The organism is Parabacteroides sp. ASF519 (genome assembly GCF_000364265.2).
Taxonomy (GTDB): Bacteria; Bacteroidota; Bacteroidia; order Bacteroidales; family Tannerellaceae; genus Parabacteroides; species Parabacteroides goldsteinii.
Window position 1 is genome coordinate 2133844 of the sequence record NZ_AQFV02000006.1, and the last position, 115343, is coordinate 2249186.

Annotated in this window: 95 protein-coding genes and 9 pseudogenes (1 of these 104 running past the window's edge); 69 read left to right on the forward strand and 35 right to left on the reverse strand. The window is 44.0% G+C overall.

Annotated features, from left to right (window positions below; all coding sequences use genetic code 11):
- Window positions 1-313: 313 nt before the first annotated feature.
- The 6 genes from C825_RS08160 to C825_RS08185 all read left to right on the forward strand — a co-directional run bounded on the left by C825_RS08160 (window position 314) and on the right by C825_RS08185 (window position 6182).
- Window positions 314-1534, forward strand: a complete 1221-nt coding sequence (locus C825_RS08160; RefSeq protein WP_010802123.1) for a DUF6266 family protein — start codon at window positions 314-316, stop codon at window positions 1532-1534.
- Between the two features lie 333 nt (window positions 1535-1867).
- Window positions 1868-2371 carry an outer membrane protein gene (locus C825_RS08165; protein ID WP_010802124.1) on the forward strand — a complete coding sequence of 168 codons (504 nt, stop codon included), beginning with the start codon at window positions 1868-1870 and terminating at the stop codon, window positions 2369-2371.
- Between the two features lie 35 nt (window positions 2372-2406).
- Complete coding sequence (locus tag C825_RS08170) at window positions 2407-3579, forward strand: OmpA family protein (RefSeq protein ID WP_010802125.1); 1173 nt, start codon at window positions 2407-2409, stop codon at window positions 3577-3579.
- Between the two features lie 88 nt (window positions 3580-3667).
- Window positions 3668-4705, forward strand: coding sequence for a hypothetical protein (locus C825_RS08175; RefSeq protein ID WP_010802126.1), 1038 nt, complete (start codon window positions 3668-3670; stop codon window positions 4703-4705).
- Between the two features lie 121 nt (window positions 4706-4826).
- A complete protein-coding gene (locus C825_RS08180; RefSeq protein WP_010802127.1) occupies window positions 4827-5909 on the forward strand; it encodes a linear amide C-N hydrolase in 1083 nt (360 codons plus the stop codon).
- Between the two features lie 81 nt (window positions 5910-5990).
- Window positions 5991-6182 carry a hypothetical protein gene (locus C825_RS08185; protein WP_007654568.1) on the forward strand — a complete coding sequence of 64 codons (192 nt, stop codon included), beginning with the start codon at window positions 5991-5993 and terminating at the stop codon, window positions 6180-6182.
- 104 nt (window positions 6183-6286) lie between these two features.
- Here C825_RS08185 and C825_RS08190 read toward each other — a convergent pair whose 3' ends face one another.
- Window positions 6287-7498: an NAD(P)/FAD-dependent oxidoreductase gene (locus tag C825_RS08190; RefSeq protein ID WP_010802128.1), complete on the reverse strand. Its 1212-nt coding sequence runs from the start codon at window positions 7496-7498 to the stop codon at window positions 6287-6289.
- Window positions 7499-7517: 19 nt separating this feature from the next.
- Window positions 7518-7883 (reverse strand): hypothetical protein, encoded by a 366-nt coding sequence (locus tag C825_RS08195; RefSeq protein WP_007654566.1) that lies wholly within the window; start codon window positions 7881-7883, stop codon window positions 7518-7520.
- A 284-nt stretch (window positions 7884-8167) separates the two neighbouring features.
- Between C825_RS08195 and C825_RS08200 the strand changes: the two genes are divergently transcribed.
- Entirely contained in the window at window positions 8168-11074 is a 2907-nt protein-coding gene (locus tag C825_RS08200; RefSeq protein ID WP_010802129.1) for an ATP-binding cassette domain-containing protein, read from the forward strand.
- A 34-nt stretch (window positions 11075-11108) separates the two neighbouring features.
- Window positions 11109-11936, forward strand: coding sequence for a hypothetical protein (locus C825_RS08205; protein WP_007654557.1), 828 nt, complete (start codon window positions 11109-11111; stop codon window positions 11934-11936).
- A 77-nt stretch (window positions 11937-12013) separates the two neighbouring features.
- Here C825_RS08205 and C825_RS08210 read toward each other — a convergent pair whose 3' ends face one another.
- The 6 genes from C825_RS08210 to C825_RS08235 form a co-directional block, all read right to left on the reverse strand.
- A complete protein-coding gene (locus tag C825_RS08210; protein WP_010802130.1) occupies window positions 12014-13177 on the reverse strand; it encodes a PP2C family protein-serine/threonine phosphatase in 1164 nt (387 codons plus the stop codon).
- Window positions 13178-13191: 14 nt separating this feature from the next.
- On the reverse strand, window positions 13192-14028 hold the full coding sequence (locus C825_RS08215) for a sensor histidine kinase (RefSeq protein ID WP_010802131.1): 837 nt from the start codon (window positions 14026-14028) through the stop codon (window positions 13192-13194).
- Window positions 14021-15142 carry a sensor histidine kinase gene (locus C825_RS08220; protein WP_010802132.1) on the reverse strand — a complete coding sequence of 374 codons (1122 nt, stop codon included), beginning with the start codon at window positions 15140-15142 and terminating at the stop codon, window positions 14021-14023. Before C825_RS08220 ends, C825_RS08215 begins: the two co-directional genes overlap by 8 nt.
- Window position 15143: 1 nt before the next feature.
- On the reverse strand, window positions 15144-15551 hold the full coding sequence (locus C825_RS08225) for an ATP-binding protein (RefSeq protein ID WP_007654549.1): 408 nt from the start codon (window positions 15549-15551) through the stop codon (window positions 15144-15146).
- Window positions 15552-15572: 21 nt separating this feature from the next.
- A complete protein-coding gene (locus tag C825_RS08230) occupies window positions 15573-15872 on the reverse strand; it encodes an STAS domain-containing protein (protein WP_007654542.1) in 300 nt (99 codons plus the stop codon).
- A gap of 83 nt (window positions 15873-15955) precedes the next feature.
- Window positions 15956-18640, reverse strand: coding sequence for a calcium-translocating P-type ATPase, PMCA-type (locus tag C825_RS08235; RefSeq protein ID WP_010802133.1), 2685 nt, complete (start codon window positions 18638-18640; stop codon window positions 15956-15958).
- A 214-nt stretch (window positions 18641-18854) separates the two neighbouring features.
- Between C825_RS08235 and C825_RS08240 the strand changes: the two genes are divergently transcribed.
- Entirely contained in the window at window positions 18855-19352 is a 498-nt protein-coding gene (locus C825_RS08240; RefSeq protein WP_010802134.1) for a DUF4251 domain-containing protein, read from the forward strand.
- Here the strand turns inward: C825_RS08240 and mnmL are convergent.
- Entirely contained in the window at window positions 19336-20268 is a 933-nt protein-coding gene (mnmL, locus tag C825_RS08245; protein WP_010802135.1) for a tRNA modification radical SAM protein MnmL/YtqA, read from the reverse strand. The genes C825_RS08240 and mnmL overlap by 17 nt on opposite strands.
- 167 nt (window positions 20269-20435) lie before the next feature.
- On the opposite strand from mnmL, the gene C825_RS08250 reads away from it, so the two are divergent.
- From C825_RS08250 to C825_RS08260, 3 genes are all read left to right on the forward strand, one after another.
- Window positions 20436-22610 (forward strand): S9 family peptidase, encoded by a 2175-nt coding sequence (locus C825_RS08250; RefSeq protein ID WP_010802136.1) that lies wholly within the window; start codon window positions 20436-20438, stop codon window positions 22608-22610.
- The gene (lipA, locus tag C825_RS08255; protein ID WP_010802137.1) at window positions 22610-23455 is read left to right on the forward strand and encodes a lipoyl synthase; all 846 of its coding nucleotides are present in this window, start codon (window positions 22610-22612) and stop codon (window positions 23453-23455) included. Before C825_RS08250 ends, lipA begins: the two co-directional genes overlap by 1 nt.
- 64 nt (window positions 23456-23519) lie before the next feature.
- The gene (locus C825_RS08260; RefSeq protein ID WP_007654535.1) at window positions 23520-24638 is read left to right on the forward strand and encodes an NUDIX hydrolase; all 1119 of its coding nucleotides are present in this window, start codon (window positions 23520-23522) and stop codon (window positions 24636-24638) included.
- Between the two features lie 9 nt (window positions 24639-24647).
- Here C825_RS08260 and C825_RS08265 read toward each other — a convergent pair whose 3' ends face one another.
- Window positions 24648-25142, reverse strand: coding sequence for a metallophosphoesterase family protein (locus C825_RS08265; RefSeq protein WP_007654533.1), 495 nt, complete (start codon window positions 25140-25142; stop codon window positions 24648-24650).
- An 842-nt stretch (window positions 25143-25984) separates the two neighbouring features.
- Here C825_RS08265 and C825_RS08270 point away from each other — a divergent pair.
- The 6 genes from C825_RS08270 to C825_RS08295 all read left to right on the forward strand — a co-directional run bounded on the left by C825_RS08270 (window position 25985) and on the right by C825_RS08295 (window position 35830).
- Complete coding sequence (locus C825_RS08270; protein ID WP_010802138.1) at window positions 25985-29023, forward strand: SusC/RagA family TonB-linked outer membrane protein; 3039 nt, start codon at window positions 25985-25987, stop codon at window positions 29021-29023.
- A 12-nt stretch (window positions 29024-29035) separates the two neighbouring features.
- Window positions 29036-30547, forward strand: a complete 1512-nt coding sequence (locus tag C825_RS08275; RefSeq protein WP_010802139.1) for a RagB/SusD family nutrient uptake outer membrane protein — start codon at window positions 29036-29038, stop codon at window positions 30545-30547.
- A 32-nt stretch (window positions 30548-30579) separates the two neighbouring features.
- Window positions 30580-31569 (forward strand): endonuclease/exonuclease/phosphatase family protein, encoded by a 990-nt coding sequence (locus C825_RS08280; RefSeq protein ID WP_010802140.1) that lies wholly within the window; start codon window positions 30580-30582, stop codon window positions 31567-31569.
- Between the two features lie 146 nt (window positions 31570-31715).
- The gene (locus C825_RS08285) at window positions 31716-33785 is read left to right on the forward strand and encodes an RNA degradosome polyphosphate kinase (RefSeq protein WP_010802141.1); all 2070 of its coding nucleotides are present in this window, start codon (window positions 31716-31718) and stop codon (window positions 33783-33785) included.
- A 10-nt stretch (window positions 33786-33795) separates the two neighbouring features.
- Window positions 33796-34473 (forward strand): hypothetical protein, encoded by a 678-nt coding sequence (locus C825_RS08290; protein ID WP_010802142.1) that lies wholly within the window; start codon window positions 33796-33798, stop codon window positions 34471-34473.
- 361 nt (window positions 34474-34834) lie between these two features.
- Window positions 34835-35830, forward strand: a complete 996-nt coding sequence (locus tag C825_RS08295; RefSeq protein WP_010802143.1) for a DUF4837 family protein — start codon at window positions 34835-34837, stop codon at window positions 35828-35830.
- 155 nt (window positions 35831-35985) lie between these two features.
- Here the strand turns inward: C825_RS08295 and C825_RS08300 are convergent, their stop codons facing one another.
- The gene (locus tag C825_RS08300; RefSeq protein WP_010802144.1) at window positions 35986-37374 is read right to left on the reverse strand and encodes a methyltransferase RsmF C-terminal domain-like protein; all 1389 of its coding nucleotides are present in this window, start codon (window positions 37372-37374) and stop codon (window positions 35986-35988) included.
- Between the two features lie 52 nt (window positions 37375-37426).
- Between C825_RS08300 and C825_RS08305 the strand changes: the two genes are divergently transcribed.
- Together C825_RS08305 and C825_RS08310 are read left to right on the forward strand one after the other, a co-directional pair.
- Window positions 37427-38131, forward strand: coding sequence for an SAM-dependent methyltransferase (locus tag C825_RS08305; RefSeq protein WP_007654520.1), 705 nt, complete (start codon window positions 37427-37429; stop codon window positions 38129-38131).
- 6 nt (window positions 38132-38137) lie between these two features.
- Window positions 38138-38713, forward strand: coding sequence for an acyltransferase (locus C825_RS08310; protein ID WP_010802145.1), 576 nt, complete (start codon window positions 38138-38140; stop codon window positions 38711-38713).
- A gap of 45 nt (window positions 38714-38758) precedes the next feature.
- Here the strand turns inward: C825_RS08310 and nadC are convergent, their stop codons facing one another.
- Both nadC and C825_RS08320 read right to left on the reverse strand, forming a co-directional pair.
- On the reverse strand, window positions 38759-39598 hold the full coding sequence (gene nadC / locus C825_RS08315) for a carboxylating nicotinate-nucleotide diphosphorylase (RefSeq protein ID WP_010802146.1): 840 nt from the start codon (window positions 39596-39598) through the stop codon (window positions 38759-38761).
- A gap of 3 nt (window positions 39599-39601) precedes the next feature.
- Window positions 39602-39973, reverse strand: coding sequence for a DUF4783 domain-containing protein (locus C825_RS08320; protein WP_007654516.1), 372 nt, complete (start codon window positions 39971-39973; stop codon window positions 39602-39604).
- 88 nt (window positions 39974-40061) lie between these two features.
- On the opposite strand from C825_RS08320, the gene rlmH reads away from it, so the two are divergent.
- A complete protein-coding gene (rlmH, locus tag C825_RS08325) occupies window positions 40062-40535 on the forward strand; it encodes a 23S rRNA (pseudouridine(1915)-N(3))-methyltransferase RlmH (RefSeq protein WP_010802147.1) in 474 nt (157 codons plus the stop codon).
- 26 nt (window positions 40536-40561) lie between these two features.
- Here the strand turns inward: rlmH and aroC are convergent, their stop codons facing one another.
- Both aroC and C825_RS08335 read right to left on the reverse strand, forming a co-directional pair.
- Entirely contained in the window at window positions 40562-41632 is a 1071-nt protein-coding gene (aroC, locus tag C825_RS08330; RefSeq protein WP_007654507.1) for a chorismate synthase, read from the reverse strand.
- Between the two features lie 111 nt (window positions 41633-41743).
- Window positions 41744-42325: an FKBP-type peptidyl-prolyl cis-trans isomerase gene (locus tag C825_RS08335; protein WP_010802148.1), complete on the reverse strand. Its 582-nt coding sequence runs from the start codon at window positions 42323-42325 to the stop codon at window positions 41744-41746.
- 205 nt (window positions 42326-42530) lie between these two features.
- Between C825_RS08335 and C825_RS08340 the strand changes: the two genes are divergently transcribed.
- On the forward strand, window positions 42531-44399 hold the full coding sequence (locus C825_RS08340; protein ID WP_010802149.1) for an LTA synthase family protein: 1869 nt from the start codon (window positions 42531-42533) through the stop codon (window positions 44397-44399).
- A 60-nt stretch (window positions 44400-44459) separates the two neighbouring features.
- Here C825_RS08340 and C825_RS08345 read toward each other — a convergent pair whose 3' ends face one another.
- Complete coding sequence (locus tag C825_RS08345; RefSeq protein ID WP_010802150.1) at window positions 44460-45635, reverse strand: MalY/PatB family protein; 1176 nt, start codon at window positions 45633-45635, stop codon at window positions 44460-44462.
- A gap of 107 nt (window positions 45636-45742) precedes the next feature.
- Window positions 45743-47470: a PD-(D/E)XK nuclease domain-containing ATP-binding protein gene (locus C825_RS08350; protein WP_010802151.1), complete on the reverse strand. Its 1728-nt coding sequence runs from the start codon at window positions 47468-47470 to the stop codon at window positions 45743-45745.
- 129 nt (window positions 47471-47599) lie between these two features.
- Between C825_RS08350 and C825_RS08355 the strand changes: the two genes are divergently transcribed.
- The 3 genes from C825_RS08355 to C825_RS08365 all read left to right on the forward strand — a co-directional run bounded on the left by C825_RS08355 (window position 47600) and on the right by C825_RS08365 (window position 49241).
- Window positions 47600-48157 carry an RNA polymerase sigma-70 factor gene (locus C825_RS08355; protein ID WP_007654502.1) on the forward strand — a complete coding sequence of 186 codons (558 nt, stop codon included), beginning with the start codon at window positions 47600-47602 and terminating at the stop codon, window positions 48155-48157.
- A 452-nt stretch (window positions 48158-48609) separates the two neighbouring features.
- A complete protein-coding gene (locus C825_RS08360) occupies window positions 48610-48906 on the forward strand; it encodes a helix-turn-helix domain-containing protein (RefSeq protein WP_007655403.1) in 297 nt (98 codons plus the stop codon).
- 5 nt (window positions 48907-48911) lie between these two features.
- Complete coding sequence (locus C825_RS08365) at window positions 48912-49241, forward strand: hypothetical protein (protein ID WP_007655404.1); 330 nt, start codon at window positions 48912-48914, stop codon at window positions 49239-49241.
- 165 nt (window positions 49242-49406) lie between these two features.
- Here the strand turns inward: C825_RS08365 and C825_RS27840 are convergent.
- Window positions 49407-51500, reverse strand: a pseudogene (locus C825_RS27840) (helicase C-terminal domain-containing protein); the annotation flags it as partial.
- A gap of 147 nt (window positions 51501-51647) precedes the next feature.
- On the opposite strand from C825_RS27840, the gene C825_RS08380 reads away from it, so the two are divergent.
- The 3 genes from C825_RS08380 to C825_RS08390 are packed head-to-tail and all read left to right on the forward strand — an operon-like array spanning window position 51648 to window position 54842.
- The gene (locus C825_RS08380; RefSeq protein WP_007655407.1) at window positions 51648-52859 is read left to right on the forward strand and encodes a tyrosine-type recombinase/integrase; all 1212 of its coding nucleotides are present in this window, start codon (window positions 51648-51650) and stop codon (window positions 52857-52859) included.
- Entirely contained in the window at window positions 52856-53812 is a 957-nt protein-coding gene (locus C825_RS08385; RefSeq protein WP_007655408.1) for a tyrosine-type recombinase/integrase, read from the forward strand. Before C825_RS08380 ends, C825_RS08385 begins: the two co-directional genes overlap by 4 nt.
- Entirely contained in the window at window positions 53796-54842 is a 1047-nt protein-coding gene (locus C825_RS08390) for a tyrosine-type recombinase/integrase (RefSeq protein ID WP_007655409.1), read from the forward strand. Before C825_RS08385 ends, C825_RS08390 begins: the two co-directional genes overlap by 17 nt.
- A gap of 298 nt (window positions 54843-55140) precedes the next feature.
- On the opposite strand, the gene C825_RS08395 is transcribed toward C825_RS08390, so the two are convergent.
- The 5 genes from C825_RS08395 to C825_RS08415 all read right to left on the reverse strand — a co-directional run bounded on the left by C825_RS08395 (window position 55141) and on the right by C825_RS08415 (window position 61365).
- Complete coding sequence (locus C825_RS08395; protein WP_007655410.1) at window positions 55141-55947, reverse strand: S1 family peptidase; 807 nt, start codon at window positions 55945-55947, stop codon at window positions 55141-55143.
- Between the two features lie 257 nt (window positions 55948-56204).
- On the reverse strand, window positions 56205-59204 hold the full coding sequence (locus C825_RS08400) for a helicase-like domain-containing protein (RefSeq protein WP_044214867.1): 3000 nt from the start codon (window positions 59202-59204) through the stop codon (window positions 56205-56207).
- A 153-nt stretch (window positions 59205-59357) separates the two neighbouring features.
- Window positions 59358-59537, reverse strand: coding sequence for a hypothetical protein (locus C825_RS08405; protein ID WP_025726218.1), 180 nt, complete (start codon window positions 59535-59537; stop codon window positions 59358-59360).
- Entirely contained in the window at window positions 59527-59973 is a 447-nt protein-coding gene (locus C825_RS08410) for a DUF1896 domain-containing protein (protein ID WP_007655412.1), read from the reverse strand. The genes C825_RS08405 and C825_RS08410 overlap by 11 nt, the downstream gene beginning before the upstream one ends.
- Before the next feature lie 102 nt (window positions 59974-60075).
- Window positions 60076-61365: a DUF3945 domain-containing protein gene (locus tag C825_RS08415; protein WP_007655413.1), complete on the reverse strand. Its 1290-nt coding sequence runs from the start codon at window positions 61363-61365 to the stop codon at window positions 60076-60078.
- 432 nt (window positions 61366-61797) lie between these two features.
- Here C825_RS08415 and C825_RS08420 point away from each other — a divergent pair, with 432 nt between their 5' ends.
- Genes C825_RS08420 through C825_RS08435 form a run of 4 tightly spaced genes read left to right on the forward strand, consistent with a single transcriptional unit; the run spans window position 61798 to window position 65959 of the window.
- Window positions 61798-62811, forward strand: a complete 1014-nt coding sequence (locus C825_RS08420; RefSeq protein ID WP_007655414.1) for a CBASS cGAMP-activated phospholipase — start codon at window positions 61798-61800, stop codon at window positions 62809-62811.
- A complete protein-coding gene (locus C825_RS08425; protein WP_007655415.1) occupies window positions 62801-63769 on the forward strand; it encodes a CBASS cGAMP synthase in 969 nt (322 codons plus the stop codon). The genes C825_RS08420 and C825_RS08425 overlap by 11 nt, the downstream gene beginning before the upstream one ends.
- 1 nt (window position 63770) lies before the next feature.
- Window positions 63771-65507, forward strand: a complete 1737-nt coding sequence (locus tag C825_RS08430; protein WP_232434136.1) for a ThiF family adenylyltransferase — start codon at window positions 63771-63773, stop codon at window positions 65505-65507.
- Window positions 65504-65959 carry a Mov34/MPN/PAD-1 family protein gene (locus C825_RS08435; protein WP_007655417.1) on the forward strand — a complete coding sequence of 152 codons (456 nt, stop codon included), beginning with the start codon at window positions 65504-65506 and terminating at the stop codon, window positions 65957-65959. Before C825_RS08430 ends, C825_RS08435 begins: the two co-directional genes overlap by 4 nt.
- 136 nt (window positions 65960-66095) lie before the next feature.
- On the opposite strand, the pseudogene C825_RS08440 reads toward C825_RS08435, so the two are convergent.
- A pseudogene (locus tag C825_RS08440) lies at window positions 66096-66758 on the reverse strand (IS982 family transposase); the annotation flags it as partial.
- Between the two features lie 122 nt (window positions 66759-66880).
- Here C825_RS08440 and C825_RS08445 point away from each other — a divergent pair.
- Both C825_RS08445 and C825_RS08450 read left to right on the forward strand, forming a co-directional pair.
- The gene (locus tag C825_RS08445) at window positions 66881-68005 is read left to right on the forward strand and encodes a hypothetical protein (protein WP_007655420.1); all 1125 of its coding nucleotides are present in this window, start codon (window positions 66881-66883) and stop codon (window positions 68003-68005) included.
- 71 nt (window positions 68006-68076) lie between these two features.
- The gene (locus C825_RS08450; protein ID WP_007655421.1) at window positions 68077-72135 is read left to right on the forward strand and encodes an NACHT domain-containing protein; all 4059 of its coding nucleotides are present in this window, start codon (window positions 68077-68079) and stop codon (window positions 72133-72135) included.
- 253 nt (window positions 72136-72388) lie between these two features.
- Here the strand turns inward: C825_RS08450 and mobC are convergent.
- The 4 genes and pseudogenes from mobC to C825_RS08470 form a co-directional block, all read right to left on the reverse strand.
- Window positions 72389-74401 (reverse strand): annotated as a pseudogene (mobC, locus tag C825_RS08455) (conjugal transfer protein MobC).
- Window positions 74402-74455: 54 nt separating this feature from the next.
- Window positions 74456-75673, reverse strand: coding sequence for a conjugal transfer protein MobB (mobB, locus tag C825_RS08460; RefSeq protein WP_007655424.1), 1218 nt, complete (start codon window positions 75671-75673; stop codon window positions 74456-74458).
- 112 nt (window positions 75674-75785) lie between these two features.
- Window positions 75786-76220: pseudogene (gene mobA / locus C825_RS08465) on the reverse strand (conjugal transfer protein MobA).
- 88 nt (window positions 76221-76308) lie between these two features.
- A complete protein-coding gene (locus C825_RS08470; protein WP_010802154.1) occupies window positions 76309-76521 on the reverse strand; it encodes a hypothetical protein in 213 nt (70 codons plus the stop codon).
- Between the two features lie 597 nt (window positions 76522-77118).
- Here C825_RS08470 and C825_RS08475 point away from each other — a divergent pair.
- From C825_RS08475 to C825_RS08590, 24 genes and pseudogenes are all read left to right on the forward strand, one after another.
- On the forward strand, window positions 77119-77313 hold the full coding sequence (locus C825_RS08475; RefSeq protein ID WP_004315593.1) for a hypothetical protein: 195 nt from the start codon (window positions 77119-77121) through the stop codon (window positions 77311-77313).
- Between the two features lie 63 nt (window positions 77314-77376).
- Entirely contained in the window at window positions 77377-77787 is a 411-nt protein-coding gene (locus C825_RS08480) for a ParA family protein (protein ID WP_010802156.1), read from the forward strand.
- Between the two features lie 2 nt (window positions 77788-77789).
- Window positions 77790-78284, forward strand: coding sequence for a DUF3408 domain-containing protein (locus tag C825_RS08485; protein ID WP_010802157.1), 495 nt, complete (start codon window positions 77790-77792; stop codon window positions 78282-78284).
- Between the two features lie 3 nt (window positions 78285-78287).
- Entirely contained in the window at window positions 78288-79220 is a 933-nt protein-coding gene (locus C825_RS08490) for a hypothetical protein (RefSeq protein ID WP_010802158.1), read from the forward strand.
- 451 nt (window positions 79221-79671) lie between these two features.
- Entirely contained in the window at window positions 79672-79998 is a 327-nt protein-coding gene (locus tag C825_RS08495; RefSeq protein WP_044214779.1) for a hypothetical protein, read from the forward strand.
- A gap of 68 nt (window positions 79999-80066) precedes the next feature.
- Window positions 80067-80447 carry a hypothetical protein gene (locus C825_RS08500; protein WP_149990611.1) on the forward strand — a complete coding sequence of 127 codons (381 nt, stop codon included), beginning with the start codon at window positions 80067-80069 and terminating at the stop codon, window positions 80445-80447.
- Between the two features lie 265 nt (window positions 80448-80712).
- Window positions 80713-81012, forward strand: coding sequence for a DUF4134 domain-containing protein (locus C825_RS08505; RefSeq protein WP_009860229.1), 300 nt, complete (start codon window positions 80713-80715; stop codon window positions 81010-81012).
- 23 nt (window positions 81013-81035) lie between these two features.
- A pseudogene (locus tag C825_RS08510) lies at window positions 81036-81356 on the forward strand (DUF4133 domain-containing protein).
- Between the two features lie 3 nt (window positions 81357-81359).
- Window positions 81360-83756, forward strand: a pseudogene (locus tag C825_RS08520) (TraG family conjugative transposon ATPase).
- 568 nt (window positions 83757-84324) lie between these two features.
- On the forward strand, window positions 84325-86148 hold the full coding sequence (locus tag C825_RS08525) for a reverse transcriptase/maturase family protein (protein WP_005680466.1): 1824 nt from the start codon (window positions 84325-84327) through the stop codon (window positions 86146-86148).
- Window positions 86149-86393: 245 nt separating this feature from the next.
- Entirely contained in the window at window positions 86394-86525 is a 132-nt protein-coding gene (locus tag C825_RS27615) for a hypothetical protein (protein WP_010802162.1), read from the forward strand.
- Window positions 86526-86801, forward strand: coding sequence for a hypothetical protein (locus C825_RS08530; protein ID WP_004313115.1), 276 nt, complete (start codon window positions 86526-86528; stop codon window positions 86799-86801). It begins immediately after the preceding gene.
- A gap of 4 nt (window positions 86802-86805) precedes the next feature.
- Window positions 86806-86961, forward strand: a pseudogene (locus C825_RS08535) (DUF4141 domain-containing protein); the annotation flags it as partial.
- A 680-nt stretch (window positions 86962-87641) separates the two neighbouring features.
- Window positions 87642-89324, forward strand: coding sequence for a group II intron reverse transcriptase/maturase (gene ltrA / locus C825_RS08540; RefSeq protein ID WP_010801611.1), 1683 nt, complete (start codon window positions 87642-87644; stop codon window positions 89322-89324).
- A 94-nt stretch (window positions 89325-89418) separates the two neighbouring features.
- Window positions 89419-89850 (forward strand): annotated as a pseudogene (locus C825_RS08545) (DUF4141 domain-containing protein); the annotation flags it as partial.
- A 28-nt stretch (window positions 89851-89878) separates the two neighbouring features.
- A complete protein-coding gene (gene traJ / locus C825_RS08550) occupies window positions 89879-90892 on the forward strand; it encodes a conjugative transposon protein TraJ (RefSeq protein ID WP_010802165.1) in 1014 nt (337 codons plus the stop codon).
- A gap of 30 nt (window positions 90893-90922) precedes the next feature.
- Window positions 90923-91546, forward strand: a pseudogene (gene traK / locus C825_RS08555) (conjugative transposon protein TraK).
- Window positions 91536-91826 (forward strand): type II secretion system protein M, encoded by a 291-nt coding sequence (locus tag C825_RS08560; RefSeq protein ID WP_044214777.1) that lies wholly within the window; start codon window positions 91536-91538, stop codon window positions 91824-91826. Before traK ends, C825_RS08560 begins: the two are co-directional and overlap by 11 nt.
- Window positions 91810-92667: a conjugative transposon protein TraM gene (locus C825_RS08565; protein WP_010802167.1), complete on the forward strand. Its 858-nt coding sequence runs from the start codon at window positions 91810-91812 to the stop codon at window positions 92665-92667. The genes C825_RS08560 and C825_RS08565 overlap by 17 nt, the downstream gene beginning before the upstream one ends.
- Before the next feature lie 39 nt (window positions 92668-92706).
- The gene (gene traM / locus C825_RS08570) at window positions 92707-93084 is read left to right on the forward strand and encodes a conjugative transposon protein TraM (RefSeq protein ID WP_232434974.1); all 378 of its coding nucleotides are present in this window, start codon (window positions 92707-92709) and stop codon (window positions 93082-93084) included.
- A 4-nt stretch (window positions 93085-93088) separates the two neighbouring features.
- A complete protein-coding gene (gene traN / locus C825_RS08575) occupies window positions 93089-93988 on the forward strand; it encodes a conjugative transposon protein TraN (protein WP_010802169.1) in 900 nt (299 codons plus the stop codon).
- A gap of 18 nt (window positions 93989-94006) precedes the next feature.
- Window positions 94007-94597, forward strand: a complete 591-nt coding sequence (locus C825_RS08580) for a conjugal transfer protein TraO (protein ID WP_010802170.1) — start codon at window positions 94007-94009, stop codon at window positions 94595-94597.
- Between the two features lie 26 nt (window positions 94598-94623).
- Window positions 94624-95085, forward strand: a complete 462-nt coding sequence (locus tag C825_RS08585) for a TraQ conjugal transfer family protein (RefSeq protein ID WP_010802171.1) — start codon at window positions 94624-94626, stop codon at window positions 95083-95085.
- A 152-nt stretch (window positions 95086-95237) separates the two neighbouring features.
- Complete coding sequence (locus tag C825_RS08590; RefSeq protein ID WP_010802172.1) at window positions 95238-96149, forward strand: M48 family metalloprotease; 912 nt, start codon at window positions 95238-95240, stop codon at window positions 96147-96149.
- Between the two features lie 21 nt (window positions 96150-96170).
- On the opposite strand, the gene C825_RS08595 is transcribed toward C825_RS08590, so the two are convergent.
- The 7 genes from C825_RS08595 to C825_RS08625 all read right to left on the reverse strand — a co-directional run bounded on the left by C825_RS08595 (window position 96171) and on the right by C825_RS08625 (window position 101590).
- Window positions 96171-96632, reverse strand: a complete 462-nt coding sequence (locus tag C825_RS08595) for a hypothetical protein (protein WP_010802173.1) — start codon at window positions 96630-96632, stop codon at window positions 96171-96173.
- Between the two features lie 361 nt (window positions 96633-96993).
- The gene (locus C825_RS08600; protein ID WP_010802174.1) at window positions 96994-97233 is read right to left on the reverse strand and encodes a hypothetical protein; all 240 of its coding nucleotides are present in this window, start codon (window positions 97231-97233) and stop codon (window positions 96994-96996) included.
- Between the two features lie 123 nt (window positions 97234-97356).
- Complete coding sequence (locus C825_RS08605; protein WP_228100013.1) at window positions 97357-97584, reverse strand: hypothetical protein; 228 nt, start codon at window positions 97582-97584, stop codon at window positions 97357-97359.
- 78 nt (window positions 97585-97662) lie between these two features.
- The gene (locus tag C825_RS08610) at window positions 97663-99564 is read right to left on the reverse strand and encodes a ParB/RepB/Spo0J family partition protein (protein ID WP_010802176.1); all 1902 of its coding nucleotides are present in this window, start codon (window positions 99562-99564) and stop codon (window positions 97663-97665) included.
- Window positions 99565-99590: 26 nt separating this feature from the next.
- Window positions 99591-100181: a hypothetical protein gene (locus tag C825_RS08615; protein WP_010802177.1), complete on the reverse strand. Its 591-nt coding sequence runs from the start codon at window positions 100179-100181 to the stop codon at window positions 99591-99593.
- 66 nt (window positions 100182-100247) lie between these two features.
- Entirely contained in the window at window positions 100248-101264 is a 1017-nt protein-coding gene (locus C825_RS08620) for a hypothetical protein (RefSeq protein WP_010802178.1), read from the reverse strand.
- A 32-nt stretch (window positions 101265-101296) separates the two neighbouring features.
- Window positions 101297-101590 carry a hypothetical protein gene (locus C825_RS08625; protein ID WP_010802179.1) on the reverse strand — a complete coding sequence of 98 codons (294 nt, stop codon included), beginning with the start codon at window positions 101588-101590 and terminating at the stop codon, window positions 101297-101299.
- A 524-nt stretch (window positions 101591-102114) separates the two neighbouring features.
- On the opposite strand from C825_RS08625, the gene C825_RS08630 reads away from it, so the two are divergent.
- The 11 genes from C825_RS08630 to C825_RS08675 all read left to right on the forward strand — a co-directional run.
- Window positions 102115-103884 carry a helix-turn-helix domain-containing protein gene (locus C825_RS08630; protein WP_010802181.1) on the forward strand — a complete coding sequence of 590 codons (1770 nt, stop codon included), beginning with the start codon at window positions 102115-102117 and terminating at the stop codon, window positions 103882-103884.
- A 164-nt stretch (window positions 103885-104048) separates the two neighbouring features.
- Window positions 104049-104360 (forward strand): hypothetical protein, encoded by a 312-nt coding sequence (locus tag C825_RS08635; RefSeq protein WP_010802182.1) that lies wholly within the window; start codon window positions 104049-104051, stop codon window positions 104358-104360.
- Between the two features lie 23 nt (window positions 104361-104383).
- A complete protein-coding gene (locus C825_RS08640) occupies window positions 104384-105511 on the forward strand; it encodes a DUF3575 domain-containing protein (protein ID WP_010802183.1) in 1128 nt (375 codons plus the stop codon).
- A gap of 22 nt (window positions 105512-105533) precedes the next feature.
- Window positions 105534-106445: a FimB/Mfa2 family fimbrial subunit gene (locus C825_RS08645; protein WP_010802184.1), complete on the forward strand. Its 912-nt coding sequence runs from the start codon at window positions 105534-105536 to the stop codon at window positions 106443-106445.
- A 96-nt stretch (window positions 106446-106541) separates the two neighbouring features.
- Window positions 106542-108629 carry a fimbrillin family protein gene (locus C825_RS08650; protein ID WP_228100020.1) on the forward strand — a complete coding sequence of 696 codons (2088 nt, stop codon included), beginning with the start codon at window positions 106542-106544 and terminating at the stop codon, window positions 108627-108629.
- A 32-nt stretch (window positions 108630-108661) separates the two neighbouring features.
- Window positions 108662-109573, forward strand: coding sequence for a hypothetical protein (locus tag C825_RS08655; RefSeq protein ID WP_010802186.1), 912 nt, complete (start codon window positions 108662-108664; stop codon window positions 109571-109573).
- Between the two features lie 51 nt (window positions 109574-109624).
- Complete coding sequence (locus tag C825_RS08660) at window positions 109625-110572, forward strand: fimbrillin family protein (RefSeq protein ID WP_010802187.1); 948 nt, start codon at window positions 109625-109627, stop codon at window positions 110570-110572.
- A gap of 105 nt (window positions 110573-110677) precedes the next feature.
- The gene (locus tag C825_RS08665) at window positions 110678-112198 is read left to right on the forward strand and encodes an amidohydrolase family protein (RefSeq protein WP_010802188.1); all 1521 of its coding nucleotides are present in this window, start codon (window positions 110678-110680) and stop codon (window positions 112196-112198) included.
- A gap of 129 nt (window positions 112199-112327) precedes the next feature.
- Window positions 112328-112450 (forward strand): hypothetical protein, encoded by a 123-nt coding sequence (locus C825_RS27620; RefSeq protein ID WP_010802189.1) that lies wholly within the window; start codon window positions 112328-112330, stop codon window positions 112448-112450.
- 211 nt (window positions 112451-112661) lie between these two features.
- On the forward strand, window positions 112662-115064 hold the full coding sequence (locus C825_RS08670) for a hybrid sensor histidine kinase/response regulator (RefSeq protein WP_010802191.1): 2403 nt from the start codon (window positions 112662-112664) through the stop codon (window positions 115062-115064).
- Window positions 115036-115343: the 5' end (the start) of a sigma-54-dependent transcriptional regulator gene (locus C825_RS08675; RefSeq protein WP_010802192.1), read on the forward strand. It continues 991 nt past the right edge of the window; only the first 308 of its 1299 coding nucleotides appear in the window; its start codon is at window positions 115036-115038; its stop codon lies off the right edge, out of view. Before C825_RS08670 ends, C825_RS08675 begins: the two co-directional genes overlap by 29 nt.

Consider the following 115343-nt stretch of genomic DNA (forward strand, 5'->3'; position numbering starts at 1 on the left):
TATTAACATTAACCGTCGGAAAACGGCCCATTTGTTAAAGAATTACCTCCCTTTTACCTCCAGTCGTAGGGAGTGGAGCTTAAGTGGAGGTTAAGTGGAGCTTCACTGGAGCTTCACTGGAGCTAATACGGAGGTTGAATGGAACTTTTTTATGTTAAAACCGGTAAGAATAATTATGTTTGTTTAACCGGTTTTGCGTGAACACAATTTTGGGTTATCCAGTGGTTCAAACTTTTTTCCGACTTCTCCGGTTGTTAAAATAGAGTGCAACCTGACAAGCAGGCGAGACTCTGGATCTCTTAATTTTACTGTTATGGCACTCGGTAATGGAATCATGACAAAAATTAGTGGGTCGGCAGGTAATTTAACTTACCGCATCCGGGGAGGAGAACAAGTAATGACGGGGCGTATTCAAAAAATGACGAATCCCAAAACTGCTCTCCAAGTGAACCAACGTATTAAATTTCCTAACATCGTCGCGATGTATAGGGCGTTTCACGGATTGCTCAAGGAAGGCTTCGAAAAGAAGCGTAAAGGAAGAAGAAGTAAGGATATGTCTGATTTCAACCGTTTTATGAGTGCTAATCTGCAAAGCGCACCGGTGTTTCTGACCCGGAGCGAGTCGGCTGCTGGCTATTGCATCGCTGCGCCTTATCAGATTACTGAAGGGACATTGGTTCCGATTAGTACACAGGGGATTGAGACGGATACGTATTCAAATGTTGCGTTGGGCGATCTCGAGATCACCGACACGACGACCGTAGCCGATTTTTCAGAGGCTGTGGTGGCGAATAATTCGCTGTTTGAATATGGCGATGCGATTTCTTATTTTAGTGTTTTGCAGAATGTAGAGGTTGATACAGGTGTGCCGTATGTGACTGTTAATCAGTATAAAGTTACACTTGATGCCGCTGATCAATCATCATTGAGAATTGTGGCTCCTTCCTTTGGATTCAGCGTGAAGAATGGATTCCTGGCGCACGGTGAGAACATTGGGCAGGGGGCATTCGCCTGGGTGCAGACGCGTCGTGGGGCGGATGGATTGCTTGTTTCTTCGCAGCGTTTGATTGTAGCCAATGCGTTGTTTGAAGAATACAACAGTAATGTGGCCAAAAGTGCGGCCCGGCGGGCGTATGGTGCCGTAAGCGTGGCTTTGGATCCAGGTACAAGCGATGATATAAGCGCTGCGACGGGGCCTATTGCTTCGCTGGTTACGGTGGCAGGAGTTGTGCGAAGCACAGGTGATCATACATTTGCCATCCAGAAAGATGACAAGGTCGTACTGGAAGGCTCACAGCTTGGAGGTAATGGATCGGTACAAGTTGTTTATGGGACAACCGATAAAGAATCGGACGAACACAAAGTGACAGACTTGACTGTGGTTACGCGTACGAATAACCGCATCGAGGCTACTGTACCGGAAGAAGCCGCAGGTTATTGTTTTGGTTTCTATGTTACGCCACGCATGGTAGCTGTGTATGTAGGCGAACAGCAAAATCCCGGAACAGGCGGCGACAGGCCGGAGATTGAATGACTCTTATTTATCTACTTTTCCATTGGTATAATGTAATTTAGGAATAGCCCTCTTGTGAAAGAGGGTTATTTTTTTGTTCATGTCTTTTTTTTAGTAAAAAAACAACTGCTAATGAATCTGAAAAAATCTTAGATCACGAATTTAAAATCTTACCAGATAAAACAAAATAAAAAATGCCATTGTTATTTTAATAAACATGAATTATTTATTGAAGTAATAGATTATTTTCTGAATAATTTATTGAATAATAAAGTTGTGGCGAATTGAATAATAAAATAGGTGTTTTAGTGTTGTTTTAGATGTATTTAATCGTGTAATTAAAAAATTATTCAAATGAAAAAGATTCTTTTTATAGCATTTTTACTGATAACATCCTTTGGTGTATTTGCCCAAAAAGGAGAATTTTCACTGTTGGGAAATTTTGGTTATCAGACAGATTTTAAACGAGTCATGTTGGGCGCTCAAGGGCGTTATAATTTGACGGATCATGTGCGTTTGGCGCCGGATCTGATGTTCTTTTTTCCAAAGGATAAAACAACAGGATTGGATGTAGATGTTAATGCTCACTATGTATTTAATCTGAAAGAAGATCACTTGTCGCTTTATCCTTTGGCGGGGTTTAACTTACAGAATAATTTTCAGGGTAAACGAACTGTAAAAGGAGAAGAAGGAGAAGTTACTTTAGATTCTCATAGTTCTACTAATTTTGGTTTTAATGTGGGAGGTGGATTGACCTATAATCTTAACCCACGCAACTTTCTTAACGTCGAATATAAATATGTCTTTGGTAAAGACAATTCTTCTGTAATTGCATTTGGTTGGGGATATCGCTTCTGATCCCGATTTTTTTTCATCACAAAAATAATCCAATCATGAAAAAGTATTTGTTTATTATGGTGCTTTTTAGCATCATACAGACCTCATTTGCCCAAACAAAAGAAGGTCAAAGTTTGGAACCGGCTCGTAAAGCAACTTTTATCAATAATGGTTTCTGGGACCATTGGTTCATAGGGGCTGGGGCTGGTGCTAATATATATTTCGGTGACAGGAATAGTGATGCCGACTTTTTCCATCGTTTCACTGTCGCGCCGGAAATTCAGTTTGGTAAATGGATTAATCCTTATTTGGGCACTCGTATCAAGGGTGCGGGGCTGACGAATCTGCATACGTTTAATGACAATGCGACTATTATGTCGCGTAACAGATATGCGAGTGTACAAGCGGATTTAATGTGGAGTATGACTGATTATTTTATGAAGTATAATTCCAAACGCGTGTATAGCTTTGTGCCATATGTAGGATTCGGATGGGCTTTTGGATGGGACTATGCAAATCAACCGGCTTATGCCGGCGGACATACTCGTGTAAACGGTATGACTCTCAATGCTGGTATTGTCAATAATTTTAAATTGTCAGACCGGGTGACTCTTTCTATTGAGTTTGCTGCAACAGCTGTGAAAAGCGAATTTAATCAGGTCAAGAGTAGCGGTAACTACGATATTTTGGGAACCGCTTCGGCTGGTCTGATCTTTAATGTGGGTAAGTCGGCAACTTTTTCGGAAGCCGAGTTGAGGAATCCGCAGGAGATTGATGAGTTGAACAGTCGTATTAATGAATTGTATGCTCAGAATCAGGAATTGGCAAAACGTCCTATAGATTGCCCAGATTGTCCGGAGCCTGAGGTTATTACTGAGAAAGTGGTTGAATTTGAAGAAAATCCGTTAATTAATAATGTAGTTCTCTTTAAAATCAACCAAACAAAGGTAGATCCTTATCAGGGAGTTAATATTTATAATATTGCACAATATCTGAAAGATAATCCTCAGTTTAAGGTACGTGTGATCGGTTATACGGACCGTAAAACCGGAACAAGCCAGATCAACGAAAAGCTTTCTGCGGAAAGAGCACAAAATGTTGCCCGGATATTGATTAGTGATTATAATATCAATCGCGATAGGGTTATTGTGGAATGGGTTGGCGATAAGGAACCTCCTTTCGATAAACCGGAATGGAATCGCGCCGTGATTCTTTACGTAGAACAATAACGAATAAGGATGAGACCATCCCATAATGTGTTTAGGAGATGGTCTCTATATTTTTAAGAACAGAGTAATTGATTAAAATTTAAGCATTATGACACGTTTAAATAATTGGGATGAATTGAAAAAAAGAGTTTCCTGGGGTAGTGTATTTGGTGGTGTGGTGACAGTGCTGGCTGTTTCTATTTTATTGTCGGTATTAGGCTCCAGTATCGGATTGTTTATGTTTGACCCATTTGCAGATAATCCGGTTTCGGGTATTGGGACTACGGTTGGTATAGGTACTGCTGTCGCTTTGATTGTCAGCATGATTGCAGGTGGTTTTGTAGCCGGTAAATTAGCAGGAGTAGATGGTTTGATACATGGCTTCCTGGTTTGGGGCACGACACTTATTGTCGGGGCATTTTTCGGCGTTTTACTTACTGTTGGAGCTGCAAAGTTAACTATGAATGCATTAGGAGCTGCATCGTCGGTTGCAGGAGGGGTTATTTCCGGAACTGGCTCGATTGTCGGTAGTGGAGTTTCTGCACTTTCGGATCAAGCGAAAGAATTATTCGGTGGAATTGATTTTAAAGTAGATTTGAAAGATGGAGAGATTCCGAAGGATATCCGTGCGGTGCTTGCTAAAAGCAAAGTGAAAGAGTTGCAACCCGATTATTTGCAGAAGCAACTTGAAAATGTAAAGACCGACTTAGGAAAATCTGTGAAGAAAGCGATTGCTTCTCCTGAAGATGCAGATGAAATTTTTAAAAACTTTCTTACCCGTTTGAAAGAACAAACGAATAATTGGACTAAAAGTATAGATCGTAATGACTTGGCCAAAGCCTTGGCAAATAATACCAATATGTCAAAAGCTGAAGCCGATAAAGCGATCAAGCAGTATACGGAAATTATGCGTAAGGCATCAACCGAAGCAGACAAACAAATCCGGAATCTGGAACAAAGTTTGGAGAAAGCGACCCAAGAATGGCAGGAAGTGAAACAGAATACATTAGAAGCTGCGGATAAAGCTGCGGATGCTGCCGCGCGATCAGCTCTTATATCTTTCTTTGCCCTGTTGATTGGAGCTGTTTTGTGTTGTTTGGCCGGTGCATACGGAAGCAGAAAAACACAGGAAAGAATCGATATATAATATACCTGCTAAATTATCATTAAATAAAATCTCTCTTTAAGTAGACGGGACGTATCTGTGAAGATGCGCTCCCGTTGGTTGCTGGTATTGGTTTTCTTTATAAAAATCAAAAATAAATAGTATGAGAACAAGATTATTTTTATTGTTTCTTGGTATGGCTTTAATATTTAAGTTCCCATTGAAAACAAATGCGTGTACAGGAATTACTTTGAAAAGTGAAAGTGGAACAACAATAGTGGCACGCACGATAGAATGGGGAAGAGGTAATTTGAATAGCCAATACGTGGTGGTTCCACGTGGCTATCAAGCTATATCGTACACACCAGATGGCATTAATGGTATGACTTTTAAAACCAGATACGGTTATGTCGGATTTGCAGTAGAACAGAAGGAGTTTATAGCAGAAGGTTTGAATGAAGTTGGGCTGTCTGCCGGATTGTTTTATTTTCCGAAATATGGAGAATATGAAAAATATGAAGCTTCTAAAAGAGATATAAGTATCTCCGATCTTCAGTTAGTCTCTTGGTTGTTGGGGGAGTGTGCAAGTGTAGATGATATAAAAGAGGCTATAAGTAAGGTTAGGATTATCAGTTTAGATCCCCAAATTTCAACAGTTCATTGGAGATTTGCCGATATTTCGGGGCGTCAGCTTGTGCTTGAAATAATAGGAGGAGAACCTCGTTTTTATGAAAATACATTGGGAGTCTTGACTAATTCTCCTGGGTTTGACTGGCAATTGACCAATCTTAATAACTATGTGAATTTGTTTCCTGGGGCGGCACCAGGGCAATCTTTAGGAGTACTCCGTTTGTCTCCTTTTGGTTCAGGAAGTGGTTTTCTGGGAATACCAGGTGATGTGACTCCGCCATCCCGTTTTGTACGTGCAGCTTTTTATCAGACTTCGGCACCCAGACAGAAAACGGCTCTAGATGTGGTTTTTCAGGCTTTTCAGATATTAAATAGTTTTGATATTCCGATAGGAATAGAAGTTGCTACGGGAGAAGTTGCAGCCGATATACCAAGTGCAACGCAATGGACTTCAGTTACTGATATGCAAAATCGTATAGTTTATTTCCGTACTATGTATAATAGCGCAATCCGGAGTATAGATCTGAACACGATAGATTTTTCTTCTGTTCAATATCATGCAAAACCTTTGGACAGAAGTAAACAGCAACCGATAGAGTCTATTATGGTTAAGTAGGGAAATGTAGGAATTTTTGGTGAATACGTTTAATAACATGTTGAACTTGAATTGTTCTAATATAAAAAGTGTGGAACAGGTATGGTTTATTTAGCAATATGGTTTATAGGCTTGGTTTTGGCTTTAAAAGCTGCACTTAGAATCTGGAATCTTAATGCTCCTAGAAGAAAAAGGCTGATAGCTGTTATATTGATAGTCTTTACCAGTTGGGTAGGATTGTTATTTTATGATTTTTATGGTAGGAGCAGATTTCCGGTGTGGTTAAACCACTAAGTGAAAAATGTAAATTTTTCCAGATGATTTGACATTGTTTTAGGAGGAATGAGAGTGATCTCTGTTCCTCCTTCTCTTATTTGTTAGATATTGGTTTGTGGCGTTTAGAGGATACGTTCGAAACCAAATATATCTTTGCGTTCGTCCTTTATTCCTTGTAGGGTATTACGTATGATCTGTGCACCAATCATACTGAATGTGATACCATTACCACCGTATCCTAGATCGAAAAATATATGTTTCGTTCCCGGCCATGTTCCAATAAAAGGAAGTCCGTCTTTTGTTGTACTGAATGTACCGCACCAAGCCATTTCTGTTTTGAAAGGTACAGAAGGTAATAGCTTGTGAAATTTCTTTTCAAGTATTTCCGTTTTTTTTCGAAGCAGTTCATCCCTTGCTTCTGGAGCGTTGAATTCTTCATCCTCTCCTCCTATGATAATGCGGTTACCGCTAGTCCTTACATATATATAAGGTTCTTCAGTTTCCCAGATGAGGCAATGTTTCGTCCATAAGTCTTTACGGTCGATAGGGTGAGAGATAAGCGCGTAAGTAGAAGTTAACTTCATTACTTTCTTGGGTAGAAACTCTCCTGCTTCAAAACCGGCCGCGATGATTACATATTTGCATTGAATGATTGAGCCTTCCTTTGTTTTCAGTCGACAGCCTTCAGATGTTTCTTTACATGACGTTACTTCTGTGTGGGTGAATATCTGTAAATGATTTTTTTGCATGTGATACCAGAGGAGTTGTGTCGCCGCTTTATAGGCATCAATCTGTGCTGATTGATCATTGAGTAACGCTCCCGCATAGGTTTTCAGTTTATATTTCCTATAAAGTTCTTCCTTGTTTAATAGTTTTGTTGGAAGTCTGTGTTGTTTGCGTATTTTATATTCACGTTCGATAAGTTTCACGCCTTTTTCATTACTGGCATAGAAAATGCTGGGTAGCCATTCAAAATCGGCATCAATTCCTGTTTCTTTTAAAACAGCCTCAATATCTGATATCGATTGAAGGCAAGAACGGTAAGCAGTTACCGCTTTTTTTTCACCGATTTGTTTTACCATTCGGCAAAGCGGAACATCAATTTCGTATTGTAGTAATGCCGTACTGGCAGCAGAACTTCCTGTGGCAATACTCCGTTTGTCCACAACGCAACATTTCAGTCCCGTTCGGCATAGTTCGTGTGCCATGAGAGCACCGGTAATACCGGCACCAATAATTACTATATCCGTTTCCAGATCCTTTTTCAAAGGATTAAAATAATCAAATAGAGGATTTTTAATTATCCAATAGGGTAATCCTGAATGTAAGTCCATTGTAATAAGTTTTTTATTTTTATATTTTTTCTATTTTATGTTTTATCTTATCTGTTCCTTTTCGGTTTTCTTTCTTAGTTTCATACAAAGTGTTTTTTAATTTGTCTGCCTCGTGTTCCACTTTTTCTATGGCATTATCCAAGGCTTTGTTTATATCGATCTTATTCTGTTTTTTATTGCTGCATGATAACGAAAGAAAACTAAACAAGCAAATTGTAGCTAATAAAAGTGTATGCTTGATCTTAACTTTTGATTTGCGTGAAAAGAAATATAATCCGATTCCAACAAATACAATCAGACCTTGAATGAATTTATTATTTCCAAATCTCTTCCTGTTCTCCAATATGGGAGTGGATTTCTTTACTGTGTTACTTTTTGTTTTCATACCATTTCTATATAAGTTAAACTTTTATGTATTTAGTTCTTGTTTCTTTTAGAAAACAGTATGAGAATATTTTTTGGTTGATAGTCTTAAGAAAACTGAAGAATATTTTTGAGAATTGTTTTATTGTTCTATAAAAAGGAATAAAAACAAATAACATTCTTTCTTTTATAAGAAATATAATTGTTTATATATTCGGATATTTTGGGGGATTAGTGTAAGTTTTTTCTTTGTTTCATATTTTTAATTTTATCTTTGTAAGATAATTCTTTATTATCTGTGAATATATGAATGAGACCATTCTGAACGGTTTGTTGAATCTGTTTGCTGTTTTTGCTTCGGCTGTACGTATCGAAGAACAACAGGCGAGCCGTGCAGTTCATTTCTATTTGTCCAGTCATTTCGGTGTCCGTTCCCATAAAGAGTATATTGAGTTATACAGTGAGTTGCGCAGCATGTACGATGATCCGCTTTTTCCTGTAGATAAGGAGAATGTGATCCGCAATATTTGTGAACAGATGAAGGTGAAGCTGGTGGCGGAAGAACAGCTGCTTCTTCTGGTCCGCTTTGTGGAGTTCGCCTATTCGAACTCGGAAGAGTTTGAAAATCATTTGCCACTCTTTCATCTGGTGGCTGATATTTTTGCTATTCCGCAAGAAGAGTTTGACGATATACTTGCTTTTATTACCGGAAAACCCTCTTCTTCTTTATTGACTATCAGTGGAGAGGATGCCGCCATAGGGAATCATATCACCCGTAAAGGGATGGACGGTTTTATTCGTGTACTCTTTATCCGGCGGTTTGACAAGCAAATCTTTACTTACTATGGCTCAGGTGTCGTTTTCATGAACGATATTCCTTTGTCGCCGGGTATCTTTTATGCCTGGCAGCATAGTAGTGTGTTGAAAGGACCGTTGTTTCTTCCGGTTTATTACAGTGATCTGCTGACCGTATATAATAAGAATGAACGGAAGGAAGCTATATTTCTGAACGGTAGAGATTTGAATTTTATTTTTAAGAATAGTACCAACGGTTTGCATAACTTTTCTTTTAACCTGGAATCGGGCCAGTTGGTCGCGATAATGGGAGGAAGCGGAGTCGGTAAATCTACTTTGTTGGGTATCATGAACGGGAATATCCGTCCCGATGAGGGTAGTATTACGGTGAACGGCTACCCGTTGGATGCCCCCGAAGCCCGTCAGTTGATCGGTTTTGTTCCGCAGGACGACTTGTTGATAGAAGAACTTACTGTGTATCAGAACCTCTGGTTCACGGCACGTCTCTGTTTTGCCCGTCTTTCGGATCAGGAAATCAAAGCGCGGGTCGAAAATGTATTGAAAGAATTGGATCTGGAAGGGATAAAAGACCTGGAAGTCGGTTCCCCCATCCGTAAAACGATCAGCGGGGGACAGCGGAAACGGTTGAATATAGCCCTTGAACTGATCCGTGAACCGGCTATCCTGTATCTGGACGAGCCGACTTCCGGTTTATCTTCATCCGACTCCGAGAAGGTTATCATGTTGCTGAAAGAACAGACGCACCGGGGGAAGCTGGTCGTTGTCAATATACACCAGCCATCGTCTGAAATCTATAAATTATTCGACCGTCTCTGGTTACTGGACCGGGGAGGTTATCCCATTTATGACGGAAATCCGATCGAAGCGATTATTTATTTCAAACAAGCGGCGAAATATACCGATCCGGATATCAGCGTTTGCAGTACCTGCGGGAATGTGAATCCGGAACTGATTCTGAATATTATCGACTCGAAGAAGATCGACGACTCCGGAAACCAGACGAACATCCGGAAGTTTACACCTGAAGAATGGCACGAGAAATATATTTCGTCGCGTCCGTCCTATACACCGGTTGAGGAGAAGGAACTGCCTGACAGCAAGCAGAAAAAACCGACCTGGTTCAAACAGTTTTGTATTTTCCTGGAACGGAATATCCGGACAAAACTGGTTAATAAGCAATATCTGGCAATTACGTTGCTCGAAGCTCCGTTGCTGGCGCTGATCGTTTCCTTGCTTACCCGGTATGTGGATGGTGACGAATATACTTTGTTGGCTAACAAGAATTTTGTGTCTTATATCTTTATGTCGGTTATTGTGGTCACCTTTATGGGGTTGAGTATAAGTGCCGAAGAGATTATAAAAGACCGGCCTGTCCTGAAGCGGGAACATTTCCTCCGGTTAAGCCGTAGCAGCTATCTTACATCTAAAATGGTTTACCTGCTGGGGGTATCCGGACTTCAGTCCTTACTTTTTATTTTAGTGGGAAATACGATCATAGGGGTAGGATGGGAGATGTTTGGTGTCTGGTGGAGTATCCTTTGGGCAACCTCTTTCCTAGCCAATCTGACGGGACTGATTTTGTCACAGTCGATGAACTCTGTCGTTGCGATCTATATAACTATTCCTCTTCTATTGATCCCGCAGATATTGCTTTGCGGATTGGTTATCAAGTTTGATGATTTGAATACCAGTGCTTCAAAGGAAAATAAGGTCCCGTTGATCGGTGATATTATCCCTTCGCGCTGGGCTTTTGAGACCTTGATGGTAGAGCAATTTGCCGATAATGCTTACAATCAGGCTTACTTCCCGATAGAGAGGGAAAAATATCTGGCGCAGTATTATGAAAATATACATTCGAAAGAAGTGCGTCGCCTGGCTGAACAACTGGAGGGAAAAGATGATCCGGACAAACGTCTGACGGTAGAAAATGAACTTGCCGTATTGGGACGTGCCGCCCGTATCGCTTCCCGCAATGAAGGTGAAACTTACTTGTCGTATCTGGATAAGGTAGATTCAGCGTTGCACGAACGCGCTCATAACTTTACGGCCTATCTGGATCAGGTACAGGAAAAGGATATACGCGAAAAAGGGGCTGAATGGGTAACTGAACAGAAGAAAAAGTATCATAATTCGGCTATCGAAGACCTGGTTATGGGAGCCGGTGGCCGTAACTTTTATAAAGAGCACGGGCATCGCATCTATCCGGCCGTCGGTCAGATTTATATTGTTCCGGATAATCCGTTTGGCAGGGCTCCTTTCTATTCTTATGAGAAAAAACTGGGCAGTATGTTAATTTCTACCTATAATTTTAATTTATTGATTATAGGTTTCTTTGCATTATTAGCTATTATCGCTATATTCGCAGAGTTTCCGGGACGTTTCCTGAAAGAAGAATAAAAAAGCTGGAATATAAATTATTAAATAAAGTAACATGAAAAAGAGTGTATTAAGCGTGCTTGCAATAGCCGCATTAATGGTGGGCATGATTTCCTGCAACGGAGCTAAAAAATCAAATGAAGCCGAAAAGACGGAAGAAGCTGCCGTTATAGCAGGTAAAGCGCCGAAAGATTTGTTAACTGAAGAAGTAAAACAGGAAACTGTTAAATTCCTGGCTGATATGCCGGAGTCAGAAATTCCTTATCGTTTGTCCAGCGGTGAAGTTCAGGTAAAAGTGGGTGATTTAACTTATATGCTGCCTGTTGCTAAAGCTGCTGAACTAAGTACTGCTACACAAAAAGCGCGTGCACTCGGTATGTATATGGCTGATTACAATGTGTTGAAAGCGATCGGTCAGCCTACTGCAGAAGTAGAAGGAGCCATTGTAAAACTGGCTACAGACCTGAATGTTTCTTTTGTACTCGATATCCTGAAAGAGGAAGCTCCGAAAGATGCAACCAAAGAACAGTTGCAGGCTTTCATGAATGCACAGGAAGATAAGATCATCGACAAGATGGCTGCCGAAAACAAGATTGATGTACAGATTGAAATCTTAGGTGCCTCTTCTGCTGAATATGCTTGTCTGCTTGCTAACCCGACATTGGTTATTAAAGGGGATGCTACATCTGCCGGACTTTCTGATAATATGCTGAAACGTGTGACTATGCTGGAAGAAGTAGTAGCCGACCTGGCTTCTTATTATCCAGACCTGCAACAGCTGGGTACAACTATCAGCCCGTTGAAGGAAAAAGTCGGAACTATCCAGGATGCCAGAGCTGCTAATGCAGAGATCATGGGTATCCGTGATGCTTTACTGAAATAAGTACATATATATAATGTATATAAAAAAGGAGATGTTCCGACCGGGGCATCTCCTTTTTACTATTCTGTGGAAGTCTTTTATCCCTGATAGGTAATAGACAACAAGGTGATATCATCCGATTGTACGGCTCCTACAACGAATTTTCCTACCGTTTCCGTTATTCTGTCTACAATTTCTTTGGGACTCTTTCCGATCAACTCCCGGCAGTTTTCCAGCAAACGTTTTTCGCTGTACTGTTCGTGGCAGGTATTCATCGCTTCTGTTATTCCGTCCGTATAGAGCAGCAGGTTGTCGCCGGGCGATAACTGCAAAGTCTTTTCGTGATAAGTCATGTTTTCTACGCCGCCCAATATAAAGTCGTTTGTGAGCGGGACTGATACAACCGCGTTATCTGCCTTCATTAGAACCGGAGGATTGTGACCGGCATTACAATATGTAACAAGACCGGTATTCAGGTTCAGTATTCCGTAAAATGCTGTTACGAACATTTCATTTACATTTTCCTGGCAAAGGAACGTATTTGAGCGTTGCATGCACATGGCTGCCGAGTTTTCCGTCAGTGCAATTGTCCGGATAACAGTCCGGCTGATCGCCATAAAGATGGCAGCCGGGACACCTTTGCCGGCAACGTCTGCAATAACAAATCCCAAACGGTCCTGGTCTATGCGGAAGAAATCGTAGAAGTCGCCTCCCACATATTTTGCCGCATTCATATAGGCATAGATATCGAACGTTTTCAGTTCGGGAAACGGAGGAAATGTTTTCGGCAGGATCGTTTGCTGAATCTCCTGGGCGATGTGAAGGTCGTTGCGGATGGATTCCAGTTGCGAATGTTCCTGTTGTGCTTTTTTGATGAATGATATTTGTTCGGCTGCCTTTTCGATCGTACGTTCCAGGTCTTCCAGATTGATCGGTTTGGTCGTGAAGTCGAATGCTCCCTGGTTCATGGCACTACGGATATTGTCCATATCTCCGTAGGCTGAAACCATGATGCATTTTAGAGCCGGATTTTGCATTTCGTTGATTTTGGCAAGCAAGGTCAGTCCGTCCATTTCCGGCATATTGATGTCACTTAGTATCACATCGAAATCCGGTTGGACAAGCATCAGTTGAAGTGCTTCCAGTCCGTTGTGCGCAAAATAGAATTCATATTCTCCTTTCTTTATCTTGCGACGGAAATATTGGGTAAGCAACCTTTCCAGGTCTAATTCATCGTCTACACTTAATATTTTTATAGCCATGACTTTTGTCTCTGTTATTGTTGGATAGGAATAGAAATAGTAAAACGGGTATATTCGCCGGGGCGTGAATCCATTCCGATCGTACCGTTATGTTTTTGTTCGATAATCGATTTAGTGATCGACAATCCGAGACCGGTGCCTTCACCGATCGGTTTTGTCGTGAAGAAAGGCGTATAGAGTTTCTTTTTTGTCTCTTCCGAAATTCCTTGTCCGTTGTCTTCTATGCTCAGGTTTATACGGTCACCCTCTTTTTTCAGGCATACCCTGATGGTTGGCTGATAGGTCGCATCGGCTATCTCTTTCGACTTGCTGAATACGGCGTAGCAGGCATTGTTCATCAGGTTGAGTATGGCGCGGCTGAAATCCTGCGGAATAACTTTTACTAATGGCAGGTCGACGGCATACTCTTCCTGTATCGCGACATTGAAACTTTTGTTGTTTGCCTTGACTGCATGGTAAGAAAGCCATACATATTCTTTGGTCAGCTGATGCAGGTCGGTCGGGATATATTCGTCGTCTTTGCCGCGTGAATAAAGCAGGATGCCACGCACAATTCCCGAAGCCCGGTTGCCGTTCTCCTCTATCTTGTTCATATTACCTTCCAGGTCAGACATGATCTCTTTGATCTCTTCGACTGAGTCTTCCGGTAATGCGTCTCCGAGTTCATCCAGGACTTCCTGCATATCCTTTAGTAACTTCTGCGAAACTTTGCTGAAATTGATCACGAAATTAAGAGGATTCTGTATCTCATGTGCAATGCCGGCACTCAATAATCCGAGTGAAGCCATCTTCTCCTGTTGGCTGATCTGTTTCCTCAGCTTCTCAATTTCTTTTTGGGTGTTCTCATTCATTGTTAATCCTTTTTTGACTGATAGGAATTGTAATTAAGAATTCTGTATAGCTATCCTTTTCGCTTTTCGCCAGGATCGAACCCTGGTGGTTGAGGATAACTTCACGGCAGAGATACAACCCGACACCGGCTGCTTCGGCAGAAGGTTTGGTTGTAAAGAATGGTTCGAATATCTTGTCCTTGATACTGTCTTCGATACCGATCCCGTTGTCATAGATACTGATAAATACAGTATTGTTGCCTCTTTCTTCCAGTTTTATAGTGATAAAAGGAGAGAAACTTTGTTTTTGCAGTTTACGGAGCAATGCATAAATACTGTTTTTAAGAATGCTGCCCAGTGCCTTGTTCATCTGTTCGATATTAATTTCAGCCATAACCGGCTTTTCGGGGCATTCTATATGTATCTGTATCTGATTTTCTTCAATTTCTTTTTTGAATAGTTTGTTAAGGACATCGACGTTTACTTTGCACAGGTCGCACAGGTCGGTCGAAGTTACATCGCCGTGCCGGTCTTTCAACAAATCTTCCATCGCTTTGACAATGCGGACGGTGTTGCAACCATGTTCATTGATCTTTTGCAGGTTGCCTTCTATCATGTCGAGTATTTCGATGCTGTCTTCATAGATTTCTTTCGTCATGACAGATTGCTCGTTCGTGATGTTGTCTTTCAGGTCTTTGATCAGGTTCGCCGACAGGCCGGCAAAGTTATTGATGTAGTTCACCGGATTCAGGATACGGTCCACCAACCCTTGTGTAAGTTGCCCTACAGTAGCCAGTTTCTCTTTTCGAACCAGTTCGTCCTGTGCCTTGGCAAGGGCATCCAGCGCTTGCGACAACTTTTCGGATTCTTTCAGTACCTGATCCCGCTGGATACGGAGTTCGATGGTACGTTCTTCCACTATTTTGGCCAGATATTCTTTTTGTTTCAGCTTCTTCCGTAGGCGTCCTTTTAATATATAAAGAACGATCTGCACGACCAGCATGATGCCGGGAACTGTGTCCCAGTCATAGTAGAAACCCGCAATGATGAGTATCCAACCTGCCAGCGTCAGTTTTTCTATGATGCGCAGCTGTCTTTTGAGGGAAGCTATCTCTTTTATATCGAAGTCGGCCATATTACTGAATTTCTTTGGTCATTGTTAATCTATTCTTTCCTTCGGAACGGTCGTATCTGACATCTGTCATCAGTTGTTTTACCAGAAAGATGCCTAGTCCGCCGATCGGGCGTTCTTCCAATGGAAGTGTAATATCCGGTTCCCGCGTTTCCAAAGGATTAAATGGGATGCCGTTGTCGGTTATGACTATTTTCAATAGTCCGTCGTCGCACCCCATATCAATGCCTATATCTCCTTCCATACCGGGATATGCATATTGAATAACATTTGTTACAGCCTCATCCATCGCCAGCTTTATCTGCATCAGCAGTGCTGTGTCAATTCCGCAACTCTTGGCCTGTATTTCCAGAAAATCATACAGGAGCGCAAGTTGTTCCGGATTATTCTTAATGTGTAGTGTGCTGGTCATTCTACCGGAGTTTGAATCTTGTTATTCAATGGTAAGAAAAGAAGAGAAACCTGTTATTTTGAATATCTCCATAATGCTGTCCTGGATATTCCTCAATACAAATGTTCCGCCTTTCTGGCCCATCTTTTTTTGCAGAATGAGAAGCAAGCGAAGTCCGGCACTGCTGATATATGTGAGTTTTCCACCGTCAAGCACCACGTTTTGCGCATTACCTTCAAGTATATTGGTAATCTCTTTTTCCAGATCGGGCGAACTGAGTGTATCCAGCTGTCCGGAAAGACAAATTACTGTCTCTGTTCCGTGCTTTATTTCTATTTCCATATATCTTTTTGTTTTCTATTTGAGCAAATGTAAATATTATAATCAAGCTCAGCAAGTTATTCTCAGAATTTGTTTATTCCGGCTTACTTCTTAGTAAGCCGGCTGATGCCTCGTGCAATTTCACCTATCCAGAGAACCAGCGAGCTGGAACCGATAATGATACCCCAGTCTTTTAAAGACAAAGGAACCACATTGAACATCTCTCCGCCAAACGTAACGATCAGATACTGACCGATAAGGATAAGCAGGGCTACAAACAGGAAGCTCTTACTCTCTTTCAGGTTAGCGAATGCTGAACGGCCTTCCATAAATGCCTTGGCATTGAACATATTCCAGAACTGAAGCATTACAAAGAAGCTGAAGAACCACGACAAGTCATGCGGCGTCAGTCCAGTCTGTGCATGGAAATAATACAATACTCCCATTAGGATCAGCACGAAAGCAATACCTACTCCGAAGATATTGTATGCCATCGGCCGGGTGATGATAAAATCGCCATCTTTTCCGCTCCGGCGGGGTTTATCCTTCATAACCCGTTCGTTAGGGGGGAGGGAGGCCAATGCTCCGGCGGCAAATGTATCCATGATCAGGTTTACCCATAACATCTGCGTGATGGTAAGCGGTGATTCGGTCCCGAACAGCGAACCCAGCAGCACGATCAGACAGGCTGCCACGTTGATGGTTAACTGGAATAAGAGAAACTTCTGGATATTACGATACAAGGAACGTCCCCACATTACGGCACGTGTGATACTTCCGAAGGAGTTATCCAGGATCGTGATGTCGCTGGCTTCTTTGGCTACAGAGGTTCCGTCTCCCATGGAAAGACCCACCTGGGCGGCTTTCAGGGCCGGAGCATCGTTGGTTCCGTCGCCGGTTACGGCAACTACGGCACCTTTCTTCTGTAATAACTGCACCAGGCGTTGTTTGTCGGTAGGACGGGCGCGGCACATGATTTTCAGATCCAGTACCCGGTCGAGCACTTCTTCGTCGGTCAGTGCTTCAAAGCCCGGACCTGTGATGATGTTGCGGTCGGTATCTTCCGGTTTCCAGGTTCCGATCTGACGGCCGATCTCACGGGCGGTACCAGGAGTATCACCGGTTACGATCTTTACATCAATACCAGCATTCAGACAGCTTTGTACGGCGGCCGGAACATCTGCACGGACAGGGTCGGAGATCGCAACGATTCCCAGATAGGTCAGGTCGGTATTATGCAGGCGGCCATTGACGAAGAACGATTCGTCTTGTCCGTCTTCAATAATCTGATAAGCAAAACCGAGTGTACGCATGGCTTGATTCTGATAATCCAGCAGTTGTTTTTCAATATCAGCCTTGCAGGCATCTACCGGTTTATAAGTGTTGTCAATGGCTACACGTTGGCTGTTTGCCAGTACAATTTCCGGTGCCCCTTTTACGTACAGCACTTTTTTACCCAATAGCGGCGACTTAACGACTGTCGCCATATATTTCCGTTCGGTTGAGAAGGTCAGCTGGTCCATGACCGGTGCTTCCTCCCTTAATGTCAGGTAGTTTTGTTGCTGGCTGTTCAGCCAAAGCAATAAAGCTGCTTCGGTAGGGTTGCCTAATGTCTTTACTTTCTCTTCCGAGAAGTCGAGGAAGGCGGTCGAGTTAGCGGAAATACCTTCCTTAATAAGGTTGCTTAGTTCATCGTTTCCCAGTTTCTGGTCTTTGAGATTATAGAAATTGGTCTGGTAAACCTGCATTTGGTTTTGTGTCAGCGTACCGGTTTTGTCGGTACAGATAACCGTAGTCGCCCCCATCGTTTCGCAGGCATGCATTTTGCGGACCAGGTTGTTTGTCTTGAGCATGCGGTTCATACTCAGGGCAAGGCTGAGGGTTACGCTCATCGGCAAACCTTCAGGAACGGAAACTACGATCAGGGTTACTGCTATCATGAAGATATTCAGTATATGGGAGATCAGATCCATGACCGGCATACCCGATGAACCGAGTAATAATTTGATCAGCAAGGCAATAAAAGTAAGCCCGGCAACCGTATACCCTCCTTTACTGATTACGGCGGCAAGTCCTTTCAGCTGTATCTGGAGCGGAGTCTCTATGTCGCTTTCAATCTGCGAACCTTCATATACTTTACCATATCCGGTAGCGTCTCCCACCAGTTCGACTTTCATGACTCCATGCCCGTCGACAACAGTTGTTCCCCGCATGACCATATTGGACGGATAGGTCGCTTCAGGATCGAATTCGGCTTCGTTGGTTGTTTTACTGATAATTGGTTCCCCGGTCAGTGTCGATTCGTTGATTTGCAAAGATATAGCTTCCAGTAAATGACCGTCGGCAGGAATTTCCTCTCCGGTTTCCAGTACGACGATGTCGCCGACAACGACTTCTTTTTTGGTTACCTGGCAGATATTTCCTTCGCGGATCACTTTGACCAGCGTATCGTCATTGACGGTATTCAGCACATCGAATGCTTTGTTGGCCTTCAGTTCGAAGAAAAAGCCGACACAGGATGCCAGCATGATGGCAAAGAATATACCGATCGGCTCCAGGAAAGCGGTAAACCCTTTCGCTTCCGGTCCCCAGCAATGTACGCCGGCAATAATCATTGATAACAGCCATGCTACCAGCAGGATCTTAATGATCGGATCATTAAACTTTTCGAGGAATTGACTCCAGAGAGAGGCTTTCTCTGGTGGAGTGAGGATATTTTCGCCGTGAAGGCGCCTGCTTTCTTCTACTTCTTGTTTGGTTAAGCCTTGATACTGATGTTTTTTCTCCATAAATTTGTTTAATCTGATTCAGAAAAATGAGTAGACAAATTACGTAAAGTTGACGGACATACGCAAGTGCTTTGGTTTTTAATTGATGATAGAATATAACAGTAATGTTTTGTTAACCGTTTGTTGTGTTAATTTAACGAACAGAAGGTAAACCTTTGGTCTGTTCTGATTGTCTTATATATAAAAGCAAAATGTGTGTTATTTATTTAAGGTTATGAAGAATGTTAGGTTATTCTGGTTATTAGGGATTGTCCTTTTATTAGCAGGGCAATCCCTTTATGCTCAAAGTAAAAAGGAAAAGCGGGAGCAGAAGGCAAATGAAGTGAAAGAATTAATAGATAGTAAACGGTTTACAATAGATGTAAATCGTGCGATACCCATGGGAGGACGTTCACTCAATCTGACGTCTCCCTACTCTTTGGAAATGCGCGGTGACTCGGTTATTTCCTATCTTCCTTATTTCGGAAGGGCTTATTCGGCTCCTTATGGTGGCGGTGACAGGTTACGTTTCGAAGAATCAATTACCGATTATCAATGTTCTTTTAATAAGAAAGGAACCGCTCAAATACAGTTTCGTACCCGAAGCGATGACGATACCTTTGCATTCAGTGTGCAGGTGTTCTCAAATGGCTCCGCGACAATCAATGTGACGCCTGTCAACAAACAGAACATCACATTCTATGGGGAACTGGCTCCTAAGAAAAAGGAATAAATAATCGTCCTTGCCGTGCATTTCTTTCGGCAATACGCTTATTTACTTTCGCAGTAAATTCGAAGTTCTTAAGTCCCCAGTCGGGAGCGATCAACAGCTCTTTCGGGGATTGCGATACAAACCTCTCTACCACAATAGAGGGGTTTAATTTTTCTATGAAGTCGATTACCAGGTCGATATATTCGTCGGCCGTATAAAGATGGAACTCTTCAGGATGTTCGGCATATTCTTTGGCCATGCGGGTGTTGCGAATCAGTTGCAGTTGATGCAGTTTCAAAGTGGTTACGGGCAATTCGGATAACCGGTCGGCATGATGTAATATTTCATCCCTGCTTTCTCCCGGTAAACCCAGAATCAGGTGGGCACCGGTGTAAATGCCCCGTCCGGCTGTCCGGCGGATAGCGTTTTCCGACTCTTCATAGGTATGTCCGCGGTTGATGCGGAGCAACGTTTTATCGAGTGTGCTTTCCAGTCCGTATTCTATCATGACGAACTTTTCCCGGGAAAGGGCCGTGAAATAATCCAGCAAAGCATCCGGCATGCAGTCCGGGCGTGTTCCGACGATTAGCCCGACTACACCGGGATAAGATAACGCTTCTTCATATTTGGCTTTCAGCGAACTGAGTTCATCGTATGTATTGGTGTAAGCCTGGAAGTAGGCGAGGTATTTCATCTCCGGATATTTGCGGGAGAAGAAGCGGATTCCCTCTTCCAACTGTTCGGTCACACTCTTTTCCGTGTGGCAATACTCCGGACTGAATGTTTGATTATTACAATAAGTACAGCCGCCCCATCCTTTCGAACCATCGCGGTTCGGACAGGTGAAGCCTGCATTTATAGAGATTTTCTGTACCTTACAGGGGAATATTTTCCGCAGGAAATCTCCGAAATCATTATAAGGTTTTACGTTTTCCATGGGGCAAAGGTAATTTATAATGGTTAATGACCAATGTCCGGTGGTTAATTTAATGATAAAATGCCCGGATAACCAGGCTCCGGTACATAATTTACCTTTAATGGTGAACGGTTTACCGTGATAAAATACTAACTTTGCAGCCTATTCAAAATAAAATAAAAGTATTCATGAGACGATTGGGTGTTGGTTTCTTGCTTTCATTGGCGATAATTGGAAGCGTATCTGCTCAGAACGGGAGCAAACGTGTCGATTTAAAAGAAATTACAGATGGAAAGTTCCGTCAGGTAACTGCTATTGGTGAAATGCGGTCGCTGCCGGATGGAGAACATTATACAGCAATGAATAAAGATCGGAGTATGATTATCAAATACTCCTATCGTACAGGTAATCCGGTGGACACGTTGTTCAATGCCCGGACTGCCCGTGAATCCACATTCGATGATTTTGACGGATACGATATCAGCAGTACCGGCCATCATATCCTTGTTTGGCGGGAAACCGAACCGATTTACCGTCGTTCTTTCAAGGCGATGGTGTACGATTATGACGTGCGCCGTAACTATGTAAAGCCTGTTTCCGATTCGAAGAACAAGCAGATGATTCCGACTTATTCGCCGGACGGACGCATGTGTGCTTATGTCGTGGATAATAATATATGGATTCGTAAGTTTGACTATGATACGGAAGTACAGGTTACCAAAGACGGTGAACTGAACAAAATACTGAACGGCATTACCGATTGGGTATATGAAGAAGAATTCGCTGTGACTAACCTGATGGCCTGGTCGCCCGACAGTGAATATCTGACTTATGTGCGTTTCGACGAAAGCGAAGTGCCGGAATATTCCATGCAGATGTGGGGTAACGGACTGTATCCGGGATATTATAATTTCAAATATCCGAAAGCAGGCGAGAAGAATTCGAAAGTAACGGTTCACTCTTACAGCGTAGCGACAAAAGATATCAAGGAACTGAAAGTGCCGGTGGAAGGTGATTATTATATTCCGAGAATTACCTTTACTACCAATTCCGACCAGTTGGCTGTCATGACGTTGAACCGTCAGCAGAATGTTTTCAATATGTATTATGTGAATCCGAAGAGCGGCGTATCCCGTTTGATTCTTCGCGATGAGAACAAATGCTATGTGGATTCCGAATGGCTGACTTCCATTCATTTCAATCCGAGCGGATTTACGTATGTCAGCGAACAGGATGGCTATTCCCATATTTATTTGTATTCTCCGACGGGTGTTATGCAACGCCAGGTAACGAAAGGCAACTGGGACGTAACCCGTCTGATTGGTTACGACGATGCAACTAAGGTTGTATATTATGAATCGGCCGAAGAGAGTCCGTTGCGTCGTTCTGTTTATAAGATTGACCAGAAAGGCGTAAAGACAAAACTGTCGGAAGGAGAGGGGACGAACAGTGCCGACTTCAGCGCGAACTATGCTTATTTTGTCAATAATTATTCGAATGCAAACACTCCCGCAGTGATTACCGTCAACGAAACAAAGTCGAAAAAAGTATTGCGTGTGTTGCAGGATAATGCTGCTTTGAGAGAAAAATTGGCAAATACATCTTTCTCTAAAAAAGAATTCTTCAAGGTGCATACAGCATCTGATATTGAGTTGAATGCCTGGATCGTTAAACCGGTCGATTTCGATGAATCGAAGAAATATCCGGTGCTGATGGTACAATATAGTGGTCCTAATTCGCAACAAGTACTGGACAAATATGGTTTTGACTGGGAACATTACCTGGCTGCGAACGGAATCATCGTAGTCAGCGTGGATGGCCGGGGAACCGGTGCACGTGGTGAAGCCTTCCGCAAATGTACATACTTGCGGATGGGTGATTTGGAATCCAGAGACCAGGTGGAAGCAGCACAGGCGTTAGGCAAACTGCCGTATGTGGATGCAAAACGCATCGCCATCTGGGGCTGGAGCTTTGGCGGATACAACACATTGATGTCGATGAGCGTGGGTAACGGTACATTTAAGGCCGGTATCGCTGTCGCTCCTCCGACAGACTGGAAATATTATGACTCGGTATATACCGAACGTTTTATGCGTACGCCAAAAGAAAACTTCTCGGGCTATGCTGCAACATCGCCCATCCGGCTGGCAAAAGACTTACAGGGTAAGCTGTTGCTGGTACACGGAACTGCTGACGATAATGTACACTTCCAGCAGACGATGGATTATGCAGAAGCATTGGTACAAGCCGGTAAACAGTTCGATATGCAGGTTTATAAAGACCGTAATCACAGTATTTACGGAGGAAATACCCGTTATCATCTGTATACCAGGATGTCTAACTTTTTATTGGATAACTTATAATGTCAGAACATGTGAGAAAGCCGGATTGGTTGAAGATCCGGCTTGGTGGGAACGAACAGTTTACAAAGACGAAAAGCATTGTTGAGTCTCATTGTCTGCACACCATTTGTACAAGTGGAAAATGCCCGAACATGGGAGAATGCTGGAGCCGGGGAACTGCTACGTTTATGATTGCAGGCGATATCTGTACCCGTTCCTGTCGATTTTGTAACACGCTAACAGGCAAACCGCTGCCGCTGGACCCGAAAGAACCGGCGAATGTGGCGGAAAGTATTCGCCTGATGAACTTAAAACACGCAGTGATAACGTCGGTTGATCGCGATGATCTTCCTGACTTGGGAGCCCAACATTGGGTGGATACAATCCGGACCATCAAAGAGGTAAATCCGGTCACCACCGTAGAAGTCCTGATCCCTGACTTTCAGGGACGCCTTGAACTGGTGGATCAGGTAGTGGAAGCTGCTCCCGAGATTATATCGCATAATATGGAAACCGTGCGGCGTATCAGCCCGCAGGTTCGCAGTGCAGCCAAATACGATGTCAGCCTGGCTGTCCTGTCACGCATAGCCGGACAAGGTGCGACGGCAAAGACCGGTATTATGGTCGGTTTGGGCGAAACCCCCGAAGAAGTATGCTGTCTGATGGACGATGTGCTCGATGCAGGTGTTTCCGTATTAACAATTGGTCAATATTTACAACCATCCAGAAAAAATATTCAAGTAACTGAGTATGTGACCCCTGATCAGTTTAATGTCTATAAATCAATCGCTTTGGAAAAAGGTTTTCGTATGGTAGAGAGCGCTCCGCTGGTCCGTTCCTCTTATCACGCTGAAAAGCATGTTTAATTACCAAAACTTTTAACAAAGTGGGTTGTTATATATTTAAAGTGCGAAGAAAGGGGGAAAGGGTATGAACAAAGTTAAGAAGGGATTAGACAATCAAGCCGTTGGTCTGTTGCCATTGTTGCTTTTTATGTTTTTGGATAATTATTTTTCTTATCTGTTGTCTTTCATTATCGGCGTTACCTTCTGTTTTGTATGTATTTTTCTGTATCAGGTGTTGAGTAAGGATAAGGTATATCAATTTTTATTGTTGCCTTCTGCAATTACTTTAGTATTGTATTCCGTCTTTCTCTGCTTGAAACTGGAGCCCGTATTGTTTATTTATTCTCCGTTGATTACGGAGGTGCTGTTGGTCGTAGTACTGGCGTTTATCGGTTTTAGCCGGCGCTCAGTATTAAAGAAGATAAGGACTTCAAAGCACCCGACTTATAAACGGACTTTAATGCGTACGACGCTGAATGAATTCTATTTCATTGCCCAGCTGGTTCAGAATTTGTATACATTACATCTGTTTGTCATCCTGGTTTACAGTATCCTTCCGGATACGATGCAGAATGTACATGCGGAACGTTTCCTTTACAGGGAACTGGGGGTATTGATTGGAGTTCTGGTCATTCTTTATGAGCAGGTACGTTTATCGTTGATGCAAGGTAGTTTACAGAAAGAAATGTGGTTACCGGTGTTGAATGAGGGAGGAAAGGTTATTGGTTGTATTGCGCGTTCGGTCAGCCGCACGTTGCCTAAGAAGTACTACCATCCGATCGTCCGGATTGCCGTCATTCATGACGGAATGCTTTATCTGATGAAAAGGAGTAAAGATGCGTTCGTATCTCCGGATACGATTGATTACCCTTTCCATAGTTATGTATTGTTCAGGCACAGTATTGAAAGTACGGTGCGTGAATCGGTTGGCGAACTCGCCGAACAGCAGGATGTAAATCCCCGTTTTCTGATACGTTATACGTTCGAGAACGAGAAGGTGAAACATCTGGTATCGCTTTACGTGATCTGTCTCCGTACAGAGGAGCAGTTTAACCAGTGTAAGCGAGCTGGCGGTAAGTTATGGACAGCCAAACAAATTGAAGAGAACCTGCATACCGGTGTATTCAGTGAATATTTCGAACAGGAATTCTCTTATCTTCAGAACACAATTTTACTGGCAGAGAGTTTCTGCTGTGGTAAGTAGGCTGGGTATTTATCGGATACCCAGTTCGATTACTTCAAGGTCTTTAATATTTTTGCCGTCAATCACAAAACGGATAAGGGTACGGACCTGATGGAAGCCGCTTTTGCCGGCTGCGCCCGGATTGATATATAAACAATTCAGGGATTGGTCGAAGGCGACTTTCAGAATGTGCGAATGACCCGCTATGAACAAGTTCGGGCGGGTATCGTACAATTCTTTGCGGATAGCCGGGTTGTAACGGCCCGGATAGCCGCCTATATGCGTCATCATCACATTTACTTCTTCCGCTTTAAAATGAGCCACTTCGGGATATTCCAACCGGAGCGATTGCCCGTCTATATTTCCATATACCGCCCGGAAAGGTTTCAAAGCAGCTAGCTTTGCTGCCAACCCGTCCGAACCAATATCACCTGCGTGCCATATTTCATCGCATTCTGCGAAATATTCCGCATATTTATCATCCCACCAAGCATGGGTATCTGAGAGAAGTCCTATTTTAAGCATAACTGTTTCTTTTCAACATGTAAAAGTAAGAAAATATTACAATGAACCGGTTGACGGAGTTAGTTTAGTTCGTATTTTCTTTATAAAGGTTTCTTTCTGGTGCGATAGTCCCAGTCTTTTACGGCTTCCGGGATTATAGTTTTATATATTATGATACTGTATTCTCATATATTATGATATCGAAGTCGTATAATATATAAGAATACAGTATCATAATATATGAGAATTTGAAAGAGTATATTAGTGGCTTGTGATGATTTTGTTTACTTATGGCTATTTATTTTGAAGATTGTGATGGAATGTAAAATATTGTTCTTACATTTGGGGTGTTTGCATAAATGTATTCATATAAATTTATTCATATAAATTTAAAACTATGCCTATGGTATAAAACTGTCTAAAAGACATATTAAGATATAAAAACGTAAAGTTTATTTCGAAGGTGCTGAAAAACTACCACTTTTAAATGCTCTCTTCCAAGTACACTGGACGTTCACGTTTAGGCGTGGACTTCATTGTTGTATTATGAGGAGAGCGGGTTGTGGTAGACCTTTCAGGACCGTAATACGAAAAGACAATGGGTCCACGTTTTTTTATTGGTCTACTTTCTCTCAATTTTGGACTCCCGGCGAACAGCCGGATATGAAACCTTGTTTAGTACTATTCCTTTCTTATAGGATTCTGATGTAGCAACGTGAATGTTGCCAAATGAATTATTATGAAATGCGGACATTGTTTTGTAGCAAGAATGTGTGGTGAATGTCATTCGCTTGTCTTCATGCTGAAACGTCTTCTTGTTTATTTTGTCCCGCAATAAATCAAATTTATTATTATTTAATAAAATGAAACGAGAGAAAAATGTATTCCATTTAGTGGGTGTTTTATGTCTTGCCGTAGCATTGCAGTTCTTTCCTGCATCTACATGGGCGGAGACCAATGTTTTTCCTATTGTTAACCAACAAAGTACGTATACTGTAACGGGTAATATCGTGGATGGGAAAGGAGAACCGATTATCGGTGCCAATGTTGTGTTAAAAGGTTCTGCGACAGGTGTCGTGACTGATGTGGATGGGAATTTTTCAATGAGTGTATCGGGAAATGATGTCCTGATGGTTTCCTATATAGGATACAATTCGTTGGAAATTCCGGTAAAAGGACAGAAGAGTTTGAATATCGTAATGAAGGAAAATGTAGAATCGTTGGATGAAATCGTGGTTATCGGCTATGGTACGATGAAGAAGAAGGATTTGACAGGTTCCGTGTCAGCGATAAAAGCCGACGAAATCACAGCCTTTGCTGTTTCTAATCCTATCCAGGCTTTGCAGGGGAGGGTTCCGGGGGTTGTTCTTTCGCAGAATACCGGAGATCCATCGGGCGATTACTCGATCCGTATTCGGGGAGTCAATTCTATCAAGGGGGACAATGCTCCGCTTTATATCATTGACGGAATACCGGCGAGCACTTCCTCTGTTAATACTTATGACATCGAATCCATGGAAATTCTAAAGGATGCGTCGGCGACAGCGATCTATGGTTCACGTGGTGCGAATGGCGTTGTTATGATTACAACCAAGAAGGGAAAAACCGGAAAAACAACCGTTTCCTATGATTTTGAATACGGCTTTCAGAAACAGATAAAGAAGCTGGACTTAATGAATGCCCGGGAGTGGGGACGGTTTTATAATGAATATCTGGTTAATGCGGATATTTTGAGCGAAGCTCCTTTCTCGGAAGCGGATATTGCAGCAATGGGAAAAGGCGTGGACTGGCAGAGTGAAGTATTCCAGAACGCCCCAATTTCGAATCATAATATTAATGTTTCGGGAGGTACGGACAACGTGAGTTATTTCATAAGCGGTTCGGCTATGATGAAAGATGGTTTGATTCATAATAGTTCGTATGATAAATACAACCTGCGTTCAAGCCTGGATTTGAAAATGAGCAAGATGGTCAGTGCTTCGTTGAACATGGGATATTCGTTGATAAATCAGATGAACCAGTCTGACGGAGGAGGTAACGGAGGATCGTCCATGATCGGTGCCACCTATTCTGCCGCACCGGTCTTTTATCCGTACGATGAAAACGGTGATTATAAGGATTTGCGTTCCTGGTATTCCTGGTCGTCGCATGAAATTAAAAATCCGATCTGTATGGCTTATGAGTCTACTTATAAGACGGTTACAAATCTGACTAATATCAATGCGGCCATCAACTTTCAACCGGTCAAGGGACTTTCCGTCAAGGCGACTTTCGGTCTGGAAGGCTCTGATTCCCGGTATGATGCTTATACGACTAAAAAGTATATTTATCAGAATAATTCCGCCTCTGTGAATCATAAGCGTTCCACCAATGTAATAAATGAAGATATTGTGAATTATGACTTTACTGTTGATAAAATTCATTCATTCAATCTGATGGGCGGTTTTACTTATCAGCAGAATGTGTATAAATCAATAGCGGCATCCGGTAATACCTTTTTGAGTGATGTCCAGCAAACAAATAATTTGTCTTCGGCAGGAACAGTCAATACTCCTTCTACTTCTTATTCCAAATGGGCGCTGATGTCTTATCTTGGGCGTATCAACTATTCTTTTAATGGAAAATATTTGGTGACAGCCAGCTTTCGTGCAGACGGTTCGAGCCGCTATTCGGAAGGATCGCGCTGGGGATATTTCCCTTCGGGAGCTTTGGCATGGAGGATTTCTGAGGAACCATTCATGAAGCAATTTGATAAAGTTACCAATTTGAAGCTGCGTCTGGGATATGGTAGGACCGGTTCGAGTGCTATCGACCCGTATATGACACAAAATTTATTGAACACCGGGAAAACAGCGACTGGTAGTGATAATGTTCCTTACTATGCACCAAGCAGCACTTTCCCGGAAGATCTGAAATGGGAGACAACGTCTCAGTGGGATATTGGTGCCGATTTGGGTTTGTTCAATCAGCGTCTGCGTTTTACAGCCGATTATTATTATAAAAAGACGACCGACCTGTTGAATACGGTTTCCTTACCGTCTTCGTCCGGATATTCATCGACAGTCCGGAATATCGGCAGTATGAGTAACCGGGGAGTCGAACTTCTGGTGGAAGCGGATGTCGTACAAAAGAAGGATTTCGGTTTTACACTTCAGTTTAATATTGCACACAATAAGAATAGAGTCGAAGAACTGGCTGACGGAGATGATATTCTGGGAACGACTTACAGCAACTATGGTTCCGGTTCTATAACCATTATCCGGGAAGGGGAACCTTTGGGAGCGTTTTATGTATATAAAGATGCCGGATTAGATGAAAAAGGGTCTCTTTCTTATGTAGATATGAACGGTGACGGTCAATATACGGATACGGAAGACCGGTATATCGCGGGATCTCCTTTCCCGGATTTTACCTATGGTCTGAATTGCGGTTTCCGTTATAAAAACTGGGATTTCAATTTCTTCCTGCAAGGCAGCCAGGGGAATGATGTCTTTAACCTGAGCGAAATGAGAAACTATTCTTATGGGCAAGGCATGAATATCGAACGCAAAGTGTATTATGAAAGTTGGAGAGAAGGACAAGATAATTCTCACGTCCATTATCCGAAGATCGAGGCGGTCGGCTCTTTAAAGTACTCGGACCGTTTCATCGAGAATGGCTCTTATTTACGTTTGAAAAATGTGAGTCTGGCCTATAATTTCCCTTGTGAAAAATGGAGTACCCGGAATTGGCTCAGCGGTATCCGGGTGTTTGTAAGTGCACAGAACTGGCTGACCTTTACCAAGTATAACGGAGTGGACCCGGAAGTAAGCTCGAAAGCAAGCGATGTCAATGCGGGTATCGACCATTTGACTTATCCGAACAGTAAGACTATCTCAATGGGTTTGAGTGTCAAATTTTAAAAATCAGAAGCAATGAAAAGTAAGTTTTTAGTATCAATAGTGGCCTGTCTCTCTATCTTTCAAGCCTGTGACAATTGCCTGGACGAGACGAAATATACATATTCGATTTCGAGTGAAACATTTTATAATACATTGGAAGAAGCGAATGCTGCGGTATTGGCTCCGCTGGATGTGATGCGTTCGGCTTATAATTCCAATTTTTTCGCTACGTTGGAAATCAATACGGAATACTGCTATCCGAAAGGGGTTTACCAGACTTACAAGGCTTATAACGGTTTTGTAAATTCTACCCATATCACACGAAGTGAATCTAACTGGACTAATTTGTATAAAGCGATCATGTATTGTAATACCGCTATCGAGAAGCTGCCGGCAGCGACGGAAATGACTGAGGCGGAAATTGCGGCTTATTTAGGTGAACTGAGATTCTTGAGAGGATTCAACTATTTTAATCTGGTCAAATATTGGGGCGGAGTTCCGCTGAAGACCGAGGATAATATAACGATGTGGGATGTACCCAAAAGCTCAAAAGAGGACGTTTATGCTTTTATTATTGAAGATCTGAAATATGCGTTGGCTAATTGCCCGGATAAGTCCCGATATTTGGCAACACCAAATAAGAATGCGGTAAGAATATGTCTGGCCGACGTGTATATGCATACGGGGCATTATGAAGAAGCCAAAACATTGGCGGGAGAAGTGGTCAATAGCGGGGTTTACTCATTGGTACAGGTCGGTACTTCAAGGGATTTCGACAAAGTATTCGGGTATGACCTGACAACTTCGACGGAAGAGGTGTTTTACATCAAGACATCGCGGACGGACGGCAAAACCTGGGATTACCTGTCTTATACATCGCATCCGAAATATGAGATAGAACCGGGCAAGTTGATGTTGAATGGGAACGGCTATTTTACGCATTATACGGATTTGAGGAATCATGTGATATCTACCTGGGATAAGAATGATCTCCGTTATGGGCTGAATGTCGGTTTTTATATCTTTGGTGCCGATGCTTACGGAGAGCATACCTGTCTTCTGACAAAATATTGGGACCCGAATGCGCAGGGGAACGGTGCTAATGTTTCTATCCCGTTAGTCCGTTATCCGGATGCAATGCTTATTTTTGCGGAAGCGACAGCACGTGTTGCAGGAGGGCCGACGGAGGAATCTATGGAAATGCTGAATCAGCTTCGCCGTCGTGCTTATGGGCGTGATCCAAAAGTGCCGGATATGGAGTTGGATTATAAGTTGTCGGATTATAAGACGATGGATGAGTTTATTGATTTGTTGATCAAGGAAGAAACTTACGAGCACTTCAATGAAGGGAAGCACTGGGACTTCATTGTTCGTTTGGGCAAAGCTCAGGAACTGGTCGGGAAATATTATAATGTAGAAGACGGGGCGTGGACAGACATACAGGAAAGACATTATTTATGGAAGATTCCGGATTCCGAATTCAACTATAATAAAGCGATGAACCAGTCTACCGATCAGAATCCGGGTTATACTTCTGCGGAATGATTAATATGTTAAACTTAAAAAAGGAAATAGGAATGAAAAAACAGCTTGTTAACAGGGTACGTATATTTTTTATGCTTGCGTTTGTGTGGACAATAGCCTGTCTTGTTACATCATGCGGCGGACGTTCGGAGAAGGGGTATTTACGTCTTCTCTACTGGAATATACAAAATGGAATGTGGTCCGGACAGGGAGATAATTATGACAGTTTTGTTGAATGGGTTAAAGAACAAAATCCGGATATCTGTGTCTGGTGTGAGGCCCAATCCATCTATAAGACCGGGACGGCCGATCCTATGGAGGCTGCGGACCGTTATCTGACTGATAACTGGGAGAAACTGGCAATGCGGTACGGACATACATATTGTTATATAGGAGGTCATCGGGACAATTATCCTCAGGTGATAACTTCTAAGTATCCGATAAAGAATGTCTTGCGTATTGTTGGCTCGGAACCGGATAGTGTCGTTACTCACGGTGCCGGTTGGGCTCAGATCGAAGTCAACCAACAGACGATAAATGTAGTAACGCTTCATACCTGGCCCCAGGCTTTTGCTTTCCGGGCCGAAGATAAGGAGGCCAGCAAAGCGGAATCCGGAGGGGATAAGTACCGGCGCATGGAAATAGAATATATCTGTAAGCATACGATCGACTCGGTGCCCGAAGCAGCGGGCCAGTATTGGATGATGATGGGAGATTTTAATGCGCGGTCAAGAATTGATAATGCAGTTTACAACTATCCGGAAGAAGATACGCGTTTTTTGGTGCATGATTATATCAGGGAGAATACGCCTTATATAGATGTGATCGCTAAAAAATACCCCGGCGAGTTTAAGACAACGACCGGAAAGGAGGCGCGTATAGATTTCGTATATTGTACTTCTCCGTTATATGAAAGAATTGTGGCTGCCGATGTTGTGACAGATACTTATACGAAACCGGTGCGCGACCCGGCTAATCTTTCAAACTTTTGGCATCCATCGGATCACCGTCCTATTTTAGTGGATTTTGATTTGGAAAAGTAGGGATTATATTCACCGGAAACGGTAGATTTGTGAGATAAAAGGTAAAATCGGGCAACACTTCCATGGGTTGTCCGATTTTTGTGTAAGTATCTATTTCTTTTATTCTAATAAAGTATCTATATTTACGCATCTAAGAATAGAATACGATGGAGAATTCATATAAATACTTTAAGCGCGACGTTAGTTGGCTGTCTTTCAACTACCGGGTTTTACTCGAGGCGGAAGACGATACGTTGCCTGTCTATGAGCGGATTAAATTCTTGTCTATCTATTCTTCCAACCTGGAAGAATTTTACGAAATACGTGTGGCCGAGCATCGCGGGGTGATTATGAAAAAGAATTTTACCGAAGAAAGCGGTGATGAGGCCGAAGAAGTGTTGACCGAGATAACCAATGAAGTAAACCGCCAGCAACGTGAATATTACCGGATCTTCTCTGAAAAGATATTACCGGAGTTGAACCGGCAGAATATCTATCTCTATCAGGGAAGCGAACCTGAGCCATTCCATGAAGAGTTCGTTCATAACTTCTTTAATGAGGAGGTGTTTCCGTTCCTGTCGCCTGTCATGATACAGGCTGGGGATATCCGTACCTTTATCCGTGACCGCCGTCTGTATCTGGTGATCCGCATGGTAAAGAAAAGCAAGCGGAAACTGGAAGGAGATCAGGCGCCTGAATATCATTATGCACTGATGAAGATACCCTATGCCAAGGTACCTCGCTTTATAGAGTTGCCGCAACACGAAGGGAAGTTCTACATCATGTTTATCGATGATATTATTCGTGCGAACCTGGCGAATATCTTCCCCGGATATATAATTGACAGTTGTTACAGTATCAAGATATCCCGTGATGCCGATATTTATCTGGAAAATGAGAAAGGTAATATCGTTGAAAGCATCCGGAAGAAAGTGAAGAAACGGAAGATCGGTGCCCTGAGCCGTTTTATGTACGACCGGGCAATGCCGGACGATTTCCTTTCATTTATTTGTGAGGCTTTCGGCATTACCCGAGATGACTTGGTCGTAGGGGGGCGTTACCTGAATTTGCAGGACCTGGCTAAATTACCCAATCCCAAAGGGAAGGAGTTGGAGCAGAAGATTCCGACGCCTATGCGTGTCCCTTATCTGGATGAGAAAGGTTCCGTATTCCGGGCAGTGAAGAAGAAAGATATTTTGCTGCATTTTCCCTATCAGTCGTTCGATTATCTGATACGTTTCCTGATGGAAGCTGCGTTCGATCCGAAAGTGGATGAGATAAAGATCACCCAGTACCGGGTGGCGGAAAATTCGGCGGTCATCAATACGTTGGTCAGTGCGGCGCAGAACGGGAAGAAGGTAACGGTATTTGTCGAACTGAAAGCCCGCTTCGATGAAGAGAATAATATGAGTACGGCTGAACGGATGGAGCAGGCGGGCATACGTATTATTTACAGTATTCCCGGATTGAAAGTGCATGCGAAAGTGGCGGTTATCATCCGGAAAGATCCGGATGATGGAAATAAACGGCGCGATTTCGCTTATCTCAGTACCGGCAATTTTAATGAAAAGACTGCCCGGGTCTACTCGGATATGGCCTTGCTTACCTGTAATGACGAGATCATAACGGATATAAATAAAGTGTTTGCCGTGCTGGAAGGGAAAATGGCGGAGCCTACTTTCCGGCATCTGCTGGTTGCCCGTTTCAACATGGTGCCCGAACTGATCCGTATGATCCACCGTGAGATCGAACATGTGAAGCTGGGACGTAAAGGGCGGATCGTGTTAAAGATGAACGGGTTGCATGACCAGAATATGATAAACGAACTGTATCATGCCAGCGAGAACGGGGTGGAGATCGACCTGATCGTAAGGGGCATCTGTTGTCTGGTTCCCGGACAGCCTTACAGTGCCAATATCCGGATCACCCGGATTGTCGATATGTTCCTGGAACATTCCCGTATCTGGTATTTCTATAATGACGGCAAGGAAGATGTTTATCTGACATCGGCCGACTGGATGCGTCGTAATCTGAACCGCCGGATAGAAACGGCTTTCCCGATACTGGTTCCCGAAATAAAGCAGGAAGTGATCGACATTCTGAAGATACAGATGCGCGACAATGTAAAAGCCTGCCTGATCGACGAGCAGTTGCATAACAACTTCAAGCATAATGAGGAACCGGTGAAAGTCCGTTCCCAACTGGCTATTTATGAATATTTGAAAAACAAATCGTAAATAAGATCGTATGGACAATCCTTCTTCCCTGACTTTTTTTCTGTTCTGTTTCTGTTGGGTGGCTCTGATAGCGGGAGCGGTGCTGGGGTATATTATAGGTATCCGCATGGCACGCAACCGGGAACGTCACAGGCTTGTAAAGGAAAAGATCAGGAAGAACAAAGTTGCCATTTATCATTACCAAAAGGAGAAATACGATTATATCGAGCAGATCAACCGGCTGGAACAGGATTTACAGAACCTGACGGAAGAATCGGAGCTTTATAAGGAACGTGTCAGTGACCTGGAATATTACAAACGGAAGGTGCGTGAGCATGAACAGGTCATTGAACGGCTTTCCTCTGCTTCGTCAGAGACGATAGAATTGCCGGTCGATGCCTTTTCCCTGTTGCTGCAACTCAAACAAGATCCGGTACGCACTAATCTCAGCCGGCAGGAATGGATGGAATTGCTTCGTACGACCGACCTTCTTTTCAATAACTTCCTGACGGAGTTGAAGCAGAAATCTGGTATAACCCGTCATGAAGAGGAAATCTGTTGCCTGATAAAATGGAACTTTCCCCGCAAAGATCAGATGGCTGTTTTCAATAACACGACCGATGCCCTCACCAAGTCGAAGAGCCGCCTGAAAAAACGTCTGCAACTGGATGAGAAGACCGATCTGGATCAGTTTATCCGGATGTATTAGAGAAAAAGTACCTGATTCCTTTTCCGATGATTGGAATAGTACTTTTCCGGTCATCGGAACACTGCTCTTCCACCCATCAGAATAGTACTCTTCCGACTATCGGAAGAACGTTATTCCGATGGTCGGAAAAAAGCAGAAGCTCGACTGTTTCTTTTATTGGCGGAAAATATTTGAGTCGTTTCTAAAGCATCATGTCCAGATAAATACATAAAATCAAATAGTTTTAGGATGTATGTTTCTTATATACAACCTGTTAAGCCTGTGTTCGTTTGTCCGGCACCATTTCTTTTCTTTTGTTGACTTATCCTTTATTTTTGTCGGAGTAAACAATAAACTCTGGAAAAGATAAATCAATAAAGCTATGAGAACACAGCATCTATTTACTTTTTATTTAGTTGGATTACTGACTTTGGTTAGTTGTAACTCTTCGATCGTAGAAAAACGAGCTACCGGTTTGCCGTATGAAATCCTGGTTGTCATGACCCGGGAAGTTGGAGACAGCGAAGTTGGGGAATTAGTGAAAAATCAATTAAAATCTCCCATTGCCGGATTGCCCCAACCTGAACCCGCCATGCGTGTTACATTTGTTCCTACTGAGACTTTTAATGGCTTGTTGAGATACGTCCGCAATATTCTGGTTGTCGATATTGATCCGACGAAGTATACGATGGTTTCATTGAATGGTTTTAAAGATGAGTGGGCAAAAGGGCAGGAAGTGATAAAACTCTGTGCTCCGTCGACTCGCGAACTGGTCACTTACCTGACATTACATGATTCGGATATTGTCAATCATTTCTGTGCAATCGAAAAGGACCGTCGTATAAAGATCCTGAAAGAACATTACAGCCAATTGGCAATGGATAAAGTGCAGGAGAAGTTCGGTATGAAATTGCATGCTCCGGACGATATGACTTATTATAAAGATACGACCGATTTCCTGTGGGTGTCGAACAATGCTAAAACCGGACGTGTCGACCTGATCGTTTATTCCTTTCCATATACCGATGCGAATACATTTACACAGGACTATCTGGTGGCAAAACGGGATTCTGTTTTAAAGGATAACCTGCCGGGTGCTTTTCCGGATTCTTATATGACTACGGAAAAGCGTGTCGACCTGACTTACGAACCTATAATGTTGCATGATAAATACTGTGGAGTCTTGCGTGGCCTGTGGAAGATGGTTGGCGATAAGATGGGCGGACCGTTTGTCAGCCATGCTTTTCTGGATACGAAGACACAGCGTGTGATTGTTGCCGAAGGTCTCGTTTATGCCCCGGAAACAACCAAGCGGAATTATATACGTAAGATCGAAGCTGCACTTTATACGGCACGCCTGGATACCATCTCCCGCTGATTCGTGAGACACTCTCCACTAAGGCTGTCTAAGTGGAGAGACTTAGGGCGTCTAAGTCCCGGGACTTAGACAGTCTAACCAACGGGAGTTAGGGCATGCGCCTAAAAAATGTTAAAGAAGGTGGAGTGTCGGGCTATTGGCATTAACCTTTCAGGTTAGTCTGTTAATAACTGTATCTGCTCGGGCATATATCCGGTGCGGATACGCCATTCTTGCGGATAAAGGTTGTTGGCACGGTTCCCGAGATGTTTGACAAAACCTAAAGGAAATCCTTGATAATAAACCAATACGTACCCTTTTTCTATTTCGGCGGGGAGAAGCAATACTTCTTTTTTCAGGTATTTGATGGCATCGTCCCAGCTTACTTCGGCACAGGTAAAAGCCTCTTTGTTCAGTGCCGTGCTTAAAGCCAGTGAATGGGCCGGTAAAATATCTTTGCCTTTTATCTCTCCGATGCGGATTCCGGCAGATACGATTCGTAACTGGGTGGATAGCAATTGCCAAGTGTCATAATGGATGGACGGTATGGCTTGTATCGTATCATTGAATATTTCCATCCGGAAGCTGTCCGGCTCCTGTATCCATTTGTTTACAACAGGAGGGATGACGGGAGCGGCTTTTCCTTTATCCTTCTTGTTTTTACTTTTAGGACGGATTATTTCATCGACTTCGCCGGACGCTTTACGCAGGGCGGCCAGGAAGAATCCTTCCCCTTTTGTTTTATGGGGGAAGAAACGGTAGACCGGGTGTGCATGGCGTAGCGGTCCGGTGATCTGCCATTCATCCCTAATGGGAATGGACAGGGCTTCGGCTCCCAGTTCTTCTATTATATAATGTATATTATCTTCATCCTCTTCCGTATTGTAAGTACAGGTGCTGTAAATGAGCAGTCCGCCCGGTTTCAGTGCGTTCCATATGTCGTGGATGATACGGCGTTGACGGGCGGCACAAAGGTTGACGTTTGCCACGCTCCATTCGCCGGTACTGTCGGTGTCCTTGCGGAACATTCCTTCGCCGGAACAGGGGACATCGGTAACAATAACATCAAACAGATGAGTAAGGCGCCCGATATCTTCGGGATCGTTGTTCGTGACGATATTGTTCGGATTTCCCCATTTGGTGATATTTTCAGCCAGGATATTACTGCGGGTACGGATCACTTCGTTGCTGACCAACAGACTGCCTTCGGGTAAAAGGTTCAACAGATGGGTGGACTTACCACCCGGTGCGGCACAAAGGTCCAGGCATTTCACCGGTTCGCTGACAAAGTTCCGGATGGCTTGCTCCAGAAACATGGAGGAGGCTTCCTGCACATAATAGGCTCCGGCATGAAACAGCGGGTCGAAGGTGAACGACAGGCGTTCGGGCAGATAATAACCTGTTTCGCTCCAGCCGACCTGAGGTGTTGAGGGAGCCTTCGTCCCTTTATTCCGGTTGATACGGATACTGACGGGAACGTCCGCTTGCAATGCGGCTTCCAGTTTGTCATATTCTTCGCCCAGCAAGGCACGGGTACGTGTGATAAATTCGATAGGAAGTGCCATCTTATTCTGTTTGTTTGGCACAAAAGTACTAACTTTGCGGAAAACTAACAGTATGCAAGCATCGCTTTTCCTTATACCGGTTACATTGGGAGACACCGATCATCGGCGTGTTCTCCCGGAATATAATCGTGAAATCATTCTACAGATCAAACATTTCATCGTTGAAAATATACGTACTGCACGCCGTTTCCTGAAAAAGACGGAACCGTCTATCGTGATAGATGATCTGACTTTTTATGAACTGAACAAGCACACTTCGCCGGAAGATGTGGCCGGTTATCTGGTTCCGTTGACGAAAGGGGAGCATGTCGGTGTGATATCTGAGGCCGGTTGTCCGGCTGTTGCCGATCCGGGAGCGGATGTCGTTGCTATTGCGCAGCGGAAGAATTATCCGGTGGTTCCCCTGGTTGGGCCGTCTTCTATATTAATGTCGGTAATGGCTTCCGGTTTCAACGGACAGAGTTTTGCCTTTCATGGCTATCTGCCCATCGATGCTTCGGAACGGACAAATACAATCAAAAAGCTGGAAGGCCGTATCTATTCAGAAAACCAGACACAGCTTTTTATCGAAACACCTTACCGTAACAATAAACTGGCTGAGGAGTTGATCCGTACTTGTCGCCCGTCAACCAAATTATGTATCGCTTCGGATATTACTTGTGAAGATGAATATATCCATACCCGTCCTGTGAAAGACTGGGCAGGAAAAGTTCCTGATCTGAGTAAGAAACCGACTATCTTTTTAATCTATAAATAACTTTTTATGGCAGCTTATCAGGCACATGAAACAGCAGTGATCGATCCTGGCTGTACGATCGGCGATGATACTTTTATTTGGCATTTTTCTCATATAATGGCCGGCTGTATCATTGGTGAAGAATGTAATATCGGGCAGAATGTCGTTATTTCGCCGGGCGTGGTTTTGGGGAATAACGTCAAAGTCCAGAATAATGTTTCCGTTTATACCGGAGTGACTTGTGAAGATGATGTTTTTCTGGGACCGAGTTGTGTGTTCACGAATGTGATAAATCCGCGCAGTGCCGTTTGCCGCAAAGACCAGTATAAGAAAACTCATATAGGAAAAGGGGCTACTATTGGTGCCAATGCAACGATTATTTGCGGGCATAATATCGGAGCCTATGCCTTGATAGGTGCGGGAGCGGTTGTAACTAAAGAGATTCCTGCTTATGCTTTAGTCGTTGGTAATCCTTCCCGGCAGATCGGCTGGGTCAGTGAGTATGGACACAGGCTGGAGTTTGATGAAAAAGGTTTTGCTATTTGCCCGGAGAGTGGAGAAGGGTATCAGCTGAGGGATAATGAGGTGGTCCGTATCGGATAAAAAAGAGAAAGGCGGATAATCAACCATCCGCCTTCTGAATATTTCTTAGCAAGCCTTCAAACTCATATCGAGACTTTTGACCGAGTGGGTCAGTGCTCCGACAGAGATAAAGTCTACGCCGCATTCTGCATAATCGCGCAGTGTGTCGAATGTGATACCGCCGGATGATTCGGTTTCGAAGCGTCCTCCAATCATTTCGACTGCTTTCTTTGTATCTTCGATATTGAAATTATCCAGCATGATGCGGTCGATACCGCCAACATTCATCGCCTGTTGTAATTCGTCGAAGTTGCGTACTTCGATTTCGATCTTCAGGTTTTTGCCTTTTTCTTTCAGGTAGTTCTGCGCACGGGTAATAGCCTGTTCGATGCCACCGGCAAAGTCTACATGATTATCTTTCAGCAGGATCATGTCGAACAGTCCGATACGATGGTTGACACCGCCGCCGATCTTTACAGCATCCTTTTCCATCATACGCATGCCCGGAGTCGTCTTACGGGTATCCAGTACGCGGGTTTTAGTTCCTTCCAGTGCTTTTACATATTTGCGGGTTGTTGTTGCAATACCGCTCATACGTTGCATAACGTTCAACATCAGGCGTTCTGTCTGTAGCAGCGACTGCACTTTTCCTTCAACGGTAAAAGCGATATCACCTTTCTTTACTTCTGCGCCATCATTGATGAAGATTGTCATTTTTAGTTCCGGGTCGAAGTCATGGAAGATGCGTTTAGCCATTTCCACACCGGCCAGTACGCCATCCTCTTTGATAATAAGCTGGCTCTTTCCCATAGCTGTTTCGGGAATGCAGCATAACGTTGTATGATCGCCGTCACCGATGTCTTCGGCAAACGATAATTTAATTAAATCGTCAATTAACTGATCCATGTGTTATTCTATTCTGATTGATTGTATAATCGCTTTGTTGCCGTCGGCACGGTAAGTAATGTTTACACGATATTCGCCTGAAGCGGTCGGGAGTTTACCGACAAAAAATCCAGCGTCTTTTTTGTCTGCATGATGTACTACGGAGAATCCCGAAGGTTTGTTACTGCCAAAAAAAGTAGACAGCATCTTAACGGCTTCGCTTCCGCTGCACTTTTTAGATGAGCCGGGTAGGGCCATATCTACTTCCTGGTCCATTGCTCCTGTCAGTGTAGAGGCATCTCCTCCTTTGAAGGCGTTTGATATCGGAGTAATATCGGCTGCCATTACGCTCAAAATTGAGAATACCAATGCCAATGTAAGTAATAATCGTTTCATAAGCTATCTCCTCTTTTTATGAGTATTCTGATGCAAAGGTATGTATTTTTCCTGTAAATTAGCGCCTTCAATATTAAAATGTCAACGAATGAAGATTGCACTGGTTGTAATAGGCAAGACGGATGCCGGTTATTTTGTGGAGGCTATTAATGAATATAAGAACCGTCTGGTTCATTATATCCCTTTTGAAATGGAGGTTATCCCCGATATTAAGAACGTAAAAAACTTATCGGAAGTCCAGCAGAAAGAGAAGGAAGGGGAATTGATTTTAAAGACATTGCAATCCGGTGATTATCTGGTTTTATTGGATGATAAAGGGAAAGAATTTACTTCCATGCAATTTTCTGCTTATATAGAAAAGAAGATGCATACGATACCGAAACGGCTGGTCTTTGTGGTTGGCGGTCCGTATGGATTCAGTGAAGCGGTGTATAAAGCCGCTTCGGAAAAGATTTCATTGAGCAAGATGACTTTTTCGCATCAGATGATCCGTCTGATTTTTATTGAACAGATTTACCGCGCGATGACTATCCTGAATAATGAACCTTATCATCATGAATAGAATAATGTGCCAATATTGGCACATTATTATTCTCTAGTCTTCTGTATCAACAAATAATCAAGCAAAGTCATTGCTGCCATCGATTCGACAATGGGAACGGCACGTGGAAGCACACAGGGGTCATGGCGTCCGCGGGCTTTCAGGATTGTGTCTTCTCCATCCATGCTGACGGTTTCCTGTTCCATCAGGATCGTAGCCACTGATTTAAAAGCGACACGGAAATAAATATCTTGTCCGTTGGAGATACCTCCCTGGATACCTCCCGAGTTGTTCGTATGAGTATTGATATGTCCGTTGTCATTGAAGAAACGGTCGTTACGCTGGGAACCACGATAGAGGGCCGCTTCGAATCCGTCACCATATTCAAATCCTTTGACGGCATTGATTGTCAACATGGCATGGCCTAAAGCTGCATGTAGTTTGCCGAAAACAGGTTCACCCAAACCGATGGGAGTCCCTTTGACTACGCAAGTAATAACTCCGCCGATCGTGTCTCCTTTGGATTTCACTTCGGCAATTAACTGTTCCATCTCTGCCGCCTTTTCCGGGTCGGGACATCTTACTGCGCTTTCTTCGGTCAGATTCAAGTCGTAGTCTTTATATGAACCTTCCAGCTTGATGGGACCTACCTGTGAAGTATAAGCCTGGATATGGATACCTTTCTGGCGTAAGGCCAGTTTGGCTATTGCTCCGGCTACACATCGTGCGATTGTTTCACGAGCAGATGAACGGCCACCGCCACGGGGATCACGGATACCATATTTTGTTTGATAAGTATAATCGGCATGCGAAGGACGGTAGACTGTCTTCATATTGTCGTAATCGGACGAATGCTGATTCTTGTTCCAGATAATGAAACCGATCGGCGTGCCGGTCGTTTTTCCCTCGTAAATCCCGGAAAGGAATTGTACTTCGTCGTCTTCCTTGCGGGGAGTCGTAATTTTGGATTGTCCCGGTTTACGGCGGTTTAATTCTTTTTGGATGAAATCTGTATCCAGTTCGATACCAGCCGGGCATCCGTCGATAACACCTCCGATACCCGGACCGTGTGACTCTCCGAATGAAGTTAATCTATATATATTTCCGAATGTATTCATATGTAGTAAATGCAAGTGGAGAATTAAGAATTATATCGCTTAAAATGAAAAATGAGGAATGCAGAATCTGTTTCATTCTTCATTCCCCATTCTGCATTATTCATTTATTTATTAGTGACAGCTACCGCATCCGCAACCACCGTCTTTGTGATCGTGGTCACCGCAATCGCTTCCACAGTCGTCGCATCCGCAACCACATCCGCCTGTCGGTGCTGATAAAGCTGCAATTTCTTCTGCTGTCGGTTCGTGAACGTCGATAACTTCACCGCTGAAGTGAAGTGTTTCACCTGCCAACGGATGGTTGAAGTCCATAACGACAACGTCATCTTTCACTTCCAGAACAGAACCGTTCAGACGGTTACCGTTTGAATCCATCATAGGAACAGTGTTACCTTCTTTGATGATTTCAGAGTCGAACTTACCTTCAACTTCGAAAATGTTTTTTGGCAGATCAAGCACGTGATCTTCCACATATTCTCCGTATGCGTCAGCCGGAGCGATAGAGAAGTCGAACTTGTCGCCTACTTCCAGACCTTTCAAAGCATCTTCGAAAGCCGGGAGCATTGCGCCTGTTCCAAAGATGAATTTCAACGGAGCCTCAGCTACTGCTTTTTCCATCAACTCACGCTCTTCACCTTCTCCTACGTTCAGGTCATATGTAACCGCAACGAACTTATTTGCTGTAATTTTCATTTTTAATTGTATTTGTAATAAATAAAACGAGGACAAATTTACGTATAATTTCCGACTTAATCAGGTTATTCTTTTAAAAATAAAGATATGTAATGTTTTAAGCTAGAATATAGTTATCTTTGTCGGCTGAAATAAAAATGAGAGATCCTGTACTTATTCTATGGTTACAGTGTTTGTCGGTAGGTTAATAAAGTAGTGTTTGCGGATGCGGTTTTCTAAGTTAAAAGACTTTTTCTTTCCGGGCGGAACGGAAAGCAGGAAGTTGATCGGTTTATTTTTTGCTGTCTTGTTTCTGAAGTTTATGTGGTTCAATCTGCTTTGGTGCATGTTATCTACATTTACTCCATTTTCAAAGATTGAAACTTATCTGGATACTATATTAGTCTCCTTATTTTTGTTATTACCCCTGGTTTGCTTTCGTGCTGTCAAGACTACCCTGGTGATTTTCTTTCTGCTAGACGGTTTGCTTATTTCGAACCTGATGTATTTCAGGACTTACTTTACTGCCATACCGTTGGATAGCTATTTGCTGATAGATAATTTGTCTGATTTTACCAGCAGTGTATTTGATTCCTGGCGGATGGTCGATCTGTTTTTCCCTTTGTCTACAATGGCTGCGGGTGTTTTGTGGTGGTATAATTTTCATCGGAAACATGAAACGGAACAGGCGGTACGGTGTAAAGGCGGTTTTGCTTTTGCACGTTATCTGGTTCTGATTGTTTTAGTGGCTTTGATTCCTGCTGTTCGTCTTTGGAGCCAGAATGGTTTTAAAGTTGCTTATGAGAGATTGCAGGATGCCTATTTGCATACTTGTAATATCCCGATGTATACGATTTTCGGTTCTCTTTATTATGATTATACCTGCGACCAGATAGTCTATACACCGGAGATAAAGGCCCGTATCGATTCCTGGCTAGCTAGGAAAACGGATTGCAAATCCGTTTTATCACCATTTAATCCAAAGGATAATTGTATTATAATCCTGGCCGAATCATTGGAAAGCTGGGTGTTGGATAAGACGGTGGAAGGCCAGGAGATTACTCCGAACCTGAATAGAATATTAAAGGATACGTCGGTGATCTATGCCCCTCATGTTTTATCGCAGGTGAAAGGAGGACGTTCGATCGATGCCCAGTTGCTGATGAGTTCCGGGCTTTTGCCTATCAACTCCGGACCTTACAGCATCAAATTCCCGGAATCATATTATCCTTCTATCGTAAAGGCGTTTAAAGAAAAACATAAGAATGCCAAAGCATATAGCTTGACTATCGACAAACCGATGGTCTGGAATCAATGTATAATAGCTCCGGTTCTGGGATATGACAGTCTGGTTTCGAAAAACTGCTTTATACAGGAAGAACCGGTCGGTTCGCGTAACCAGGTGGGTGACCGTGCCTTTTTGCGCCAGTGTCTGGATAAAATACAGAAGAATGAAGTTTGGGATGAATCCGGAAATACGTTGGTGCAATGTATTACCTATTCCGGGCATAATCCTTTTATTTTGCCGGATTCATTGAAAAGAGTTTCTTTTTCGCCCGAAGTCCCGGAGGTCTTGAATAACTATATGACCATGGCCAATTATACAGATCGGGCAATAGGTGAATTTATAGCAAAGATCAAAGCGGACAAGCGTTTCGATAATACTTTAGTCGTGATCATGGGAGACCATGAAGCATTGGGAACAGTCAGGAAAGAACTGTGCAACGATCCGGTAGGAAAGGATATTGTAGCTGATAAATCGTTTGTTCCGCTAATCATTCTGAATGCGCCATTTAATATGTATTATGGCAAAGTCATGGGACAGGTGGATGTTTATCCGACTTTGCTGGACCTGCTTGGGTTGAATGATTACTGGTGGAAAGGATTGGGAGAAAGTATCTTTAATCCGCAGAAACCAGATTTTGATGTCGACCCCCAGTTTAATCTTATCGGAGATACGGCCGGTGTTCCCGATGAGAATATCCGTCAGGCCAAAGAAGCCTGGGAAATATCAGACATGATTATCCGCTATGATTATCTGGGACATAAACTGAATATAAAAGAAGAACCGGTGAAAGTGGCAGGGGTAAAATGATAAAAAATATGTCGAAAGCGGTTGCAGGAAAGAACCGGCTTTCGACATATTTTTGAATACTTATTTCTTGTCGATCGCTTTCTTCAAAGCATTCAGGGCGGTATCCAATACAGAGCGCGGACAACCTACGTTGAGGCGCATATATCCTTCTCCGCCGGGTCCGAACATGCTTCCGTCGTTCAACAGCAGACCGGCTTTATCCTGGAATAAATGAACCAGTTCTTCCTGGCTTAGTTTGAGGTCGCGGCAATCCAGCCAGACCAGGAAGGATGCCTGTGGCGGATAGACTTTGATCTTCGGAAGCTTCGTCTTGAAGAATTCATCTACGAAACGGACATTTTCCATTACATACATCCGCATTTGCTGTAACCATTCGGCACCATATGTATAGGCCGCTTCGGTTGCCGTATAAGCAAAGATCGTCCCGTCGCCCAACTCGCCGGCTTCCAGGAATTCATAAAATTCTTTCCGTATCTTTTCATTGGGAACAATGGAGTAGGAGGTTACGATGCCTGCGATATTGAATGTCTTGCTCGGAGCCATGAAAGTAATACTGCAATTGGCGGCAGCTTCTGATACGGTGGCAAACGGATGATGAGTAAACTGCGGATAAGCCATTTCCGCATGTATCTCGTCTGAAATAACCAGTATATTGTGTTTTGCACAGATATCCGCCAGCTTGACCAGTGTATCTTTTTTCCATACGATGCCGCCCGGGTTGTGGGGATTGCAAAGGATCAACACTTTGCACTGCTCGTCTATTACGGATTCCAGCTGTTCGAAATCCATCTCATAGGCGCCGTTCACCAGTTTGAGCGGGTTGTTGACCACTTCCCGTTTCATGCTTTCCGGAACAATCCGGAACGGATGGTATACAGGTGGCTGGATGATTACTTTGTCGCCCGGTTTGGTGAAGCATTGGATGACAAAGCCGATGCCTTTGACAATTCCCGGAATATAGCTGAGCCATTCCCGTTTGATCTTCCAGTTCTGTTTATAATGTACCCATTCTATAATACTATTATAATACGAGTCTGATCCGAAAGTATAACCGAATATTTCGTGTTCGCAGCGTTTCTTTATTGCATTGACAATAAAGTCCGGAGTCCGGAAATCCATATCGGCAACCCAGAGAGGAATAAGGTTCTCGTTGCCGTACCGCTCTTTTATTGCATCATATTTCACGCAATTGGTACCGCGGCGTTCAATTACTTCGTCAAAGTTGTATTGCTTCATTTTTATCTTAGTTCAGTCAGTTATCTTTGTTTTAGTCTATTGATCGGGGTCAAAGATAAACAGAAAAATTGATAGGTGAAGCAGAATGACAAAAGAACACGATCGGATTATAAGACTTCCTCCATGCGTTCCAACTCACAACCACGGAACTGCATTATGATACAATGTAATTTTGTGTCCTGTATCAACTGACGTACCTTTGGTGCAGCGGCATATTGTTTTATCTGTTCAACAGCTTCTTCCCACTGAACTTTAGCTTTTTCCCCGGAATCTTTTGCTGAAAGATATTTCAATTCAAGTATATAACTGTGTTTCACTTCATAGCGCAACAAATCGGGCATCAGGAACAGGTCGCAATAACCATGGTTCAACTCCATCTCCGGGGCTGTCAGATAGTAGGCATTTACACTGAGATAAGCCGTGAAAAATCCCTGGATATTGCGTTCGCCTTCAATAGCACTGCGAACCGACGAGTTTTCTTTGTAGGCATGGGCTATAAATTCCAGAGATTCGCGCCAATGGCCGTCGTAGGCCATATCATCGAACAAATCTGTCAACTGGTTCAAATTGATATATCGTTTATTTTGGTATTCCTCTAACAGGAATTCGTAATATTGCTTGCGCACATTGTTGTTGGGGATACTTAATACCACACGCCCCCCGCGGGTATCGGTAATAGTCAGCATACCATAATAAAAAAGCAGACTGGGGAAGATTTCCGGATTGGCAATCTCTGTTGCAGGAAAAGTGATTGCCAGATTAGTAACGATTTGTCCTTCATCAGTGATTTTACGCAGTACCCCTTTGCGGTCACCGTCCAGACGGTCCAGCTGGATGAGTTTCTTCATTTTGTTATAATCCGTACGGGTATTGGGGTCTATCATCTGTTCGGGAGATTTTTTCAAGGTTATGTAATTGCGGAGATAGTAGAGTACCATGTCGCAATTGAACATCTTCGGGTCACTTTTCAGGCTTTCTTTTGCAAAACAATAATTGTCATACCACGGTTTCATCTCCGTAATCATTGCCTCTATATCTGCATCATCCGACAGTTGTCCTGCATCCTTATAATACTGGAACATAGAGCGTACGTCTACTTCACTGAATCCTAGCATCATATTGAATTGATGTTCGGTGCTGATGTTCCAGCCGATATTAAATCCGCTGGTAAGATCATCCAATGTAACAGGACTGACGCCGGTCATGAAGATACGTTCGAACATTCCTTTAAATTTCTTGAAAATCTCGCGATAGAACCCGCTGGCATGTGTGAGAGCATGGTAAACGTCATTACCTTGCTCATTGAGTATTATATTGGTGAAGTTATCATATTCGTCGATAATAAGATAGAGATGCGCCCCGGTTTCGGGTGCATGAAGATTCAAATAGTTCAGTTTGCTGACAAAATCGGGCAATGCTTTCATTTCATTGGCAAACCCCGGATAATAATAAGACTCGTAAGACATGCCGAACATATCCATCACCATACTGCAATACCGGTCAAAGTTCTCTGATAGTGAACCACTGCCGCCACTGGCACGTGAGAAATCCAAATAAAGTACTTGAAATGTTCCTTGTAAAGGGGTGGGATGCTCTCCTATCCACAAATTGCCGAAACGTTTTTGAAACTTCTCTTTTTGAGCAATATCATAATAGGCCCGGAGCATACTCAGAAAGATGCTCTTGCCAAAACGCCGGGGCCGGATGAAAAACAAATTACTGGGTTGCTCTTCCAGCATAGGCAAATACATCGTCTTATCCACATAATACTGGTTCTGCTCCACCACTTCCACAAAATTGGAAATGCCGTAAGGGATTCTTTTTGCAACTTCCATAATAATTACTCCTGTTTTTTATTTATGCTTACGAGATAAGACAAAGGTAGTTTATGTTCCCGTGTTTTCTATGAATTTATCAAAGTAAATAATTTTATTTCTGATATTTTTTGTTACTTCGCACTAGTTATGGAATTACCAGAGGAGCAACATATCTTGAGGGAGATCGCAAGAGGAAACATAAAAGCTTTTGAACAGCTTTTTTTCGACTACCAACCTAGGTTGGTATATTTCCTTGTCGGCCTGACGCACGACAAGGAAATCAGTCGTGATATATCCCAGGATTTGTTTCTTTCCATATGGAAAGACCGGGAAAAACTGAGAGACGTCCGTTCTTTTTCCTCCTATCTCTTTCAGATGGCGCGCTTTACCGTTTATGATTATTTCGACCGTCTTGCCGTTTCAGAAAAGTATACCAATGAGTTTTTACTGGAAGCCTCCATCTCCCAATCGGAAGAGGAAGCGATGTTTGCACGTGAATTGCAAAACCTTATCAACCGGACTGTCGAACAAATGTCTCCTCAACGAAAGCTAATTTATAAGATGAGTCGTGAGCAGGGTTTATCGAATGATGAGATTGCCACCCGTTTGGGAATCAGTAAACGTACAGTCGAAAACCATTTGACTGCTGCCCTGTCCATTCTTCGTAAGGTTCTTTATCTTTTTTTGTTTACCAGTTTGGGCTGAGCACTGCCGTTCCCCAAAAGTGTTTCATCTTAATGAAACAAGTGTTCCATCATATAAAACCAAGTATTTTGATATAACTCTCTGAAGATTAGATAAATATAGAGAGTTTAAAAGATGCAGGTAACGATTTGGATATGGAAGTCCTGCTTCGGGTTACACTGCTTTGCATAGTTTCAAATAACTCTTATACAAATGTAGGCAATGTTTGGAACATAACAAAATATTCTGCTATTTATTTTTTGTATAACCTGATTATTAACATATTAAGTATTTAAGGCGTAATTTATTGATGCCTGTTACTTATAGAATAGCTGGGGCAGTATCTCCGGCTATTTTTTTGTCCCAATTTGGCGTTTTCTGTCTTTTTTTGGCGGTTGCTCAACGGTTGAGTAACCAATGGCCTCAAAACAACTCCGTAATATTGCACCATAAACGATAACAACGAGGTCATTATGAATAATAGAAAAACCGTTCCCGGTGCCGGGGTGAGTCACATGCTCAGCACCATACTTGCCAAAGTGAATAATATTGAAAAGTTACTCTCTCCTGCCGTTGAAAATATACCGGATAGTGAGATACTGGATTCAAAAGGTGTACGCCTGCTGACAAAGATGTCGGACAGGACACTGTTAAGAAGACGTAACGATGGTACGCTTCCCTTTTACAGAGACAAGGGGAAAATCTACTATCGCCGCTCGGATGTCCTTCGTGCCGTATTATTGGAAAAAACAGAAAACTCTAAAAAATAAGCGTTATGAAAAAGATGATTAAGATTGAAAGCAGTTCTTTTACTGCTCTTGTGAGAAGTTATAAGAAGTCCCTGAACATGCTGGCTGTGTTGCAACATATCTGTCAGGAAAACGATGTGGCATTGTCCATGCTGCCGGACGAGGTGTGTGAACTGATTGGGCTTGACCCCGCCGAAATTGAGAAACAGCGTTTGAACGGACGTCTGCGTTTCGCGGAAGAAGAGGACGGTACAAGGCATTATTCGATTGCGGACATTATCAACCTGAAAGATTCCATTGACGGTAAGTTGATAAACAAACAAGTGGAAGAGCTATCCTTTGAGGAAGAAAGATGACGTATAACCGGTTCCCCCATAGACAAGGGCACGGCGGACAAGGTCGGATTTATCCGGGTGTCCGCCGTGCCTTTGTCTTTTCCTGAAAAGCGGCTCTTTGCTGTACCCCTGCGGAAGTGAAGCCTGCGTAGCTTCCGGGGGTACAGCAATGTGCCGTGGGAAACATTAGGATATTTTTTTCAACTCCTTTGCCGGGCTTACAATTACCATAGACGGCACGTGCTTTACCTGCCGTGGTAAATCCGGGATCACGTCACTGCCGCTGACCATCCTCTGTTTTTCCATTTCTGCTTTTTCATCCTTCCCTTCTTCGTGCAGGCCCACCGGTTTGAGGGTAAGCTGTATCTTCCGGTTCAGTGAAGCAAGCTCTTCGCCCAACTGTTTGATTTCCGAGTCTTTAGGCCACGTGGCTGCCACTATTTCCTGTAAGACCGGAATATCTTTCGATAATTCCGCATTTTCCTTTTCCCTTTTTTCTATCATAGCGGGAATGCGTTCCAGAGCATTGATAAAATTCATTACGGCCAGTTTCGGCTCTTTGGCTATATAACCGTTGTTGTAAGTATATTTAATGCCGTCCAACCCTTCAACCATGAACTTGTTATGCAAGACCTGTGTATCCCCATCGTAAGATTTTTCAGTACGGACAAGGATACGGAAGTCAAACAGGGTTCCGATTTTCATATAATCATCCTCTGTCCGGGCTTTCTGATTGATTGCGGCAAGCCGGTTGCCGAGTATCTCTATATTGTCCGAGTCCACACCGTCCAGCTTCAAGGGATTGGGACGGAGTCCGGTTTCCGCATCTGCGGGAGCTACCTTGTTCAGATATTCCCAATCTTCGGAAAAACGCCTGATAAAGACATTGTTCTTTTCTATTTCGGAAGTTTTTTCGTTCAACTTGCCTTTTGCATTTCCCTTGTTACGGTGATATGCCTGCCTTTCGCTTTCCAGAACTGCCAGTTTCTTGTCGAGTTTTGCTTTTTCCAACAAATCGTTGTTGCCTGAAAGAATGGCCACGTATTCGCTGAAATTGCCTCCGCCGTTTTCATCAATCGCCCCCTTGTCAATGGTACGGGCAGCCAGATTACGGCTTTTAAGCTGGTTAATGAATACCTGTTTGTTATGCAGCAGGTTGAACTTGTAACTGTCCAGAGACTTCTCCACCGCATAGATATAACAGTCCACCTTATTGCCGGCATATTGCTTGGCAATGATATTGCCTTTTCTTACCGCACGTCCGTTACGCTGTTCCAGATCGGACGGCCTTCAGGGTATATCCAGATGGTGGATTGCAACGGCACGTTGCTGCGCATTGACTCCCGTTCCTAATTTTTGCGTGGAGCCGAAAAGAAAACGGATGCGTCCGGCGTTCATGTTGCTGAACAGTTCCTTGCGTGCATTGTCACTGCCTGCTTCCTGAATGAACTTTATCTGCCTTTCCGGGATATTATGGTCTTCCACGAGCTTGCGTCTTATCTCACTGTAAATGTTCCACTGGTCGGGTTTATACGTACTGAGATCGGAAAAGATGAATTGTGTGCCTTTCTGGTCGAGATATTTATAGTAATATTCCGCAATCTTGGCCGCACAATGGGACGCTTTGTTTCCCGGATTGTCACCGTACTGCTGGTCTATCAGACGCATGTCAAGCGACATCTTGTTCGAGTAATTGGTGGCAATCAGCATCTGGGCCTTTTCTTCCGCTTCGGACAGAGGCTCCCGGTCTATGTAGGTCGCATCCCCGGTTTCAGCGAACTTTATCAGTTTCTGAATGAAAATTTCCTGCTGGGGAGTGGGCGGTATGTGATAGAGCTGTTCGTTGAGTTCCGGTCTGTCAACCCCTACGTCTTCAGCCGTTTTGTAATCGGTTATCTCCGCATAGAAATTGGCGAGTTCCGGCACTTTGATAAAGTAGCGGAAACGTTCCTTCTGCACGATCTGGTTGGTTACGGAAAATTCAAAGTCCGTGCTTTTCTTCGCATAGACAGCCGCCCAACCGTCAAAACACGTAATCCCCTGCCGCTCCATTTCCTTTGGACGGAGATATTTGAAAAGGAGATAGAGTTCGGTCAGGCTGTTGGAAATGGTCGTACCGGACAAGAAGGTAGCCCCCAAATCCCTGCCCGTGCGCTCCTGTATGGTACGGATGGCAAAGAGCATGTTCATGGCCTTCATGCTTCCTTCAGGATTGCCCAGACCGGAAACTCGCGCATGGCGGGTGTTGAACATCAAGTTCTTGAAATTGTGACTCAAATCCGGAATTTTGGATTTGAGCCATTATCAGAACTTTTATGAGTTTCTTATTAAATCACTTAATTATTTAGTAATCATTTATTTTGTGACGTAAACAGTTCTGATTATATTACGTCTATAATTGTAATAACTTTCAAACAAGATGCGATTATGGACATATTTAATCTAAATGAAAAAGTCAATGGTCTTGTTTCTTATTTACAAGACACCGGTTATTCAGCCATGTACATAGACTATGTGAAGAAAATGGCTGAGTGGCTATCAGGAAATGCTAACCATTACAAATGGCAGAGTCTCTCCGACGTTGAACCGACACTAAAAGAATTGTGGTCCAACAAGTATACTTATAGGAACAAGGTACGCCTGTTACGTATAATCTGCCAATATATCGAGAATGGATTATTACCCGATGGTCGTAAACACTACAGCAAACCGCACCACTACGAGTTGCTCAGTGCAGAATATAAGGATGTAACAGATATGGCTTTCAATATGGTAGGAAGATGTTGCAAATTTTCAATAAATGTGAAGTATGCACTATCTTCGTTCTTCTTCCGGCTACAGGAAATGGGGGTGTACTCATTAGAGTCAATAACAGAAAATGCGGTATTGAAAGTGTTTTCCAAGGACGGAAAACCGAATATGGGCCATTCACTCAAATATTCGGTGGAATATGGACTGAAAGCCTGTTTGCCCCACTATGGCAAATCCGTTGAACGTATAATCGCATATCTGCCGGCCATACCCAATATGCGGAAGAACATTCAATACCTTACGGAGCAAGAGCTTACTGCTATCAGGCATACTTTAGAACATGATGGCACAATATCCCTACAGGACAAAGCCATCATAACCTTGGCCATGTATACGGGATTGCGTGGGTGTGATATCTCTGCACTCACGCTTAACAGTTTCGATTGGGAACACGACCTGATAAAAATCACTCAGGTAAAGACTGGACAGCCACTGACATTGCCACTCCGTGCCGTGGTAGGAAACGCTGTATTTGATTACCTGCTCAAAGAACGTCCCCGAAGTTCGGAACCATATGTTTTTCTCACAATACACGTGCCATACAGAAGGCTTCATACAAGCAATCTCGATGCCATATGCTCAAAAGTCATGTGCAAAGCAGGAATAAGACAAGGTAAAAATGAGAGAAAGAGCCTGCACCTGTTCCGCCACAATGTGGCGACAACTCTGTTACAAGGTGGTGTGCAGCAACCTGTCATAAGTGCCACCCTCGGTCATGCGTCCCCAGATTCTCTTGACCGTTACCTTAGTGCGGAATTCAAGAGACTGAAGGAATGTTCATTGAGCATAGAACACTTTCCCATAAGAAAGGGGGTGTTTGACGTATGAAGACAATTTCATTCCTATCCAACGCTATAGAAGGATATATAAAATACCGCAAAGCTTCCGGGCGTTACAGTTATAGCTATATCAAGAACATAATACAGTTTGATCATTTTTGCGTAAGGGAATATCCTGGACAAACCGAACTTACTCAAGAAATCGTGGACAGATGGTGCAGGCAACGTCCAACTGAATGCACAAACTCTTGCGTGTCACGTGTCTATCCTGTTTTGGATTTCATCAAGTACATGAACAAGCGTGGAATGACGAAAATTGACTTGCCGCAAGTGCCAAGGTCTGTACCGAGAACTTATATGCCGCATCCTTTTACACACGATGAATTGAAACGCTTCTTTGACGCTTGCGACAACATAAAGCCAAGGCGTGGCAGACTCGCGGCTATCCAGCGCATGACACTGCCGGTGTTCTTCCGTTTACTGTACAGTTCAGGAATAAGGACAACCGAGGTCGTCCTGCTGGAACGCGATGACGTAAACCTTAAAAACGGCGTGGTGTCCATCAAGCGCGGCAAAGGATATGACCAACATTATGTAGTCCTCCATGACACAATGTTGCCCTTGATGCGTACTTATGACGGAAAAATAGATGGACTGATTCCGAACCGCAGGGTGTTTTTCCCGACACCGGATGACAAACCGCACCCTCCTGTATGGGTAACGTACCACTTCAGGGCACTGTGGCAAAGCTGCAATTCATCCCACGCAATTCCATACGAACTAAGGCATAACTACGCCATAGAGAACATAAACAGCTGGACGCACCAAGGATTTGCAGTACACGACAAGTTATTAGCTCTAAGCAAGAGCATGGGACACAGACAAATAGAAAGCACATTGGCTTACTATTCTTTGACCCCTGCGATTTCTGATATAATAGCATATACCGATAGCGAAATAGAACAATCATTAATATTAGAAACAGATGAAAAAGAAGATTAACTTACAAGCAATACAGATTGCTAGTTATTTACATGAGTGGCTTGAGTACTATGTGCCCTCAATAAAAGCTTGTAGCCCTCATACGAAAAGAAACTATAAAATTTCAGTGACACTCTATGCTGAGTTTCTTAAGAAAGTGAAAGGCATTTTACCGGAAACATTGAATGCAGAGTGCTTCTGTAGGGAATATATCATGGAATGGATTATTTGGATGAAAAGCGATAGGAATTGTACCCCTGCAACATGCAATATAAGGTTGTCAGCCTTACGTGCCTTCTTGAAATATGTAGCGGACAGAGATATGACTTATATGGCTGTATTTCTACAAGCTGAGAACATTCCTAATGAGAAAACTCCTAAAAGAAAAGTTATTGGCTTAAGTAAAAAGGCTGTTAAAGCCATATTGTCTGTCCCAAATCAAAGAACGGCAACAGGCTTTCGTGATTTCACATTGATGCTACTTTTGTACTCTACAGCTATACGTGTTAATGAACTCCTTACATTGAAGATTAGTAATATCGTCATGGATTGCTCTAAACCTCACATGATTGTCATAGGAAAAGGGAGAAAGAAACGCCCACTTCCTCTTTTGTCTCAATCAGTGCAATGTTTAAAGAGATACCTCAAGAAATACCATCCGAAATATAATGATATGGATGCACTAATCTTTTATTCAAAAAGCAAAGGGGTATATGCTCCTATGTCTGCCGAAAATGTGAACAAAATGCTGAAAAAATATGCCTCAATAGCTCATGAAACTTGTGAAGATGTACCATTGAATTTACATGCCCATCAATTCAGACATGCCAAGGCTTCACATTGGCTTGAAAATGGAATGAACATAGCTCAAATTTCATATTTGCTTGGACATGAAAGCATTCAAACTACAATGATATATTTGGATATAACAACAGAACAGGAATCAAAAGCTTTAGAAACTCTAGAAAGCGAGAATCAAAAGCATATCACAAAGAAGTGGAAAGTCAAAGTCGGGAAGAAATCACTTGATTTTTTAACTTCCAATAAATGATAGTAGAATATGGGATCATACGATTAAATGATGCGACAAGAAAAATTATATCTATAGCGAAAAAATATTATCATATTCAAGGCAGCAATCTCGAGAGAATCAACTTTTATATTATTATCAGAACATAGCGAAGAATTTCGAAAACACAGACAGAGATTCTTTGCTATATTCTGATGAGTTACTTTTTGATGATTATTAGTGTAAGATACTTTTTATGGTATTTTTTGATGCTAATAACTCTTTCACCTATTTAGACATATAGTGTTTCACTATACCGCAAAAATACAATCTTTGAATATTAGTGATTTTGTAATGGAAAGATAGAATCTATTATTTCCCTAATGTATTCTACAGGATGAACATATGCCAAACCGCTATTCTCACTCCTTATTTCAACTGTTTTTCCTGTTTGGCTATTTATTAATGTTTCTTGATAAGGTATATACGAATGAATTATGCCAACAAGTACACTGCGGTCTAAATTTTTAGTGCCTTGTATAGATAATAATTCAGGTCTATTTATTATTGGGCTGCCTGAATTGCCAGGAAAATTTTGAATATCAACTAAAATATTATGTTGCTCCTGAATTTGTGCCTCACTAATACGAGCAATACATCCTAAACGGCAAATTGGACGTGAAGAAGATTGATTGACCAATCCCATGGTGTATCCTAACATATAAATAAGAGTTCCTTCCTCAACCCCATTGTCCCTTAACTCCGATGATGTCATTGCATTAACATCAATGTCAAAAGAAGGGAACTCTAAATTATTAGTTGTTATAAATGAACCATTTAAAGGTAATACTGCTATATCAATATCGTTTTGAGGATGTAGAACGTATGTGGGAGTTCCATCATCCTTTACAATCGGAGCATCAATTTCTTTCAAATTTTCAGTTCCTTTTTCTTTCATCCTAATCACGATGCTGCTTTTACCTTGGAATACGTGTTTGTTTGTAACAAGAAATGGACGCACGTTACCTTGGTCATCTGCACGCCTTGTCATAAAAAAGCCCGTTCCCATCCATACAATATGATCATTTGGTTTTTTAATACCAATTGACACCACAGCATTTTTATAAAATTGAGGTATTATAGCCATATTGAAATATCATATTTGTAATATGATACAAAAATACATTTTTTTTCGCAAATAAAAAGTATTCTCGTATGATTATTATCACATTGTTCGCAACTTAAATGTAAAATATGCTGTTATAATTATATAATGTCTTTAGGGATAGTTCTATTCCTTCATATGATTACCACAATAATATTCAGACTACATTCAATAATCAGAATTTAATGTGGAACAAAGTTTCTGATTACAAATAAATTGAATATTATTTTAGAAAACTCCTAAAAGTTCTGATAATGCGATTCATCAACGAAGAGGTGGTCGATGCCCATTTGCCTGAAATCGGTCACGTCATCCGTCCGGTCTTTTATATCCTGCTCCAGCTTTTCAAGTTTGGCTTCAAGGTTCTCCTTCCTTTTTTCCAGACCGTTCTTTATCCAGCCAGTTACTTCATTGCCCTGTTGCTCGAATACGGCAAGGTTCTCTTCGATGTTGTTTATCTCCTGCGTGTATATTTCCTGCTGTATTTCGGGAGACTGCGGTATTTTTCCGAACTGGTCGTGTGTCAGGATGATGCAGTCCCAGTTATTGTTTTTAATGTCATGGAATATTCCGACACGTTTCTCCGGTGTAAAGTCCTCTTTGCCCGGATACAGCACTTTGGCATTCGGATAAGCCTTCTTGAACGTGTCGGCTATGTCATGTACATTGCTTTTGAGTCCGATAATCATCGGCTTGTTCGCCATTCCGAGACGTTTCATTTCAAAGGCGGCTATGCACATGATAAGGGTCTTGCCCGTGCCCACCTCGTGGTCGATTATTCCGCCACCGTTCATCTTCAGCATCCATACGGCATTCTTCTGGCTGTCGTATAAATCCGGTATATCCAGTCCTTTCAGGTCAAGGAAGGGGAAACTTTGCAGGGAGCCGTCATAATCGGGACGCACATAACAGTTGAATTTACGGTTATACAAATCCGCAAGGCGTTGTTTTAATTCGGGTAACTGTTCGTTCAGCCAGTCGGTGAAGGCAGACCGTATTTCATTGATTTTGGTGTCGGCAAGCTGGATGGCTTCGGCATCCCGTACCTTTATATCATTGCCTTCTTCATCCTGCACGGTTTTGGTTATGTCGGGCACCGTGTTGTGCAGCGCATGTTTCAGCAGGTCGTATCCGTAATAGCCCCGTTTCTCCCCCTTTACATAATATTTATCAGTGATGTTTGCGTTGCTGCTCTCGAAGTTCACGCTGAACTCGTCGATGGATTCCGTATAATGTATATGGGCCTTTGTCTCAAAAAGGTATCCGGCAAACTCTTCATATACGGACATGGGTATCCACCGCTCTCCGAGATTAAAGTCAAGGAGTTCGAAGCTGATCGGTTCCGGTACGGCTGCCCGCAGGACTTCCAATGATTTCTTGCTCGCTTCATCTTCGGGATAGTCTTTCAGGTAGTTTTCTATCCATTCAACTTTGGCTACCACATTGCCTGCAATGAAACGGTCTTTGATTTCATAGTTCTTCATCATGGGGTTGTAGAAGATACGTTTGTCCAGTTGTCTGAGCAGTTCCTGCCTTCCAATCTCGCTGAGGTTCTCCATATATTCCAGATTGACTTCCCCGAACTTGTTCAGGGATGCCGCAAGTGCTTCCTGCGGAGTATCCGCATGGGTCATTTCATTGGCGTTGAATGATACGGGGACGGAGAATATATCCGCTTTCTGTATCTTCCCGTTAACGGAGCGTTCCAATGAAAGCATTTCCCTTCCTCCGGCATCCATCAGCAGGAATTTGGCGTTATCCTTTCCGTTCAGTTCTCTGAACATGCGGTAAAAACGGTCGTATTGCCTGCCCAGTTCCTCCCGGAGTTCCGGTTGCTCCGTTTCCGTTTCGGCTTCCGTATTGTAGAGATTGTGGTAGGCTTCACGAAGCGGGATATAGTAGGCGGCCCGGTATTGCTGGGTGACTGTCAGTTTGAGGGGATGGAATTGCACATCGGGAGTACCCACCCCCCGTAAGTACCCGTATTGTTCACCCGACTTTACGATGGAACCATTCTTGTATTCGGGACGTATCTCCCCGGTAAACGGGCGTGGCTCCATTTCTTTCTTCCGCTCTTCTTCAAATTTTTGTCTGCGTTCCAGCCATCTTGCTTCCGCTTCCGCCCGTTCTTCGGTCATGCTTTCCGGCACGGCGGCTTCATCATACATATTCTCTTGCGAGAACAGATTGAACATTTCCGGTTCATCCCCTTTCTTTTTGCGGGATGCCGAAGGTGCCCGGCTTGGGGAAGGTCTGCTTTCCACTACTTGCACCTCCGCTTCCCCTTCATCCGCATAGGCGGCAAACAGGTTGAGCATGGGTTCATAGGGTTGTGCGGGACTTTCCTCCTGCACCTCTTGCCGATGGTTCTCAATTACTATTTCCAATGGTGTCTCAAATTCCGGTTCAATGCCGGTAGAAACGGTTGGTCGGGATAGATTGTTGTCATAGAGTTCCCGGTCAAGATGATCTTCCACATCTTGCGCCAGCAACTGTTTGAGATGTCCGGCAATGGCCTCAATTCCGCCTTCATGGATAAAGTTCATGGCCGGTTGTCCGTACATGTTTTTACCCATAGATACGGCTGTATGGACAATATGGTCTAAGCCGGCATAACTGTTGTTGATATTGATGCTGCCGGATATAAGACGAGTCTCGATAAAGTTCCGTTCTTTTTCGGTCAGTTCCGCTTTCCGGGTATTCTTCTGCAAGACGATCAGGTCACTGCTCACTTCCGTACCCGCATCAACAAACAGGTTATCCGGCAGACGGATGGCAGAAACAAGCTTGGCATGGTTCATCAGCCATTCCCTGACGGGACGGTTCTGTGGTGAGTCCATGACACCCGAAGTCGTGATATAGGCCAGTATCCCGCCTTCGTGCAACGTATCCATACCTTTAAGAAAGAAATAGTTGTGTACGGCTGCAAGTGAGGATTTACGCACAGAGTCCTCGCTCCGGTCAAAGTCCCGGTCATAAACTCTGGTATTTCCAAACGGGATATTGGAAGAAACCATATCGAAGTAACTGTTATAATAGGGTTGTATGGACTGGAAGCCGTCTATGGTCACTTTGCTTTCCGGATAAAGGGATGAGAGAATTTTTCCCGTGAGCTTGTCTTTCTCGAAACAATGAATTTCGGGAACATCTTTCAACCGGCTGATAAACATGCCCGTTCCGGCGGAAGGGTCAAGAAAACGTCCCGGATGGCTTTCCGGTACCTGCAATGATTCCTGCATGGCCGCTACCAGCGGCTCCGGTGTGTAAAAGGCTGTAAGTGCGGATTTTTTCAGGCTTTGGACGTATGCCTTGTATTCTGTCTCGTCTTTGGAATACTCACGCAACAGTTCATGCAGCAGTCGGACTTGGGGAAACAGTTCCCTGTCCGTCGTTCATTTTTCTATGTCCGTGTCCTTTTCCGCCGGATTGAGGATACATTTCAATCCTCCAAAACCGGAGTAGCCGTTCAATACCCTGCGCCCTTCTTCCGTGAGACAAAACTCCGGGCGCATGAACATAAATTCAAGTGCGGCTATATTGTCCGCTAAATGTTGTCGTTTGTTATATGCCATATTGCTCTATATAATATTGGATGAAACCTGTCAGTTCAATGGTAAGGGTACGGTAAGACGGGGAATCCTCAAACCGGTCGTCTATGGGATATTTATTAAATACGACTTCTGCGGGCGATAGCATTTTCAAACAGAAATCGGCCCGTTTTTCAGGGGGGACTTCCGGAAACCATTCCGATACGACTTCAAAAACAGTATCAAATCCGGAAAAGCGCAGGTTGCGGTAAAGAACTGCGTCCGACTGTTCCAACGCTTGTGTGACAGACAGTCCGTTGCGTATGGAACATTCATAGGCATCTGCCGCTTCGTCGGCCCTTGACCTGATAAATTCCCTATCCCCGGACATGTGGGGATGGCTTTCCTTTAAATAAAGAAGGAGAGTTGTCTCAAAATAGGACAATTCTCCGGTTGCGGTATTTTTATCTTGTATAGTCATTTGCTATTACTTTAAAATGTTAACTGGATATTCAAACATATACCCGGTTGCCATGAAAGAAAACCGGGTATATATCTGCCAAAAATATGAATAATCTGTCTGTTACATGACTGAAAGGCTCTTTTTTGACGGGGCCTTTACAGATGCCACATGACGGGGTGCCTGCTGTTTTACTTCCTTTTTCTTGTCGTTCTTCTTTCCTTCAACAGTAGGTTTGTATTCACGGGCGTTGCGTCCTATCAGCAGTTGGTTGCTCTTGTTGCTGAAACGTACATCATCGGAAAATACCCTGCCTTTATAGCGCATATTCTCAACGAATACCATTTCATGGTTCTGGAGCATCTTCTTCTGTTCAGGTGTGATTTTGGCACCCATGATAGTGTCGTTGACTTTGAGTTGTTCGCCAGATTGCTTGAATGCGATGTCCATTATTCTCGGATCGACGAAAGCGACACCGGAAAGCAGTGTATCATTTTTGCGCTGTATGTCGTTGATAGGAAGCTGTCCGCCTGACGCGAGGATTTGCTTCTGTTTGTCATCCAGCCTTTTTCCGTAGATATAATCGGGTATCTTGATGGCATCCACCGGCATGGTAATGATACGGTTGCTCGGTTCATGGAAAGATACATAACAGTTGCAGACCGTTCCCGTATGGGTATCCTTCATCTCCTTGACTGCCCCCAAAGTTCCGGTGTCTTTAAGCGACTGCTTTTCCTCGTCGGTGAATACTCCTTTATAGGCAGGCAGGTCATACTGCGGTTTGTCGAGTCTGCTTAGAGTTTTCAGTTGTACCTTGCCGTCCTCTCCTTTGACACAAAGGAAACAGGCTTCCCCCATATCCTTCTTTTCACCGTTCACTTCCTTGCTGATGGGGAAAGCCATCGAGGTAATCCTTCCTTTCAGCATCTCACCCATGCAATGGTTGTCAAACAGCAGTTGCTTGTCAACTCCCAGTGCGGCGAGTTCTTTCCACGGAAGCTGGTGTTCATCGAACTTATACCGACGGGCAAGTTTGGCGATGCGACCTTCATCGTTGAGTTCGCTGTTCTCCACTAGTTTTTTACCTTCCGCTCCGGGGTCTTCCCCTTTTCGGATCTGGACTACGGCATTCAGTGTCTTTTCCAAAAAGACGAGAGGTACAAGGAAAAAACTGAAGCTTGTGGGATTTTCATACTGGTTCTTGAAATTTGTGAAGAATAGTTCCAGCGGTGATGTCCGGTCAAGTTTGAGGAAACTGTTACTGTTCTTCTTGTCAGGTGGCACGATTTCAAGACTGCCGTCCTGCTCGTTCATTTTGGAAACGACTGCGGTCTTGTTGGTTCGCTTGTCAAGGATGGCCATTACATGCTCGTCCTGGCTCTGTTCTTGTTGTTCTTGCTTTTTCTTAGCCATAAAATCAATAATTTAAGTGATACAATAATTAATCAATACCGGGTAAACTTTAGCCCATCGGTGCGAATGTAGATTATTAATTAATAGGATATAATGATTTTATAAATAGGGAGAATGAATGGCTTGAAATGGCGTAAAATGGCGTACATAAAAAGGACGACTATGGTACCATACAACCCCCTTTTTATACATTATGGAGATTAATATATTTGTAATTCTCCACTATAATAAAAGAGTCTTATTCACAGCAGTTCTTGACTGCTTGTAAATTGTTTAAAAAGAATGCGACAAATTGACAGTATAGTCTGACAGAAATAGTTCTATTATACATATCTGCTTCACTATTCTAATGATTTTCAGACATCTTAATGACTTGGCATTAAAATTGCAAATGTATAATATAATATGTTAAACCATTATTAAAGATTATACATGGCAGAACTCAAAAAATTTAAAATACTTTGTATTGACGGTGGAGGTATTAAGGGGCTCTATTCGGCTCAACTATTAGCAAAATTTGAAGATGTGTTCAGAACAAATTTATCTGATCATTTTGATCTTATATGCGGTACTTCTACTGGCGGTATCATTGCATTAGGTGCCTCTCTTAAGATACCAATGTCAAAGGTAGTCGGATTTTACGAACAAAAAGGTAGTCAGATTTTTACTCAATGGATAAAATGGGGTGGTATAGGTAAATGTCTATTATCTATATGGCAAGCTTTATTTTTCAATAAATATGCGAGTGGTCCACTACGTAAAGCATTGGAAGAAGTATTTGGGGCTAGAACTTTGGGTGAGAGCCATAATCTTTTATGTATCCCTGCTTACAATATCACGACGGGAAATCCTAGAATATTTAAGAAAGACTACGACACGCTTGATCAAGATGACCAAAAAAGTTATGTTGATGTTGCTTTAGCTACATCTGCTGCACCAACATATTTTCCTGTAAAAGAGATTAATAATATGTGCTATGTAGATGGAGGACTATTTGCAAATAATCCTATACTGGTAGGTCTAACCGAATATTTCTGTAAATGGGCGCATACAGGAATATTTGATGGCGTGGAAATTCTTTCAATAAGCAGTTGTGAAAAAAATAATGGTGAAAGTCCTAAATTCAAACATCGTTCATTTTTGAGATGGAAGGATACATTATTTGATTCCTATTCAAATGGTCAAAGTAAATGCGTTGATTTTTTTCTGCAACAACTGAAGAAAAGTGGTATGCTTAATTGTACTTTGGATATAGTAAGAGTCGTCAACTCACCACTTTCTGGAGAACAAGAAAAGTTAGTTCAACTTGATAATGCCAGTAGAAAATCAATGAAATTACTAAAAGCAATCGCGCTGCATACAGCAGTTAACTATAAAGAAAAAGCAGAAGTACGTAAATTTTTTGAGGAAAGTAAAACTATAAATCCAAACGAATATGGCAAATAATCATGAACAATTTATTGCATTCAACAAAACGATCAATTCAAACAAAAGAGCTACGTTGAAAAAGAACCGTGACGCATTACGCGAGAGAATAAAAAATTATTTTAGTAGAGAATATCCAGATGAAATTCAACCAAAATTTCATTGGCAAGGGTCTTATGCTATGCATACTATTCTTAATCCACTAAAAGATGAAAACAATTTGGGGGTTTATGACCTTGATGATGGTGTTTATTTTATTGGAAAATCAGAAGATGAACGTCATAGTGTACAATGGTATCATGATCGTATATATGAAGCGGTAGATGGCCATACATCTATTAAACCAGATGATAATAAACCATGTATTACAGTAAATTACGGAGACGGGCATCACATTGACCTTCCTATCTATTTTATGGTGGAAGGTGATAAGCATCCACTATTAGCACATAAGACGAAGTCATGGTTGGATACTGACCCCCGTGAATTACTTAATTGGTTTAATGGTCGGGATGAACATCCACAATTACGTCGTATTGTACGCTATTTGAAAGCTTGGTGCGAGTATATTAGATTTAAAAAAGAGATAAAGATGCCTACAGGATGTAGTCTAACAATGCTCGCTGTTAAAAATTTCAAGAGTAATGAACGCGATGATATTGCCATGAAGAATATTCTTGTAGCCATACATAATAGTCTTTCTTCTAAATTTGAGTGTCTTCGTCCTACATTTCCCAAAAATGAAGATTTATTTGAAGAATATTCAGAAACGCGTAAGAATAACTTTATGCAAGAACTTAAATCATTTCGTGGAGATGCTGAACGTGCTATTGAAAGCAAAAATCCACATGAAGCTTGCATGAAGTGGCAGAAGCATTTTGGTGATAGATTTTCTTGTAGCACGGCAAAAGATGAGGATGAAGACGCACAGACAAAGTCATTTTCAGGAACAATAAACACTAATAGTCGCTTTGCATAATTTGACTGATATATTGATTTCATGCTTCGACAAGCTTTATAAAATAGAGGATGTAAAGCGTGTTGATGATATTCCTGCTATTCGTATAGATTACTATGCTGAGCAGTGGGAGATTGTAACCGAAGTTGAGATAAACGGTAAATCCGAAACAATAGAATTATACTTTGGATTTTGTAAATCATTTCCTTATACTTTGCCTGACGTATATTTTCCAAGCAAACAATTTGGATATTTGCCGCATATAGATAGCCTCAGTGGTAAACTATGTCTGATAGATGATGGAGCTAGCTATTCTATAGACAATCCTTACGAACTTATACGTTATTGTTTAAAACGCTCGAAAATATTAATAAAGGAGGGTGTAGATAGTAAGAATATTGAAGATTTCAGTATCGAGATAAATAGTTATTGGCTACGGGCGTATGATGGAGAACCAAAGGTGTCAAAGCACTGGTTAATTTATGGTGGTTTTCCTACCGAGACTTGTGTGCTTAAAGCTTTACTTTATAGACAGGCTGTTTTAGGAGGTAAGAAAGGTAAAACTAGAATTAAGGGGTTATTACTTCCTCAGAATAATGAAGAGATAAACATCGAACGCTATTTAAAGAATAATAACAATGTAGAGACAATAGACGTATTGTTTGTTAAAAATGTCAATATACCGATTAAGGCTCCATATTCTCTTACATTTCAAAGACTTTTGGATATTATTTCATCTACAGAGGATCGCAAAGCCATTAAGCAATATATTAATGCCAATACAGGTGGAATCATAGTCTTTCAATTATCAGAAGCTTCTATCGGAGGAATCTGGATAGGGAAAGTAAACTGTTTCAAGAAGGGATTTCGTAAAAATGTACTTACTGTATATGATATACTCCTACGCTTTGAAAGAAAGAATCAATTACAACAACGGTTATATGGTGATTTATATTCTTCACACCGTATAGCCATGCGTACGGCAGGAATAGAAATGACTGAGCAAAAATTTGTTATAGCTGGACTTGGTAGCATAGGATCTAATTTGGTATATTTTCTTAATGGTTGGAACAACGCAAGTTTTACATTGATAGATAACGACAGATTTAGAACCGAGAATATAGGGCGTCACTTGCTTGGATTTCAATATATTAACCAGAGCAAAGTAGAAGCAGTAGCTGACTATTTACGCTCTATTCGTCCAGAAAAGGAAGTAGAAACATATATTGATGATTTTCAAAATGTTTTCGAGAATTATTATGAAAAGTTAAATACATGTTCCGCACTTTTTCTTTGTACAGGTGATGCAATGACAGAAAAGTTTGTTGTCGATGCCTTACACAGTGATAATATGAAGCAACCAACATTTATTCTTTGGCTCGAACCTTTTGGTATCGCAGGACATCTGGTATATATCAATCCTATGCAAATGCCAAAGAACTTTGTACTTTATAAAGACAAGGGCAGTATGCTCTACAAATATAATTTGCTTGCACCTATAGAATATGAAATAAATGCTGACCGTTTTACCAAAAAGGATGCCGGTTGCAATGGAGAATATGCTCTTTATTCGGGTAATGATGTAACCTTAATGTTGTCTGCATTTTACCCATATATCAATAAACTTATACAACAACCAGAACAATCAAAATGTTATAGATGGGTAGGAAACATAAAATTAGCACAAGAAAAAGGTTTCAAACTGACAATCGAAACTTCATCTACTATAATAGGCCATGTAGAAGAGTTGCCCCTATGAATCTAGTAGATTATACAATTGAAGTTACAACTGAGGTCGTGGAAACATTGCAGTCAATGCGTCAGATATCAGGTAATGAGAATGGTGGTATATTGTTGGGGTCAGAAATAGGAGAACAGCATTATCGCATCAACCGTGTATCGGAACCTTGTATGTTAATAGATCGTTCTTCTAAATATGGCTGTATACGTGATGCTAAAAAAGCGAATGAAATAATTAAACGTGAGTATGAATCTTCCAATCACAAAAGAGTATATTTTGGAGAATGGCACACTCATCCAGAAAATAAACCTATTCCATCAAACGTAGATATAACATCAATTTGTGATGTGTTTTTTAAATCAAGAATTGTAATTGATGGTGTTTTCCTTGCTATTGTAGGTCTTAAGTCAATCTATTGGGGATTTTATGATGGAGTTAATATGCACAAGATTGAACCAACAATTATATAAGAATTGTCATATAGTTAGTATTTGAAAACTTATAACAAAAAAACGACCAGTAAATAATATGATTTAAAGAAAAAGAGCATGAGACAATCAAATAGATAGACCATGCTTTTATTTAACGTGAGTTCGATATAACTTAAAACAGCGGTAAACAATTGAATACCATTCAAAAACAGGTTTTCAAACAGTGCGTGACCGATATATCCTTTGTCGGCACAAAGCTTCCCTTTGATATTCTTCAGGAAATTCCATTGTTTCAATGGTTCTCTGTCATCCATATTTGCAGGAGTGAACATAAAATTCAGAATTTCTCCCTTGTCATTGATTATCAGATGGAGTTTGAATCCGAAAAGCCACCCCATAGAGCACTTTCCATGCGTAGCCAATCCTTCAAAAGTCTTGTGTATTAGTATCCGTTGGTTACGGCATACACGAAGCGGGGTTGACTCTGCGAAGCTAATACTAGTACATGTACCCAATAACACTTGCTTGATGAAGATGGTCAGTGGCAACAGGATTTTTTTTCCAATTCCACTAAACGGTTGTACGATACACGGTGGGGGAAAAGATGTGTCAAATGTTTGCTCTCATATTCCTTGTAATAATGCTTGAAGCATCTGAATCCTCCCGAATGAAACAGGATAAGGATAACCATTATTTCAGCATCATTCATACAGTTCGGTTTATTCCGATGCTTATAAGTCTTGTCTTCAACCATATATTTTTTCTGCTGCACCGCAAATTCCTTGCAAAAATCATCTGCCATACAATAAATCTCAGTAACTTTAGCCTTTGAGAACATAGTGGTAATCGTTTTAATGTTATAATTGAACACTATAAATTTAATATTTTTATCGCTATATTATTAATAATCAAGAGAATAATTTTAATTCTATATCGAACTCACGTTAATTAGGAATAAAAATGAAGACGAAATCAAGTGATAGTGATTGGACCAAATTATCTGTATTATGTATAATTATAGCAGGTATTCTTTTATTATTTAGTAGTATCGCTCCAATACTATTTACAAATAGTTCCTCGCGCTGGGATTTTTCAGATACAGGACAAATTGGGGATACGATTGGGGGTATTATGAATCCTTTCATAGCTATTGGTGGTGTTATTATGACATTTCTTGCCTTTTATATGCAAATACGAGCTAATAAACTTCAACGCGAACAATTCCAAAAAACACTTAATAAAAACAATATCGACGAAAAAATTGACTGTTTTTATAAATTAAATCTACTAAAATTAGACATTGAGCACATAGAAAAAGACATTGAATCGCGTGTTTCAAGCATCAAGGAATTTATTCAGAAAGAAGAAGAAAATCCATTTAGAATGAATTTACTAAAGCGTGCTTTATTAAAACATTATGATAGGACAATGAGTGTTGACAGATTATCTATATACAAAGGATTTAAAATCTTTCTAAGCCATGATGAGGAATGGATAAGGAAGTTCAGTAATCTGTATAATATTTTAGATTATTTACCCGAGGCATTTAAAAAGATATATGATATAGTTGACTATCATACTAGAGATATAAGTGAGGATAAACTTATCATAAGAAATGAGCTCATAAAGTTTGAAGAAGAATGTGTTAGAGTGATTAATAGAAATACTTTAGAAAAAAATAATATTCAAAGTAATAAATTCTTAGTTTCAGTATTACAAACATACAGAAAACAAATTAAATCAACTGCCGAAGCCAATATGGAAACGGATTTTCTTAATATTATTAATATTCTTGAAACATTCAACAAGAACGTGAAAAAATATTATGAAGAGATTGGCTATTATGCTGAGCTGGAAAATCTCTCTTATATTGCATCAAATATATTAATTAAGATGAATTATATTAGACAAAAAACTAATCAAACTACTTCTGAATTAAAATCGTTTTTAAATGGCATCATTGGCGAAAAAAAAGATTCTACAAATAATAAATTAAAAGAGGTTTCTGAGTTGATAAATAGTTCGCTGGAAAAGACTACGGTAGATGAAATTCAAAATGAGTACAATCAAGTTTTTGCTAATTAGACGTTTAAAACTGACATAGAGGTATAAACTGATTTCATTTTATTACACTAGATATAAACAAAAAATAACCTATGGGAATCTTCGAAACATTGGTGCTTCCAATACTTCTTTCGGTAGCTGCAAATAAAATTTCCAATTTCTTTGCACCGAACATCCAGAAAAAAATAAGAAAGGCATACGAAGCTGCTCTAAATAAATGGAGCGTAAATAAAGATGTAATCCGGAGTAGAAGCTATTTATTATCTTCTGATTTTGGGAAAGTAGCGAATGATTTAAAGTTAATCCCACAAGACTTAAACAGAGAAGATCAGCAATTACTTGAGTATTTTAAAACAGAGCTTGCATCAGACGCTGATTTACTTACTTTACTGAATAGTATACAACAGGAAGAGGTGCTTAGAGTAACTCAACTGGATCATATTACTCTGAATAGTACCCATGAAAATACTACTATAGCAATTAAAGAATTGCAAGAAATAAAAAAAAGAATAATCCCAAAAGAAAAAAGTAAATACCTTCCGTTCAATTACTTTATAAAAAACAAGAAACAACCCCACTATTATATACTGCGATGCGTAAAGTTATATACCGAGACCCCGAACGAAATGGAACAAACTACAATTGGGAATACAATAGTAGAGGTAATTGAACAAACAGATAGTCTTCGAATGGTATTGCTTGGAGGTGCTGGATTAGGAAAAACAACTGAACTTCAGCAAGTAGCATGGGAAATATCCAAAAGAAAGAAATTTCCGATCTTTCTTTCACTTAACAACTATACATCAAGAGAAACGAATATTGAAAAATATATCAATCCTCGGTGGAATGAAATTCCACCTCAGCAGCTTGTAATATTGATGGATGGATTCGATGAAATTGAACCAGGAAGTACAATGCAGGCAGTACGTGACATTCAGTCTTTTGCTGAACAAAACCCATCCATAAAAATAATTGTATCATCACGAACCAACTTCTACAACAAGACATCCGGAGAAGAAGAGGGAAGTACCTTACGAGACTTCTCTCCATACCTACTCGAATCACTTACACAGGAAGACTACAAAAAATACATAACAGAAAACTTTACTTTTGATTATGATTGCTTTTATAAGGAAGTTACCCAAAATAGGCTATTGCCCCTATTGGAAAATCCTTTTTTTCTTATTGCACTTGCCGAAATATATGCGGAGGAAGGCAAGCTTGATAAAAACAAGAGCTTAATAATAGGCCAACTAATAGAAAAAAGGCTTAACAATGATATTGCACATTATAAAGATGCAGTCAAAGATATTGCAGACAATAAAGATCATATCTTCAAAACACTAAAGGAAATAGCAACCTGCATGGTTGTTGCCGGGCTTCGTAGCATTACCGGCAAAGAACTTTTATTTCTTGCCCGCAATCAAAATAACGTAAACCTGATAAAGCGCGCTACGTTATTTATAAAATCTAACCAAAGAGGTTACTGGCAGTTTGAGCACTCCTATTTTCAGGAATACCTTGCAGCTCAATATTTTGCTGACTTAAGCATCGATGAGATAAAAAAAATGATGACTGGCAGTGGTTCTGGACATGTAATGCCTACTTGGCAAAACACCCTCACACTTCTTTTATCTTTGCTAAAATCTACAGATTCACTTTTCAGTGATCTTATTGATTGGCTTGTAAACACAGATCCCGTAGCCCTACTTGGAATAGAGCCTGAACGATTGTCCGAAGATTTGCGAGAACAGATATTCAGAGATATTTTCAATTATTACAAAGGCAAGTTGATATGGCTTGACAATACGCGGATAAACTATGAAGACTATGCATCATTTGGTAGTATACCTGCTTGCATTGATTTTATCGTTGATGAAGTTTTAAACTCGGCAAATGAACTTATAGTCCGTATGAATGCAGTTTACGTCATGCAAAGAATGGATTTCTCCAACTATGTAAACGCTCGTAAAGTTTTGGAGCAACTAATTTCTATTGTAGAAGATCAAGATGTATCACCCAATTTTATAAGTAATGTAATTGATATTATTACAGAAACAAACTTACACATTCTTCAACGAGACATTGACCATCTTTTCGATATCTTAAAACACCGTGGTAACGAGTATATCCGCACCTCACTATACAGATTTCTACTACAAAAAAAACAAGCAGAAAGACATATTGATTACTTTCTAGAAGGAATACTCATTTTAAAAAATAAGAAGCTCAATTCGGACCGTTCAAGAATCAACTTGCTTGGCGAAAGTCAAAACATAACAACAGCCTTATTACAATGTAGATCAGGAGAAGCTATTTGCAAAGTCATTGAATGGTTAATAGGGAATAGAGAATTGTTACATGAATACCATATCAAAGAGTGGTTCAGCAGTATAATTGACAATGCAATAGTAGCATACCCAACACATAAAGACATATATCAATATATGTTTAGGTTGATATCTTCAATTTATATAAGCGAACACAAAATTCTCGACAAAATATTATCGTTTTTTCAAGCCACATCGACTACCGAAGAACTAATAGATATCCTATTGAATAATTATGCCGATGACCACAACTATATATGGATTTATATTCTTTCCCGAATACTATCACCGGACAACTATCAAATAATTATAGAAGCTTATATCGCAAAAAAACTAACTGATGATGATTTAAAAGGTTTGTGTAGGAATATATATAATAACAAGCAAAGGCTTAATTTACGCAAAGAAATTAGAAAACAAACAGGACTTAAAATAATTTTCCCGCGTAATCTTGATTGGAATAAACATAATCAGGAAAAGATACAGGCTGGATTCGACATTTTGTTTGATGTCGAAAGATTTAAAAAAGAATGTGAAGAATTTGTATCAAGATACTCACCACTCACACAAAATAAATATAATGGTATCAGAAGAAAAAGGATAATGAAAGGTAAAGGCGAAGATGTTGCCAATCGTTCTGTCATGAGTTTAATCGAAAATATTCTTTATCATGATGATAAGATTAAACTTACTCCTCAGTTGGTCAGATCTTATATCCATGATTGGAATCTCATATCCGAAATTTATGAAATCCTAAAAAATGACTCCGAAAAAAAAATAAAGATAACTCACGAACAACTCAGCCATATTCAGTCTTGGTTCATGGAGTATATTAACAAAGTCGATTTTACTCAAGTCGTAAAAAAAGGGGAAGGGAATCAATTTTCAATTAATACGTACTCTGTTTTGTTATTCTATTTCAAAAAAAGATTTGAGTTTGACTGTGACGAAAATATAATACTTGATATGACTCTATGCTCAGGTACACAAATCGGCGAACTCCCAACACTTGAGTACTTATATACATTATGCAATAATGAACGTTTTGAACAGCGTGTAATCGAAAACGTTCTTGACAATAAAATACCTGTTGATTTTATATATGAAGAACATTTGAAATTTATATTTGAACACAAACTTGCAGCAGCCTATTCCCATATCCTCACCCGGCTTACCGATAAACCAGGCAACAGTTTCCTTCAATCCCGGATCGTAAGATTGTATTTCCAAGCAGAACTACCTTTATACGACATTAAAAAATTATGGGCCAATCTTAATATCAGCTTAAAACTGGAAGTAGCGGAAGAACTGTATCAGAAGGAAGAATTCTCCTTTTTAAGAAGTAATCTTCCATCACTATACATACATGCTAATAAGGAGCAGCAAAAATCAATAAATAAATTGCTAATTAAGTGTAAAGATATCTTTGGGCTTCAAAACAGTTTAGACTGGATTAAGCTCCATAAAGAAAGTCCTTTTGATGACATCAGTGGTATATGGTTTAACTTCGAAGACATATCTGTACTACCATTCTTAATACAAATATTAGAATACGGTTACGATAAATCCATTAGCCAAAGCCCTTTTATGCATAGGATGGAAAGATTTGCTATAGATGGCTTGAAATATCTGGCACTCGCAAAAAAAGAAAATTTTCCAATAGTAATTGAAGCTATTGAAGGCTTTATAATCAAAAACAAGGGTAAATTTGAAAATGTAGAATTTCTAAACAGCTATCTTGAAAGTATAAAAATGGAATATGATAAAAAGTATTATTACTCTCATTCACTGGAAGTGATTAGAAAAATGTTATTTATGTAGGGTTCACTGAATAATCCGTTTCACTTAAAATTGTTCAAAAGCATGGCTATTTTTAAGGAAATAATATGAATAACGGTATTTGTGTGGAAAATCAGTGCGATAAATTATACCAATATTCAATTTTTTGCTTGTAGTGATTGTTTGTTAACATGAGAAATTAGATATTCAGTGTTAAAATCACCACATCTTAAGCTTTATATCTCTGAATATCAATAAGTAACAATTATTTAGTGAACCCTATGTAATAGTTAGCTTAATTTTCACTATTACCCAACAGATGTTTGAGTTCCGGGTCATTCTCTATACGAATTAGTTCATTCTCCACCAATTCGACAATATCCTGCTTGATTTGCCGGTAATTTGCCCGTATCTGCTCTTCCATCGTATCATTGCCGTTCTCGTCCAGAAAGCTGCTGATTTCGGGAATAGGCTGATAAGCCGCCGTCTCTTTCTGTACCACTTCATTATCCACTACTATCTGCGCATGGAAAATTTTTTGCTCTATTGTCTCGCCGAAATTATCTGCTACTGCACCGACAAACATTCCTTGCGAAAGTGTACTGATTTTGCTGGCAGGTATCAGGCTGTCCAGTTGGGTGCTGATGGAAGTGGACGTATCGTTACGGTTGATGCTCATGGATTCCCGCTTTTGAAGAATTTTCCCGAACCTTTCCGACAGTGTTTTGGCGGTTTCACCTACCACTTGACCGCTGAAAACATTACCAACAGTTGACATGATTACGGCGGCCTCCTTGTCTCCGTAATCGCGCTTTAACTGGCTGAAGTCCTGAAAGCCCAACACAACCGCCACTTTATTACTTCGTGCCGTGGCAATCAGATTATCCAAACCTTTAAAGAAAATTGTGGGTAACTCGTCGATAATCACACAGCTTTTAAGCTGTTTCTTCTTATTTATCAGTTTAACGATTCTCGAATTATAGAGTCCCAACGCTGCCCCATAGATGGAAATTCTATCGGGATTGTTGCCCACACATAACACTTTCGGTTCCTTCGGATTGTTAATATCCAGCGTAAAGTCACTGCCGGACATGACCCAGTAGAGTTGGGGACTTATCAGTCTGGACAACGGGATTTTAGCGGATGCTATCTGGCCCATCAACTGTTCGGCAGCTCCCCCTTTCCATGCGTCAACGAACGGACTCAAATAATTCTCCAAATCAGGATAGCTTGTCAGAATGGTGAATACGTCTTCATACCTTTTATTAAGCAATTCAATGGCATGTGGGAACGTGCAATACTTGCCGTTTTCATACAATTTCAAAAACCATATAATGGCAGTGAACAGGACGATTGGAGATTCCACAAAGAAGTCTCCCTGCTTCTGCACCCAGCTTTTATTGAGATTAAGCATGATTGTGTAACTCGATTCGTAAGCATCGGAAATATCCGTCATCAGTTCCGGTGCCAACGGGTTACAACGGTGGCTTTTTCTCGGATTATCAAAGTTTATTACATAAAATTTAGGCGGAACCTTGTAACGGTGCCGATACTTAATCAGATGGTTATAGGCGATAATGGATAAATCATCAAACTTGAAGTCATATATGTAAAGTGCATAGGCTTTCTCGATAGTCTGTTTAATGAATTGATTGACAATCGCATAGGATTTCCCGCTGCCGGGAGTTCCAAGTATCATTGTCGCACGAAAAATATTTACTAAGTTAATGAATCCATTATGCATTTTTCCCTTAAACCAGAATTTCGTGCGCAGGTTAACGGAATATTCATTTTCCATTAATTTGGTCTCTTGCAAAAAAGACTCGTTCTCCGTATTGAAAACGTCTTCAAGCAGATTGTTTTTGAGCAAACGGCTTATCCATAAACCGGACGCCAGCAGACAGAAGAAACCTCCGGTCAGTGTCGTGGTATAAAGCACGGCACAGACACCGGATGAAGCATTGACGGACAGCAGCCACCAGTTGAAGAAAAACAACAGGGTGCCTGATATGGCCGCAATGATAATCCGCCTTCATGTGATTTCATGTTTCTTCACTCCTTTGTTGCCCATGCAGGACAGACCGAGGAAAAGGACACAAAACAGCTTTGTGTAAAGCAAGGATGAAAACAGTCCGGTGGTACGTTGGAAATTGGATAGTATCTTATTTACTATATCGAGTGTTCAGCCCATCTCGTAAAGCCAGCTGTAACAAAACCAATAAATGTGTATCGCCAAAAATAAAAAACTGATGGCCCGCATAAAGTCCGTGACTTTGGCAAGACCTCTTAAATCATCTTCATTCTGCATAATTGTAACTATTAAAATTAAACTTAAACTTCTTGTTTTATACCTTATTATATATTATAGCTTGCGCCTGCGCTTCTTCTTTTTCTTGCGCCCATAGCGGAAGGCCAGATCAATGTACTCGTGCGTATGGTCATCTTCCATAAGTACGGAGAAAATGTCAACGGCACCGAGTGCGGATGTATCAATCAAGCTGCCGGAAGATTCACTTTGATGATGACTTTGATTTTCCAGCTGCCGGTATTCTGCCCCTTCCTGCTTTTCTTCCGCTTGCGTGTCCCTTTCCTGCTGGGACGCTTCCTGCTCCGGCACCGGTATCAACCTTTTCCGGTCTGCATCCGGGTTGTTGAACAGTTCGTTGAACACATTGGCCGTAAAGGGCTTGTCCAGACGTGAACCGTTAAATACCGCCCGGCCCGCATGGTCTATAAAGGTAATGCCGTAAAAACGTCCATCGGGATTGATACGGTAAATAACTTCTATATCCGCCTCTTTCAGCCTGCGTGCAAAGTCCTCCTTCGTGCTTATGCCCTGCATAGTTTTGACGACTTCCTTGCGTGTCCTTTCGGAGAGATTATCTCTCTTTACCTTTTCAACGGATGCGGCAAATTTCTTTTGCAGTGCTTCATAACCGAATGCCTTACCGAATTTACTGGACTTGAAAGGTGTACCTGCCTGCTGACCGCTGTCGTCCAGCGCTCCGTACATGATGCCGTGGTATTCTTTCCCGTTCACGCTTCCCCGGACTTCATAAACCGTCACGTTGTACAGTTCCAGCAGGGTGTTGTATTCGGCAAGGGAATGAAAATTGTAACATTCCAACAAGGTGCGAGCCGTATGCTTCACCTGCGCTTTCACGTCACCTTTCGGATAGTCCACTTTTTGCGGGCTTGCTGGTTCCTGCTTTTCCTGCCCTGCGAGTGTGGGATGAAGATTGTATTTCACTTCCATTTCACGGCAGATATTCTGTGCCCGGATACCTTCCCGGTTATGGTCTATTTTCCCGCCTTTTTCATCCACCCGTACCGAAACGATGTGCATGTGCTTTCGGTCTATGTCTTCGTGCAACCAGACAATATAAGGCTGGTTCCCGTACCCGAACTTTTCCATGAACACCTGTGCCAGTACGGTCATCTGCTCTTCCGAAAGAATGTCTTTCGGGGAAGGATTCAATGAGATGTGGATAACCGGTTTCTTGACGTGCGAGTTCAGTGCGATGTAAGGTTCAAAAGCCTGTACGCAGTTTTCAATCGGCACATTGCCGGATGTATCCACGGCAATTTTTGGATGTCACAATACCTTTGCCGTACCGTCGTCCACCTTTATCTTATTGTAGGCAATCACTCCATAGAATGAACTGCCCGATGTGATATTCGGCACCATGACGTTATTCCTTTTTAGTGAGATACTCCTTTTCGTACCGCTTTGTCAGTTCGATTATCTGTTTGCACAGTTCCTCCAACTTACGTGTTTCCTCCGCCAGTTTATAAAGGAATGCAAGTGATTTCTTCTCCCCGTAAATGGTGTGAATAGTCTTCACACACTGGTTGTAGTTGTTTCCGATACGGCGGAACTGCTGATAGAAAGCGGTTAGCTGTGCATAATATTCCTGCGCTTCCTTATCAATCTTTACGACCTTGAACTCTCAACCGAAGATACGGGCGAAGATAAATTCGGCCTTGTTCTTTATGCCAGACTGCTCGAACATGGAGATAAACTTTTCGTCTTCCTCGTCATTGAGACAGAGGTAATAGCGGTGTGTGCGCGGGTCGGCCAGCACCTTACGCCCTGCGGCGTTACGGATTCTTGTTTCATCTTTCATAACATGAAAATTTTAAAAGGTTCGACTTGGGAGAACCTTTGCCCCCGAAAAACCTTTCGGGCGAGACTTTCAGCGGTTGGAAATATTTTCAACCGCTGAAAGTACACCTCGCTATATGCTGACGCATATTAAAATCCGGCTGGGCCGGATTAAAGGTCTGAAGGGTTTGTTTTACGTTCTCTTTTCGAGAACGGGCTGCGCTCTCCCGGCGACAAAGGTAGATAGTTTTTTCTGTCCGTGCATCATGGCGTATCACGCCAACACCCGCCAATGAATGACTTTGGAACCGGGGGTACTTCATGACTGCTCTTTTTGAGGTTTATTTGTAGCCGGATAGTTATTTAGCCACTTATCTGGATAGATAAAAAGATGGTTATCAAGATAACTATGCGGACGGTTTTCTATCCGAATAGCTTTTTGTCTGGATAGCCATTTGATTAAATAAGTTTTCAGATAAGCGTTCATAAGGTTATCTATCCGCTTATATGTCTATAGATATATAAAGATGTATAGACAAGCAAGTGGATATTCGGATAAAAGGACAGGCAAATAGACTATTAGCTAAATACTTAGATAAACAACCGGATAGCTATGTGGCTACATAGCTGAATAGATAAATAGCTATATAATTGGATAGCTATGTAAGTATGTAGCTAAATAGACAAATAGCTTCATAGCTAAGTAGCTATATAGCTATAAAGCTAAACTGATAATGAAATGAATGAACGGATAAGTGGATAGGCGTCTATCCGCTAAACTATCAATAAATCAAATTATTCACTTAAATTAGGTAACAATGGAAAAGAGAAAGAAAACATTATTCGTTTCGTTCGCTACCCAGAAAGGGGGCGTGGGTAAATCAACATTCACCATTTATGCGGCATCGTGACTGCATTATGTGAAAGGACTGAATGTAGCTGTGGTGGATTGTGACTATCCGCAGCACTCAATCATCAAACAGAAAAAACGGGATATGGAAGTGGTAAAGACTGTTCCCGTTTATCAGAGTCTGCTTGTTGAACAGTCGGAACGGCTGGACAAGAGGGCTTATCCGGTTATCGGCAGTAACCCGGCAGACTGCATGGCGGACTGAAGGGCATTTGAAGACAAAACGGATACGCATTATGACGTGGTGCTGTTCGATCTGCCCGGAACTATGGGTAGCGACGGGGTTATCGCCGCAATCAGTGCGCTCGATTATCTGTTCGTACCGATAAAGGCAGACCGTCTCGTGCTGGAAAGCACGCTGAACTTTGCTACTACCATTAATGACCGCCTGATAAAGACCGGCTTGTCTTCTCTGAAAAGGCTGTGTCTGTTCTGGAACATGGTGGATCGAAGAGAACGCACTACATTGTATGACATCTACCAGCAGGGGTTCTCCCTGTTAGGGCTGGACTGCCTCCAAACACGTATTCCCGTGCGCAGTAACTTCACTAAAGACTTGTCTTCTACGGGCGGCCCCGTTTACCGGAGTACGCTGTTCGCTCCCGATGCGGCATTCACCAGAGAGTGCGGCTTTGATATGTTCATGGATGAAATCATGGGAATACTTAAAAACGAATAGTCATGGCAAAGAAAACAGGCGGACAAAATTCGGTGGACGAAGCATATCTGCGCAGTCTGATGGCAGGGGGGCCTTCGGAGCCTCCTTCATCTCCGGCTCCTTCCATTACCGGAGAGAGTGGCGGAAATAGAGCAACCGCTTTATCCGATGAAAAAGGAAAAGCGGATAACAATGTGAATGGAACAGTAAGGGATATTTCCGGTGCGGATGATACCGACTGTTTGGAATTGGTTACGGATAAACCGTCACCGAAAACGATTCGCACCGCATTGGCCGACTTTATCCGTAAGTTCCTCACACCTTATAAATGCGAAGGCAGACAGGGGGTATATATAGACAAGGAACTGCACCAGAAAATATCCGTTATTGTAGGGATTGCCGGTAAACGGCAGTTGACGGTAGGCAACTATATAGATAATGTATTGAAAGAGCATTTCGAAAAACATGCGGATGAGGTGAAGACCTATCTCCAAAAGAGTTATAACAAAATATTTTAGGTTATGGATATACAATCAGGTTACTATGAAGCCGGAATAGTTCTGTTCTGGTTGCTGTTCGCCTATCTGTTCATGGACAAGTTCCTGTTCAGGGGCGGACTCGGCGAGATATGTTTCGGGAAGATGCGCCGTCGGATGGCAAAAGCGCTGCGGGGCATTGCCGGGTGGTTCGATCCGGTAAAGGAGGAACAGAAAAAAAGATGCAGGCGTACGAAAGGGAAAACAGAAAAGAAAGAGGTTCCGGTGGTATCGGAGTCTGAAAAGAGGAATATCCCGGTCGTAAAAACGGAAATGAAGGATAAAGAAAGGGCAGAAGCCAAGAAAAAAGCAGAAGACAAAAATACGGTAAAGCTACCCCCAAAAGAGCTTGAGACGAACAATCTTGTCGTTACAAGAAGCTACGGGACACGCCAACAGCCGCCAATAAACGCCACCGGTTCCGGGGCTATTGCAGGTAAGGAAAATGCCTCTACTTTTGCTGACAGAAACGAGGAAACAGCGCCACCAAAGGCAGCACAAGTTCCGCCGGAACGCATTCCGGAACTGTTCCGGGACAAGCGCGTGGAAGAGTGGCGGGCTTCTCCGGATGAGAGTTCCGGCAAGCGGGATGGCGATAGCGGACAGGTTGAAAACGGTGACGAAGTGGATACCGACGAGTTGAACGAGGAACTGGAAGATTTGAACTGTGTCCGTGAAGAGTATTCGGGCGAAGCAACCGGCATAGGACCGGAAGAGATTGACCTGATTATCGACCTCTGCAACGGCAAGGATATTCCGACAGACAAACGATTGTCCCTTTTAAGGGCGATCCATCATATCAAGGATACGCAGATTGAACGCTCGATACTGGAAAGCATAAATGGCAGCGACAGCCGTATCAGCAAATTTCTGGATGAAGCCGAACAAATGAGTGAGGCTGCTCCGGACAGTGACTAACCAATTAAAAAAGGAGGTAACAATGACAAGAGGTTATTTTGATACGGGTTGACAGCCCGTATCACTTTAAAGAGAGAGATTCGCTATGGTAGTAATGACAAAACAACAAAACCATGTATATGACTTATTTCGATTCGGGTTGATAAATGGATGTTTCCGCCTGATAAGGGAACACTCCAATCAAAAAGAGACAATACTTTGGTAACTTACTTATAAAACAGAATGGCAATGACAAAAGGCTATTATGATTCGGGATGACAGGCCGTTCATGGCATTCACCCGGTAGGGCAACAAGAACTATTCACCATTAAATTTTATCCGTATGAATATAGGACTGGTAGATGTGGACGGACATAACTTCCCCAATTTTGCATTGATGCGCCTTTCGGCTTACAACAAGGCAAAAGGTTGTCAAGTAGAATGAGCGGAACCGGCGAGGCGTTATGACAAGGTGCTGGCAAGTAAGGTGTTCACCTTCACACCAGACTATGATTACCGGCTACTGGATGCAAAGGAAGTGATAAAGGGCGGAACCGGGTATGATATTCCGGGCAGGCTTCCCGAAACTGTGGAAAACAGCCGGATGATGGACTATTCCATTTACCCCGAATACCCTTTTTCACTCCAGTTTTTTTCAAGAGGCTGCATCCGCAAATGCCCTTTCTGCCTCGTCCGTGAGAAAGAAGGATACATTCAGGCCGTAGAGCCGGTGGAACTGAACCCGAAAGGGAAATGGATTGAGGTGCTGGACAATAATTTCTTTGCCAACCCGCAGTGAAGGTCAGCGGTGGATTATCTGATGAAAGAGGGCAACCCGTGAAACTGCACGGTGTGGACGTGAGGATTATGGACGAGGAACAGGCCTGGCATCTGAACAGACTGAAGATGAAGCAGAACATCCATATTGCGTGGGACTTGCCGCAGCTTGATTTGACAGAACGCCTGAAAGAGATGGTAAAATACGTGAAACCCTACAAGATAACCTGCTACGTACTGATAGGATTCAATTCGACTGTTGAGCAGGACTTGTTCCGGTTGAACGTACTTAGGGAATTGGGAATCACTCCCTTTGTAATTCCTTTCCGGGATTATGGAAATGAACGGACACCTACCCGTTACGAGCGTGACCTTGCCCGGTGGGCGAACCGGATGTGGCTGTTCAAATCCTCTTCCTTTGAAGACTATACACCCCGCAAGGGATTCAAATGTGGGGAATATCTGAAATAAACCGATAAAGACAGTAAAGACAATGAGAACAAACGGCTATTACGATTCGGGATGATTCGCATCCCGCTTTCAAGAGAGAATTGACAAGAATGTTTCACCACCAAATCATGTAACAATGCAAATGGCATATTATGACTCCGGCTGATTTCCGGCCGGAACTTACCCCCTGAATCAATAAACCATAAGCGGCTGCGGGCTGCCTTATGGGGATAGTGAAAGGGGGTGGTCCGTGGCTTTTTAATCACCTAAAAAATCACGGAGATAAATGAAAAAGAAAAGATTGATTATGATGCTTGCCGCCGTTGCGGCGGCAAGTGCGGCAATGGCGCAAGGAAACGGACAAGCCGGTATTACCGAAGCGACACAACTCGTGACCGGATATTTCGATCCCGGCACAAAACTGATTTATGCAATCGGTGCTGTAATAGGCCTCGTAGGTGGAATCAAGGTATATCAGAAGTTCAGTTCGGGCGACCCCGACACGAGTAAAACCGCCAGTTCGTGGTTCGGAGCCTGTATCTTTCTGATAGTCGCCGCCACCATTCTGAGGTCGTTCTTCCTCTAAAAACATAAAAAAGACAATAACTTATGGCTGATTTTGAAATAAATAAAGGGGTGGGCCGTGAAGTTGAGTTCAAGGGGCTTCGGGCACAATACCTGTTTATTTTCGCCGCCGGCCTGCTTGCCGTATTCGTGATGTTCGTCATCATGTATATGGCGGGCGTCGGACAGTGAATCTGCATCGGTTTCGGGGTATCGGCGGCTACGATACTGGTATGGCTGACCTTTACGCTGAACCGTAAATACGGTAGCCACGGGCTGATGAAGCTGTTCGCGGCCCGGCAACATCCCCGGAGAATCCTCTCACGAAAACGTATCACACGTCTGATCAACAAACAACAATCGTAAATTATGAGAAGTATATTAAAAGCATCCACACTGGAAAGCAAGTTTCCCATCATGGCGGTGGAACACGGCTGCATCGTCAGCAAGGACGCCGACATCACGGTCCCTTTCCGGGTCACACTGCCGGAAGTGTTTTCGGTATCATCCGCAGAATATGAGGCGATGCACGCCACATGAGCGAAGGCAATCAAGGTGTTGCCGAACTATTCAATCCTGCACAAACAGGATATTTTCATCACGGAGAAATACGAGCCGGACATCCGCCGGGACGAACTCAGCTTTCTCTCCCGCAGTTTTGAACGCCACTTCAACGAACGTCCCTACCTGCACCACACCTGCTACCTGTTCCTCACCAAGACCACCAAAGAGCGCTCCCGGCAGCAAAGCAACTGGAACACGCTCTGCCGTGGTTTTCTGGTGCCGAAGGAAATCAGGGACAAGGAAACGGTGGAGCGATTCATGGAAGCGGTGGGACAGTTTGAAAGTATCGTTAACGACAGCGGACTTATCAGGCTGGAACGGCTGACCACGGAAGAGATTACAGGAACGGAAAACGAACCGGGCATTATCGAACGGTACCTTACACTCTCGGCAGACGGAACGACCATGTTGCAGGACATGCAATTGAATCCGGACGAAATGCGTATCGGAGATAAGCGGCTCTGCCTGCACACGCTCTCCGACCTCGACTATCTGCCGGGAAAAGTGAGGACGGATGGACGGTACGAACGCCTCTCGACAGACCGCTCGGAGTGCCGTTTGAGCTATGCCGCCCCCGTGGGCGTGATGCTGCCCTGCGACCATATCTACAATCAGTGGATATTCATAGACGACAGTAACGAAAACCTTTCCCGTTTCGAGAAGATGGCGAAGAACATGCAGTCGCTTTCACGGTACAGCCGCAGCAACCAGATCAACAAGGAGTGGCTGGATGAATACCTGAATGAGGCGCACAGCAACGGACTGCAATCCGTGCGCTGCCATTGCAACATCATCGCATGGGCGGAAAACGGGGACGAACTCCGCAGGGTGAAGAATGACGTGGGAAGTGGACTGGCATTGATGGAATGTACCCCGCACCACAACACGACCGACCTTCCGGCTCTCTATTGGGCCGGCATACCGGGTAACGAGGCTGACTTCCCTGCGGAAGAGACGTTCTACACATTCACCGGGCAGGCACTCTGTTTCTTCACGGCTGAAACCTGTTACCGGAACTCGCTCTCTCCCTTCGGCATTCGCATGGTGGACAGGCTGACGGGAAAGCCCGTCTTTCTCGACATCTCGGACTTGCCCATGAAAAAAGGGATAGTAACGAACCGTAACAAATTTATCCTCGGCCCCAGCGGCAGCGGAAAGAGCTTCTTTACTAACCACCTTGTGAGACAGTACTGGGAACAAGGGACGCATATCCTGCTGGTGGACACCGGAAATTCATACAAGGGCCTCTGTGACCTGATTCATCAGAAGACCGGAGGGGATGACGGGATTTATTTTACATACAAGGAAAATGACCCGATTTCTTTCAATCCGTTTTTCACCGAGGATTACCAGTATGACATCGAGAAGCGGGACAGCATCAAGACATTGATACTCACCCTGTGGAAAAGGGAGGACGAACCGCCCCGCCGCTCGGAAGAGGTGGCGCTCTCGAACGCAGTCAGCCTGTATATCGAAAAGATAAAGAAGAACCGGAAGATAAAGCCAAACTTCAACTCGTTCTATGACTTTGTAAGGAAGGACTACCGCAAAGTGCTGGCGGACAAGAACGTACGGGAGAAGGACTTTGATGTGGACGGTTTTCTGAACGTGCTGGAACCTTATTATAAGAACGGTGAATACGGGTATCTGCTGAACTCGGATAAGGAACTGGATTTACTGAACAAACGGTTTATCGTATTCGAGTTGGATGTTGTGAAAGATAATCCTATCCTCTTTCCGGTTGTCACCATCATTATCATGGAAACGTTCATTAATAAAATGAGACGTTTGCAGGGTATCCGCAAGATGATACTGATTGAGGAAGCATGAAAGGCAATCGCCAAGGAAGGGATGGCATCCTACATAAAGTATCTCTTTAAAACGGTTAGAAAGTTTTACGGAGAGGCGGTTGTAGTCACGCAAGAAGTCGATGATATTATCTCTTCCCCCGTTGTGAAAGAGACGATTATCAACAACAGCGATTGCAAAATACTGCTCGACCAGCGGAAGTATCAGAACAAGTTCGACCAGATACAGAATCTGCTCGGCCTGACGGACAAGGAACGCAGCCAGATACTTTCGATCAATCTTGCCAATGCAGCGAACCGCCTTTATAAAGAGGTCTGGATAGGGCTTGGCGGCACGCAGAGCGCGGTATATGCGACAGAAGTTTCGGGCGAGGAATATTTGGTGCGCCCGTAAAGGGAATTTGACGAATGTCGCTTTGGCAAGCGACTGGGCAAGTGTTTAAAATGCCCATTAACAACCGCTAACCGGAGGGGAAAACCCCACAAGGGAACATAGCACGTTGGTAAAGCCATAAGTCAGCCAACTGTCAGGCTGCGACCGAATGGCAAGTTAAAATGATAGATATGAGGATAAAGCCTGCATTGGTTGAACGATAGTCCGAGCAGTCGTATCCTTGGGCAATGACGGAAGACAGTTGAATAATTCTTCGGAATTATACCGTTATGTTGCGGTACTACACTGATGACACGTAGCAGGAGTAGCATAAACTTACCGCAAGGCAACTACCATAAGTAGTAAAGGACGAAAGTCGTATCCGACAATCTATCGAGCCAAATAGTCGTCAAATTTCTAAACGGGGATTGCCTAAACCGGAAAGCCAGTTGTAGGGCTATGGGGTCTGCCCCTGAATATCCGGCATGGCAACGGAGCTTCCATAGTAGTCTGAGCAGGGTAACGCCCTGTACATGGCGAAGGGGAGCAGCTAATTAAGTTTAACAATTTAAAGGAAGATGTGAGAGACATGAGAAATCCAGAAAATGTGTTGAACAGTCTGAGTAAACACAGCGGTAACTTGAACTATAAGTTTGAGCGGCTGTATAGAGTGCTGTTTAACGAGGAAATGTTTTATGTAGCCTATCAGAATATTTACAGCAAGACAGGCAACATGACGGCAGGAGCCGATGGTAAAACCATTGACGGAATGAGTATTGACCGAGTTGAACAACTGATTGGCAGTCTTAAAAATGAGACTTATCAGCCTAATCCGTCCAAAAGGACGTACATACCTAAGAAAAACGGGAAAAAACGTCCGCTTGGCATACCCTCTTTTGATGATAAGCTGGTACAGGAAGTAGTCAGAATGATACTTGAAGCAATCTATGAAGGTAGTTTTGAACATACTTCACATGGGTTTCGTCCCAAACGAAGTTGTCATACTGCTCTTATAGATATACAAAAGACATTCACTGCCGTGAAATGGTTTATTGAAGGCGATATTAAAGGATTCTTCGACAATATCAATCATGACGTACTGATTAATATTCTTCGGGAACGTATCGCCGACGAGAGATTTTTGCGGCTTATCAGAAAATTCCTGAATGCCGGATATGTGGAAGACTGGGTATTTCATAGAACGTACAGTGGAACTCCGCAAGGCGGGATTATCAGCCCAATACTGGCTAACATCTACCTTGACAAGTTCGACAAGTACATCAAGGAATACATCAATCGGTTCAATAAAGGGGTAACAAGAAAAGGCGACGCTCGATACAAGCTCTACGAACAGCGAAGATACCGACTGGCAAAGAAACTAAAGAATGAGAAAGATGTAAAGGTAAGGAAACAGATGACCGCCGAAATTAAGCGGCTACGAGAAGAACGGAACAACTATCCGGCACGTAATGAAATGGACAGCAGTATCAAACGGTTAAAATACGTGAGATACGCAGATGACTTTCTGATTGGAATTACCGGTAATCTTGAAGACTGCAAAACAGTAAAAGAGGATATTAAGAATTATTTGAATGAAGCTCTTAAACTGGAACTGTCAGACGAAAAGACACTGATAACCAATGCGCAGAAACCAGCGAAATTTCTCGGATATGACGTATTTATACGTAGGTGTAACGATTTACGTAAGGATAAGTACGGTAAAACGGTTCGTGCATTCGGACACAAGCCTGTATTGTACCTGAATTTTGAAACGATGCGGAAGAAACTCTTTGATTATAAAGCCGCAAGAATCGCGGTCGTCAATGGCAAAGAGGTTTGGAAATCCATCGTCAGAACGTACATGCTGAACTTGGATGACTTGGAAATAGTCAGTCAGTTCAATGCCGAAATCCGAGGGTTCTATAATTACTACTCAATAGCCAATAACAGCTATGTCATCAATTCTTTCTATCACATTATGTCATACAGCATGTATAAGGTATTTGCGAACAAATACAAATCATCTGTAAAGAAAATACTTCTGAAATATAAAAAGAACAAGGTTTTCCAAGTGGCATATGAAAATAGCAAGGGTAAGACACTTTACCAATCATTTTATCATGATGGTTTCAAACGCAAAAAGGTTGCAGGGAATATTTACTGTGACACTATTCCACGGACAGTTTCCATAACAGGTGGACGTAACAGCCTTATGGAAAGGCTGAAGCTCCAAGTTTGCGAATTATGCGGTGCTACCGATAAACTCGAAATGCATCACGTTCGCAAACTTAAAGACCTGAAAGGTAAATCCGACTGGGAAAAGAAAATGATAGCTCGAAGACGAAAAACTTTGGCTGTCTGCTCAAAGTGTCATGCAAAAATAGACCCCGACCGAAGAATCAGACTGAATTAATTAGTGGAGAGCCGGATACAGGGAGACTTGTAAGTCCGGTTCGGAGGCGAGTACTCGGAAACCTACCATAGAAATATGACAAGGCGCTGGGTGCTTAGCCTACTGCTACACCACCGAAGAAACTGAGAAACTGGAACTTACCCGCCTTACGGAAAAGCTGGGCGGAAACATCGAGTTAGCTATCAAACAACTTGCCGAAAGCAAGCGGCAGGAAAACAAGTAACCATATTAATCCATAGACAACAATGAGTAAGAAAGATTTATTAAGCCAATGCAGGGAAGCACTCGGAGATACGACCCTGACCAATCTGGATCTGCTGAACCTGATCGGGGAAATGAAGAAGGAACTGGAACACGACCGCATCTGCGGTCACTGAATGAACAAGGAAGGCGGCTCCACGCTGACAATTCGTAAATCCAACCACGTGACGGACGGATTCAAGGGATACAAGGCCACGCTGTTCGCCGGAGAAATGAGTTATACCGAAATCAATATCCCACTTCGGAAAGGGGACGACCTTTTCCTGCACGGGAACAAGGATGCGGGATGTATCGGGTATTTCAGCGGAAGCGAGGTATTACTGTTCGGCTGTTACGGGCTGTTTGCCCGTGATGACGACAGCCGGTATTTACTTACTAAAGAAAGGAGATAGACGCATGAAAAAGAGAATGATAATTTTATTCATGGCAATGCTTTCCCTTTCGGCGACAAGTAAAGCACAATGGGCAGTGATAGACCCTACGAACCTTGCTCAAGGCATCGTGAACTCGGCCAATGAAATTGTGCAGACCTCCACAACGGCACAGAACATGTGAAGTAACTTTCAGGAGACTGTAAAGATTTACCAGCAGGGAGTGCGACACGTATAGTTGCATAAATGATTGTTTAACAAGCGGCTAACCGTCGGGAACGGTAAGCCAAAGTTTAAACCCACTGTTCCGTCAGTGGTAGCCTACGGGCACGTGCATCACGAGTAATTGTTTTGTACGAAGCTGCTCCGGACAAAGTAACCCACCCGAAAGGGGAAGCCGAAGCCGTAAGGTGGACGCAACGACCGCCAGCATCAGGAGGTTAGGGAGCGAGGCTGAGTGATATGGCTAACGAGAGTGAACTGTTTTTGACGCATCGTAAGGTATGAAACGAGCTAAAGATGCTATAAGGCTTGAACCAAAATGGTAAGCAGCCGGATAACCCCGAACCTTGTGGGGCTACACGGACACTAGAGCTGCCGGTGTATAGACAGAGCCTAAGTCATTCGAAAGTCATTTATGTAAAACGTGGTAAGCCCGTATTTCTCCTATCATTCGATAGGTAAGTGAGCCGCAAGGCAAGCCGAACGGGATGCGGGTATAGGATTGCGGAGAAAGCGAATGCCATTCTGTAATGGGATGGATAGAGGTTTAAACGTCACCTCACGGGAAACCGGGCAGACTTCCGCGTTAGGTAACTCTTTACAAGAAACTTGTTGAACTATAAAAAAGGAGGAAAGCAAATGAACGAGATTAGAACATCGTGTGCGCCTACTGACCAAACAATCAGCAATTGGGAAAGTATCGACTGGAACAAATGCGAGTTAGAGGTTAGAAAGCTGCAAGCACGTATTGTAAAGGCTCAGAAGGAAGGTCGCTACGGCAAGGTGAAAGCCCTGCAATGGCTACTGACCCACTCGTTCGCGGCTAAAGCATTAGCCGTAAAACGGGTGACTTCCAACAAAGGGAAGAACACATCGGGAGTAGATAAGGTTTTATGGTCTACTCCCATCGCTAAGGCGAACGCTATCACAGAGTTGAAAAGGCGGGACTACAATCCCATGCCTTTGAAACGGGTAAACATTCGTAAGAGTAACGGGAAATTGCGCCCGTTAGGAATACCTACAATGAAAGACAGAGCGATGCAGGCATTGTACCTTATGGCATTAGACCCCGTTGCCGAAACCACAGCGGACAACCATTCATACGGTTTCCGTAGGGAAAGATGCACGGGCGACGCCATACATCAGTGCTACATCAACCTGTCCAAAGAGTCATCCCCGCAGTGGATTTTAGAGGGCGACATCAAAGGATGCTTCGACCACATCAACCACGAATGGTTGCTGAACAATATCCCGATGGATAAAGTGATGCTCCGTAAGTGGCTGAAAAGCGGTTTTATTTTCAATAAACAGCTTTTCCCCACCGAGGAAGGTACTCCGCAGGGCGGTATTATCTCGCCGACGCTTGCGAATATGGCACTTGACGGTCTGCAAACAATGCTTGAAGCAAAGTTTCACAGGGTTGATTTGTACAGCCCTAAGAGATCATACTATCCGAAAGTGCATCTTATACGGTATGCCGATGATTTTATAATCACCAGTATAAGTAAGGAGATGCTCGAACAGGAAATCATGCCGATGGTCAAAGAGTTTCTTCAGGCACGGGGGCTTACCCTATCAGAAGAAAAGACGAAGATTACTCACATCGACGAAGGTTTTGATTTTCTTGGATTCAACATTAGGAAGTATAAAGGCAAGTTTCTAATTACGCCGTCAAAGGAGAGCCAAAAGAAATTTCAGCGGAAGATTAACGAGATTGTCAATTCTCACAAAACTATCCCGCAGGAATCGCTTATTAGGCTTCTTAATCCGGTCATTACCGGATGGGCGAATTATTACCAACACGTGGTATCGGGCAAAGTGTTCCAAAAAATGGACTTCCATATCTACCAGAAACTTTTGCAATGGTCGCTCCGACGACATCCAGCGAAAGGGAAATGGTGGGTAGCAGAGAGGTATTTCCATAAACACAGGGGCAGGTCTTGGGTTTTCGCCGCACCTTTCGACAAGGACGGTAGGCAAGAACTGTACCCGATTAAGTGGCTGACGGATACTAAAATTACCCGCTATGCAAAGCTTAAATGTGATGCAAACCCCTACGACCCAGATTGGACAGAGTATTTTGAAAAACGGGAAACCCGTCTGATGCTCCAGTCTGCAAAAGGTAGGAATACGATAGTCCGTATTTGGAAACGCCAACAGCGAAAATGTCCCTACTGTGGGGAACCCATTACCCGGAATACTCCTTGGCGGGTATCCGAAAAAGTGGTTCACGGTAAAACCGAGCGAATGCTCGTGCATAGCTACTGCGGTAGAAATAATGTTCAACCTTTTAATAACGAAGAATATGAGCCGGTTTCATAACAGAAATTTTGAGTTGCTTGAGCCGTATGATGCGAAAGTATCATGTACGGTTCTTAGGGGGGAAAGGGGTAGCAATACCCCCGACCTACCCGACAAGGCCTACTACGACGCTTTGAAATCCGTACACGACCTCGTAAAAGGGGCACGCAAGGTACAACAGACTATCCTGCTCGTAGGTGACATCAGCGATATTTACGTGACCAATTTCAATACGATGATGGGCGACCCGAATTTTACCGTGGAAGAACTCTCGGCCATTGCTTTCGGGTATAACCGGCTGCTTGAAGAAAGCAGTAACCTGCTGCTGGACTTGAAGGAAGTGACCACGGCAACCGGACTCTCGATGACCGACAAGGAACGGCTGGACATCATTAACCGGATATACGGCGAAGTGCTGGAATACAAGAACCTGACATGGTACTACACCCGCAAGAATATCGGCATATCGTACCTGCGCAGCAAGAAGAAGGGGGATTCCCAGCGGGTGCTTGCCCTGTACGGGACACACGACCAGCGTTACTGGTAATCATTCATCCTTAAAAAACAGATAGACTATGGTATTACTATCAATAGACTGGACGAACCTGCATGAGTTGTTGCGTTCGCTTTACGATGAAATGATGCCGCTGTGCGAGGATATGGCCAGTGTGGCGAAGGGAGTGGCCGGTATCGGTGCCCTGTTCTACGTGGCCTACCGGGTATGGCAGTCCCTTTCAAGGGCGGAAGAGATAGACGTGTTCCCACTTTTCAGACCATTTGTGCTGGGCCTTTGCATCATGTTCTTCCCCACTATGGTATTGGGGACAATCAACGGGATTCTTTCCCCCGTATGCAGTGCCACTTCCTCGTTGGTTGAACAGCAGACTTTCGACATGAAGAAGTATCAGGAAGAGAAAGACGAACTGGAACGGGAAGCGATGCTGCGTGACCCGGCAAAGGCTTTCCTTGTGAGTGATGAGGAATTTGACAAGAAAATAGACGAGCTTGGCTGGTCGCTGGGAGACATGGATACGATGATAAACATGTACGGGCAGAAGGCGGTGTATGACATGGGGGAAAAGGTGCGGCAATGGTTCCGCGAACTGTTGGAACTGTTCTTTCAGGCGGCATCGCTACTGATAGACACGCTGAGGACTTTCTTTCTGATCGTGCTGTCGATACTGGGGCCTATCTCCTTTGCGCTGGCCGTCTATGACGGATTCCAGAGTACGCTCACCACATGGCTGTCACGCTATATCTGTATTTATCTATGGCTGCCCGTCGGTGACTTGTTCGGGGCTATCCTCTCGCGCATACAGGTTCTGATGTTGCAGCAGGACATCAAACAGATGCAGGACCCGACATTCATACCGGACGCATCGAACAGCGTTTATTGTATATTCATGATTATAGGTATCATCGGTTATTTCTGCGTGCCCACGGTGGCCTCGTGGATTATCCAGGCAGGCGGTGCCGGAGCTTACGGCCAGAAAGCGAACAGTGCCGGAAAGATGGCTGGTAACGGTGCGGCGGCAGTCGGTGGGGCAGTCGGCGGATCGGTAGCTGGGCGTATCAAGAAAATGTTCTAAACGTATCACTAAAAAAAATAGAATAAAGACATGGAGTTCAAATCATTAAAAAACATCGAGACATCGTTCCGGCAGCTACGGCTGTTCGGAATGGTATTCCTAGGAGTATGCGCACTGGTAACGGTCTTCGCCACCTGAAAGGCATACGAGTTTGCAGAAGCGCAGCGGCAGAAAATCTATGTACTGGACAGCGGAAAATCGCTGATGCTGGCACTCTCGCAGGACGTGCAGCAGAACCGCCCCGTGGAAGCGAGGGAACATATCAGACGTTTCCACGAACTGTTTTTCACCCTATCACCGGACAAGAGCGCCATTGAAAGCAATGTACAGCGTGCCCTTTACCTTTCGGATGAAAGCGCCATCGGTTACTACCGGAACTTGCAGGAGAAAGGCTACTTCAACCGGATGATCGCGGGAAACATCTCGCAGACCTTGACAGTGGACAGCATACAGGGAAACTTCAACAGTTATCCCTACGAGATGAAGACCTATAGCCGGCAGCACATCATCCGTTCGAGCAGCGTTACCGAAAGGTCGCTTGTCACCACCTGCCGTCTGAGGAATGTAACCCGGAGCGACAACAATCCGCAGGGCTTTCTGATAGAGAGTTTTACCATCATCGAAAACAGGGACATCGGACAGTATGAAAGATAACGGTATAAAAAAGGTCTTCCACTCGTTCAGAACGGAGAAAGACCGACATATAGCAAAACTCCGCAGACGGTGGCAGCGGTTGAGCTACCGGCAGCAAAGGATGATCATCCTTTACCTGCTCGGACTCTTCGCCGCCATCGACCTTGCCTACATCGTGGGCGGTTTCTGCGGGACAGACAAATTTCCGATTGAGGTGCAGCATCTCCAAAGGATTGCGCTTCCCCAAACGGACAGTATCCAACCATTAAAAAACAATGTATCCAATGACACAATCCGATAAGAAAGAAGAGAAAGAGAAGGATAAGGGAGCGCAGAAGACGGAACCTTCATCCGAAAAGGAGAAGAAGTTAAGCGGCAAGGCCGCCGAAAAACTGAAATTCTATGGCGTGGTGGCAGTCCTCTCCCTGCTTTGTGCCGGGTTCATCTGGTTTATCTTCAAACCGGACGCATCCGAAACAGTGGAAGGGACGGCAGGCATCAATACGACGATACCCGACGCTATCGCACCCGAAACGATGGCCGACAAACAGAAGGCTTACGAACTGGAAGAAATGAAGAAGCGCAGGCAGGAGAAAGTCAGAACCTTGCAGGATGTGGCCGGGGGCTACCTGATGCCGGACACAACGGACGGGCTGAAACCCGAAGAAGATGCACCGAAAGCGGATGCTATCCGGGAGTCCAGAGAGAAACAACGGCAGATTTCAAGGCAGATCACCTCGTTCTATCAGGAACCGAAGGAGAGTCCGAGGGTGAGCGAACTGGAACGGCAGGTGAAGGAGCTTAACGAAAAGCTGGAACGTGAACAGAAAGGACAAGACCCGCTGGAACTGATGGAAAAGTCGTATGAGATGGCGGCACGCTATTTCCCCGGACAGACGGGCGGACAGGTGAAAAACATACAGCCTGCGGGCGTTACGGGCGGTTCATCCGGCAATCCTGCCGCCATAGCCGCCGGACGTGCCACGGAGAATGTGGTTTCGTCACTGGCCGTACCTCCGGTCCCCGACACGATACCCCGCAATTACGGTTTTGCCACTGCCGTGGGCGGCGGACAGCTTGCCGGAGCCAATACGATACGTGCCTGCGTGGCCGAAGACCAGACGGTGACCACCGGAGCATGACTGAAGTTCCGACTGCTGGAACCGTTGCAAGTGGGCGGCGTGCTTGTACCTGCGAATACTCCTCTATACGGTATGGTGCGTATCGAGGGGCAGCGGATGGCAGTCACCGTGAACTCCATAGAGAGCGGTGGGAATATCCTGCCGGTGGAACTAACGGCTTACGATATGGACGGGCAGGCCGGACTTTTCGTTCCGAATACAGCGGAACGTACCGCCATGAAAGAAGCCGCCGCCAATATCGGGGGCAGTTTCGGAACAAGCATCTCGTTCGCACGCAGTGCCTCGCAACAACTCGTCATGGACGTGACAAGGGGCGTGCTTAGCGGCGGATCACAATATCTGGCCACAAAGATGCGTGAAGTGAAGGTGTCCGTGAAAGCGAATTATCAACTTTTATTAATATCCAAAAAGCAGTAATCAGATGAAGACAAGAATTATTTTATCAATAGCCATGCTTTTAACCGTATTGTCGGTAAAGGCGCAGGAACCGGTGGAAACAAAGATTTTCCCCACCAACCAGATTATCTCACCGCATAAGATTGAGGTGACTTTTCAGAAAACCGTACATATCCTTTTCCCTTCCGAAGTGAAATATGTGGATTTGGGCTCGTTCGACATCATAGCGGACAAGGCCACGGGAGCGGAAAATGTAGTACGCATCAAGGCGGCGGTGAAAGGTTTTGAAGGGGAAACGAACTTCTCCGTCATCACTGCCGACGGTTGTTTCTATTCTTTTAATGTGGTTTATAAGGACGAACCGGCGCAACTTTCCATTGAGATGGAAGACTGGCTCCGGGACAATCCCGAAGGCGGGATTGCGGGTGACCGCATGTTCGTGAAGCTGAAAGAACTGGGCGGGGAGACACCGCTGGTGGTGAACCGGATCATGTACACGCTGTATAAGAAAAACAAAAGGGACATCAGGCATATCGGTTGCAAGAAGTACGGCATACGGACACTGCTCAAAGGGCTTTATATCAACAATGACCTGCTGTACCTGCATACCTCTTTGCGCAATACCTCGGATATATCGTTCGACATTGACTATATCCGTTTCAAAGTGGTGGATAAGAAAGTAGCCAAGCGCACGGCCATGCAGGAGAACTTCATAGAACCTGTAAGGACATACAACCGCCTGATAACGGTGGACGGGAAAGCCACGGTACGCAATATATTCGTGCTGCCCAAGCTCACCCTGCCGGATGACAAACTGCTCGTGGTGGAGGTTTACGAAAAGGGCGGTGCCCGTCACCAGTCGTTCCGCATAGAGAACACAGACCTTGTGACGGCAAAACCAATCAGTGAACTGCATCTGAAATAATAACCTATCTATAATATAATGTATATGCAAAGAATACTATTCATACTGACAGTTGCCGTGTTGTCGCTCTTTGCGGGCGAAGCATACGCGCAGCGTGACCTGCCGGGACAGACGGGTGTACAGTTTACAACAGGGGGAGTCAATCATTTCCTTTCATGGAAGAGTGGCGGCGAACGCCACTACTTTACCTCGCTGGCCTTTACACGTACCAACCGTAACCGTACCTACTGGCTGTATGGTCTGGATTATCAGATAAAGGAGTACACCTACGAAAATAAGGTAATACCCAAAGCGCAGTTCACGGGGGAACTCGGCTATTTTATTCCCGTATTGTCGGACAAGGGCCGGAATACCTGTTTCCGTATCGGACTTTCCGTTTTGGGCGGCTTCGAGACGGTCAACTGGGGAACCTCCCTGCTTCCTGACGGGGCGGCAGTGACAAACGGGGACAGTTTTATTTATGGCGGAGGACTCACTGCGGCTTTCGATGTCTGGCTGACAGACCGGATCATCCTGCTGATGCAGGTGAAGGAAAGGGCACTGTTCGGAACGGATGCGGGGAATTTCCATACACAAATAGGTTTAGGCGTTCGCCTTATTATTAACTAACGAAAAGAGAAAGGAGAAACAGAAAAATGAAAAACGTATTATATATATGTATAGGCGCACTGTTTGCGGTGCTGGCCTTCAGTTCTTGTAACGACGGGATAGACATCCGGCAGGGTTATGATTTCAGCCTCTCGTCATGGTATCTGCAAAAACAGATTGCAACGGGTGAAACGGTGGAGATACGCTTTTATCTTGACCGTGAAGGGGACTATGAAAAGGCGGAGTATGAAATAGGTTACATTCAGATGGAAGGCAAGGGAGAGGTGTCCGACAGTGAAGGCATAAAACTGGTGAACCGGGAAGTGAGGTCGCTGGCAGAGGTGCCGGGACTGGATACGGAAAATCCGGTAAAGCAGGTATTCACTCTCTTTTACCGCTCGACAAGTGCCAAACGCTCGGAGCTGAAATTCTTTGTCCGGGACAATTTCGGGCAGGAAAGGGAAATGACTGTAACATTTGACACGGAAAGCGGTACGACGGAAGAATAGCCGTTACCAATACCTATAAGTGAGAACGGCGGGGCATCCCGCCGTTTTTCATTCCATAAATTTGACTGTATGGCAGTAATTTGATTGATTTACCCACCCGGTGATTCAAATTAACTTTTTATATTTACCAACCGTTTTAAATTTATAAGCACATGAAAACAACACTCCGTATATTCCGCATTTTATTCAAGCTGCTTCTGCTCTGTTACGTGACAGTGGTAAACATTATCCTTATATCGGCTTTTTATGTCCTGCTTCTTCTTATTGTGGAATGGGTAGCCCCTTCCTTCCTGCCGGGACTGTTTGCCGAATACTCCTTTGCGCATCATTTGGTCTATTCGATGCCTTTCTATCTTGTACTGCTTTATATCCTGTACAGCCTTTCACCGCTGAACGTATGGATCATGCGGATAAAGGAAGGTTATAAGCCGTTGGGCGGTGACGAACGGGCACGGCTGGAACGCCTGCTCGTAGAAATGGGGATGGAAAGAAAGCTGAATATCTACCGTAACAGGGATGCACGCATGAACGCCGTGACTTTCGGTTTCAATACTATCGGTCTGACGGACGGCATACTCCGGGCGGCTACGGATGAGGAACTCAAAGGGATAATCAGCCACGAAGTGGGGCATATCTCGCATTATGATTTCGTTTATCAGGTACTTCTGTTCTCGATGCAGTCGCTGGGCTACCGTTGTCTGTACGGACTGTTCCTTATTCCTGCACTGTTTTTCGGAATCATCGGCAACCTTGTGATTGCAGTGGTTCCGGCTGTCCGGTTCGCTGTGGTGGGGATGGCAAAGCTGTGGTGGAGTCTTTATAAACTGCTGCATCACACAATTTACGGCATCAGCCGGATGGCCGACGTGAATATCAACAAATATGCCGAATACCGTTGCGACACGTATGCCGTGCGTTATGGCTGCGGGGAAGGTCTGCTCTCGTTCCTGCGCCGGCTGGCGGTGGCGGAGACGGGCGGGCAGCGGCCTTCGTTTACCGAATATATCATGAGTACGCATCCGTCCACCGAAAAACGGATTGCACGGCTGGAAAAGTTGCTGTAATATGCGGCAAAGGATATATGCCTATATCATTTTACGGATATTGGTATAGGGAATGCCGGATGCACGTACCTGCCCGATTCCTTCGGAAAAGTCGTCATAATAACAGACGATATGACTGCCGGTAAGTACATTGCTGAAAATCTCTTTTTCCGGAAGCATTTCTTTATTGTCCGCCTGCTTCATCAGGTCGTCATACAAGGCACGATACACTTTGTCGGTATCTGCCGGAAAAGCCGTTTCCGGTATGATTGCCGAAAGGGTTATATCCGGACATTTGTCCGCTTCACGCAGCATGATTATCGTGTCCGCACCTAATAATCCGATATAGGAATGTAGATTGCAGGTAAATGTGCGGTAACCTTCATTGTAAAATGAAAGAATGATCCGGTAGAGTTCCATACGGATTTTATCTTCCCTGAATTGGTCGTATTTCGTTGTCTTTTCAATGGTACTGCCGGTAATGGCAACGCTCTTGTTGTACATCTTGCTATGATTTTTTGGTGGATACCTTGTCCGTAACTTCCTGCTATGTACCGAAAAAAGCACGGTACTTAACAAGTTTTACTCTCAGGTACGACCAAGCACCCATGCAGGAAACGAGTTAAGACCGTGCCATAAGCGTATGACAAGGACTTCGCCCGTTTATTCTCCTGCATTAAAATTGGTCGTTTCGAGAGTAGAATAAACAGCTAAAAGCTATAATATTATGTAATCATTCAACTTTTTTAGTCTTATAACTATCTTTTTTAAATTCAACTGCGCAAAAATAGAAAAAAGCCGGGCAACCGCATAGGGATTGCCCGACTTTTTTCGGATGGGATTTGCAGGTGTGGGGTGTGGCAGGTCAGTCCACGGGTTCGCCGCCATAACAAAGACGGCAGATGTCCTTATGGATTTCACGCATGATGTTCAGTTGCATCCGTTCACTGATATGGCGGTTGTCGGAACGCATGAACAAACGGTTCTCTATCAGGCTGCAAAATTTCGTGCCTTCTTTGCTTACCATACAGAAGATTTGATGTTCAAGGAAAAAATCCATATCGGTGGAATACTCCACATTCGGGGAAATTCTGATATATTTCATTGATTGATGTTTTTGAATGATAATTACGGTGGCGGTGTGGGTGGGGTCGCCCGGCCCTGCCCTCTGCTCTTTCGGGGGCGGGGAAAATATGTGCCGGATGATTGTTTCCGGCACATGACATAGTTATTCGCATACGAACAATTCATCTGCATTCTTTCCCGATAAACGGATAAGCCTATATTCAGACCTATCGTATAGCTTATCAAATTCATCCTGATATTTTGAACGGTATTCCCCTCTCTTAGTCATCAGTTGTTCGGGCAATTTCCCGTATTTATCTACAAGTTCCTTTTCTGCCAAAGAACACGCAAATTGTTTGATGGTATCAATGATTTCTTCTTTCTTCATCATGTTATAATCTTATAGTATTCATTCTAAATCGGGTTGAATATTGAAAGGTGAAAAACTTCACCTTTCAATACTGTAAATTCAAGCTGCCTCGTCATTATTGGGTAATGTGGGGGAAACATTCTGCTTTCCGTCCTTTTTGGCTGCCGCCTTTTCCGCTTTCTTCATCTCCTTTATCCTTTCGTCCAAACGTTCATGCCGTTTCTGATATTCTTCCTCGTGGGTGGCTTTGGCGAGTCCGTACTGGTCGGGGAAGTGCATGTTTGCGAAGTCCCGTAATAGTTTGGATGCGCTGTTGTCTCCGTAAGCGTCCTCGCAAAGAAAATGGTTGATGAAGTCCCGTCTGATAACTGTTTTCTGTGCATCTGTCAGCTTGGCTACAATTTTCATCCGCTGTTTTTCGTCCAATCGGATAGGCTGGTCTTTGATACCGCAAAGCGGATAATGCTTTCTTTGCAGCTTGGTCAGCATGATGAAATACATCATCCCATCCTCGTACTGTGTAAAAGGGCTTTCGGGGTAGTCGTTTTCACGGACTACTTTCTTTGTATCGGCTACAATCTTTTCAACGGAAAGTTGTTTGAAACGTTTGTCCCTTTCCTGCAATGTCTCAATGGTGACGGGGGCGGTTTCCTTCTTGTTTATTTCTACATAGCAAAGTTCGGGTTCTGTCTGTCCCACCTTTACATAGGTCTTTATCCTGCCTTCCTCCTTCTTTCGGTTCAATTCTTCCACTTTTCGGGCGTATTCCTCGTTTTTCTGTTCAAAGGTCTGTACGGCTTGTTCGTACTCCTTCGGTTTGGAAAACTGTTCTTGTCTCGGTGCTTCGGGGGCTTTCGGAAAACTTTGTGCCGAAACGGTATAATTCAATTCTTTTATCTCATGCCCTTTCTTGTCGAGTTTCTGAAGTGCCGTTTCGTTCATGCCACCGTAATAGGGTCGGGCTATCACTAACTTCGGGTCGGATTTCAACAGCTTCTCTGTTTCCTTTGCTACAAATGCGGCATTTTTGGTTTCCAAACATTTGCGGTTGGTACAATGTCCGCACCCGTTATGCTCGGCAAAAAGGTTGTAGTTGGCTGCGTTGTGTACACACGCCTTACATTCTGTCTTGTCGAACTTGTATTGTTCAAGGTCGGTGGTATAGTATTCTTCAAAATACTTCTTGAACAGTTTCAGCGTATAGCCTGCCCAATTGTCCCTACTGTTCTCTTTGAGGTGTTTCTCGTAAACGTCCTTTTGGATATTAGGTTCATAGGTGCTTATCTCTTCGGCTACGCTGATAGTGATTGTTTCATTGTCCAACAGTTCACCGATAGGCTGATACAGTTCGTTCAGTTTCAGACGGGTATAGATATATTTCTCGCTTCGTCCGAAACGGCTGACAAGTGAATACATATCATACCTACCCTTTTCAAGCAAGCGTTTGAAGGCTTTCGCTTCTTCGGTGGGGCGTACCTGCTCACGCTGCAAATTTTCACTCAGTGACATATCTTCCGCTTCATCATCTGTTATATTATTATAGATAGTTGCCTTTATCGTCTTTGCTCCTGCAAGCAGTGAGGCACGATAACGGCGTTCTCCGTAAATGATTTCGTAACCTCCTGCCGTGCGTGGGCGTACTGCGATAGCCTGCAAAACGCCAACCTCCCGAATACTTTCCGCAAGTTCCTGCAAAGATGCGTCTTTGAACGTCTTGCGGTGGTTGTCTGCGCTCGGATGCACGGTGGTAATATCAAGGTCGGTTTCGGCTGTGGCCGTTGCAAGCGGTGTTTTGAACGTGGCTTGCTGCGGTGCTTCTTCCGTTATGGTCGGAACGGTTGCCGTTTCGGGTGTTTCCGTCACTTCGGTAGCCGTGGGCACGTTCAGCGGTGAAAGTAATATCATCGGCTTTGGAATGATAGCCAAAGCGGTTACTTTTACTGCTGTCTCTTTCTCTGATTTCTGTACGTTGTTCTTCTGTACTTTTTTGTTCGTCTTCATAATGATAAGTTTTAAAACATTGATAATTAATTGAATAAATTTCCGTCTGAAAGGTATTCCCAATTATTGGCGTTGCTTTCTTCCGTGAAGTATTCCAAAGTTTGGGTACTCTCCATATCATCCCGACAAGCACGGAAAAAGCTGTCGAGACAATCGTTCATAAGGTCATCAAACGTGACATTCTCTGTGGGGGATTTCAAGAACTTATAAATCGGATCGAGAATACAGTCATCTATGTAATAGCCCGTAAGGGGACAACAAGTATCTACAAATATCCTGCTTTTTCGTCCTTTCATCCCTTTCCAAAAATATTTTGGGGTGCATAGGTCGTTCCAATGGTGGTTCATCAGATAGGTTGCCAACCGCCAACCGCTTAACCCGTCTATGCAATCTTCCTGCCTGCTCCGGTAATCATAGCTATAATTACATGCGTCATATCTCCAATTACGGCACACAATGCCGAAGCGTTCACAAAAAGTGTCAAGGGTTTGGCGGTTCTCGTTCGTCCAACCGTAAAAGTATCGGCTGTATAACCATTCGTTATGCGCCTTTTCTTTGGCTTCTTCGGATAACTCGGTTATCTGATAGAGGGTATATGTTCTTGTTTCCGTTCTCATGTGTCATTACTTCTTTATGGGTTCTTTGATAGGTGGGCGGATTGCTCCGCCCTGCTGTTAATGTTGTCATACACGAATACACGTTGCAAGTGTTTCCCTTACTTTTGTTTCCTGCTTCTTGCTATATATCCATCCTGCACGCCTTTCACCGTTGTAGGTAAGGTTCGCACGGAACAGACCGTTCAGACCTTTCAAAACGTCCTTTATCGGCTTGGTGTCACCGAATACGGCTATCGCCTTTTCGCTGTATTCCACAATTTCAAGATTGAGGGCTGAAAGGTCTGCGGATACTGTCGGCTGTTCTGCCGTGTCTGTTTGGTTTTGCGGTGTTTTCAAACAAATATTTGCTTCATCCCCTGCGGTGTATGCAAACCGTTCAAGGAACTTTTCATGGCTGTAAATCGGCTCTTTATTAATCGTCCAACCACTGTACTTGTTCCTGCCCAAATACATGCCGTCCCCCATGCTGTAATTCTCACGGTGTTCGAAGTCTGCGTTATATTCCGCTAAATGGGACGTTCCCTCAAAATTGGCGGCACATTTGCGCATCTCTGCGAAAAGGTTGCGTGTATGTTTGGAGAAACCTAAAATGACGGTTCGTTCTGTCCGATAATCATAGTAATCAGTATAACTGTCGCATTCACTTACCCGTAATTCTCCGATAATAACGGCTTTTGCATCCGATGGAATAAGGGGGCGCAACCGTGCCGCACCGATTTTCGAGATACGTTCGTGTTCCTCCCGTTCTTCCTTCGCTTTCCGTTCGTCTTCGGCCTTCTTCTCTTTCGCCTTAGTGAGTAAAGCAGCCGTTTCCAACGGATCTAAGAACGTCGGGTTCTCACTGTCGTAATAGATACCTATTCCGAACTTTTCGGATAACGGGCGTATAAGGTCGGATGTGTTGAAGTCATAGGTTCTTGTATGTACAAGATGATAGGTAAATCCACGTTGGTTACGGGTGACGTCATAGACTACATAACTGCCACCTGCGTAGCCTTCCAACACAACAATCTGATTGACTGAAACAGTCTGAATGTCTCTGTCATAGCTTCTGTTAGCTCCTAATAAATGTACTTTAGTCATAATGATTGAATTTTAAAGGGATTAATAATCAGTCAGAGTATCACGCAAAAAAGAATGATGAAAAGCGCAAACACGCAAAGGGAGAGGAAAGCGGAAAGGATGCGCCACACGGCACGGATGAGGAAGACCACCACCGCCAAAACTCCCAACATGGGCAACCAACCGCCCAAACCAGCCACCACACCACCGACAAAGGCACACACAAACCGCACCGCCACGTACACCACGAAGCCGACCGCCAACCACTTCACCCATTTTTTTATGCCGGTTGGAGCGAAGCCGAAGCCTCGTTTCAAATCTTGCTGTATTTCAGTTCTCTTTTTCATAACATTGACTTTTTTTTTATGCCTTGTCGGTGGCTTCACCTTGCTCGTTTCAGGGGGCAGATACGGACGGGGAGAAAATATGCAAGGCTTTTGGTGAAAAATTTTCAACCGCCCCGCTGGACGGATTGAAAAATTTTCGCCAAAACCCGTAGGGCGCGAAGCGGGCTTGCAGATTTTTAGGGGCCCGGCCGTAGCTTCGCACCCTGAACTACGGCAAGGTGAAGTCATGACAAGGTTATAAAAAAGGGGAAATGGCTATAATGGGGAAAAGAGAACTGAAATACGGCAAGATTCGGGGCTGGCTGTGCCGACTGGTTAAAAAAATCTTTTAAACTATTCAAATTAAGTCATACGTTTATTGTCTTAACATGTAAACACAGACTGTTCTTCTCATTAAATATCGAACTGCATATGATTACTTTTCACAGTATATTCAAATTTCTTGTAGAAATCATCTGCGAATCCATAAATTTCAGTATTTTTGGAATCGATGAATTTCAAATCCACGTCAATGCACAACAAATATGAAATATAAAACCAGTCTGATAACTATTTTATGGGGAAGCCTTTTAAATCTTGCCTTACCTGTTTTAGCACAAAATAACCTGCAACATCAAAAAGACTCCTTGCGGCAAGTGATCGAACACTCTGAAGGAATTGACAAACTGAGGTCGTACAACAGATTGTACTATCTATATATGTCGGAAATTGCCGATGACCAAAAGATGGACACCTTGTTGATGCTGCTCAACCGGGTTGAGGCCGAAGCCATAAAGCAAGGAAATGCAGAAATGCAGGGTATGGTGTATGGAAATGCCATCATAGCTCACATAAACAGAAGCGAGCACGACAAGGTGATAGAGAAAGCGCCCGCCTATCTGGACTTCTACATAGAGAACGGACTGTGGAAGTTCTATTATCAGATACATATGCAACTCATAACTGCCTACAACCTAAAGGGAGAATACGAATCGGCGGTTGAAGAAGGGGAGAAGATGTACGCTCGTGCCAAAGAGCGCAAAGACAAGGCAGGCATGGCAACCGCTCTGTATGCCACGGGCATTATATACAATTCGCAAGACAGATGGAAAGAAGAAGAAAAGTGCTTCAGAGAGTGCATCGGCTTGTTGTGGGAAGTTTCGGGCTACGACAATATCCTGACGCAATCCTATGCGTTTCTATGTATGGTTTTGCGTGCTCAGAACCGGTATGACGACCTGCTGCAACTGGTGCCCGAATACGAGAAGGCCATTGCCCGTTTTGAGAAAGCTTCGGGCAGAGCCCAACCCGAAGCCAGAGGCAACCTCTACATAGCGTTGATGAATACCTATATAGATATACGCGAATATGACAAGGCGGAACCCTACCTTGCTAAGATAGAAGGCCTCATCAATAACGATATATCCCGCTTTGAACTGCTGCGGGCAAGGGCGCTGATATTGCAATCGCACGGAGACTACGGCAAGGCGCTTGCTGCTATTGACAGTGCCATGACCCGGACGCCGGAGTCTGATTTCAACCGGAACTCGCTCCGGAGGATAAAGATGCAGATACTTGCCCGGATGGGGCGTTACCGGGAAGCAGACGGTCTGTTGAACGAAATCATCGCTACGAATGATACGCTGAAAAACGTGGAGGTCAATGCCCGGTTCGACGAATTACGTACCCAATATGAAGTGGAAAAACATATTGCCGAGAAAGAGCGTAATTTCCATTATCTCCTTTTTGCTCTTGCCATTTGTCTGGTTCTCGCTTTGCTCTTGGCAGGTGCTTTCTATTACAACCGGACTATTGCCCTCAAGAATCGTAAGTTGTATGAACGAATTAAAGAACAAGACCGATTAGCGGACGAATTATCCCGATTGGAGAATGCCCGCCAATCGGAATCCTCGCCTAAGGATTCCGGCAAAAAAGCCGGAGCTACGGAACTATTTGCATCTTCCGGTGAACAGCAGAATCTGGTTATTCGATTGCAGGAGTATCTGCTCTCCGATGATAACCTGTCGAACACTGACATTAACCGCGATGATATAATCTCCGCACTTGGCACCAATAAGAACGCATTGACAGATGCCGTCAAATCCGTTACGGGAAAATCTCCCATGGAGTATATGCGCACTCTGAAAGTGGAAGAGGCACGCCGGAAGCTCGACAGCCATCCCGAATTAACGATTGAGGCGATAGCTTTCAGTTGCGGTTTTAATATACCGAGCACTTTTTATCGTCTGTTCCGCAAACAATATGGCATTAGTCCGACAGAATACCGGAAAATGGCAACGTCCAAAGAAAAATAAAAAATACTGCTCCAAAACTCAAAAGCACGGTGAATCCGTGCTTTTTTTATGTCCGAAAGCCTAAAAAAGCGGCAGAAAAGGACAAAACGCCACAAACTTGGGACAAAATGCAATAGTTTTTAGCCCGTATTTCACATCCTTTGCACCAAGAAAAAGAAATATCTATGGACAATTACATTTTCCTTATCGCACTGGGACTCGTTTTCTGCTCGCTTGCAATTGTGGCTTTGGTCTTTTTGCATTGCCGGAAGATAATTGAGAAGTGCAATTATTATATGGCGAAAGGCATCCGTGAGCAGGACTGTTTAGCTAAACAATTGGAACGAACACGCATAGAAAAAGAAATGATGGAAAAAGTGATTAAAGCAGAACTGTCGGAAGCTGTTAAGTCTTCCCTTGCAGGGGAAAAAAACGATGGCTGTACGACTGACTGTAAGAGACAGATATCGCGGATAGAGATAACCTATTTCATTTAATATACATATAACAAATGAACTTTATGAAACAATTACAAGAAAAACTACTGGCTTTGCTTCTGATGGCTTCATTGTCCGGAACAGGAGCTTACGCGCAAAAGGTACCGGATAAACAAGAGACACCGGATAAAGTGGCCATTTTCCGCTTTCTTCCGGGCGAGGAAATGTTTTCCCTCAAAGGTAACGAGGCGGAGCTGGAACGGCTCTACATGCTGGTTGACAAACACAGGGCGGAGATTACGGCAGGTAGAATGCCCGTTTATATAGGTGGCTACTGCGCCTCACTGCCCACCGCAAAAGAGAACCTGAACACGGCATTCGCCCGTGCCAACCGGGTAAAGTCGGAACTTATCACGCAGAAGGGGCTGAAAGAAGCGGATTTCATCACCGCCAATCACGCACGTGCGTACCATAATAATAAAGACTTGGTGGTAGTGACGCTCCGCATCCCTTCGGCTAAGGCTACGACGGAGACGACGCCCGCCCAAGAAAAAGTAAAACGGGAAGAACCCCAACAAAAACAAGTAGCCGTAGAACAAAAAACGGAAACTGCCGTGGAGAAACCCTCCGAACCCTCCACAGTGGAACAACAGCCTACCCTCATATCGGAGCAACGCATCCGGGAAACGGAACAGCCTTATAGGTTTGCCGTGCGCACGAATGTGCTGTATGATGCGATGCTGCTGCCCACGCTCGGCGTGGAGTGGCGGGTGAACCGCGATCTTGGTATCAAACTCGACGGCAGCCTCTTGCGGTGGGGCGGTGAGCATGGCAAAGTGCAGAAGATGTGGCTCGTCAACCCCGAAGTGCGGTGGTATCTGCTGCGCGAGAAACGCTTCTATGTAGGAGCATCGGGAACCTACGGCGAGTACAATATATATAAGTGCCCGCTTGGCAGTATCTTGTCGAAAGATACCGGCTATCAGGGCAAGATGTGGAATGCGGGATTGACCGTGGGCTACCAGCTTTACCTGTCCCGCGACTTCTCCATTGACTTTAACCTCGGTCTGGGCTATACCCGTTCCGAGTACGACAGCTTCACGATGACGGACGGGGTGCGTGTGTACAAGGAGCGCGACCGGAGCAAGAACTTCTGGGGCCCCACGCAGGCGGGTATCAGCCTGATTTGGACTATCGGAAGCAATAAATAGAAAACAATAAAAAACGAGAAATATGAAAAAAGACAGGATATATCAACTTATCGGGGCGGCGGCGATAGCCACACTGCTGGCGGGGTGCGACGTGAAAGACCCCATCTACGACACCCCGCATCCGGAGCACGGCACGGTTGCGCTGACTACCGACTGGAGCGGCATCGGCGAGGGGCTGACCGCTCCCGCAAGCTATACCGTGGCGGTAACTCCTGCTGCGGCTGCGGCAACGGGCGGGTACACCGCTACCCTCACAGGTACGACCGCCACGCTCGACCATCTCTTCGAGCCGGGCAAATATAGTATTTACGCCTACAACACGCCGGAGCATATCGCCGTCACCGGCACCGTGGCAAGCGTAGAGGCGGCTTCGGCTCCTGCCGGACAGACGGGCACATTCGTGGGCAACGCTCCGGGCTGGCTGTTCGCTTCGGCTATGGATGCCACGATAGAGGCGGACACGGAGCACGCCTATACCGCCGTGATGCAGCAGCAGGTACGGCAACTGACGCTGATAATCGAACCCACAGGCGGAACGACGGACAGGGTAGAAAGCATCACGGGTACGCTTTCGGGCGTTGCCGGGACGCTGGACATCGACAACGGCACGCACGGCTCGCCCTCGAATGTGGCGATGACTTTCTCGAAGATCATAGAGGGAACGGATGCCGGGAAATACGCGGCAACCGTCCGGCTGCTGGGCACAGCAGGTACGCAGCAACAACTTACGGCAACAATCGCCTTTACGGACGGTAGCCCGGCGGCGGTGACCCTCACGAGCGACCTCACCACGGAGCTCGCCGCGTTCAACGCCGACAAGCGCACGCCCCTCACGCTGGGCGGCTCGGTGGTGGAGACGCCCACGGGCGCAGAGTTCTCCGCGACAATTACCGGCTGGACTCCCGTCCACGGTGGTCCGGTGACGGCAGACTGACAACATTGGAAACTGATAAATAATAATTAAAAAAGCAATGATATGACAATAGTAACTTACAAGAAACTCCTGCTACTCGCGACGCTTCCGGCATTGATGCTGGCATCGTGTAGCCGGGAAGAACTGGGGGACAACGACGCCGACAGTCGCACCCCCGTAGCATTTACCGCCGTGGTGCAATCCACCGCTTTGCCGCCGCATACGAATACCGGTGGCTCGTCACCTGCCACCCGCACAGCCCTCGACTCCGATGGCAATACCGCATGGACACAAGGCGACGCAGTGAGCATCTTCATGCTCACCCCCGGCGGCACGCTGCCCGACGACCTCGTCCCCGGCCGTGCCAACGTGCTTCACAACGTAAACCCGGAGAACGGAGCACTGACCCCTGCCGATGGCACGCCGATGTATTACCCGCGAAACACAGCGGTGGACATCATCGCCTGGCATACCAGTAGTACCCCCGACGATAATTATATCCTCAACCTGAACACGGGCGACCAGACCGCCGTCGAAAAACAGCTTGCGCTCGACATCCTCTATAGCGATAATGCCAAAAGTATTTCCAGCGGCGATAATCCCGTTGTCCTCGTATTTCACCACCTGATGAGCAAAGTTAAGTTCGACATCACACTCGGATTGGGGCTGGCGAACGGCATTCTGACGGATGTACGGTTGGAAGGGGTGATTGTAGAAGGAAGTTTCGATATGCGTGATGGTTCTATAAATAAATTGGTTAGCCCCGCCGGGTCTGTTCGTGCGCTGAAATCGGGGGTGGCGGCAGATGGAACGGACGCCAGCTACACCGCCCTGCTTATCCCGCAGGATGCAAATTCCACCCCTCGCACGATAGTGGTCACCGTGAATGGCAAGGAATACACCGGCACCCTCCCCGCAACCGATGCCTACGCTGCCAACACGATGTACACTTATCCCGTCACCGTGTGCGAAACCGGCGTTGAAGTGGGGATTCCTACTACCGACGTGCCCTGGACGGAAGGCGAACTGCCCACCGTGACCTTCAACGGTAAAATATACCGAATTATCCGCAATGCCGACGACCTCAAGCGTTTTGCTGACGATGTGAACAGCGGACAGCGAGACCTCAATGCCATACAGACAGCGGATATTGACCTGAATGGCATTGACAATTGGAAGCCTATCGGTATAAAGTACCTGTCTGATCTTCGGCCATTTACCGGCATTTATAACGGTAACGGATACACTATCTCCAATCTGAAAATCAGTAATACGAAAAGAGATGATGCTGTCGGCCTTTTCGGGATGACAGACGGCGATGCTCTGCTGACCGGCATTCACCTGCGCGATGTGGAGATAATACTACCAGACCAGACATTTAGTGTCGGAACCCTCGTTGGATTGAATAGTGGTGGTTCCACTGTTTCCCTATGCTCTGCTCAGGGGATAATCAATACGAGCGAATATAGACCAAATGTCGGCGGATTAGTGGGAACTAACGCGGGTACTATTACCCGTTGCCGGACGAACGTCGAGATAACAGTAGATCGCATAAGACTATTAGGACAACTTTCAGCAGACGCCGGAGGAATAACAGGAGTAAATTCCGGTGGCCTACTATTTGCCTGCCACGCCATCGGCAGCGTCACTATGAAGGTAAATACATCTGAAGGTAACTCTATATATGCAGGAGGAATTGCCGGGGAAAATTTTAATGATTCTGGCTCCACTATCTACTGTTGTATAGCTGAAGGTGATGTCTCCGTTACATCTGAAACAGCAAACGTCAATATCTATGCCGGAGGATTGGTAGGCTATAACTATAGAGGACTACTCAATAGTTGCTACGCCCGCGGCACCGCTACAGCCAGCACTATAGAGGCAAAGGTAGGCGCTATCGTCGGATACATGGAGGGCGGTAATGTAGATTGCTGCTACGGCGCCGGCGCCGTTGGTAAAGGCACATCCAATTGCGGAGATGCATCACGTCTTATCTGCAATATCAACCCCGGAACGGGCGATATACTCCAACTCATGAATAGATCCTATTCGGCGCGCGGTGTCATCACTCGTTACGACCCCGACGCCACGCCCGCCTATGGTATCAACATCTACAGCGATTGGGATGTAAGTTCAAGCGACTTCTGGTTATACGGCGACGGAACATGGCCCGTCTTGTACTTTACCCGGAATGATCTTAAGTAACCCATCCATTCACATTAAAACGTAATAACGATATGAAACATAAACTCCTTTCCACCGCCGCCGTACTCCTCCTCGTCCTGCTGACCTGGAGCTGCACCACCGACAACGACCCAGTGCCGGCGCCCGTCACGTCCGCCCCCCGGGAACTGAGCATCTCCATCGGTCCCCGCCCGGCATACACTGCCGGAGCCACCCTCCCCGCCACCCGTGCCGTCCAGACCCCCGACGCCGCGCAGTGGGAAACGGGCGATGTCATCTGGCTCCACGTCGGTTTCGATTGGACACCTGCCGGAGGCACCCAAGCGAATAAAACCTATATCTCCGCCCTCCGCTACAACGGTGCCGGGTGGTCTCCCCTCAGTGTGCAGGACTCTATAGACCTCAATACCTCCGGCATCAAGCCTGCCATTGGCGGACCCATTAATTTCTCCGGCTTCAAACGCCACCCCCGTTGGCCCGCCGAAGCCCTTGCCGACGGCACCACCGATGCAAAAGTCCGGTTCGAAGCATACTATCTGGGCACAAGCATCCCCGTTGATGGCATCCTCTCTCTGGGCTATACCACAGACGTGATGACAGGTAGCGATAGCTTCTCTCCCGGCGTCCCTGCCGTCATCAGCCTTGAACACAGGTATGCCCGTATGCACGTTGCAAACGAGGTTGACGGGACTGAGCTCATGCTTAGTAATGCAAAATACTATTACGAGTGGAATCTTAGTAACATGACCGCTAAAGAACGGGAAAACGGATATTTCTTAAGCGTCCCCGCTAAAAGTGGATATCACTTCGCGGCGATCGACAACAACTCCAAAGTCTATCTTAACCGCCGCCTCTACAACCTCCTCCCCGGTCGCATCGACGAGTCCGGCAACGAGGTATACAACGGCTTCACCTACACCCTCATCCCGCTGAAAAACGGCACGGTGACGCCCGGTGACTGGTAAAGGAATAAAAAAAGAGAATGTATGTATGAACTAAATAAAATGATAGAAATTATGAAAGCGATTAAGAATTTAGTGATGTTAAGCACCTTTGCAGGTGCCATGTGTTTCTCCTCGTGCAGCAACGACGAAGACGTGAACGAAGTAAACAACGGTGAAGTACGCTTCACGGCCGGCATCGGCCATCAGGCGGTAGCTACCCCGGCGGCAAGCCGTGCCGCCGACACGGCTTGGGACGCCGGAGATAAAATCGGTATCTTTATGGTGAAACACGGCGAAACCACCATTGCCGAAAGTGCCTCGAACAAGAAGTTCACCACCGCCACCGGCGACGGCAATTTCACCCCTGTCACCGGCTACGAAATCTACTACCCGATGGATGCCTCGCCCGTGGATTTCATCGCCTACTATCCCCATGCCAACGCCGTCACCCTCGACGCCGACATCCCCGTGGAGATAGCCACCACGCAGACCACCGCCTCGCAAGCCACCTGCGACCTGCTCTGGGCCCGCGCCAACGGCACCAGCGGCAACGGCTACAACAAGGAATCCACCTCCGCCGTCGCCCTCACCTTCGGCCACTGCCTCACCAAGATCACCATGAACTGCAAGCTCGATGCCAGCGTCGGTGTCTCCAACCTCGACGCCGCCACGGTAACCATCAAGGGCATGAACGCCCGAAACACCTTCGACCTGAAAACCGGCACCCTTGGCACGCCTGCCAAGCCTACAGCCATCACCCCGCGCAAGCTCGCCGCACCTGTCGCCACCTACGCTGCCACTTACGACGCCATCATCCTGCCCGCCACGTATGCGGCCGATGTCGTGTCGGTGGACTTCGGGATTGGTAACGAAACATTCACCTGGGACGTGAAAGCAACCACCTTCAAACCCGGCACCGAGTACATCTACGAGGTTACCATCCGGCGCACAGGCGTTACGGCAGAAGGAACCATCACGCCGTGGGAACCGATTAATAAAGGTGGAGTGATAGCGGAGTAAAGGAGTACGGAATCAAAGGAAATAACATACAAAATAAATACATCTCCTATGCCGGGCGGGAGCAAGTGCCCGGCAAAACTACCATTCACTTAAATAACACAAATTATGGAAACAACAAGAGAAGTGAAGCCCGACCCACGTTACGTAGAGGAAACATCGAACTATTTAAACAGTATCAGAAAAAATCAAGCAGCATTGCGCCATTTTTTCAACATCATGCCAAAAGGTGGCGATGTCCATAACCATCTGACAGGCTCGGCTTATGCCGAAACCTACTTTGAGTTGGCTGCAAAAAAAGGGATGTACGTCAATCTGGAAACGGGCAGACTTTATACGCAAAAACCAATAGAGGTTGAGACGATTCGGCTTTCCAAAGATATGGATGATCTGCACAACCATCGCATGGCGCTTATCGACAAATGGAGTATCCGCAATTTTCAGCCTTACAAGTATCCTTTGGGTCCGGATGAATATTTCTTCGGTACATTCGGCTTGCTTGCAGCCCTGACCTCGGACGTTAATAACCTTGCACACCTGATGAACGAATTAAAAGTACGCGCATATAAAGAGCGTGTGCAATACTTAGAGGTGATGGCAAGCTCTCCAAGCGTTGGTCAATATTGTTTATTGAGTGAGGATGACTATAAAAAGTATGACAAAGATCTGAAAGAGTATGTGAAGGAAAATAATATTTCAGAACTTATCTCAACGTTGCAGACAATTCTTGACAAATTCAGCGACGAAAAGAATGAGGAAGCGACAAAATGCGTTAATGACTATCTCGACTCAATCTATACGTTGGATGAATTAAGTCGAAATGGTCAGTTTTCTGATGTACTATGTCGTTATCAGGGGTATGCTTCGCGTGGCGGGGAACCCATTAAAGTATTTGCTCAACTGTATGTAGTGCATAAGGCATGTATAAAAGACGAGCGCAAATTGCTGGTAGGATGCAATATTGTAGCCGCAGAGAATGGAGAAAAATCAATGCTTTACTATCGGTCACACATGGAAATGTTTGCCCTGCTTGCTGAAAAATTTAAGTCTGTTCCGACCTCGCTTCATGCCGGAGAACTGACAATGGGGCTGGTACGTCCCGAACATCTTAAATACCACATAACCCAGGCTGTTGATATTGGCAAAGCGCATCGTATCGGTCACGGGGTGGACATTTCTTTCGAGAGTTGGGATGTGCTTCTTGATGGGTGCAGCATTGATATATTAGGAGTGATGAGGGACAAGGCAATTCCGGTGGAGATCAACCTGACCAGTAATGAGTTTATCCTCGGGGTAAAGGACTCAGCACATCCTATTACTTTCTTTCATAAGAATGGTATCCCGATAATCATTTCCACTGACGACCCAGGAATTTTGCGTACATCGCTCACCGAACAATTTACCTTGGCGGTATTACGCTATGGATTCTCGTACGAAGAGATCAAACAATTTGTCTATAATAGTATTAAATATAGCTTCCTACCCGAAAGAAAAACAAGTGCGGAAGACTATTTTGACAGAGAAGATCTGATTGAAAAACTGGATCGTGATTTTGTTTTTTTTGAAAACCGATTTCACAAATCAGATTTCACACCCATAGATGCCGAATGTACCGGAAGCAATAATTAACTCTAGTCAACCCCAGCTACTAAACATACTGATACCTGTTTCCCCCAGATTTTTCATGGCTCTACTGTGATAGTCTGGGGGATATATCCAAAACTTATAAGAAAAAGTAATTCTAAATCTGGAAAGACAATGAACAAAAAGCAATTAATAGACGCTCTCTCCGCCAAACTGGAGCAGCAAAACATACACCATCTCAAGTGGGAACTGGTATCCATTATAGAACCGTCGTTAGAGGTAATCATGGAAACATAAAAACATGACGAAGCTCTTCCTTTCCAGAATAGGAGATGAAAACGATTATTCTATTAAAAAATATTACGACGGAGTATTGAAGAATAATCAAGCATGTGGTTCATAAAACGAGTTGCTTGGCGATCCGGGAAATGCATTTTCCTGTCTTTGTCTTACAGGAGGGCATTTTAAAATTTATTGGCCGTCTTATTTTAACAATCCTGATCATATCATGATGAAAGCAACAAAACAAATTCAAACAAAGTATTCTTCCTTTACCCTTCAGTTGAAAATCATCTCCGGGTATGTGTTACTGCTCGCTTTACTCAGTATCATCGTCTCACTGGTGTGGCAGGAGCACCGGAAGATGGAAACATTGAACAGCGGTGAGCAACTTATCAGCCAAAAAAGAGAAGCCGTGAACCGGACTTTTGAGAAACTGCTTGACTTTTCTTTCTCCGATGATTTCCTGCTGCTCCGGGATAGCAATAAATTCGAAGAATATAGGATGAAGCGTGAAGTGGCAACCGGCGCTTTGAACAATTTGAAACAGCACTATCCGTCCGGTATTCAACGTTCACAAATAGACAAAGTCTCTTCGCTGTTGCAGGAAAAGGAAACACTGCTGCTTGGAGTGATGAACGCCATTTCCGATTTCTCACGCACGGATAGCCTGCTCCAACGCAGAATACCCGTTATCGCCTCACAAGCGCAAACGCTACAACAACCGTCCGCAACCGAAACAACGGAGAAAAAGGGGGGCGGTTTCCTCGGACTGTTCAAAAAGAAAGAAGAAAAATCCGCCTATGCCCGTCAAAGGGAGAAACAGGCACAACCGTCCGCCTCCCGCCGGACAACCGGAAAACTCTATTCCCTGCAAGAAGAAATGCACGCACAATATACGGACTACTGGAACAAGCTGGCCGCTTATTCCGACAGTCTGCAACAGCGTAACACGGAACTGAACTCGCAGATAAGTTCGCTTATCTGTGAATTTGAACAGGCCGCCGTTACGCAGGCAGAAAAAGAAACAGGGGAGATAGCCGCATTAAGGCAGCAGTCTTTCTGCATTATCCTTTTGATAGCCGCTGCCGCCATCCTGCTGATTGTGGTGTTCTATCTGTTTATTTACCATGACATCCGAAAAAGACTGGAATACCGGATGAAACTGGAAGCTTCCGACCACCGGAACCGTGAACTGCTGGCCGCACGCCGTAACCTTATACTGACGGTAAGCCACGACCTGCGTGCACCGCTCGGCACTATCAGCGAATACGCCGAACTGATGCAAAGCGAGAAGGACATGGAACAAAACAAGGGATATGCAGTAAATATTTTGCGTGCCTCCCGCCACATTATCGGACTGGCAAACAACCTGCTGTATTATTATAGGCTGGAAGCGGAAAAGGAGCAACCGGAAAAAGAAATTTTTCATCCGGGACGGACGGTTGAAGATACCGCTCGCTCGTTCTTGCCGATGGCTGAGAAAAAGGGACTGGGACTGACAACGGAAGTGACGGGTTCGGACGTGCTTGTAGAGGGAGATTGCGGACGGTTGGTACAGATACTCAATAACCTGCTATCAAACGCCATAAAGTTCACCCGTACCGGATATATTCATGTGGGTGCACGATATCAGGACGGAAAGCTGTACCTCTTCGTAAGAGATACGGGAATAGGTATTGACAAGGAAAGGCAGGAACGGATATTCACCGCTTTTGAACGGGGCGAAACATCAGATGCGCAGCAAGGCTTCGGGTTGGGATTGGCGATAACCTATAAACTGGTAATGCTGCTGAATGGAACCATCCGTGTGCAAAGTACGCCGGATCACGGCAGTACCTTTGAGGTATGCCTGCCCATGCGTGAGGCAGAGGGAAGAACCGGAACGGTAGAGACACGCCCGGAACATGACGACCTTTCGGGAATGAGGGTACTGGCAATAGACGATGACCGTATGCAACTGGATGTAATCAAAAAGATGTATGCACGTTACGGGGTGGAATGTGATTGTTGTCTGAACGTGGGAGAATTGGTAACAGCATTACGCCGCCACCGTTACGACCTCGTGCTGACGGATATGCGGATGCCGGAAATGGACGGAAACGGAGTGCTCGCCCTGCTCCGGGGCAGTAACATCGGACAAACAAAGACACTCCCCGTACTGGCCGTAACCGCACAAGCGGACGAAAGGCAGGAGCGTTTCAGGAACGCTGGTTTTGCCGGTTGCCTGCACAAACCTTTTTCGATGGACGAATTACTATCGGCTACCTCGCATATAGACAGACCAGATTTTGCGGCTATCATGGAAGGTGAGGAAGATACGAGGGAACTGCTGGATATGTTTATAGAGGACACGGAAGAGGAACTCTCGGGGATGCGGAACGCTTTCAGTACGGGAGATTACGAGCGGCTGGGGCATATCATACACAAGGCTGCACCGCTTTGGGGAATGATACGCATAGACATTCCTTTGCGTGAACTGGAAGAGATAGCTTCACTGCCTCCCGGAAAATGGGGTAAGACACTGGATAAACGGATTGAAAGGCTGATTAAAGCTTTGGAGAAAGCCGCAGAGAAAGCAAAAAGATTAAAGCAAAAACCGGATGAAAACTATATTGATAATAGAAGATGACCGTATATACGCACGTACCACCGCTAACTGGCTGGTGAAAAACGGCATGGATGCCCGTTACGTGTTGTCGGTGGATGCCGCAAAGGAGTTTCTAAGTACGCACGAGGTGGGGCTGGTCTTGTCGGACTTTCGCCTGGGTGAGAATAATGGCGTAGAACTACTGGAATGGATGAGGGTGCAAAGCTATCGTATGCCTTTTCTTATCATGACGGGGTACGGGGACATACCCGGTGCGGTGGAAGCCGTAAAGAAAGGGGCCGATAATTATCTGCCCAAACC

Coding starts and splice junctions, on each gene's coding strand:
- C825_RS08300 (WP_010802144.1), bottom strand. CDS start 37,374: ATGGCACTTCCTATCGAATTTATCACACGTACCCGTGCCTTGCTGGGC.
- C825_RS08345 (WP_010802150.1), bottom strand. CDS start 45,635: ATGAAGCAATACAACTTTGACGAAGTAATTGAACGCCGCGGTACCAAT.
- traN (WP_010802169.1), top strand. CDS start 93,089: ATGAAGACAAGAATTATTTTATCAATAGCCATGCTTTTAACCGTATTG.
- C825_RS08275 (WP_010802139.1), top strand. CDS start 29,036: ATGAAAAGTAAGTTTTTAGTATCAATAGTGGCCTGTCTCTCTATCTTT.
- C825_RS08180 (WP_010802127.1), top strand. CDS start 4,827: ATGAGAACAAGATTATTTTTATTGTTTCTTGGTATGGCTTTAATATTT.
- C825_RS08165 (WP_010802124.1), top strand. CDS start 1,868: ATGAAAAAGATTCTTTTTATAGCATTTTTACTGATAACATCCTTTGGT.
- C825_RS08620 (WP_010802178.1), bottom strand. CDS start 101,264: ATGACTAAAGTACATTTATTAGGAGCTAACAGAAGCTATGACAGAGAC.
- C825_RS08505 (WP_009860229.1), top strand. CDS start 80,713: ATGAAAAAGAAAAGATTGATTATGATGCTTGCCGCCGTTGCGGCGGCA.
- C825_RS08435 (WP_007655417.1), top strand. CDS start 65,504: ATGAATCTAGTAGATTATACAATTGAAGTTACAACTGAGGTCGTGGAA.
- C825_RS08365 (WP_007655404.1), top strand. CDS start 48,912: ATGAAAAAGATGATTAAGATTGAAAGCAGTTCTTTTACTGCTCTTGTG.
- C825_RS08190 (WP_010802128.1), bottom strand. CDS start 7,498: ATGGACTTACATTCAGGATTACCCTATTGGATAATTAAAAATCCTCTA.
- C825_RS08560 (WP_044214777.1), top strand. CDS start 91,536: ATGAAAGATAACGGTATAAAAAAGGTCTTCCACTCGTTCAGAACGGAG.
- C825_RS08645 (WP_010802184.1), top strand. CDS start 105,534: ATGAAAAAAGACAGGATATATCAACTTATCGGGGCGGCGGCGATAGCC.
- mnmL (WP_010802135.1), bottom strand. CDS start 20,268: ATGGAAAACGTAAAACCTTATAATGATTTCGGAGATTTCCTGCGGAAA.
- C825_RS08215 (WP_010802131.1), bottom strand. CDS start 14,028: ATGAATGAGAACACCCAAAAAGAAATTGAGAAGCTGAGGAAACAGATC.
- C825_RS08610 (WP_010802176.1), bottom strand. CDS start 99,564: ATGAAGACGAACAAAAAAGTACAGAAGAACAACGTACAGAAATCAGAG.
- C825_RS08625 (WP_010802179.1), bottom strand. CDS start 101,590: ATGAAAAAGAGAACTGAAATACAGCAAGATTTGAAACGAGGCTTCGGC.
- C825_RS08660 (WP_010802187.1), top strand. CDS start 109,625: ATGAAAGCGATTAAGAATTTAGTGATGTTAAGCACCTTTGCAGGTGCC.
- C825_RS08355 (WP_007654502.1), top strand. CDS start 47,600: ATGGAATTACCAGAGGAGCAACATATCTTGAGGGAGATCGCAAGAGGA.
- C825_RS08360 (WP_007655403.1), top strand. CDS start 48,610: ATGAATAATAGAAAAACCGTTCCCGGTGCCGGGGTGAGTCACATGCTC.
- C825_RS08235 (WP_010802133.1), bottom strand. CDS start 18,640: ATGGAGAAAAAACATCAGTATCAAGGCTTAACCAAACAAGAAGTAGAA.
- C825_RS08400 (WP_044214867.1), bottom strand. CDS start 59,204: ATGCAGGAATCATTGCAGGTACCGGAAAGCCATCCGGGACGTTTTCTT.
- lipA (WP_010802137.1), top strand. CDS start 22,610: ATGTCAGAACATGTGAGAAAGCCGGATTGGTTGAAGATCCGGCTTGGT.
- C825_RS08480 (WP_010802156.1), top strand. CDS start 77,377: ATGGGTAGCGACGGGGTTATCGCCGCAATCAGTGCGCTCGATTATCTG.
- C825_RS08525 (WP_005680466.1), top strand. CDS start 84,325: ATGAGAAATCCAGAAAATGTGTTGAACAGTCTGAGTAAACACAGCGGT.
- C825_RS08585 (WP_010802171.1), top strand. CDS start 94,624: ATGAAAAACGTATTATATATATGTATAGGCGCACTGTTTGCGGTGCTG.
- C825_RS08490 (WP_010802158.1), top strand. CDS start 78,288: ATGGATATACAATCAGGTTACTATGAAGCCGGAATAGTTCTGTTCTGG.
- C825_RS08160 (WP_010802123.1), top strand. CDS start 314: ATGGCACTCGGTAATGGAATCATGACAAAAATTAGTGGGTCGGCAGGT.
- C825_RS08595 (WP_010802173.1), bottom strand. CDS start 96,632: ATGTACAACAAGAGCGTTGCCATTACCGGCAGTACCATTGAAAAGACA.
- C825_RS08640 (WP_010802183.1), top strand. CDS start 104,384: ATGAAACAATTACAAGAAAAACTACTGGCTTTGCTTCTGATGGCTTCA.
- C825_RS08580 (WP_010802170.1), top strand. CDS start 94,007: ATGTATATGCAAAGAATACTATTCATACTGACAGTTGCCGTGTTGTCG.
- C825_RS08470 (WP_010802154.1), bottom strand. CDS start 76,521: ATGAAGTACCCCCGGTTCCAAAGTCATTCATTGGCGGGTGTTGGCGTG.
- C825_RS08630 (WP_010802181.1), top strand. CDS start 102,115: ATGAAATATAAAACCAGTCTGATAACTATTTTATGGGGAAGCCTTTTA.
- C825_RS08280 (WP_010802140.1), top strand. CDS start 30,580: ATGAAAAAACAGCTTGTTAACAGGGTACGTATATTTTTTATGCTTGCG.
- rlmH (WP_010802147.1), top strand. CDS start 40,062: ATGAAGATTGCACTGGTTGTAATAGGCAAGACGGATGCCGGTTATTTT.
- C825_RS08200 (WP_010802129.1), top strand. CDS start 8,168: ATGAATGAGACCATTCTGAACGGTTTGTTGAATCTGTTTGCTGTTTTT.
- C825_RS08285 (WP_010802141.1), top strand. CDS start 31,716: ATGGAGAATTCATATAAATACTTTAAGCGCGACGTTAGTTGGCTGTCT.
- C825_RS08225 (WP_007654549.1), bottom strand. CDS start 15,551: ATGACCAGCACACTACACATTAAGAATAATCCGGAACAACTTGCGCTC.
- C825_RS08605 (WP_228100013.1), bottom strand. CDS start 97,584: ATGATGAAGAAAGAAGAAATCATTGATACCATCAAACAATTTGCGTGT.
- C825_RS08240 (WP_010802134.1), top strand. CDS start 18,855: ATGAAGAATGTTAGGTTATTCTGGTTATTAGGGATTGTCCTTTTATTA.
- C825_RS08450 (WP_007655421.1), top strand. CDS start 68,077: ATGGGAATCTTCGAAACATTGGTGCTTCCAATACTTCTTTCGGTAGCT.
- C825_RS08205 (WP_007654557.1), top strand. CDS start 11,109: ATGAAAAAGAGTGTATTAAGCGTGCTTGCAATAGCCGCATTAATGGTG.
- C825_RS08185 (WP_007654568.1), top strand. CDS start 5,991: ATGGTTTATTTAGCAATATGGTTTATAGGCTTGGTTTTGGCTTTAAAA.
- C825_RS08390 (WP_007655409.1), top strand. CDS start 53,796: ATGAAAAAGAAGATTAACTTACAAGCAATACAGATTGCTAGTTATTTA.
- C825_RS08650 (WP_228100020.1), top strand. CDS start 106,542: ATGCTGGCATCGTGTAGCCGGGAAGAACTGGGGGACAACGACGCCGAC.
- C825_RS08395 (WP_007655410.1), bottom strand. CDS start 55,947: ATGGCTATAATACCTCAATTTTATAAAAATGCTGTGGTGTCAATTGGT.
- C825_RS08530 (WP_004313115.1), top strand. CDS start 86,526: ATGAACAAGGAAGGCGGCTCCACGCTGACAATTCGTAAATCCAACCAC.
- C825_RS08635 (WP_010802182.1), top strand. CDS start 104,049: ATGGACAATTACATTTTCCTTATCGCACTGGGACTCGTTTTCTGCTCG.
- C825_RS08290 (WP_010802142.1), top strand. CDS start 33,796: ATGGACAATCCTTCTTCCCTGACTTTTTTTCTGTTCTGTTTCTGTTGG.
- C825_RS08655 (WP_010802186.1), top strand. CDS start 108,662: ATGAAACATAAACTCCTTTCCACCGCCGCCGTACTCCTCCTCGTCCTG.
- C825_RS08265 (WP_007654533.1), bottom strand. CDS start 25,142: ATGCTTAAAATAGGACTTCTCTCAGATACCCATGCTTGGTGGGATGAT.
- C825_RS08565 (WP_010802167.1), top strand. CDS start 91,810: ATGACACAATCCGATAAGAAAGAAGAGAAAGAGAAGGATAAGGGAGCG.
- C825_RS08335 (WP_010802148.1), bottom strand. CDS start 42,325: ATGAAAATTACAGCAAATAAGTTCGTTGCGGTTACATATGACCTGAAC.
- ltrA (WP_010801611.1), top strand. CDS start 87,642: ATGAACGAGATTAGAACATCGTGTGCGCCTACTGACCAAACAATCAGC.
- C825_RS08500 (WP_149990611.1), top strand. CDS start 80,067: ATGGACGAGGAACAGGCCTGGCATCTGAACAGACTGAAGATGAAGCAG.
- C825_RS08175 (WP_010802126.1), top strand. CDS start 3,668: ATGACACGTTTAAATAATTGGGATGAATTGAAAAAAAGAGTTTCCTGG.
- C825_RS08170 (WP_010802125.1), top strand. CDS start 2,407: ATGAAAAAGTATTTGTTTATTATGGTGCTTTTTAGCATCATACAGACC.
- C825_RS08485 (WP_010802157.1), top strand. CDS start 77,790: ATGGCAAAGAAAACAGGCGGACAAAATTCGGTGGACGAAGCATATCTG.
- C825_RS08590 (WP_010802172.1), top strand. CDS start 95,238: ATGAAAACAACACTCCGTATATTCCGCATTTTATTCAAGCTGCTTCTG.
- C825_RS08220 (WP_010802132.1), bottom strand. CDS start 15,142: ATGGCCGACTTCGATATAAAAGAGATAGCTTCCCTCAAAAGACAGCTG.
- C825_RS08230 (WP_007654542.1), bottom strand. CDS start 15,872: ATGGAAATAGAAATAAAGCACGGAACAGAGACAGTAATTTGTCTTTCC.
- C825_RS08665 (WP_010802188.1), top strand. CDS start 110,678: ATGGAAACAACAAGAGAAGTGAAGCCCGACCCACGTTACGTAGAGGAA.
- C825_RS08195 (WP_007654566.1), bottom strand. CDS start 7,883: ATGAAAACAAAAAGTAACACAGTAAAGAAATCCACTCCCATATTGGAG.
- C825_RS27615 (WP_010802162.1), top strand. CDS start 86,394: ATGAGTAAGAAAGATTTATTAAGCCAATGCAGGGAAGCACTCGGAGAT.
- C825_RS08380 (WP_007655407.1), top strand. CDS start 51,648: ATGGACATATTTAATCTAAATGAAAAAGTCAATGGTCTTGTTTCTTAT.
- traJ (WP_010802165.1), top strand. CDS start 89,879: ATGGTATTACTATCAATAGACTGGACGAACCTGCATGAGTTGTTGCGT.
- C825_RS08310 (WP_010802145.1), top strand. CDS start 38,138: ATGGCAGCTTATCAGGCACATGAAACAGCAGTGATCGATCCTGGCTGT.
- C825_RS08445 (WP_007655420.1), top strand. CDS start 66,881: ATGAAGACGAAATCAAGTGATAGTGATTGGACCAAATTATCTGTATTA.
- C825_RS08305 (WP_007654520.1), top strand. CDS start 37,427: ATGCAAGCATCGCTTTTCCTTATACCGGTTACATTGGGAGACACCGAT.
- C825_RS08295 (WP_010802143.1), top strand. CDS start 34,835: ATGAGAACACAGCATCTATTTACTTTTTATTTAGTTGGATTACTGACT.
- C825_RS27620 (WP_010802189.1), top strand. CDS start 112,328: ATGAACAAAAAGCAATTAATAGACGCTCTCTCCGCCAAACTGGAGCAG.
- C825_RS08420 (WP_007655414.1), top strand. CDS start 61,798: ATGGCAGAACTCAAAAAATTTAAAATACTTTGTATTGACGGTGGAGGT.
- C825_RS08405 (WP_025726218.1), bottom strand. CDS start 59,537: ATGGCATATAACAAACGACAACATTTAGCGGACAATATAGCCGCACTT.
- nadC (WP_010802146.1), bottom strand. CDS start 39,598: ATGGATCAGTTAATTGACGATTTAATTAAATTATCGTTTGCCGAAGAC.
- C825_RS08670 (WP_010802191.1), top strand. CDS start 112,662: ATGATGAAAGCAACAAAACAAATTCAAACAAAGTATTCTTCCTTTACC.
- C825_RS08350 (WP_010802151.1), bottom strand. CDS start 47,470: ATGGAAGTTGCAAAAAGAATCCCTTACGGCATTTCCAATTTTGTGGAA.
- aroC (WP_007654507.1), bottom strand. CDS start 41,632: ATGAATACATTCGGAAATATATATAGATTAACTTCATTCGGAGAGTCA.
- C825_RS08385 (WP_007655408.1), top strand. CDS start 52,856: ATGAAGACAATTTCATTCCTATCCAACGCTATAGAAGGATATATAAAA.
- C825_RS08615 (WP_010802177.1), bottom strand. CDS start 100,181: ATGAGAACGGAAACAAGAACATATACCCTCTATCAGATAACCGAGTTA.
- C825_RS08260 (WP_007654535.1), top strand. CDS start 23,520: ATGAACAAAGTTAAGAAGGGATTAGACAATCAAGCCGTTGGTCTGTTG.
- C825_RS08410 (WP_007655412.1), bottom strand. CDS start 59,973: ATGACTATACAAGATAAAAATACCGCAACCGGAGAATTGTCCTATTTT.
- C825_RS08415 (WP_007655413.1), bottom strand. CDS start 61,365: ATGGCTAAGAAAAAGCAAGAACAACAAGAACAGAGCCAGGACGAGCAT.
- C825_RS08320 (WP_007654516.1), bottom strand. CDS start 39,973: ATGAAACGATTATTACTTACATTGGCATTGGTATTCTCAATTTTGAGC.
- C825_RS08210 (WP_010802130.1), bottom strand. CDS start 13,177: ATGGCTATAAAAATATTAAGTGTAGACGATGAATTAGACCTGGAAAGG.
- C825_RS08250 (WP_010802136.1), top strand. CDS start 20,436: ATGAGACGATTGGGTGTTGGTTTCTTGCTTTCATTGGCGATAATTGGA.
- C825_RS08270 (WP_010802138.1), top strand. CDS start 25,985: ATGAAACGAGAGAAAAATGTATTCCATTTAGTGGGTGTTTTATGTCTT.
- C825_RS08425 (WP_007655415.1), top strand. CDS start 62,801: ATGGCAAATAATCATGAACAATTTATTGCATTCAACAAAACGATCAAT.
- C825_RS08600 (WP_010802174.1), bottom strand. CDS start 97,233: ATGAAATATATCAGAATTTCCCCGAATGTGGAGTATTCCACCGATATG.
- C825_RS08340 (WP_010802149.1), top strand. CDS start 42,531: ATGCGGTTTTCTAAGTTAAAAGACTTTTTCTTTCCGGGCGGAACGGAA.